Here is a 114,400-nt window from a genome sequence, read left to right as displayed (position 1 = left end):
CGGTCGTCGATCATGAGGCACGCCAGGCGCCGCTCCACCGTCTCGTCGGAGACGCCGTCGAGCGCGTCACGCCCACGGAAGCCGCCCTTCTGCAGTCGGACCGCGAACCCGAGACCGGCCTCGTAGGGATTGTGCTCGGTGGTCATGTCACTGCCCCACGAGCGGTAGCCCTTCTCCATCCGCAGGCTGTTGAACGCGGCGCGGCCGGCGGCGATCACATCGTACTTCTGCCCCTCCGCCCACAACAGATCCCACAGGCGCAGACCGTTGTCGGCGGACGTGTACAGCTCCCAGCCGAGTTCGCCGACGTACGACAGACGCATCGCCGTGACGGGAACACCGCCGATGCGGACCTGCTTCGCCCGGAAGTACTTGAAGTTCTCGTTCGTGAAGTCGTCGGAGCTCAACGCCTGCACCAGATCCCGGGCGCGCGGACCCCACAACCCGATTCCGCACGTGCCGCCGGTGACGTCCCGGATCTGCACACTGCCGTCGTCCGGGGACTGGCGGCGGAAGTAGTCGAGATCGAGGTTGCCGTTGGCGCCGACCTGGAAGACGGTGTCGGACAGTCGAGTGACGGTGAGGTCGCTGCGGACGCCACCGGCGTCGTCGAGCGCGAGCGTGTAGGTGACGGACCCGACGGACTTGTCCATCTTGCCGGTCGTCAGCCGGTCGAGCAGGGCCAGTGCGCCTGCGCCGCTGATCTCGAGGCGCTTCAGCGGTGTCATGTCGTACATCGCCACCGAGGTTCGGGTCTTCCAGGCCTCGGCCGCGGCGATGGGGGAGTGGAACATCGCCGCCCACGGTTCCCGGGCCGGCGGCTGCCATTCGGCCGGAAGGTCCTGCACCAGATGGGCGTTGGACTCGAACCAGTGCGGGCGCTCCCAGCCGGAGCTCTCCAGGAACACGGCACCGAGCTCCTTCTGGCGAGCATGGAAGGGGCTGACCCGCAGGTCGCGGGGAGACTCCTTGGGCTGCAGCGGGTGCAGCACATCGTAGATCTCGACGAAGTTCTGCTGCGAGGTCTCGCTGACATAGTCGGGCGCGAGCTGGATCTCCTCGAAGCGGTGCACGTCGCAGCCGTGCAGTTCGACCTCGGAGCGGCCGTCGACGAGCAGTTGCGCGACGGCCCGGCCGACACCGGCGGAGTGCGTCACCCACACCGCCTCGGCGATCCAGAACCCGGCGACGTCCGGGGACTCGCCGATGAGCGGTCCGCCGTCCGGGGTGAACGAGAAGACACCGTTGAAACCGGCGTCCAGTTTCGCGGATTCGAGGCACGGCAGCAGCAACTTGCTCTGCTCCCACGACGGCGCGAAGTCCTCTTCGGTGAACGGCAGCATCGACGGCATGGCGGACGCGGACACGTCGTCGCTCTCGTCGAGGTCGCGCAGGTTCACCGGCATCGGGCGGTGGGCGTAGGTGCCGATGCCGAGACGGTCGACGTGCTCACGGAAGTACAGATCCTGATCCTGGTGACGCAGGATCGGAAAGCCGGCCTCGGCGAGTTCGGTGTTGCGTCCGACGAGTTCGGGAATCTGCTCGGTCTTCGCGTACTGGTGCGCCAGCGGCAGCAGCGGGACGTCCATACCCACCATCGCGCCGATGTCGGGACCCCAGAAGCCCGCGCAGGACACCACGATGTCGGCGGGGATCACCCCGTCCGCGGTGGCGACGCCGGTCACTTTGCCGCCGCTCTGCTCGATGCCGATCACCTTCGTCGAACCCTGGAACACGGCACCGCGGGCCTCGGCGCGCCGGGCCAGCGCGACGACGACTCGGGACGCCTTCGCGAGGCCGTCCGTCTCCACGTACAGCCCACCGAGTACGCGCTTCTCGTCCAGCAGCGGGTGCAGCTTCGCACACTCGGCCGGGTCGAGGACGGCACCCTCGATGCCCCAGGACGTGGCCCAGCCCTGCTTGCGGTGCAGATCGGCGAGACGCTCGGGGGTGGTGGCCACCTCGAGCCCGCCGAGTTGGTTGAAGCACCATGCGCCGTCCACGTCGAGCCCGACGAACTTCTCGACCGTGTACCGGGCGAACTCGGTCATCGTCTTGGACGCGTTCGTCTGGAACACCAGGCCCGGTGCGTGTGACGTGGAGCCTCCGGTGAGCGGCAACGGTCCCTGATCGAGAACCGTGATCCGATCCCAACCGCGAGCGGTGAGCTCGTCGGCCAGATTCGCGCCGACGATGCCGGCTCCGATGATCACTACGCGCGGTGACCCCATGATGGTCCTCCTGTTGGGTGGGTGCCTGTGTGTGGCGAAGTAGCGGGAGATTCGGTGTTCGGTGTGGGCTCGAACGGCGCCGGAAAGAACTGTGAATTGCGAAACGGATCGGACTGATCCGAACCAATATCGACAACTGATATATCAACACATTAGGTCTGGGTGAGTAAGGGGGTCAACCCCGAATTGCGGGTAATTCCACGACGATTGGTCGAGGAAATGGCAGTAATTCCGCGATCCGTGGTGGAAATGCGCACCGACCCCGACTGTGATGACGCGGAACCGGGTGTGGATGGAGGTAACCGTCGCACGGTGATGTCGCCTATCCTGAAGTCGAGATGACTGAATTGGACGATAACTCGAATGGAGATCGGAGCCGGCCGTCCGGCGCTGTGCAGTCAGTGGACCGCGCTCTGGCGGTACTCGAAATCCTGGCGAGGCTCGGTACCGCCGGTGTCACCGAAATCGCCGATGAGTTGGGTGTCCACAAGTCGACCGCGTCGCGCCTCGTTGCCGTTCTGGATTCGCGAGGGTACGTCGCCCAATTGAAGAACCGGGGAAAATTCCAACTCGGCAATTCCATCGTCCGGCTGGCCCGCACCGCGTCGCCGGACGGCGATCTGGTGCGGCAGAGTCAGGAATTGTGCGCCGAACTGGCGGAAACTGTCGGTGAGAGCGTCAATGTGTCGATACTCGACGGCAATCGATCGGTCAGCATCGTCAAAGCGGACGGTCCGTCCGGCGTCGGTACCAATACCTGGGTGGGTCAAAGCAGCCCGGCGCATGCGACGGCGAGTGGAAAATTGTTGCTGACGGAATTGTCCGACAGTGAACTCGCGGAGCGCGTGGGAGAAACTCCGATTGCTCTCACGGCCAAAACTCTCACCGATGTGCCCGCGCTCGTGGAATCGCTGAAAGCCATTCGCGAGCGGGGATGGGCGGAGTCCGAGGAGGAACTCGAACTCGGGCTGAACGCGGTGTCCGTCCCGATCCGCGACTACACGTCGAAAATGATTGCTGCTCTGAGCGTGTCCGGCCCCGCCTACCGGCTGCTGCCGGAACGGTTCGAGGACGTCGCCCACGCCGCACTCGACACGTCCCAGCAGATCAGCAGCCGTTTGGGCTATGCCGTCACGTAGCGCCGGCATCAGGCCCGTGACCTGTCGAGTTGCTTCTTGTACCGGGTGAACAGCCGGGGACTGTTCATCGCGAACACGCCGACGGTGTCGCCGTCCCGGTCGTAGGTGGCCACGAACGTGCCGGTTCCGGGGTCGCCGTCGACGAACCGGACCTCGTCGGTGCTGTGTCTCGTGCCGGCGAACTGCAGCATCTTGCCGTACTGGTGGGACCAGAAGTACGGGATCGCGGCGGGCCCGGACGGCGTGGCCATGATCGTGTCGGCGACGGTGGCCGCCTGGGCGACGGCATTGCTCCAGTGCTCGCTTCGGTGGTGCACCTGGTGGGCGTCGTCGAAAGTCCGTGCGCAGTCACCGATCGCGTACACGCCGGGCACGTTCGTGCGGCACGACGAGTCGGTGAGGAAACCGTCGTCGATCATCAATTCCGAATCGCGTGCCCATTCGACGTTGGGGACGGCCCCGATTCCGACCACCACGGCGTCCGCGGGGAGGATCGTTCCGTCGCTCAGCTGGACGGCTTCGACCGCGTCGTCACCGAGCAGCGCGGCGACGACTGCCCCGGTGAGGAGACGGACGCCGTGTGCGGCATGCTGTCCAGCGCAGATCGCCCCGAGTTCGATGCCGAGCGGGCCCGCCAGCGGCGTCGGTGACGCCTCGACGACGGTGACGTTCAGGCTCATGCGGGCCGCGGTGGAGGCCACCTCGGCGCCGATGAACCCTGCTCCCACGATCACGAGGTTCTGCGCACGCGACAGCGAATCCCGCAGTGCGCGTGCGTCGTCGATCGACCTGAGTGTGTGCACGCCGGCGAGGCCGGAGTGTCCGGGCAGGGTTCGGGCCCGCGCGCCCGTCGCGACGACGACGGCATCGGCGTCGAAGTGGGACCCGTCGTCGAACGTGACGCGGTGGAGCCCGCCGGGGGAGTAGACCAGACCGGTGGCCGTTCTGTTCATGCGCCATTCGACGTCGAGGGTGTCGTCGTCGCTGTTCATCAACAGCAGATCCTCGTCGGTCAGGTCGCCGGTGAGGAATTCCTTGGACAGGGGCGGCCGGTCGTAGGGCAGGGACTGCTCGCTGCCGGCCACGATGAGGCGGCCGGTGTATCCCTTCTCGCGCAGTGCACGCACCGCCGACAGTCCGGCGAGGGAAGCGCCCAGTACCACAATAGAATTCGGGACAGTGTTCATCGGGCGTCGCCCTTCTGGTCGAGATGAAGCAGCACGGTGCCGTCGACGATCGACACGTCGTGTGTGCGAACCGCGATCTTGGCCGGCGGGCCCGAGGGCACTCCGGTGCGGAGGTCGAAGCACGCCTCGTGGAGCGGGCACTCGACGGTGCAGCCTTCCACCCAGCCGTCGGCGAGGGAGGCGTCCTGATGGGTGCAGGTGTCGTCGATGGCATACAGACCGTCGGAGGTGTGGAAGACGGAGATGGGAGCCAAGCCCGGCGGGGTCACCGTGACGACTTCGCCCACGGGCAGTGTCACGAGTTCGCAGACGGGGAACGCCGTGGCGCCGGGGTGGGTCACAACTGGGGAATCGTTATCGAGAATCACTCGATACCTCCGAAAGCGTCGGGGAGGAAGGACAAGTTGTGGAGCGGTTGTTGCGCTATGCGCGACGACTTGCAAGCTGTGCAACACAATGCTCTCCGGTGCTCCCCCGCGGTGTCAAGCATTCGCGTGTAAAAACTGCGTTCCGGAAGTCGGTGGGCATAACCTCGGGGCATGAGTGAATCCGAGGCGCCCGCGGCCCAGGGCGCAGAAGGAAAGGCGAAGACCGTGCACGCGGTGGAACGTGCCATCGACGTGCTCGAGATAGTCGCGGCCGAAGGCCGTGTCGGCGCCTCGGAGATCGCCGTGCGTCTCGGCGTGCACAAATCGACCGTGTCACGCCTGATCGCATCGCTGCAGCAACGCGGATTCGTGGAGGAGGCGGGCGTCCGCGGTAAGTATCAGCTCGGATTCGCGGTAGTGCGGTTGGCCGAGGCCACGGTCGCGCAGAGCGGGCTCGTCGAGGTTGCGCAGCCGGAGTGCGACCGCCTGGCCGACGCCTTCGGGGAGACGGTCAACCTCGCCGTGCTGGACGGTGCGGCGACCCTCAATGTGCTCGAGGCCCGCAGCGATCGCCACGTCGCGCTGCGCACGTGGGTGGGTCAGGTGACCCCGGCGCACGCGACCGCGACGGGCAAGGTGCTGGTCTCGGAAATGACGTCCGGCCAGCTCCGAAGCCGGTTGGGGCCGCACCTGAGCGCGCTCACTCCCAACACGATCACCGACTTCAAGGCTTTCGACGTCGAACTCGAGCACGTGCGGTCGCGAGGGTGGGCGTCCACGGCCGAGGAGCTCGAAGCGGGGCTCAATTCCATCGCCGTACCGGTGCGGAGCAAGGTCACCAACCGGATCGTCGCGTCGATCTGCGTGTCCGGGCCGGAGTACCGGCTGGCGCCCGAACGATTCGAGGCGGTGGCACTCGAGCTCGCCGACGCAGTCGTGCGGATCGAGGCGCAGCAATCCGTCGGCGCGGGTGACTGACCGCCCGGAAGTGCTTCTCCCTCAAGGCGGGACGAACGGATAGTCCTGTTTGCCCGGGTTTCGGCCGTCCGCGGTTAACGCGGTGTTTCGGTCGTGTCGCGTCCACGAAAGAAGTGTCGAATGTGATGTTTGACACGTCTGCTGGCGACGGTCTAAGTTGTGTGAATCGCATAGCGTTGCTGATGACGCAACAATGCTGACGCCGCGATGACTCGGCGGGAACAGCTGTCCGCTGTTCGGACGGTCGCCGCGGATCGGGCACGCATGTCGTCACACTCGGCAACGGCGCCCCTTGCGATCTGCGCCCCCAACGCACACAGACATCAGGTCACAGCTCGACCGACACGCATCTTTCCCGGCAACGAAAGAAACGGTGACATCTATGTCCGCTCCGGACGTTCAAGCCCCCGCCCCTGCCTCCGCGCCCGCACCGGCACTGATCCCCACCCTGGGTGGCCGGTACTACACCGACGCCGACATCTTCACGGACGAACAGGAGAATCTGTTCGAGGCAATGTGGTTCTGCGCCGTCCGCGCCGCCGATCTCGCCGACCCCGGAGCCTTCCGGAAGATCACGGTGGGCCGGGAGAGCGTGCTCCTCGTCCGCGGCCGCGACGGGGAACTGCGCGCCTTCCTCAACATCTGCCGGCACCGCGGCGCCATGCTGTGCACCGAAGACGAAGGGCAGATCCGCAGAAACCTGCAGTGCCCCTACCACGCGTGGACGTACGGACTCGACGGCAAACTGGTGGCCGCCCCCAACATGGCCACGCTGCGCGACGAGACCGGAGCCGACATCGACCGGGTGCGGTACGGGCTGGTGCCGGTCGCGCTTCGCGAATGGCTCGGCTACGCATGGGTGTGCCTGGCCGACGAACCTCCGTCGTTCGAGGACGAGGTCGTCGGCGCCGTCACCGAACGACTCGGTGATCCGGCCGCCATCGACCGGTACCAGATCGGAACCCTCGAACTCGGCCGCCGGATCGTCTACGACGTCGCGGCCAACTGGAAGCTGATCATCGAGAACTTCATGGAGTGCTACCACTGCGCGACCATCCACCCCGAGCTCACCGAGGTACTTCCCGAGTTCGCGGACGGCCTTGCCGCACAGTACTTCGTGGGGCACGGTGCCGCCTTCGGTGACGACGTCGAGGGATTCACCATCGACGGAAGCGGCGGATTCGAGTCGTTGTCCGGCATCAGCGAAGACCAGGACCGCAAGTACTACGCCATCACGATCCGGCCGCAGGTCTTCGTCAACCTCGTGCCCGACCACGTCATCTTCCACCGCATGTACCCCGTGTCCGCGGATCGCACCATCGTCGAATGCGACTGGCTGTACTCGCCGGAGGTCACCGCTTCGGGTCGCGACGTCTCCCGTTCGGTGGAGCTTTTCCACCGGGTCAACCAGCAGGACTTCGACGCCTGCGAGCGGACCCAGCCCACGATGGCGTCGAAGGCGTACCGGAACGGGGGTGTGCTGGTGCCCGCGGAACACCACATCGGCGAATTCCACGAATGGCTACTCGAAAGGCTGAGCGGGGATCCCCGATGACCTACGCCGGCGAACAACCGAGGGTGACCGACCCTCCCCGGGTGAACGGTGTCGATCCGCAACCCCGACACCAGGCGCAGGAGCAGCAGCCGTCCGACGGCGAGGGGCGGCGGAGCGTCGACAAGGTGGTGTTCGGCACGGCCGCGGCGCTCGGTGTCGGACTCATTCTGTGGGGACTGCTGGCACCGGAGAACCTCTCGATCGTGTCGACCGCGGCGCTGGACTGGCTGGTGGCCGACCTCGGTTGGCTGTTCATCGCCGCGTCGTCGGCGTTCGTCGTCTTCTCGCTCTACCTCGCGTTCTCCCGGTACGGCCGGATTCCGCTCGGCCGCGACGGCGAGAAACCGGAGTTCCGGACGGTGAGCTGGATCGCGATGATGTTCAGCGCCGGCATGGGCATCGGATTGATGTTCTACGGCGTCGCCGAACCGCTCGCCCATCTGGTGAGCCCGCCGCCGGGAACGGACGGCTCCGTCGGGTCGGCGATGGCCACGACGATGTTCCACTGGGGTCTGCATCCGTGGGCGATCTACGCGGTCGTCGGGTTGTCGATTGCGTACGGCTCCTACCGGCGCGGCCGCAAGCAGCTCATCAGCGCCGCATTCTTCCCCCTCCTCGGTCGCCGCTCGGAAGGCGCCGTGGGGAAGGTCATCGACATCCTCGCGATCATCGCGACGATGTTCGGCACCGCCGCGTCGCTCGGACTCGGCGCACTGCAGATCGGTTCCGGTCTCGAGATCATCGGCTGGATGGGCCATGTCGGCACGTTCGCGCTCGTCGCCCTCGTCGGGCTGCTAACGTTCGCGTTCGTCGGTTCGGCGGTGTCGGGAGTGGCGCGGGGCATCCACTGGCTGTCCAACATCAACATGGTGCTCGCGGTGATTCTCGCGCTGTTCGTGTTCGTGCTCGGTCCGACCGTCCTCATCCTCGATCTGCTCCCCACCGCGATCGCGGACTACGCGGCGCAACTCGCCACCATGTCGGGGCGGACGGCCGCGAGTTCCGGCGACGACACGGCGTCCTGGCTGTCGTCGTGGACGATCTTCTACTGGGCGTGGTGGGTGTCATGGACTCCGTTCGTCGGAATGTTCCTCGCCCGGATCAGCCGGGGCCGCACCATCCGGCAGTTCGTGATCGGCGTGATCGTCATTCCCACCTCGGTCAGCCTCGTGTGGTTCGCGGTGTTCGGCGGCGCCGGCATCGGACAGCAGCAGGACGGAGTCGACCTGGCGGCGCGTTCGTCGACCGAAGGCCAGTTGTTCGGGATGCTCGACCATCTGCCGTTGACGGGGTTCGCCACCGTGCTGGTCATGGTGCTGGTCGCGATCTTCTTCGTGTCCGGCGCGGACGCCGCCTCCCTGGTGATGGGCACCCTGTCGCAGCGGGGTGCACGCGAACCGAGCACGTGGGTCGTCATCTTCTGGGGAACCCTCACCGGGGGCACGGCGGCACTCATCCTCTGGACCGGCGGCTCGGACGCCCTGCAGGGTCTGCAGACGATGACGATCATTGCGGCCGCGCCGTTCCTCCTGGTGATGATCGGATTGTGCTTCTCGCTGTACCGGGACGTCTCCCGTGATCCGCTCATCGTCGGTTCATCGAAAAAGTATGCACACGAGAGGGTTTCGGACACAGTATGAAGATGACGGCACTATCCGCGGATCAGGGCGTCCAGAGGTTGTTCGGGAAGGTGAATTTCATCGCGGGGGAGTGGGTGGCGGCGACGTCGGGGCGCACCCGCGACTGCATCGACCCGGCAACCGGGAACGTGATCGCCACGGTCGACGAGGCGTCGCCCGAAGACGCGGCGCGAGCCGTGCAGGCGGCCCGGTCGGCCTTCGACGCCGGGGACTGGCCGGAGACGGCGGTCGCCGTGCGGTCGTCGCTCCTGTCGCGTGTCGCGGATCTGCTCGAGCGCGACAAGGAGGAATTGGCGCGTATCGAGACGCTGGACACCGGTAAGACGTTGGTGGAGAGCCGAATCGACATCGACGACGTCGTCTCGGTATTCCGGTACTACGCCCGGCTGGCCCTCGTCTCCAGCGACCGGGTGGTCGACGTGGGTGACCCCGCCGTCGTCTCCCGGGTCGTTCGCGAACCGATCGGGGTGTGCGTCCTCATCGCGCCATGGAACTACCCGTTGCTCCAGATTTCCTGGAAGGTGGCACCCGCACTGGCCGCCGGTTGCACGATGGTGCTCAAGCCCAGCGAAGTCACGCCGCTGAGCACGATCGCGTTCGCCCGGCTGATCGAGGAGGCGGGCGTGCCCGCCGGTGTCGTCAACCTGGTGCAGGGGAGCGGCGCCGACCTCGGACCCGCGCTGACCGACACCGGTGACGTCGACTTCATCTCGTTCACCGGTGGACTCGCGACCGGCACCACCATTCTGCAGACGGCCGCGAAGCACGTCACGAAGGTCGCCGTGGAACTCGGCGGGAAGAACCCGCACATCGTGTTCGCGGACGCCGAGTGGGAGTCGTCGGTCGACCAGGTGCTCACCGGCGTCTTCCTGCATTCGGGGCAGGTGTGCTCGGCCGGGACGCGGTTGATCGTCGAGGAGTCGATCGCCGACGACTTCGTCGCCGCCCTCGTCTCGCGCGCCGAGGCCATCCGCGTCGGCCCGGGGCTCGATCCCGGCAGCGAGACCGGACCTCTCGTGTCGACGGCGCAGCGCGACAAGATCGAAGCCTATGTGGCACTAGGCATCTCCGAGGGAGCGACACTCCGGACGGGTGGTTCCCGGCCCGCCGATCCCGCGCTCGACGGCGGCAGCTACTACCTGCCCACCATCTTCGACCACTGCGACCGGTCCATGCGCATCGTGCAGGAGGAAACGTTCGGGCCCATTCTCACGGTCGAGAGGTTCACCACCGAGGAGGACGCGGTCCGGCTCGGCAACGACACCGAGTACGGCCTCGCCGCCGGAGTCCGGACGTCGGACGCCGCCCGCGGCGAACGGGTGGTGCGCCGCCTGCGCCACGGGACGGTGTGGCTCAACGACTTCGGGTACTACACCGCGGCGGCGGAATGGGGCGGATTCAAGAAGTCCGGCAACGGGCGCGAACTCGGACCCGCCGGGCTCTCCGAATACCAGGAAGTCAAACACATCTGGAACAACACGACCTCGCCTCTCGCGGGTTGGTTCACCGCGACCTGACGTGCTCCCGGCAGGGGCGCGCGAGCAGGCCTACTCACCTTCTCAGGAAGTGATCGAATGACCAGTACCGACAATACGACCGGCGATCACGACAGTGGACTCGAGGAATTCGGCTACAGGGAGTCCCTCGATCGCAGTATCGGCAAGTTCGCGAGCTTCGCCGCGGGCGTCAGCTACATCTCCATCCTGACCGGCACTTTCCAGTTGTTCTACTTCGGATTCGGCACCGCAGGCCCCGCCTACCTGTGGTCGTGGCCGCTGGTGTTCGTCGGCCAGCTCGCCGTGGCGCTCTGCTTCATGGAGCTGGCCGCCAAATATCCGATCGCCGGCTCCGTGTACAACTGGGCGAAGACGCTCGGCAGCCGAATAGTGGGGTGGTCCGCGGGCTGGCTGATGCTCACCGCGTCGATCGTCACCCTGTCGGCCGTTGTGCTGGCGCTGCAGCTCAACCTGCCGCGGCTGTGGAGCGGCTTCCAGATCGTCGGTGACGGCACCGGAGAACACGACTTCGCCACCAACGCCGTCATTCTCGGGACGGTGATGATCGGCTTCACCACCGTCGTCAACGCGCTCGGCGTCCGTCTGATGGCGATGATCAACAGCGCCGGGGTGTTCATCGAGATCATCGCGGCGGTGCTGATCGCGATCATCCTCGCCGCCAACATGACCCGCGGCCCACAGGTGTTCTTCTCCACCCACGGGTACGGCGCAGGCGAAAGCGGCGGATACCTCGGTGCGTTCCTGGTGGCGACCCTCGCGTCGGGTTACGTGATGTACGGCTTCGACACTGCGAGTTCGCTGGGCGAGGAGACGGTGGAACCCCGACGGACGGCCCCCAAGGCGATCTTCCGCGCGATCCTCGCCTCGTTCGTGATCGGCGGCGCGATCCTCGTGTTCGCCGTGATGGCGGCACCCGACCTCGACGACCCGAAGATCGGCGCGTCGGACGGCAGCCTGCAGTACATCGTGGAACAGGTGATGTGGGGCCCGCTGGGCACGATCTTCCTGGTGTGCATCGTGATCGCGGTGACCGTCTGCTCGCTGGCCGTGCACACCGCCGCGATCCGGCTGACCTTCGCCATGGCCCGCGACAACGCCCTCCCGTTCGGTGAGCGTCTCGCCCGCGTCCACCCGCGCACGCGGACCCCCGTCGTGCCTGCGGTGACCATCGGGGTGGTGGCCGCGCTGATCCTGGTGGTCAACATCGGTCAGCCGCACATCTTCACCGTGCTGACGTCGATCGCGATCATCATGATCTACCTGGCCTACCTGATGGTCACCGGGCCGATGCTGAAGAAGCGGCTGCGGGGTGAGTGGCCGCCGCGGGACCTGAAGGAGGGCGGCTACTTCACGATGGGCAGATGGGGACTGCCCGTCAACATCGTCGCACTCGTCTGGGGAATCGGGATGGCCCTCAACCTCGCGTGGCCGCGCGAGGCCGTGTACGGCGAACCGTGGTACAACACCTGGGGCGCCTTCGTCTACATCGGCGTCATCCTCGGGTTGGGCCTGTTGTGGTACCTCACCACCGGCCGGCACCACATCGGAACGTTGACGTCACACTGCGCGGCGGTGGTAACGCCCGCGCCGGAATCCGAACCGAACGACAAGGAGCTCGCCCGATGACCGACGGCGAATCGAAGAGCACTGCAGGGGAATTCGACTACGTGATCGCGGGCGGTGGCAGCGCGGGCTGCGCTCTCGCGGCACGTCTCAGCGAAGACCCGTCGGTGACGGTGTGCCTGCTCGAGGCGGGCCCGTCCGACGTCGGGGACCGGGCGATCCTCGAGCTGTCGCAGTGGATGCATCTGCTCGACTCCGGGTACGACTGGGACTATCCCGTCGAGCCGCAGGAGAAGGGCAACAGCTTCATGCGGCACGCCCGGGCCAAGGTCCTCGGTGGCTGCTCGTCCCACAACTCGTGTATCGCATTCTGGCCGCCTGCCGAGGCACTCGACGACTGGGAGGCGATGGGGGCGTCGGGTTGGGGTGCGCGCGACATCCTCCCGTACGTCAGCCGGCTGGAGAGCAACGACGCCCCCGGCGACGGGCACGGCCGCAGCGGGCCCGTGCGGCTGCGGGACGTCCCGCCGAACGACCCGTGCGGCCGAGCGGTTCTCGACGCCGCCGCCGCGGTAGGGCTGCCGACGGTCGCCTTCAACCGCGGCGGAACGGTGCTCAACGGCGCCGGATGGTTCCAGATCAACGCGTCCGAGGACGGCACCCGGATGTCGTCGTCGCACGCCTACCTGCACCCGATCCTCGGGACCCGGCCCAACCTGGAGGTCCGGACCGGCTGCTGGGTGAGTGAGATCCTGTTCGACGAGCAGCAGACGGCGACGGGCGTCCGGTACCAGCGTCCCGATCTCACCGGCTACGACACGGTGTCGGCGCGACGGGAGGTGGTGGTGACGGCCGGGGCCATCGACACACCGAAGCTCCTGATGCTGTCGGGTATCGGTCCGGCGGAGCACCTCGCGGAGTTCGGGATCCCCGTGCGCGTCGACTCGCCCGGTGTCGGATCGAACCTCGACGATCACGTCGAGGGCCTCGTGTTCTGGGAGGCGTCCCAGCCGATGGTCGAGACGTCCACACAGTGGTGGGAGATCGGACTGTTCGCGACCACCCGGGAGGGGCTGAACCATCCGGACCTGATGATGCACTACGGCAGCGTCCCGTTCGACATGAACACCCTGCGGTGGGGTTACCCGACCACCGACAACGGATTCTGCCTGACACCCAACGTCACTCAGGGCCGCTCCCGCGGAACGGTCCGGCTGCGGTCGCGGGACTTCCGTGACCGCGCGAAGGTCGACCCCCGATACTTCACCGACAGTGAGGGCCACGACGACCGGGTGATGCTGTCCGGGGTGAAGCTGGCCCGCACGATCGCCGAGCAGAAGGCGCTACGCGGTTGGATTGCCCGCGAACTGGCGCCGGGACCCGACGCGGTGACGGACGCCGAGATCCTCGACTACATCCACAAGACCCACAACACGGTGTATCACCCCGCGGGCACGGCCCGCATGGGCGCCGTCGACGACCCGATGGCGGTGCTCGACCCGGAACTGCGGGTCAAGGGGGTTCGAGGACTGCGGGTGGTCGACGCGTCGGCGATGCCGAAACTGCCGCACGTCAACCCGAACATCACGGTGATGACGATGGCCGAGAGGTGCGCGGATCTGCTCCGCGGCCGGGCCGGGTCCGGGCTGCGGGCGGCGGAGTCGACGTTGTCCGAGGTCTGATCCGGGCGTCGATCGCCTCGGCGGTCCTTCGCCAGATCTCACTCTCCGGATCGATGACGGTGAAATGATCGCCGGGCCCCTCGATCCGGACGATGTCGTCGGGTGTCGCCGCGGCGGCGTCGTGGTACTCCCTGCTCATCTCCAGCATGTCCGGCTCGTCGTCGACGGCGCACACCACCAGCTGGGCGGTGCCCAGCGGCAGTCGCTCGATCGGTGACGACCGTTCGTACGTCGCCCGGTCGCCGGCCCGGTCGCCGCCGACCGCATCCGCCACCGCGCCCTCGCCGAGGTGGCGTTCGCCGGCGAGCCGCAGATTCAGCACCCCGGCGAGGCTGACGGCCAGCGCCGGACGAACCGCTGCGTCCTCGGCCGCGGCGTCGGCGGCGGCGCGGAGAGCGAGCTGAGCCCCGGCCGAATGGCCGAGGATCACGACCCGCTCCGGGTCCGCCTCCGGCACCGTCGCGACGGCCTGCACGGCATCGTCGACATCGGACGCCATTGCAGCCCAACGATTCTCCGCGCCGCGCCGGTACTCGACATTCCACGTGACGTACCCGCGGGCCGTCAGGTCGACTGCCAGCGCGTCCATCAGGTCGGACTCCCAACGCGGACGCCAGAATCCGCCGTGGATCAGCACGACGACGGGAAAGGGGCCGTCGCCGCCCGGAATCCGCAGTTCCACTCGCTGATCGGGGTGGTCGCCGTAGCGGACGATCCGTGCGGGGTGGAAGCGGTGGTGATACCAGCTGTCGACGGCGTAGCGGAGTCCGTCGAGTCCGCGCCCCCGAATGTGGACCCGGGTGCCCGGCGAGCGGTCGGCCTCGCACTCCCCGAGATCGACGCGGATCGCCCCGCCGGCCGGGGCGGTGAAGGAGGCCCCGGCACCGGGCACGGCGATGAACTCGCCTCGCCCCGCCGCCGACCGCACGGCCCGCTCCAGCCCGGCGGTGTCCGCGGCGAACGTCAACTCACCGGTCAGGCCGCGCGCATCCAATGCCAGGCCCACGAGTTCCTCCGCGGTTCCGCGGTGCGCCACCACGCCGGGGGCGAAGACGATGTCGACTCTGCGCGGTGGTTCGCTCACCCGGTCACCGTACGTACCCGTGACGACATCTGGCCAGGACACGCGAGATCCGTGCGCCAACCGCCGATTGGCGGCGGTGGTGCTGGTGCAATGTAATTCGGGTCTCGTTACGGTTGTGTGGCCCTCCCCCGGATGTGCTCGAAGGCGCCGTGAGATGCGCTGAGTGTCCCCGGGTGCGCCGAGGGTGTCTGGCTGTTCGTGTCGTGGGTGAGGTAGCTGTGTGCGTGGTCGCTCATCACATGCGCGCTGAGTCGGTGCGCACGGGTGGCGAAGCCGCATAATTGAGGGTGCGAGGTGAGACCGGTGCGGCAGACACCCTGGTTGGCGACGACGGTATTCGTCGGGTCGGTTGCTGTCCTGCTCACAGTCCACACCGGCGGCGGTGCGTCGAGCGAACCCGGCAGGGAAGCGACGCGCATGCTCGATCCCGCCGGGCCGATCCTCGTCCTCACTCCGCCGCGCGGGCAGCCGGGCGACCGCATCCAGTATCACGCGACGAGTCTTCCTACCTGTGGCGGGCCGTGGGCGGTGGAGTTCGGCGATCGTGTCCTGGGCGAGACCCGTCAGGTCGGCAGCGTCGCCGACTTCCGCGCGGCGGTGCCGAACCGCGGCAGTCGCGGTTTCCAGGTGGCCGGTCTGCGGTGCCTGCCGACCCCGTCCATGGTGGTGCAGACGACTTTCGAGGTGCTCCCGGTGACACGCTTGCCGGAGCCGACCACTACCTGGATGCTGCCCCCACCACCAGAGCTACCGACGCGGACGAAGAGACCCACACCGACGCCCACCACGACGATCACAGCTCCTGCTGACGCGGAGCGGTAGCGGCGGGATCGACTGCTGGGAAACCGTCGTCCGCCGAGGGCCCTGGGTGGTGTCCTCAGACGGTGTAGTGCAGCAGAGAGACGCCGTTCTGGAAGCCGCGGGCCTCCACCAGCTGCAGCCTCGGCATCTCGTACCCGTCGGGGAACAGCCTTCGTCCCCGACCTTGGACGACGGGGTACACGAACAGCCGGTACTCGTCGACCAGGCTGGACTCGATCAGGGCATGGGTCAGCTTGATGCTGCCCGTGACCACGATGTCGCGGCCCTCCTGCCCCTTCAAGGCCTGTACCCGGGCGATCCAGTCGCTCGTGAGCACGGTCGAGTTCCGCCACTGGGGGTCGACCATGGTCGAGGAGACGACGTACTTCTGAATCTGGTTCAGCTCGTCGGTAATCCCCGTCCGGTCGTCGGTCTGTCGGGGCCAATAGCCGCGGAAGTCCTCGAACGTCTGCCGACCCAGCAACATCGCATCCGCGCGCTCGGACTGACGGCGGGTCGCCTCCAGCAGCTGTGGATCCTGGTCCGCGGGGTCGAACCAGTCGCCGAGCATCTCGATGGAGCCGTCGAGGGTGATGTTCTGGGTGATCGCGAGTGTTCTCATACCAAATACTGACACCGTGACGGCCGAGAAATCATCGGCAGCACCTGCACACCTGACGACGGCGAACAGGGGGCACACGTCACGGTGAGCGAACGGAGCCTGCGAGTACGCTGGCGCGGTCGAGAAGGAGAGGTGTTGTGCCCATGAGTGAGCCGTACGCAGTCGTCGGAGCGACGGGTGGTCAAGGAGGCGCTGTCGTCGACGCGCTGCTCGAACGAGGGCGTGAGGTCCGCGCGCTTGTCCGTCGAAGCTCTTCTCGCTCAGATGCATTGCGCCTACGAGGCGTCGAGATTGCCGTGGCCGATATTACCGATCGGGCGGCGATCGCGTCTGCTGTCGATGGGTGTGCGGGCGTGTTCGCGATGACGACGCCGTTCGAGGACGGCCCGGAGGCGGAGATCGCTCAGGGTGCCGCGCTCGTCGGCGCGTTCAGTGATTCCGGTGTTCCACACGTGGTGTTTTCTTCGGTGGCCGACGCGGACAAGAGCACCGGGGTCCCACATTTCGACACGAAGGCTGCGACCGAGTCGTTGCTGCGAGAATCCTCGGTCTCGTACACGATCGTCGGGCCGACCTACTTCTATGACAACCTGCTCGGTGGACTCGACGGCATCCGCCATGGCCGACTCGATCTGCCTCTGCCAGTCGATACCCCGTTGCAGCAGTTGTCGCGGCGAGACCTCGGTCGGTTCGTCGCCCTCGTGTTCGACGATCCGGACCGATTTTCCCGGACACGAATCGACCTGGCGTCGGATGATCCGACGCCACGTCGAATGGCCGAGGTGCTCGGTGAGGTACTGGGCACGCCGGTACGTGCCCATTCGTCCGACGCGGACGCCATCGCGTCGCCGGACATGCGCGCTATGTTCCGCTTCCTCGCCGACACGGGGTACGACGCGAAGATCGGCGAACTGCGCCGGCTCTACCCCGAGGTGGGCTGGCAGAGCTTCGCCGACTGGGCAGCCGAGTTGGCGTGAGGTCTGCCGGGAGCGCCAGCGGTACCGATGGATCTACCGGTGTGGCACCCGGGGTGGCGCGTATTCGACAACTGTAGCGGTCGCCACGATTATGTAATATGGGGTTCGGGAGCCCGGTACTCGAACACCAGCAGTGAGGACGGTCATGGGCGTGCAGGCCAACACCAGAGCCATCGAGAAAGACATCGTCACCGACTTCAGCGAGCGGATGAGCTACGCCTCGTACCTCGACCTCGACACCCTGCTGAGCGCGCAGAAACCGGTGAGCCGCCCGGAGCATCACGACGAACTGCTGTTCATCATCCAGCACCAGACCACCGAACTCTGGCTGAAGCTCGTCCTGCACGAAACACTCGCGGCCCGAGCTGCTTTCGACGAGGACGACATCGGCAGGGCGCTCAAGTGCGTGGCGCGCGTCAAGCACATCCAGAAGACGCTGACCGAACAGTGGTCGGTCCTGGCCACGCTGACCCCCACCGAGTACTCGGAGTTCCGCCGGTTCCTCGGCAATTCGTCCGGGTTCCAGTCCTACCAGTACCGCGCCGTCGAGTTCGTGCTCGGCAACAAGAACGCCGGAATGCTTGCGGTGTTCGAGGCCGATCCCGCCGCCCACGACCTGCTCGGACGGCTCCTCGCCGAGCCGAGCCTGTACGACGCGTTCTGGCAGTGCCTGTCGCGGCTGGGGTACGACGTGCCGGCCTCCGCGCTGGACCGCGACGTGACCGCCGCCTACACGCTGAACGAGGACCTGCTGCCCCTGATCAAGTTCGTCTACGAGAACCACGACGAACACTGGGCCGTCTACGAGGCCTTCGAGGAGTTCGTCGACCTCGAGGAGAACTTTCAGCTGTGGCGCTTCCGCCACATGCGCACGGTGCTGCGGACCATCGGCATGAAATCCGGAACGGGAGGGTCCAGCGGAGTGGGATTCCTGCAAAAGGCGCTGGACCTGACGTTCTTCCCGGAACTGCTGGCCGTGCGCACCGAGATCGGACGATGATGACCACCTCGACCGATGTGCCGGCCGCCCGCGCCGCCGAACTCGACGCCGCGGACCCGCTGCGCCCGTACCGCGACCTGTTCATCGGCGCCGACGACCCCTCGGTGCCCGCCTACCTCGACGGCAACTCGCTCGGCCGGCCCACCAAGGCGAGTGCCGAGCGGATCAACGCCTTCGTCACCCAGTCGTGGGGCGGCCGGCTCATCCGCGGGTGGGACGAGGAGTGGTACGACCTGCCGATCACGATCGGCGACACCCTCGCGAGGGTGTCGCTCGGCGCGGCCGCCGGGCAGACCACCATCGGCGACTCGACGACGGTTCTGCTGTACAAACTCGCGCGAGGTGCGCTCGCGTTGCGGCCGGACCGCACCGAGATCGTCGTGGACCGCGACAACTTTCCGACGGACCGCTACGTGCTCGAGGCCGTGGCCGGAGAACTCGGGCTCACGCTCCGGTGGATCGAATCCGATACCCGGGGCGGCGTCACCGTCGACGACCTGACGTCCGTGGTCTCCGAACGCACCGCGCTCGTCGTGCTCAGTCACGTCGCCTACCGCTCGGGCTACCTGGTCGACGCCGCCGGCGCCGCGCGCGTGACACACGACGCCGGTGCGCTCCTGCTGCTCGACCTGTGTCACTCCGTCGGCTCGGTTCCCCTCGAACTCGACACGTGGGGTGTCGATCTGGCGGTCGGGTGCACGTACAAGTATCTGAACGGCGGTCCGGGCTCACCGGCGTTCGCCTACGTTCGCGCCGACCATCAGCAGGACTTCGTACAGCCGATCTGGGGCTGGATGGGCCGCGACAACCCGTTCGCGATGGAGCAGGGCTACCGACCGGCGCCCGGCATCCGGCGGGTGATCAGCGGAACGCCGTCGGTCCTCGGCATGATCGCGCTGCAGGACACCCTCGCACTCCTCGACGAGGTCGGCATGGACGCCGTGCGCGCCAAGTCGATCGCGCTCACCGAGTACGCACTCGACCTCGTGCGCGAGGTGCTGATTCCCTTAGGCGTGGAGATCGGGTCGCCGGAGGACTCCGCCGAACGGGGTGGTCACGTCATCATCGACCACCCGCGGTTCCAGACCGTCGTCGAGCGACTGTGGACGAAGGGCGTCATCCCCGACTTCCGGGCCCCGCAGGGGCTGCGGCTCGGCCTGAGCCCGCTGAGTACCAGCTTCGGTGAGGTGTTCGCCGGGATACTCGCGATCCGTGATGAACTCACCGACTGAACCGGCGAGCGCCGTCCTCGACGACTTCGATTCGCGGCCCGGCAGCGCGACGTCCCTGATCCGCACCGTCCTCGGCGCGTACGTGCGCGACCTCGGCGGGTGGGTGGCGATCGCCGACTTCGTGGAATTGATGCAGGCCGTCGGTATCCCCTCCGAATCGACGCGCATCGCAGTGGCCCGCCTGAAGAAGAAGGGGGTGCTGCGGCCGCTGACCCGCGACGGGCGGAGCGGGTACGAGGTGACCGAGCAGGCCGAGGCGATGTTCAGACGCGGCGATCCTCGGATCTTCGGCTTCCGTCAGATGTCGGAAACCGATCCCTGGCGGCTGATCTCGTTCACCATCCCCGAATCGCAACGGGCGGTGCGGCACCAGTTGCGCAGGCGACTCGGCTGGATCGGCTGCGGAACCGTGTCGCCCGGCCTGTGGATCGCCCCCGAGTACCTCGCCCGCGAGGTCCAGGACATCGTCGACGCGCTGGGCCTGTCAGAGTACGTGACCACCTTCGTGTCCACATCGGTGTTCGTCCCCGATTCGATGGGGGACGCGGCGACGCGGTGGTGGGATCTGGACGGCATCGCCGCGCGGCACCGCGACTTCCTGGACCGCCACCGGGTCGCTCTGTCTGCCGCAGAGGAGGTGTCGCCGCGCGAAGCGTTCGTCCGGTTCGTCCCGCTGCTCGACGAATGGCGCATCATCCCCTACATCGACCCGGGCCTGCCCGCCGGCATGCTGCCCGAGGACTGGCCCGGCGCCGACAGCGTCCGCCTGTTCGCGTCGGCACGGGACCGCTACCTCGACGGGAGCCGCGACTGGGTGCGGAGCGTGCAGTCGCGGCTCCCGGTGTGAGGTGCTATCCGAGGAATTCCTCGCCGATGTTCTTGGCCCACTCCTCGGCCTGATCCTTCGGGCGGATCGAGCTGGACCCGTCGTGCCTGCCGTGTTCGCCCACCTGGACCGCGCCGAGGGAGACGAGCTTCTCCGCGATGATCTCGCCGCCGCGGTTGTAGGTCTCCTCGTACACCTTGTCGCCGAGGCCGAACAGCGCGAACTGCAAACCGGTGAGATCGGGTTCGTCTTCCTCGAGACCCTCGAAGAAGGGTTCCGCGCCGGTGGGCAGCTCGCCCTCACCGTAGGTGGAGCACACGATGACGTGGAAATTCTCGGGGTCGAGATCGCCCGCGTCGAACTCCATCATGTCGTACAGGGACGTGTCGCCGTAGTCGCCGAGCACGTCGGCGATGTTGTCGGCCACCAGTTCGGAGGTCCCGCCCTCGCTGCCGTACAGAATCACCACTGCCATTGTTCTTGCTCCTCGTGAGTTGCTGCCGACGTGGTCAGTACACGTCGCGCAGGTAGCGCTTTTCCTTCTTGAGCTTGGTCACGTAGTCGGCGGCCTGCTCGGTGGAAAGGGTGCCATGGGTGGCGATGACCTCGTGCAGGGCCCGGTCGACGTCCTTCGCCATCCGGGTGGCGTCGCCACAGACGTAGAAGTGGCCGCCGTCCTCGAGCCAGGCGAACAACTCCGCGCCGTTCTCGACCATCCGGTTCTGCACGTAGATCTTCTCCGCCTGGTCGCGGGAGAAGGCGAGGTCGAGTCGGGTGAGGAGACCGCTGTCGCTCATCGCGCCGATCTCGTCCTCGTAGATGTAGTCCGACGCGCGGTGCTGGTCGCCGAAGAACAGCCAGTTGCGTCCCGACGCGCCCCGCGCCTGCCGTTCCTGCAGGAACGCGCGGAACGGCGCGATGCCGGTGCCGGGGCCGACCATGATCATCGGTGCGTCGTCGTTCGCGGGGACGCGGAACGACTTGTTCTTCGACACGAAGATTCCACCGCTGCCGCCCTCGGCGATCCGATCGGCGAGGAACGTGGAGCACACGCCGCCGCGGTCGCGTCCGGCCGAGCTGTGGCGGACGCTGGCGACGGTCAGGTGCACGCTGCCGGGGTTGGCGAGCGGGCTGGACGAGATGGAATACGCCCTGTGCTGCAACGGCTTCAGCAACCCGACGAACTCGTCCGCGGTCAGGGTCACCGACGGTTCGAGGAGCAGCAGGTCGAGCACGTCCTTGCCCCACAACCAGGCGTCGAGGGCTTCCTTGTCGCCGTGCCGCAGCACGTGGCTCAGTTCTTCGTCGCCCGCCCGCTTCTCGATCTCGTCGATGAATTCGTGGCTCGGCGTGGAGATCTCGTACCCGTGCAGCAGGAGGTCGCTGAACGGCCGCTCCTTCCCGGTGACGGCGGCGTCCGCCGGGATGCCCAGCCGGGACACCAGAGCGTCGACGAGCGCGGGATCGTTGATCGGCATCACACCGAGCGCGTCACCGGCCTCGTACTCGAGACCGCTGTCGGCGAGCGCGAACTCGTAGTGCCGGATCTCCTTCGCGGACGTCTCGCTCGACAGCCGCCGGTTCACGGAGAGCGTGGACGCGTAAGGGTTCTTGCGGTTCCACTGCGACCGCTTCCGGGCCGGCTTCGTCTCGGGCTCGGCGACATCGGCGACGGGGGACTCGCCGCGAATGCCCTCGACGGCCGCGAACAGGGGGAGGGTGTCGGCGACCCACGCGGCGGCAGTGTCCTCGTAGTCGACGTCGCAGTCGACGCGCGGAGTGACGCGGCGGGCACCGAGCTGCTCGAGCCTGGTGTCGATCATCTTGCCGGCCTGGCAGTACCCGTCGTAGCCGGTGTCGCCGAGCGCGAGGACGGCGAAGTCGGTGTTCTCCAGTCGCGGCGCGGTCTCCGCGGCCAGCGCCTGCCAGAACAGTTCGGCGTTGTCGGGCATCTCACCCTCACCGTAGGTGGAGGTGACGACCAGGACGCGTTGCATGGCGGCGAGGGCGTCCGTGTCGACGTCGTCGAGCGCGCTCACGACCGGCGCGAAGCCCTGCGAACGGGCCGCGGCCGCAGCGTCTTCCGCGACACCCTCCGCGTTCCCGGTCTGGCTGCCGTACAGCACGTGCATGGCGGGCAACTGCCCACCGGCCGCCGCGGCGGGCGCGTCGGAGCCGCCGACGACGAGGCGCGAGCTCATGCCGGCGAGGAAGCCGGTGAGCCACACGCGCTGGTCCTCGCTGAACGGGGCGTCCTGGGGGATGTAGGGCATCTTCATGAGGGGACCACGTCTCTCGTGGGGATGAGATCGGGGAGAGCGTGCTGCGCGAACAACTCCTCGAAACCGGGCAGCCGGCCGATCTTGTCGACGTTCTTGGCGTCCTGGTGCAGGATCCAGCCGTACGTGCCGGGGGCGTCGATGGACCGGACGTTGCGGCGGCGCAGCGCATCCTTGTAGTCGGCGAGACGCTTGGCCGCCACCATCACGGCCAGGTCCTCGTCGCTGTAGTCCTTCAACGCTTCCCGCGCGTACCGCTGCAACCGCTGCATGAGGAAGAAGTCCTCGGTGAGCAGCAGGTTGCGGACGGCCTTGTCGACCGCCGGATCGGACGGATCCGCGACACCCGGCAGCTTGGACAGCGCCATCTCCTGCGCCGCGTTCAGCACGGTGTAGTTGTTCAGCAGCGCGAACATGGCTTCGGTGTCGGCCTCGCCGTAGCCGGGCACGGCGCCGTCCAGCACCGCGTGACCGTCCCGGTAGTCCAGCTTGAACTTGCGCACCTGGTGCGCGACCAGTGCGGCGGCGAGTTCGTCGGCGAGCTCCTTGCGGGGCTTGGCCTTCAGGATCTCGTCGCTGTCCTGGTACTGCAGCAGTGCGCGCGGCATGCCGTACACGAAGTGGTGCTGTTCGGTCTCCCAGTTCTCGAGCAACCAGGCCGCCTTGGCGGAGCCGGTGGCCTCGAGGTGCCACCCGAGCAGCACGTGCACGGCCTGACGGTGCAGCGCCGCGTGCTCGTCGTCGCCGGTGATGGAGCCGAGCAGGATCGAGTCCGCGCTGGCCTTGCCGGGCAGCTTGCCCTCGGGGTCGTACTGGTAGACGAAGCCACCGCTCATCCCGTTGCCGACGCCCTTGCCGAAGCTGCCGAGGTTGAGGACGGCGCCGTTGGTCATGTACTCGCAGGCGAAGTCGCCGACACCCTCGACCACCGCGGTGGCACCCGAATTGCGTACGGCGAAGCGGTCGCCCGCCTGACCCTCCACGAACGTGCGTCCACCGGTGGCGCCGAACAGTGCGAAGTTGCCGATCAGCACATTGCCGCCGTGCCGGTCGGAGCCGCCACCGGGCGAGCGCACGACGATGCTGCCGCCGTTGGCGCCCTTGCCGACGCCGTCGTTGGCGGTGCCGGTGTGGACGAGGGTCATGCCGTCGTTGCAGAACGCACCGTACGACAGGCCCGCGGACCCGGACGTGGCGATCCGGACGCTGCCGTCGCGCAGGTAGCCGCGGCCGCGCTCGTCGCGGAGCACGGCGGGCAGTTCGACATCGGTGAGCTCGTGGTTCAGCATCCGCTCGATGTCGACCGCCAGCTGGGCGCCGACGCTCTTGTTGCGGTTGCTCAGGTGCACCCCGTCGCCGAGCTCGACCGTGGCCTCGCCCTGCTCGACCAGCGCGGCGCGCAGCTGCACGAGCCAGCCGTCGTCGAGCGTGTAGTCCTTCTCCAGGTACACCGGATCGCCGATGGTCACTTCCTCGACCACGGCGAGCATCGCACGCAGGTCGAGCTGGCCGACGCTCGACGGGTGGTCGAGGAGCTGCAACAGATCGGAGCGGCCCCGGGCCTCGCGCAGCGAGGACATCCCCAGCTCGGCCAGCACCTCGCGGGTCTCGTGCGCGATGTTCAGCAGGTACTGCGCCATCGCCCGCGGATCACCGTCGAACAGTTCGGGGTTGGTGGTCAGACCGGCGGGGCACTTGATGTTGCAGTTCTTGGCCATGACGCACTTGAGCATCATCAGCGCGGTGGTGCCGAACTCGAAGCTGTCGGCGCCGAGCAGCGCCGACTTCACGACGTCGCTCGCCGTCTGGTGCGCCCCGGAGCACCGGAGCAGCACCTTCTGCCGCAACCCGTTGGCGCACAACGCCTGATGGACCTCGGCGACACCGATCTCCGCCGAACGTCCGGCGTACTTGAGGCTGGTCACCGCGGCGGCACCGGTACCGCCGGTGTTGCCCGCGACGTTGATGACGTCGGCGCCGGCCTTCGCGACACCCACCGCGATGGTGCCGATGCCCTCCGAGGACACGAGCTTGACGATGACGCGGACCCGCGCCGCCTTGCAGTCGTGGATGAGCTGCGCGAGGTCCTCGATGGAGTACGTGTCGTGATGCGGTGGGGGAGAGACGAGTTCGACGCCGGGAGTGCCGCCACGCGCTGCCGCGATCTCGACGGTCACCTTGGGTGCGGGCAGCTGCCCGCCCTCGCCGGGCTTGGCGCCCTGCGCGATCTTGATCTCGAGTTCCTCGAGCATCGGGTCGGCCAGGTAGCCCGCCCACACACCGAAACGGCCGGACGCGAACTGCTTGATCCGGGAACCGCGGATGGTGCCGTAGCGCGAGATGTGCTCGCCGCCCTCACCGCTGTTCGACATACCGCCGACCATGTTGGTGCCGTGCGCGACGGCCTCGTGCGCGTTGGAGTTCAACGCACCGTGGCTCATGGCGCCGGACGTGAGGAACGGGGTGATCTCGCTGGCCTTCTGCACCTGACCGATCGGCACGCTCGCCGGAGCGGTGCGCAGCAGCGACAGACATCGCAGCGCCTCACCGGACGTGCTCACCACAAGGGCGTCGCCGTCCACGCTGTGGTCGAGGAGGTCGTCGCCGAACCGCATGACCAGCGATTCGCCGAGCGCCGCGAGCACACGGGACTCGCCCGCGTGGGGGCCGGTGAGCCGCAGCCGGAACCGGTCCTCGCCGATGGCCTCGGATTCGAGCCCGCGCACCGCGAAGCTGTTGTTGCCCTTGCGGGAGAAGCGGCCCATCTGCTTGCGGAACTCGGCTGCCGTGGTGAGGAACGTGACGTCGGCAGGCAGATCCAGCACGTCGCGCAGCGCTGCCGGACGACGGGTGCGCTCCTCGGCCATCGTCCGCGCGAAGGCGCGGTAGCCGGGGGTGATCTCGAAGCAGTCGATCGCCTCGGGTGTCAGCTTCTGGAAGCCGGCGTTGCGGTAGGCGTCGTCGTCGAGACCGAACGCGTCCTCGAGCCGGTTCAGCGGCAGCAGTCGCAGCGATTCCGTGTGGTCCTGCGTGCCCGCCGTGTCGAACGAAATGGGCTCCTCGGTGAGGTCGACGAAGCCGCGCACGGCCGCCGTGCCGTACGAGTGACCCGCGCCCTCCGCGCGCTCCTTGAACAGGCCGAGCAGCGGGACGTCCTTCTCCCCGGTGACCGTCAGGGCGCGCTGGTGCCAGTCGGCGACGGCCTGCGCGATGACGGCGAACCCGACACCACCCACCGGTGTCTTCACGTTCGCGAAGTAGCGGCGCAGCACCCGGTCGTCGGTGTCGAGGTAGTTGGGTTCGAAGAATTCGCCGCCGATGTAGCTTTCGGCGGTGCACAGGCCGACCCGGCCCATCGTCTTCATCAGCGACTTCTCCGCGGCCTTCGCGAACCGCTTGAACGCCACATCCGCCTCGTCGGCGAACTTCTCCTCGGCGCGCAGACGGACGGCGAGCGGGTAGATCGCGGCGGCGCCGAAACCGAGGGCCGCGGCCACGTGGTGCGACGACGAGATCTGACCGCTCTCGGCGACGACGGACACCCGCAGGCGCAGGCCCTCCTCGATCAGCCGCTGGTTGACAGCGGAGATCGCCACGATCATCGGCAGCGCGGCGCGGTCGGTGGCCACGTGACGGTCGGTGACGATCGCGATGCCGCCCTGCTCGCGGGCGAACGCCTCCACCTCGTCGCAGAGCCCGTCGACCGCGGCCTCCAGCGCAGCCGCGTTGGCGGCGGAGTCACCGTGGACGGGGGTGTACAGCATCGGGAAACGCTGCACCGGGGTCTCGGACTGCTTGCGGATCCGCAGCATGTCCATGTGGGTGAGGATCGGCGACGGCACCACGATCTGCGGCGCAGACTGCGCCCCGCTGTTCGGCTTGGCGCCCAGCGCGACACGCAGCGTCATGCCGTCGGCCTCACGGATGCTGTCGAGCGAAGGGTTCGTGACCTGGGCGAAACGCTGCGAGAAGTACTTGGCCACCCCGCCTTCCTGATCGGAGAGCGCGTTGATGGCGTTGCCGTAGCCCATCGCGGAGATCTTCTCCTGACCCGACGCGAGCATCGGGTCCATCATGAACTTGAAGCTTTCCTGGTTGTGCGAGTACGCGACGTAGCGCTGGGTGCGCTCGAGGTCGCCGTTGTACCGCAGCGGTCCCGGCTCGGCCTCGACCTCGGGCAGCGCCTCGATGGTCCGGCGGGCCTCCGCGACGAGCGTCGGGTAGTCGTTCCGGGAGGCGAGCAGCTCGAGTGCCTCGTCGGTGGAGTACGAGCGGCCCTCGCGGTGGTCGAAGTACAGCATGCCGCCGGCCTCGATGCGTCCGCGGTGCAGGACGGTCTCGGGGTCGAAGTCGATCTGCCCGGCCTCGGACGTGACGCACAGGTACTCGTCCGTCTCCACCGAGCGCAGCGGACGCAGTCCGAGCCGGTCGAGCCGCGCGCCGACGACGGTGCCGTCGCCGAAGATCAGCGCGGCCGGGCCGTCGTTCTTCTCCTCGTACAGCGAGAAGTACTCGAGCATCGCCCGGACCTCGGGCGACAGGGTGGAGTCGTTCTCCCACGCCGGCGGCATCATCGACACCACCGCGGTCACCAGGTCGAGACCGTCCTCCACCACCCGGCTCTGCAGCGTCTGGTCGAGGCGGCAACTGTCCGACTGGCCGTGCGGGCGGACGATCTCCCGGTTCCGGGCACGAGCGAGCGCCGTCTCGGACAGGCGATTCTTCTTGTCCGTGTTGAGCTCGCCGTTGTGCGCCATCAGACGGAACGGCTGCGCCATCGTCGGATGCGGGTCGGTGTTCGTCGAGAACCGGGTGTGGAAGTACAGGGTGTGGATGGCGTGCGCCGGGTCGACGAGGTCCTGGAAGTAGGGCATCACCTCGTTCGAATTGAGGCGGCCCTTGAGCACCTGGGTGCGGGCGCTCAGCGACAGCGGGTAGAGCCCGGCCAGATCGGGCTGGGTGTACGCGACGGCCTCGATCGCGAGCAGGGCGTCGTGGATGCGACGGTCGAACTCGGTCTCGTCGGCGCACGCGTCGGGCGCGGTGAACACCCACTGCCGGATCGGCAGCTGGTGCCGGATCGCGGCGGGCCGGAGCACGGTCGCGTCGACGGGCACGTCACGCTCGAGCAGCACGTGGAAACCCTGGTCGGCGAGAGCCCGCTCGATGACGGCCTCCGCGTCGCCGTGGAATGCCACGTCGGTGGGGAGGAAGAAGTTGCCGACACCGAACCGGCCGGCCTCGAGATCGTCCTGACCGGTCAGGGTGCGGAAGAACGGCACCGACAGGTCGACGCAGACACCGGCGCCGTCGCCGACACCCTCCGCCGACATGCCACCACGGTGAGGAACAGCACACAGGGCCTCATGGCCCCTGATGAGGACGTCATGGGTCTGAATGCCGTCCTTGCGGGTGATGAAGCCCACGCCGCAGCTGCTCTTGTCGAGCGTCCTGTCGTACAGGCCGGACTCGGTGGCACTCGTGTTCAACCGACTGTCTCCTCGCGATACTCGCCGAATATGGGGCCGTGCTGGGCGCACGGGTGGCGTCGGCGAGAGGAACACGGCAGAGAACCGGCCCCGAACCGATACGCCGGTGAGGCAGACGTCGTTGTCTGAGGTGCGGACCTTTTCCAGGTCCGCGCGAAATCGCAGATTAGCCGAGGCTAAGTCCCTACTGCAAGCTGCTCGATCCGCAGCCGCCGAGCGGTACCAAATCCGCGACGAGCGTGCAGCCGAACGCCGAGTTGCGAACATCACACCTGGCCAGGACGCTGGGCCGCGCTCGTAGACGCACGGGCATTGGTCAGATGCCGACGCTATTGCGGGTGCGGGTGACCATTCGGTGGGCGTTTGTCCCGCTGACCTCAGTCGGCGAGGTCGATGCGGACGGTCAGCAGGTCGGTGCCGACGGCCCGGACGGCGACGCTGTTCATCCGGGGAAGCTGCGCCAGCCGGGCGCGGGCGTCGTCGTCGGGGAGCAGCGTCGCGGTGCCGGCGTGCCACCTGCCGTGGATCCGCAGCCGAACGGCATTGTTCGCGCGGATGTTGCGGATGTAGTTCGACCGCTCACCGAACTCGGACACCAGCCAGAACTCGGTGCCCGTGCGCCGGCCGCCGATGGGCGTGACGCGGGGCTGCCCGCTGACGCGGCCGGTGGTCTCGAGGAGCGTCTGGCTCGACAGTCGCGTGGAGAGCGGGTTGGCGACGTGCCGCTGGAATTGCATGACGATCCGTCGTTTGATCGCGTCGAGGTCGGCCATGACGAGAGCCTTCCACGTGGGGAAGGCTCTCGTCGACCGTTTCGCTACTTCGCGGCGACCGCGTCGTCGTCCTCGAACGGGTCGCCGGTCCGTTCGGCGTTGTAGCGGGCTTCGTCGAGGATGCCTTCGCGCTTCGCGACGATCGTCGGGACGAGAGCCTGCCCGGTGACGTTGACCGCGGTGCGGCCCATGTCGACGATCGGTTCGACCGCGAGCAGCAGGCCCACACCGGCGAGGGGCAGTCCCAGCGTCGACAAGGTGAGCGTCAGCATGACGGTGGCGCCGGTGGTGCCCGCGGTGGCAGCGGATCCGATCACGGAGACGACGATGATCAGCAGGTAGTCGGTGAACGACAAAGGCACACCGTAGAACTCGGCGACGAAGATCGCGGCGATCGCGGGATAGATGGCAGCGCAGCCGTCCATCTTGGTGGTCGACCCGAGCGGCACGGCGAACGACGCGTACTCGCGGGGGACACCGAGATTGCGTTCTGTGACCCGCTCGGTGAGGGGCAGGGTACCGATCGACGAACGGGACACGAAGCCGAGCTGCGTGGCAGGCCACACACCGGAGTAGAAGGCACGCACCGACAGTCCGTGCGCGCGGATCAGGACGGGGTAGACGACGAGGAACACGATGGCCAGGCCGATGTAGACGGCGGCGGTGAACCAGCCGAGCGAGCCGATGGCGTCCCAGCCGTAGGTGGCGACGGCGTTCGCGATCAGCGCGGCGGTCCCGATCGGTGCGAGGCGGATGATCCACCACAGCACCTTCTGCACGATCGCGAGGAGTGACGCGTTGAACTGCAGGAACGGTTCGGCCTTGGCGCCGACCTTCAGTGCGGCGATGCCGATCGCGGCCGCGACGACGAGCAACTGCAGCACGTTGAAACTCAGCGACGTGCTGGCTGCGCCCTCGGTGAGGGTGGTCTTCGCGTTCAGGCCGAGGAAGTTGCTGGGCACGAGGCCGGTGACGAATGCCCACCACGAGCCGGTGGTGGCCGGTTCCTTGCCGGCGCCGGTGACGGTCGTGTGGGATCCCGGCTGGATGACGAGTCCGATGACGATCCCGATGACGACGGCGATGAACGCGGTGATCGCGAACCACAGCAGTGTCTGGACGGCGAGGCGCGCGGCGTTGGCCACCTCGCGCAGGTTGGCGATCGAACTGACGATGGCCGTGAACACCAGCGGGATCACCGCGACGGTAAGGAGTTTCACGTAACTGGAGCCGATGGTGTGGACGGTTCCGACGAGCCAGTTCTCGTTGCCGTCGGCGGCGACGGGCATGGCGCGGGCGACGAGTCCGAGGATGACGCCGACGACGAGACCGGTGACGATCTGGGGGGCGAATGATGTGGCCCACTGGGGTAGACGGCGTCGAGAGGTGGTCTCGGCGCGCGTGGACAGCGCGGGACTGGGCATGGGTGTGCCTTTCGCGTGGGGCCGTGGAACGTCGCCCGGTGGGGCGGATACGGCGAGAGAGAGTCCTGAGTGGAGAGGTGCGTCAGCGCGAGCGCGGACAGATTGCGCTCGCCTGCAGGCGGAGGTCGACGTAGCGCCGAGAGGTCAGGAACAACACTGCGGGAACAATACTCCCGGTGGCGGCGCGCGTTTACTCCGGTTCGGCCTCGTCCGGATACCAGCGGGCGTAGACGTCGGGGTGCGCGCGGGTGCGGCTCTTCCACGCGTTCTCGCCGTACGTGCGATAGAGCGGATTCGCCGGATCGAGTTCGATGCCGCGGGCGCGTTCGGCCAGGTGAGGCGGCAGCTCGATGGTCGGGACCGTGGCGTCGAGGGCGGGATTGAGGAAGTACGGCACGGACAGTCGTTCGGGCGCACCGGCGGGGGTGAGCACCCGGTGCCGGGTGGCCCTCAGGTACCCGCCGGTCGCGACCTCGAGCAGTTCGCCGATGTTCACCACGAACGAGCCGGCGCGGGCGGGTGCGTCGATCCAGTCGCCGGTCTCGGTTTCCACCTGGAGTCCCGACGACCCGGGTTCGAGGAGCAGCATCGTCAGCACGCCGGAATCCTTGTGGGCGCCGACGCCCTGCTCGCCGGTGTGGTCGGCGCTCGGCCGTTCCGGGTAGCGGACGACCTTGATCAGCGTGGCGGGGGCGTGCGCGAAGGCGTCGTCGAAGATCGCCGGATCGGCGTCGAGTGACGCGGCCCAGTGCCGCAGGAGCCGCATCCCGACGTCGGCGAGCGCGGCGTCCAGGGCCTCGATCGTCTTCTCGAGGTCGGGGAGATCCGCGGGCCATTGATTGGGACCCTGCAGTCTCAGGTAGCCGTCGGCGCCGGGGATCGGTTGCCGTTCGGGGCCGATGTCGATCTGTTCCCGCCAGTCGGTCTCGCCGTTGGTCAGTTCGTCGCCCACCCGGTTGTAGCCACGGAAATGGGGGCTGTTCAGCATCGCGATCGACTGCTTGGAGTCGTCGGGCAGGGCGAAGAATTCCCGCGCGACGGTGAACACCCGATCGAGCAGTTCCCGGTCCACGCCGTGCCCGTCGAGGTAGAAGAACCCCACGTGGTGGGTGATCTCCCGCAGCCGTTCCCGCCCGGCCGGAGTGTCCAGTTCGGCGAAATCGATGACGGGGAGCATCCCTCCACGGTAGCTCCGGTTGGTCGCGGTGTCAGGTCTCCCGGCGGCGCTCGAGCAGCATGCTGTCGTGCCAGACGCCGTCGATCTGTGCGAGTCGTTGCCGCACCCCGACCGTCCGGTAGCCGACCGCGTGGTGCAGTGCGATGGACCCGGTGTTCACCGCCAGCACCGAGGCCTGGAGCGTCCAGATGCCCGAGAAGTCCGCTTCGTCGATGAGCCGCCGCATCAGCGCGGTCCCGACGCCCGCGCCGCGGAACGCCCGGGCCGTGTACACGGAGTTCTCGGCCACCCCGCGGAAGCAGCGCCGCGAGGACACGGGGGACGTGGGGTGTCACGTTTCGGGGCGAATGTACCCGCGGGCGCTTCGGGAGCGCCGACGGGTACATTCGCCCGCCGAGGTCGGGGATCGGCACGGTGTCGTGACGCTCACTGCCGCAGCCGGATCCACGTCGTCTTCAGCCCGGTGTACTTGTCCGTCGCGTGCAGGGAGAGGTCGCGGCCGAACCCGGACTGTTTGAACCCGCCGAACGGGGTCTGCGCGCTGATGGCGTCGACGGTGTTGACGGAGACGGTCCCCGCCCGCAGCGCCGCGGAGACGCGGTGCGCCCGGTTCAGGTTCTCGGTCCACACCGAGGCGGCCAGGCCGTAGATGCTGTCGTTACCCATCCGGACGGCGTCGGCCTCGTCGGTGAACGTCTGGACGGTGAGGACGGGTCCGAACACCTCCCGGGTCACCACCTCGGCGGTGGGTGCGACGTCCGCGAAGATCGTCGGTTCGACGAAGGATCCCCGGCCGTCCACGGTGGTCTTGTTGCCGCCCAGCAACACCCGGCCCTCGGACCGGGCGCGGTCGATGAACCCCGTAACGGTGCGAGCGTGGTTCTCGTCGACGATCGCGCCCAGTGTGGAGGCGGGATCGAGCGGATTGCCGGGGCGGATCGACGACGCCCGGCGGACGAGGGCCTCGGTCACCTGTTCGGCCACCGACTCCTCGACCAGCAACCGGGAGTTCGCCGAGCACACCGCGCCCTGGTTGTAGAACGCGCCGAAGACCGCCTTCTCCACCGCCTCGTCGAGATCGGCGTCCGCAAACACCAGGTTGGGGCTCTTGCCTCCGCATTCGAGCCAGACCTGCTTCAGATTCGAGTCCGCCGCATACCGGAGGAACCGCTTCCCGGTCGCGGTCGAGCCGGTGAAGGCGAGAACGTCGACGTCGGGATGCAGGCCCAGCGCCGCTCCGGCGGTGGCGCCGAACCCCGGGACGACGCCCAGGACGCCGTCGGGCAGGCCTGCCTCGGCGGCGAGCTCGGCCAGCCGCAGCACCGACAGGGGAGCCTGCTCGGCGGGTTTGAGGACGACGCTGTTGCCCGCGGCGAGGGCCGGCGCCAGCTTCCACACCGCGAGGTCGAGTGGGAAGTTCCACGGGACCACCGCCCCGACGACCCCGAGGGGTTCGCGGGAGACGAGCGCGAGACTCCCGGGATCGGTGGGCGCGATCTCCCCGCCGATCTTGTCGAGGGCTTCGGCGTAGAACCTGAAAAGCTCGGCCGCCGAGGGGACGTCGACGGTCAGTGCCTCCACCACGAGCTTGCCCATGTCGAGGGAGTCGAGCAGGGCGAGCTCGTGCCGGTGTTCGAGGATCAGCTCGGCGAGCCGGAGCAGGACCCGCTTGCGGTGCGACGCCGGGCTCCGCGACCAGACGCCCGAGTCGAACGCCTCGCGCGCAGACCGCACCGCGGCGTCGACGTCCGGGGCGTCCGCGGCCGCCACCCGTGCCAGCAGCTCACCGGTGGCCGGGTTGATCGAGTCGAACGTCTCATCGGACTTGGCGGGACGGAACGCGCCGTCGATGAAGAGCTCCCGGCGCGGCGTGATCGTCGCGGCGAGCCGGGTCCAGTCGTCGAGTGTGGTCGGGTCAGGCATCGTCATCCCTCGTGCTCGAAAGTGGTGGTGTGGGATCAGGGAACATAGATGGCGAACTGTTTGAGCAGGGGCTCGTCGACGCGGTACTCGCCGCGCCACCCCTTGGTCAGGGTGAATGCGTCGCCGGGTCCGAAGGTGTGCGAGACGCCGTCGTCCGCTGTCAGCGTCACCGAACCCTCCAGCACCCGGGTGTATTCGTCGCCCGGGTAGGACTCGATGTACTCGCGATACGGCTCGGCGCGCCAGGAGCCGACGGTGAACTTCTCGTCGCCGCTGCTCAGGTGGATCATTTCGTGTTCCTTCGGATCGCCCGCCCGGAGCGTGTCCGCGGTGACGTACGCGCTGGGTGTCATCGCCGCGATGTTCCGGGCGTCGGTCGGGATCGGGTGCACTGCGGTCATGGTGGTGTTCCTCAGTTCTGTGCGTTGGCGAGCGGGGGGACGGAGAATCTCTCGACGGGTTCGATGGACAGTCCGGTGACTTCGCGTAGGAAGGCGACCGGGCCCGCGGCGGGTGGTTCGTCCAGTTCCTCGGCGTACCGGTGCCCGGACCAGACCGCCGCCGCGATCGTGGACGGGGCCCAGGCGTCGCCGATGCCGCGAACACTGCGCAGGTCGGCGCCGGCCCATTCGGATTCGCGCGACTGCAGTTCGTGGAACAACCCGTCCTTCGGGAGCCGCGCGGTGACGAGGACGACGCTGTCCGCGTCGACGAACTGCTCGTCGCCGGTGAACGCGCACACGGTGCGGACGCCCTGCGCGGTGACCGCGGTGACGGCGCGATTCACCTGAACGTGCACACCGGCCTTGATGATTCGCTTGCGGATGCGGACCACCTCCATGGTGTTCGTCGTCCACTGCGACACATGCGCGGCCGGCGTGATCAGGGTGACGTCGAATCCCTCCTTGGCGAGGAGTTCGGCGACGACGGCACCGAGGTAGTAGTGGTCGTCGTCGAAGAGCACGACCTTGTTGCCCCGGGGCCGGAGCCCCGCCATCACGTCGTCGGGGGTCAGGACGTCGGCGTGCTCGTCGACGGGAACGGCGTGGGTGTGCCACCGGCCGACGCCGTCGCGGCGCCAGTGCGAGCCCGTGGCGACGACCACGTGCTGGAAGTCGTTCTCGATGACGTCGTCGGCGGTCATCTCGCTCTCCATGAACACGTCCACTTCGGGGAGCCTGCGGAGTTGCTGTTCGCGGTAGTCGACCACGCGGATCCACGCGGACAGGCCGGGCAACTTGGACTCGCGGGTCACGCGGCCGCCGAGTTGCCTGCTCGCCTCGGCGAGGCTGACGTGGTAGCCGCGTTGCCCGAGTGCGCGGGCCGCCTCGAGTCCGGCGGGGCCGGCGCCGACGACGAGGACGTTCGAATCGGTCGAGCGCACCTTGATTCGCTCCGGGTGCCAGCCGCGCCGGAACTCCTCGCCCATCGTCGGGTTCTGGGTGCAGCGGATCGGCGACATGGTGAAGTCGCCGGACACGCAGATATTGCAGCCGATGCACTCCCGGATGTCCTCGAGGTTCCCCTCCTCGATCTTGCGCGGAAGGTACGGGTCGGCGATCGAGGGTCGGGCCGCCCCGATGAAGTCGAGGATGCCGCTCTTGACCTGATGCAGCATCGTGTCGGGCGAGGTGAAGCGGCCGACGCCGACGACGGGTTTCGTGGTGAGCTGCTTCAGCCCGCGGACGTACGGCTCCTGCTCCGCCTCGGGACCGAACCGCGACGTGACGGAGTCGTCCTCCCAACTGCCCAGCACGAAGTCCCACAGATCGGGGGTCTCGCCGAGCAGGCCGATCACGTCCTCGATCTCGCTGCGGGTGATCCCCTCGTCGCCGAGGAGTTCGTCCACCGAGATGCGGCACGCCACAGCGGCCTTCCCGTCGGCGACCTCGCGTGAATCCTCGAGGATCTCGCGGAGCAGGCGAACCCGGTTGGTCAGGCTGCCGCCGTACTCGTCCGTCCGGTTGTTGTACCGGCGGGACAGGAAGTGGTGCAGGCCGCCGATCGCGTGCCCGGCGTACACGTAGACGATGTCGTATTCGGCCTTCAGCGACCGGCGCACCGCCTCCTTGTGCCAGTGTCGGAGGTCGGCGATGTCCGACTTGGTCATCGCCCTGGCCTGGACGGGGTCGTAGTTCCAGGAGACGACGGGCAGATTCTGCGGGCCCAGCGGGGTCTCGCGGCTGATCAGGTTGGGACTGTTCAGGCCGTTGTGGGCGAGCTCGATGCCGGCGAGCGAGTCGCCCTCGTGAATCTTCTCGGAGATCCGGGTCAGGGCAGGCAGGTCCTGGTCGTCCCACAGGCGCAGCTCGATGAACGGGCCGATGTCCGAGGTGGGGTGGATCTCGACCTGCTCGGTGCAGACGACGGCCCAGCCGCCCTCGGCCTTGACGCGCCGCATGTAGGCCTCCCCGGAGGGGTCCCGGTAGCCCATGCCGTTGCAGTGGGGGACTTGGAAGAATCTGTTGCGGGCGGTGACCGGTCCGATCTTGACCGGTTCGAAAAGGATGTCGTATCGCGGATCACGCACGGTGGGTTCCTCACGCTGTTCGGTTCGTGCAGTGCCAGAATCGTCGGTCCGCGCGACCACAACAGTCAACAGGATCTTTCCGTGCCACTGCATCAGTTATTCAGATGCCAAGTCGGCGGCATCAGCATCTGGATAACTGATGCAATACCCCGGATCTTTGTGCTGTACAGATTTGCCGGGTGCGGACGAGAGTAGTGACCGGCATCACTGCAACGTGAGAGGCACGATCGATGAGCGACAACACCCCCACCGCCCTGGCGGACGAACAGATGCAACATCTCGAGAAGTCACTCGGCCGTTTCGACATCGTCTTCCTCATCGTCGCGGCGGTGGTGTCGGTCGAGGTTCTCGGTCAGGTCTCCACCTTCGGCGCTGAGACCTTCACCTGGGCACTGGTTCTCGCGGTGTTCTTCCTGCTGCCCTACGGCCTCATCTTCGCCGAGATCGGCAGCACGTTCACCGGCGAGGGCGGGGTGTACGTGTGGGTCCGGAGAGCGTTCGGCCGGCCGCTGGCCGCCCTCGCATCGCTGCTGACGTGGGTGACCCAGCCCGTGTGGGTCGGCGGGTCGATGGCGTTCATCGCCGCGGAGACCTGGAACCACTACGTCACCGCGTTCGAGGAAGGATCGGTGACGGACTACCTGTTCAAACTGGTCTTCATCTGGCTGACTGTGCTCGCGGCCGTCGTGAGTCTGGCTCGCGGCAAATGGATTCCGACGGTCGGCGCGTTCCTCAAGATCGTCTTCCTGCTGTTCTTCCTCGTCACCACCGGCATCTACGCCGCGAAGAACGGATTCGCCGGCATCTCGGCCGGCGACTTCAGCCCCACCCTGACCGGGCTCCTCGGTGTGACGCCGCTGCTGCTGTTCTCCTACCTCGGGTTCGAATCCGGGAACAGCGCCGCCGGGGAGATGAAGAACCCCGCCCGCGACGTCCCGATCTCGATCGCCCGCGCCTGCGCCATCGCCGCCGCGTCCTACCTGCTGCCGATCTTCGCCATCCTGCTCGTCGTCCCCGCGGACGACATCACCGGTGTCGGCGGACTCCTCGAGGCGGTCGCGACCGTGTACAGCGTGTACGGTCCCGCCGCACCCGCCATGCAGACCGTGACCGGGGTGATCTTCGCGGTGATCCTGATGACCCAGGGCGCGGCGTGGATGATCATCAGCGACCGCATGCAGGCGATGGCCGCGGCCGACGGTGCGTTCTTCGGCGGATTCTTCGGCCGCTTCCATCCGCGTCTCGGAACGCCGGTGCGCGTCAACTTCCTGTCCGGACTCGTCGCCACCGTCTTCATGATCGCGGCCATGCAGATCACCGGCTCCGGCGGCTCCATCTTCGCGGTCGTGCTCACCATCTCGATCTCGACGTTCCTGCTCAGCTACCTGATCGTCATCCCGTCGGCGGTCCGCCTGCGCACGCGTTTCCCGAACGTCGTGCGGCCCTTCCGGGTTCCCACCGGAAACGCGGGCTTCCGCGTCCTCGGCATCCTGTGCTTCGCGTGGGTGCTGCTCGGTTCCTGGGTGGCGGTCTTCCCGGGCACCCTGGAATCGGTGTTCGGCCTGGACTACGACTTCGAGGAGATCTGGGGAGTGAGCCAGGGGACGTTCGAACTGTTCACCCTCGGGACGCTGGCCGTGCTCGCACTACTCGGCGCCGTCGGATACATGCGCGGCAATTCCGTGCGGTCGGCGAGTGGCCCGCGCCCCACCCGGGAAGACGGTCCCGGAGCGGAGCCGGATCCCGACCTCGTGAACGCCGACATCCGTTGACGGTGTCGCGTCCGCCGCGTGTGTCGTGGGTGGCTCCCCGGTCGGAGACCTGCAATCCTGGTGGCCTCAGATCTCGAGGAGAGCGCATGCAACGACGACCCGACGTGACGTTCACCCAACTGAGGTATTTCGTCGAGGCCGCCAACTTCTCCAGCATGACGAAGGCCGCCGACGAACTGATGGTCGCGCAGTCGGCGGTGTCCTCGGCGATCTCCCAACTCGAGCACCAGATCGGCACCCAGCTCTTCATCCGGCAACGGTCCCGCGGACTTGTCCTCACCGCTGCGGGGGAGGAGATGCTCCGCGACACCCGCAGCGTCCTCGCCCACCTCGGTGAGGTTCTCGACGCGGCGCGCGGCCACGAGGACAACGTGCGGGGAACGGTGCGCCTGGCCTGCTTCGTCACCCTCACTCCGTTCATCCTCCCGACACTGATCTCGGACCTGCGCGATCAGCACCCCGACCTGGAGGTCGAGGTCGTCGAGACGCAGGCGGAGGCGGTGCGGGCGGCGCTGCGCAACGGCACCGCGGAACTGGCCCTGACCTACGACCTCGCGCTGGGCGACGACATGGAGACGGAGACGCTCGGCGTTGCCAGGCCGCACGTCATCCTTCCGCCGGACCACCGGCTGGCCGGCCACGACGCGATCACCCTCGCCGACCTCGAGGGCGAACCCATGGTGTTGCTGGACCTGCCGAGCAGCCGCGACTACTTCCTGGCGATGCTGTCGGCGGCGGGGGTCACGCCGGTGGTCCGGTACCGGTCGGCGAGCTACGAAACGGTGCGCGGACTCGTCGCCCGCGGCCACGGCTTCTCGATCCTCAACCAGCGGCCCGCCGAGGGCCGGACCTACGACGGCGGACGCGTCGCGTCGCTGCCCATCGCCGACGACGTTCCCGGCCTCCCGGTGGTGCTTGCCCGGCTGAAGGGTGTGCGGAGCACGGCGCGGGCCCGGGCCGTCGCCGAACGGGCGCGGGCCGTGTTCGCGAAACAGGCGGGTTCGGCCCGCTAGAACGGCCACCCCATCTGGGCGTCGCGGTCGGCGCCGAAGGCGTGATCGAAGCGGTCGAGGACGTCGGGGTCCGCGGCCTGCAGCCGGTTCGCGGCGGCGAAGGTGCGTGCCCGGTGGGCGCCGAGATACAGGCTGCCCAGCACGTCCAGGTCGAGCACCACCTGCGGGGTGGAGTCGGTCGGGGTGCACAACGCGGTGCCGTCCCGCACGGTCAGCGCGAACCGCCCGCCGGCGTCCAAAAATCCGTCGTCGACCTGGATCACGACGTCGAAGTCTGTTCGGTACCTGCGGGCCTCGAGTGCGGCGGGCACGTCCATGATCCGGACCCACAGCTCGTCGTGGCGCGAGGTGGTGCGTACCAGCCGGCCGTCGGTCAGCAGATACGGCAGTGGGTCCTCGGGGGTGAGGTGCGCTTCGATGCGCCGCACGAGGTCCAGGCCGAGCAGTGCTCGCCACAGCGCGGCGTGCGCGTCTCGCGTGACGGTGCGGATCTCCTCCACCCGGGCGACGGTTCCGTTGTCGCCGGACACGCGACGGTAGAGCACGTAACCGTCGTCGTGCACGAGCCCGAACAGGCTTGTGCCGCCGCCGCGCTCGCTCTCACGGTCGGCGAAGATCCGATTCCACACGATCTCGGGCCGCACCTGCGCCCCCGGGGTCACCCGTTGCCAGCGGTCGTAGACGTCGGTGAACGCGGCCCGGGCCTCCGCCGGATGGACCATCCGCACACCACCCGGGTCCGGTGCCTTCGGGTGCGGCACCGCGAATCGGCGGTCGATGCTCGACGTGGTCTCGATGGTCGCGGGTCCGTACCCGAAGCGTCCGTAGATCCCGCCCTCACTGGCCGTGAGGAGCGACAGCGGGACCCCCGACGTCCGGATGCGGTCGTGATGTTCGGTGTAGAGCGCGCGAAGGAGGCCGCGGCGTCGATGGGTGGGCGCGACCGTCACCGCGGTGACGCCCGCCGCGGGAACGCCCTCGCCACCGGGAACGGTGACGGTCATCGGGATGTCCATGGTGGCGCCGACCACCGCGTCCTCGTCGACCGCGATGATCGGCGGCGCGCCGCTGACGAGTTGCCTCCAGTGGGCGGTGAACTCCTCGGTCTGCGGTGTCACGAAGCAGATCTCGTTGAGCAGGGTGATCTTCGGCCAGTCCTGTTCGGTGGCCGTTCTGATCGTGATGCCGGCGGTGGTCGTCGTCATTCCCCGACACTGGCACACCCCACGTGGACTCGCAGCCGAATTTCGGCGTCCGACCTTGACCCGGTGCGCGCTTTCGGAGAGTCTGAAACCTTGCCGACCGGTGAGGGGGTGACGTCACGGTGTCGAATGACCACCCCTCGTCCGCGCCTCGCCGCACGCTCCGGCTGCGCCGCGAATCCTGGGGATTCGTGATCGGCTCCTTCCTGTTCGGGCTGGCGGCCACCCGGGTGTACGGGCACGCGGTCGGCGCCGAGATCGACAACATCACCTACTTCGTCGGGTCGCTGTTCTTCACCACCGCCGGGTTCATCCAGTTGCGGCTCAGCGGCAGGCCGGTGCCCGGGGAGGACTCCGCGACGGTCGAACGCTACGACTGGTGGGCGGCGCTGATCCAGTTCGTCGGCACCCTGCTGTTCAACGTGAGCACCGGCGTCGCGCTGATCCAGGGCCTCACCGTCGAACAGGACCGGGTGTGGGGGTGGCGTCCCGACATCTTCGGGTCGACGGCATTCCTCGTCGCCAGCGGTCTGGCTGTGGTGGCCACCACCGAAACCGACAAGCTGTGGGATCCGCATGCTCGCAACTGGCGCAGCACCTGGTTGAACATGATCGGGTCGGTGGCGTTCGGAGTGTCCGCTGTCGGCGCGTTCATCGTGCCCGGCACGGACTCGCTGAAGAACCCGACGATCGCCGATCTGGGCACGTTCGTGGGCGCGGTCTGTTTCCTCGTGGCCGCACTGCTGATGCGCCCGCCTCACCCCAGGTATTCGCCGAACCAGGCGAGGACACGTTCGTAGGCCTCGGCTGCCGCGGTCGCGTTGTAGCGGGGCCCGGTGTCGTTGAAGAACGCGTGATCGGCGCCCGGAACTGTGACGATCTCATGCGGTAGTCCCGCCTTCGCGAGTGCGGCGGCAGCGGCGTCCCGGGACGCGTTCACCCGGGCGTCCAGTTCCGCGTAGATGGCGAGGACCGCGGCCTTCGACCCGGAGAAATCGGCGCCCTCGGGCAGGGGCCCGTAGAAGGGGACCGCCGCAGCCAGCCTCGGCTCACCGGACGCGAGGAGTTGCCACACCATCCCGCCGCCGAAACAGAACCCGACCGCCGCGATCTTCTCGTCCGGCACCCGACGCCCGAGTTCGTCCACCCCGGCCTTCATGTCGGCGACGAAGCGCGCCGGCGGCACGGTGGCCAGCGCGGCGGTCGCCTGCGCCTGATCGGTGAACGTTGCGGTCCCGCCCTCCTCCGAGAGCAGGTCGAGGGCGAGCGCGGAGTAGCCGGCACCCGCGAATCGTCCCGCCACCGAACGGATGTGGTCGGTCAGGCCCTTGTTCTCGTGTATGACGAGGACCGCTCCGCGAGGTGTGGCGGCGTCGGCCCACGCACCCTGCAGGACGCGGCCGTCCGGCCCGGGGAACGTCACCGCTTCGGTCTCGACGGCCTCGGCCGCTCCCGGCGGTGGGGGCGTCGCTCCGCCGGGCGTCACCGGCGCCGACGTCGGCGACTCGTCGCTGTCGGTGGAACAGGCGGCGAGCAACGAGGACGCCGCCGCCACGCCGAGGCCGATGAGTCCGAGTCTTCGCAACGCCTCGCGGCGGGACAGCAGCCCGTCGGCATGGTCGATCGCGATCTCCTCGGCGATATAGCGTTGCAGTGGCGTCATGATCGTCCCCGTCCGCATCGGCTGATGTAGGGAATTATCCCTGGTCGAACCCGTGATCGGCATCGGTTCCCAGTTCATCACTTTTCCTTATGCAGTGCGCCACTTATCTGTGTTGTACAGATTTCACCGGGGACCTCAAGATTGGTGCAACGGCACGAACTCCTCGCTCACCGCACACAGAAAGGAGCCCGTCATGCCGATCGCTGACCGTCACCCAGCCGTCGAAACGACGGCCCGAACATCGGTGGCCCCACCGATGCCGGACAACTCGACCGCGAACTTCGTCATGGCCATGAGCGCCGTCGCGACCGGAGTCACCGTCGTCGCGACCGACGGTCCAGGCGGGCGCGCCGCCCAGACCGTGAGTGCGATGTGCTCCGTCTCGGCCGACCCGGCACTGGTGCTGGTCTGCCTGCACGGACGAAGCCCGGTCAACGACGCGATCTCCGAGAACGGCGTCTTCTGCGTCAATGTGCTTGCCACCCAGCACGATCACGTCGCCGACACCTTCGCCGGCCGCCCCTGGCCGGGCAAGCGGCGGTGGGACTTCACCTGCGGGCACTGGACCGTGGCCGAATCCGGCTCACCCCGCGTCCACGACGCGATCGCGTCGTTCGACTGCACCGTCCACGACGTCATCGAGGCCGGTACCCACCGTGTCTACATCGGACGCGTCGCCGCCGTGGAGGCACACCCCGGCGAACCCCTCGTGTACGCCTCCCACACCTACAGCAAGCCTGCAGCGTTCGAACCTTCCACCTTTCCCGACTACCCGGACGCACACCCCGCGCCGAGGACGAGGAGCACGAAATGATCCGCACCGGAGACGAATACAGGGAGTCCATCAGGGACGGCCGTGAGGTGTGGGTCGACGGGGAGCGCGTCAAGGACGTGGCCGGCCACCCCATGTTCAAGCCGATCGTCGACGTGCGGGCACGCATCTACGACCTCGCGCACGAGGAGGCCACGAAGGACGCGATGACCTATGTCGATCCCGAATCCGGCGAACGCAACGCCATCGCCAACAAGCTTCCCCGCACGCAGCAGGACTGGCTCGACAAGCGCGCCGCCGTCGACCTGGTCCTCGGGGACACCCGGGGCGTGGTCACCCGAGTCGGTGACGAGACCATCGGCGAGATGTGGTCGCTGTTCGACGGCCAGGACGTCCTCAACGAGGTGGACCCGCGCTTCTCGGAGAACATCCGCCGCCACCTGGACCGGTCGGTCCGGGAGGACCCGTTCCACGTGTCGGCGAACACCGACCCCAAGGGCGACCGGTCCAAGGCGCCGCAGGATCAGGACCCCGACATGCTCCTGCACGTCGTGAAGGAGACCGACAACGGCATCGTCGTGCGCGGCGCGAAGTACGAGACCGCCGCCGCCTACTCCAACCAGGCGTTCACCAAACCCACCATCGCCAACTGGGGCAACAGCGAACTGTCCGACTACGCCGTCGGATTCGTGCTCGACATGGGCGCGCCGGGGCTGAAGTACATCTCCCGCAACGGGTTCGCCGGCCGCGCGCCGTCCGCCGACTACCCGCTCGCCAACCGCGTCGACGAGGTCGAGTCCCTCGTCGTCTTCGACAACGTCGAGATCCCGTGGGAAGACGTCCTGTTCTACCGGCACACCCGGGCAGCCACGTTCATCCGCTCCACCCTGCACCGCTACAGCGCGTTCCCGTTCGTGCAACGCACGCTGCACCTCGCCGATCTGATGATCGGATCCGCACTGTGGAACGTCAAGCAGAGCGGCCTCGAGAAGCAGCAGGCGGTGCAGGAGAAGCTTGCCCAGCTCGCCTGCTACCGGGAGACGATCAACGCCCACCTCACCGCGGCTATCTCGCTCGCCGAGCCCAGCCCCGGCGGCCTGCTCATGCCCAACCAGTCCCTCCTCTACACCGGCCGGGTGATGGCGCTCAGCCAGCTGCCCGCGATGATGCACATCGCCCGCGAACTGTGCGGCGGCCAGATCTGCATCACCCCGGACGCCGCCACGTTCGCCGACCCCGACGTCGCGCCGTGGCTGGAGAAGTTCTACTCCATCAACGACAACTGGGTGGCCGACGACCGTCGCAAGCTCCTCGCGTTCGCCCGCGACCTGCTCAACAGCGACTACGCGGGACATCGCCTGACGTTCCAGCTCTTCGCCCAGTCACCGCCGTTCGCGCAACTCGCCGCCGTCTACCGCAACTTCGACTTCGACGGTCCGCTCGGACTGGTCAAGGCCGCAGCGGGACTGTCGAACAACGTCGACGGAGGTGCGGCATGACCACCCACACCCGCATCCGCCCGTTCAACACCCGCGACACGTACCCGGAACAGAACCTCGACAACGACCTCGCGCAAGCCGTCGTCGCCGGCGGAGTCGTGTATCTCCGCGGGCAGATCGGACAGGACCTCGACACCCGGGAGTCGGTGGGAATCGGCGACGTCGAGGCCCAGGCCGAGAAGGCGATGGCGAACATCGCGATGCTGCTGAAGGAATCGGGCAGCCGGCTCGAGGACGTCGTCAAGGTCACCATCTACCTGGTGGACATCCGGTACCGGGAGACCGTCTACCGGGTGGTCGGACGCTGGCTGAAAGGTGTGCATCCGGTGTCCACCGGCATCGTCGTCGACGCCCTCGCCCGGCCTGAATGGCTCGTCGAGATCGATGCGACGGCAGTGATCAGCTCATGACGTTCTCACTCGTCGCCCGCGATTCCGGGGGCGCGTTCGGGATGGTCGTCTGCTCCTCCAGCCCCGCCGTGGCCGCACGCTGCCTGCACGTGCGGTCCGGGGTCGGTGTCGTCGCCTCCCAGAACGTGACCAATCCGCAGCTGGGGCCGATCGGCCTCGACGCGCTCGCCTCGGGTGCGAATGCGGAAACCGCACTGAAAACCGCACTCGCGCAAGAGAAGTTCCCGGAGTACCGCCAGGTCGTCGTCGTCGATGCGGACGGCGGCACCGCGGTGCACTCGGGCGCGCAGACGTTGGGCATCCACAGCAGTGCGCAGGGCGGCGGCGCCGCCGTCGCCGGCAACATGCTCCGCGACGAAGGCGTCATCCGGTCGCTGCTGTTCGGCTACGTGTCGAGCACGGCCCCGACGTTCGAGGGCAGACTGTTCGACGGACTCACCGCGGCCGTCATCGCCGGCGGGGAGGCGGGGCCTGTGCACTCGGCGGGAATCCAGGTGGTCGAGGACGTGCCCTGGCCCGTCACCGATCTGCGCGTCGACTGGCACGACGACGCGGTCGGCGAACTGCACCGGCTGTGGACGGTGTGGGAACCGCAGAAGCGGGACTGCCGGGCGCGGGGTGTCGACCCGACGGCCGCCCCGTCCTACGGCGTGCCGGGGGACCTGTGAGCGCCGACGCCGCGGTACGTGACGGAGCCAGGAGGGCGGAAGACCGGATCCTGGCTCTGTCGCACGACCTTCACGCCCACCCGGAGGTCGCGTGGGAGGAGGAACGTTCCTGCGTCCGGGTGGCCGGGGTGCTGTCGGACGCCGGTTTCACGGTGGAGCAGCAGTACGTCGGACTGCCCACCGCGTTCCGCGCGCACGTCGGTTCCGGACCGCTGCACCTCGCGGTCTGCGCGGAATACGACGCGCTCCCCGGGCTCGGGCACGCGTGCGGGCACAACGTCATCTCCGCCATCTCGGTGGGGACGGCGCTGGCCCTCGCCCCGCTGGTCGACGACCTCGGGATCACCCTGTCGGTACTCGGCACCCCCGCCGAGGAAGGCGGGGGCGGCAAGATCGACATGTTGAAACGCGGAGCGTTCGAGGGCGTCCACGCCGCCGTCATGGCCCACCCCGGCCCGGTCGACGTCGCCCGGGCCGAACCGTACGCGGTGTCCCACAGTCACATCCGGTACGACGGCAAGGCAGCACACGCCGCCGCGTACCCGGAACGGGGCGTCAACGCGGCCGACGCGTTCACGGTGGCGCAGGTCGCCATCGGGCTTCTCCGGCAACAGCTTCCGTCGAGCACGCGAGTGCACGGAATGATGACCCGCGGGGGAGAGGCGCCCAACGCCATCCCCCAGCGCACCGAAGGTCGCTGGTACGTGCGCGCGGAGACGCTGGAGGAACTGGCCCGCATCGAACCCCGGGTGGCTCGCTGCTTCGAGGCCGGCGCCATCGCGACCGGCTGTGAACTCACCATCGCCCCTGAAAGCGAACCGTACTCGGAGTTCCGCACCGACGAGGCGCTGCTCGCGTCGTACGTCCGGCACGCGGAGGGACTGGGCCGTGTATTCCGCACCGGTGCGGACTCGCTGATGAACCGGGCCTCCACCGACATGGGCAACGTCTCGCAGGTGATTTCCGCGATCCACCCCTACATCGGAATCGACTGCGCGCCTGCCGTCAACCATCAGGCCGAGTTCGCCGCGGCCAGCGCCGCGCCCGCCGCAGACCGGGCGGCCGTCGACGGCGCGCTGGCCCTCGCCCTGACCCTGCTCGACGCCTGCGGCTCCGCCGCCCGTGAGTACTTGTTAACCGCCCGACGTTAAGAAGTACTCACGGGTGCCGGAGGCACAAAGAACTCGAGCGCGATGTTGTCCGGGTCGCGGAACGAGATGCCGGACCCGTAGTGCGCCGTCTTGATGCCCCCGTGCTCGATGCCGAGGGCGTCGAGCCGCTCCACCCACCGGGGCAGCGCGTCGGGGGAACACTGGAACGCGATGTGGTCGAGTCCGACCTGCCGTTCGTCGAACCGTGCGGGAGCGCCGCTGTCGGGGTGCGTGTGGAGGCCGAAGAGCATGCCGCCGTCGAGCGCGAACACCGTGTGGTGGAAGGTTCCCGATTCCTCGTCCTCGTCGAGCACGGGGGCCGATCCGAACAGTGCGGTGTACCAGGCGGTGCTGGCCGGTAGGTCGGACACGGTGATCGCGACGTGGGTGAGGCCCGGGAAACTGGACATCTGCGACAACTTCCTTCTCCGGTGAATCGGTCTCTTCTTTCGACCCTAGCGAGCCGGCGCTGCCGGGTGGTGGACAAACGCGAAACCCTGCCCGAGCGGACAGGGGCGGGCACCACGCACACCGCCCGAGCCTGTAACGGGCTCGGGCGGTGCGGTGTTCGAGGACTACAGGCGCAGGCTCACGCGCGGCGGCGGGCGTGCTCTTCGCTCCGGTCGTGCCGCGCCGCGCGAGGAGCAGGTAGATGGGTCCGGTCACCACGAGTCCGGCCACCCAGGACAGGTCGGCGCCGCCGAGGAATGCGGACACCGGGCCCGTGTAGAGGGACGTGGCCATGAACGGAATCTGGACGATGATGCCGAACAGACTGGGTCCGAGGGCGCCGGTCACGATCGGGAGCGGGGCGAGGTTGCCGCCGAACCACAGCGTGAACAGATCACGAACCTTGCCGTGGCGATCGGATTCCGGGACGAACCCGATGGTGTGCTTCTCCGGCATCGGGGCGACGTGGGTGTCGGGCATCAATCCTCCGAACGGCGCAGGTGCGCCACTTCTAGGTCGAGTAGTGCAGACCACAATGGCCGGAGGCCGTGTATCTGTACAGAACAACTAACTGATGCGTTGCATCACTTCTTCTGATTCAGCAGGTCGGGGCTAGCCTGGGCCGATGCGCACCGTGGGAGTCGACCTGGCTGCCGAGCCGAAGAAGACGGCCCTGGCGATCATCGACTGGTCCGACGGTGTCGCCCGCGTCGAGTCCGTCCGGCTGGGAGCCGGGAACGACGCCGTCACCGAGGCCGTGCTGGCCTGCGACAGGACCGGTATCGATGCACCGTTCGGCTGGCCCGACGCATTCGTCCGCATGGTGTCCGAGCATCAAGCCGGCCGGCTGTCCGCAACCAACGGCCTCGCCAACCGCGAGGGGCGTCGACCGTTGACGAAGCGGCGCACCGACCTCGTGGTGCAGTCCGCGACGGGGATATCCCCGCTCAGTGTGTCGGCGGATCTCATTGCGCACGTCGCGTTGCGCTGCGCCGGAATTCTCGCGGAACTCGGCGACCTCGGCGTCGACGTCGGACGCGTCGACGGCCGCGTGGTCGAGGTGTATCCGGCGGCCGCGCTGCGCACCTGGGGGCTGGTGTCGCGGGGATACAAGAGCGCGCAGAACCGGGTGACGCTGGGGGAGTTGGTCGACGCGCTCCTGGCGGCCGCGGACTGGTTGGAACTCGGTGCATTCCAGTCGATCTGCCGCGAATCGGACGACGCCCTCGACGCGGTGCTGGCCGCCGTCATCGCGCGGGCCGCGGCCGTCGGCCGCACAGCACTACCCGGGGGCGACGACCGCGCCATCGCCGAGCGGGAGGGGTGGATCCACGTGCCGACGGGAGACCTGCAGGCGCTGCAGCCCTAGCGGCGGATTCCTGTGACTGCGCTGGTAGACCGACCGCGGCGACGCCCCCGGGCGAAACCTGGCAAATTGGACACCACACGCACCGTGCGTGGGCACATGAAGAAGGAGTCCAATGGCTTTCTGGGATCAGCTGAAGGCAAAGGCGTTCGAGATGAACGGCCAGCTCAAGACCAAGACGGCACAGTTCCAGAACAAGGAGTTCGCCAACGCCAGCATGGCCATGTGCGCCCTCATCGCCGCGGCGGACGGGACCATCGACCCGTCCGAGCGTCAGAAGACGGCGGCACTGATCACCAGCAACGAGGCGCTGAGTGTGTTCCCGTCGGACGAGTTGAGTCAGAAGTTCGACTGGTACTGCAGCAAACTGCAGTCCGATTTCGAGTTCGGCAAGATCGAGGCCACCGCGACCATCGCGAAACTGAAGTCCAAGCAGGATCAGGCACGTGCCGTCATCCAGATCGGCATCGTCATCGGTGGCGCCGACGGCAACTTCGACCAGCACGAGCGAAACGTGGTGCGCGACGCCTGTTTCGCCGTCGGCATCGCCCCGGCGGAATTCGAACTCTGAGGTGATCGGTGACGCGCCCGGGGCGGGCGCGTCACCCGACGCTCAGTAGGCCGTGATGATCGGCGCCGGGTTCCACATGCCCGAACGCTGAATCCGGGTGGTGTCGATCTCCGCCGTCTTCGCGCCGGGGTCGAGCGGGGAGTACTGCTCCACTCCGCCCCAGTCACGGTCCCAGTCGTCGCGCAGATACGACGGTATGGTTCGGCTCGCCCGGGTCATCTCGATCCAGCCCAGGGGGCCTCCGCCGTACCGGTCCTGCCACAGGCTCGTCATGATCGCGCCGGGACGGTCGGGAAGGATCCGGTACTCGGGCGCCTCCGCGACCCCGGTGCGGTGGTCGAACGGTCGCTGGCACGGAAAGGCAAGTCCCACAGCCCAGTCGATCATCACGGGTGCGTCGGATCCGATCACGTCGTTCAGTGTCTGCGTCCGCGGAACACGCGGCGGTGTCACCGCCAGCCACTGCTGCGGATCACTGTCCGAGTCCGACGCCACGAGTCGGATGACATTCGTATCGCCTGGCAGGGAATCGAGCGGGACGCGCAGATTCCGCCAGGACGGTGCCGGGCCGATGTCGATCGGGTTCACGCGTCCCGACACCGCGACCGCGCCGTCCGGCCCCGTCGTGCCGTATTCCACCTCGAGGTTCTGGCCGTAGGTGACGACGCCGTCCGCGTCGACGGAGTGGATGCGGCCCGCCGCGGCGATGGAGATGATGTCGCCCGCCCCGGCGTCCGAGTCGGGATTCGGCAACCGGAACCAGCCGGTGGTCAGTGACGCGTCGCCGTCGCTGCCGTCGCTGCCGAGGACCGGCGTGCGGTCGGGATCGAGGCCGAAGGGCAGGGCCACCGCGCTGCCGTTGACACCCACCACGCCGGCGCCGCCTCCGGTGCCCGCAGCGTTGCTCGACGCCGTCTGCTCGGTGTTGTCGGTCTTGACGGAGTTGGCGACCCCCGCATCCGACGATTCCTCGTCGGCACTGAGGTCGCCGGCGACGCCGTTCGGTGTGAAGCCGACAGTGCCGGTACCCGCCAGAGCGGTGGCGGCGTCGCCGGACAGCGGTTGCAGCAGCGACGCGTTCGGATCGGTTTCGAGCAGGACGTCGTTGGCGAGACCACACGGTGCGCCGGTGACGGCGTCGACGTTGGAACGGGCGAGGGAGAACGCGGGATACTGCGCGACCGCGCCCTTCGCCATCGACAGCACCTCGAACAGCACCATCGCGGCGGCCGCCACCGTCAACGGCGGGATCGCCCACAACCGGCGTCGCCGCACGGAGTCGGTCCGGGTGTAGGGCTCGCGGAAGTAGCACCACGCCGCGACCAGCAGCATCACCAGCGTGGCGCCGAGCAGGATCGTGCCGGCACCCAGGCCGGCGATCGACACCGGCTTGTCCCACCACGGGACGCTGTAACTGGACACGTACCACCACCCATTGGTGCTGGTGAAACACATCGCCAGCAGGAACAGCAGGGCGGCCGCGAACAGGGCGCGGTTGCGTGGCGAGCGCACCACGGCGGTGCTCACCGCCACAGAGGCCAGGACGGCGAGCGACCCCGCGAGGCCCGCGTAGATGCCGAAGTGGTGCGTCCACTTGGTGGGCGTGAACATCATCAGCCCCATCGCGGCGAGCGTGATGCCGATGAGCCGCCGCGACGGTCCGGCCGCGGTCCCGGGAATCCGGCCACCCTTGCGGAGCATCACGAGAACCGTCACGGCCAGGCTCAGCACCATCACGAACACGCCGAACCGGCGCGACAGGGAACCGTCGACGGAGATGTTCAGCAGGTACTGGTAGCGGAGGTACTCGTCGAACCAGGGAACGTTGGGACCGATCGCATGAACGTGCTGCATCTCCATGACGGCGGCGAGGGTCTGGTCGGCGAACACCGCCACGAGGATCACGGTCCCCGACGCGACGAGCGGCGCCAGCAAGGCGACGTATCCCACCGTCTTGGCCCGCGCGATCACGATCTGCAGGATCGGCCGGGCGCCCGCGACGAGGGCGCCGAAACAGATCAACCCGGACGGACCCGCGGTCAGCGTGGCCGCACCGACCAGGATCGCCACCGCGGCGGGCAGCAGTCGCCGGGTCGCGACGGCGCGTTCCACCGAGCACCAGGTGAGCAGCACGCCCACCGCGACGATCGGTTCGGGCCGCAGACCGTTGTTGTACGGGAGCCAGAACGCGAGGAACACCAATCCGCCGGTCCACAGCGCGAGTCGGTTGCCGCGGACCGCGGCGCCGAGTCGCGGCGCGACTTCACGGCTGATCACCAGCCACGCGACGATGCCGGCGAGCAGCGCGGGCAGACGCACGAACGGGCTCGCCGGGGTGATGTTCGTCAGCACCGCGAGGACGTCGTAGTACGGAGACCCGAACGGCGCCTCCGGGACGCCGTACCAGCGGAAGTAGTTGGCCATGTAGCCCGCGGCCGCGGACGTGCGGGCCATGTTGAACTGATAGCCGTCGTCGGAGGTGGAGGCGCCGATGAAATGCCACAGCACCAGCGTGCCGATGACGACGGCGTCGACGGCCCCGAACGACCACCAGCGGGTGGGCAGGAATCGTCGTGCCCGGCGTCCGTCCACGTTGTCGAGACGGTGCAGAGCCACCAGCGCCAGAATCGTCGCGAGCGCGCCCACCACCATGGCGGCGAACTTGAGGGTCGACGGCGTCGACGAGAAGCGGCTGTCGATCTCTGCCGTCACCTGCAGCCCGTCGGGCGCCGCACCGTCGAGGTCGCTGAAGATGCCCACCATCTGCGGGCGGAGGTCGCCGTCGACGACGGTCGGTGCGTCCTGGCCCGCCGCGACGACACCGGCGGTGGTCCGCGTGGAATCCGACGACACCAGGAGCGTGCAGTCTGCGGGTAGCTGGTCCAGCGGCGACGACAGCAGCACCTTGTTCCGCAACAGCACCTCGACGCCGGCGGGACCGTCCGGGGTCGAGGGATTCACCCTGGCGACCAGTCCGTACTTCCCGGCGTCGGCGGCGCCTGCGGGGGCGGTGGAGGTCAGGATCCCGCCGCCGTCGGCGAGTTCGCCGACCGCCGAACAGGGGATCCGCACGTCGAGGCTCAGCGGCGCGTAGGTGACGAGCGGTGCCTCGACGCTTCCGGTGCTGCCGTTCTGCGGCCAGCTGAGGGTCGCGCTGTCCTGCTCGACCGGAAGGAACGGGAGCGACAACGTGAGCAGCACTCCGAAGACGGAGGCGATGATCGCGAGAAGACGGGTCGATCGGACCGGCTGACCGAGGGGCGACGACTGGGGCGGGGTCCCGATCGGCGACTCGTCCGAGCCGTCTCTGGACACATTCGCCGATTCCAGCCTGCTCTCAGTCACGACGTCGGATAGTACCCATCCGCGACAATTGTTAGCGAAGGCAAGGAACAGGCCCGGTCGGAGGGCCGGCCGCCCCGGCGGATCACATGTGGAAGCGCTTCAGGATCCGCGACCGGCGCTCCGCTCGGGTGAGGAGATGGTGGTGGTGCCGCGGACCGCGGCGGTGCCGAACTTCGGAATGCACTTCGCGAATGATCTCGAACATGCCTCCGCCCTCCTTCTGCGCGAGCCGGTAGTACGACGGTAGGTCGGCGACAGGGTGAGCCGATTCACCCTGGGCGGGTGAACCAGGTCACCCGGTCACGGGCTGCACCGACAGCTGCTTCACGCCGTTCTGCGAACAGCCGGTGGTGGCGTAGGGGACGAACACCGAACCGGTGTCGTCGGGTGGGTACACCCGGAATCCCGCGACCGGAGTGGGCTCACACGTCTCGGCCGGATAGTTCTGCACCACCGTGGCGCGCACCGCTGCGGTGGCCCGCGAGCCCGGAGCGACCGTCACCGGAGTGTCGGTTCCGCCGTCCCGCTCGGCCGCGGCACCCACCTGCGGACCGTCCGGGGACGCGACGTACGAGACCCCGGGGTAGCCGTGGAGGACACAGCTGCGGGCGCCGGTGTTGGTGAAGACGAGCGGGATCTCCTGAGATCCCGCGGCCCCGCTCGCCCGTCCGAGCGTCACCTGCAATTCGCCGATCAGGCAGCGGTCGGGATGCAGTGCGGTCGTCACGGTCGGTGCGGACCTCGTGACGGTGATGTCACGCGAGGGTTCGGCGGTCCCCGTCTCGTCCGTCGAGCCACACGCCGAGGCGGTGAGCACGGCGGTGATTCCGAGTACGCCGAGAAGGGCGCGTGCCGGTGACTGCGTGCGCATCCGATCGCTCCTCCTATTGGTGTGCTGCCGTAGTCGATGGTCCGCGATCGGTGGCATCCCGGTATGTGATTCGGGGAGATCGCATTCGCCCCTCGCCGGAGGATTCCGGTCGTAGGCTGCGGGGCGCAGGGGATCCGCGACACATTCACTGGAGGCTGACCGATGAGCGAAGTTCTGGACCGGACCAAGATCTACATCGACGGATCCTGGATCGATTCGCAGGGAACGGGCCGGATCGACGTGGTGAATCCGGCCACCGAAGATGTCATCGCGGTGGTCGCCGAGGGCACCGCCGACGACGTCGATCGCGCCGCGAAGGCCGCGCGAGCAGCCTTCCCCGCATGGTCCGCGCTCAGCGGCAAGGAACGTGGCGAGTACCTCCAGAAGGCGGCTGCCCTGATCCAGGAGCGCCTCGACGACTTCACCGCCCTGGTGTCCCGCGACATGGGCATGCCGCTCGGATTCGCGAAGCCCATCCAGATCGGCATGCCGCTCGCGAACCTCGCCGCCTTCGCGGAACTGGCCGCCACCTACGACTTCGACGCCCACGAGGTGGGCAACTCCCTGATCGTGCGCGAGCCGATCGGTGTCGTCGGTGCGATCACCCCGTGGAACTTCCCGCTCCACCAGGTGGTGCTCAAGGTCGGCGGTGCTCTGGCCGCGGGATGCACCGTGGTGCTCAAGCCGACCGAGGTGGCGCCGCTCGCCACCTACGCACTCGCCGACATCTTCGACGAAATCGGTTTGCCGGCAGGCGTGTTCAACCTCGTCAGCGGATTCGGGCCCGTCGTGGGCGAGGCGATCGCCGGCCATCCCGAGGTGGACATGGTCTCGTTCACCGGTTCCACCCGCGCGGGTAAGAGGGTCGCGGTGGTCGCGGCCGAGACGGTGAAGAAGGTGGCACTCGAACTCGGCGGCAAGTCGGCCAACGTCATCCTCGACGACGCCGACCTGACGAAGGCTGTCACCGACGGAGTGGCCAAGTGTTTCCTCAACTCCGGTCAGACCTGCTCGGCGCTGACCCGGATGCTGGTCCCCGCGGGCAAGGTGGACGAGGCTGCCGCCATCGCGGCGAAGGTCGCGCAGAACTACTCCGTCGGCGATCCGACGGCCGCCACCTCGGTGCTGGGGCCGCTGGTGAACTCGAACCAGCTGAAGCGAGTGCGCGGCTACATCGAACAGGGCATCTCGGAAGGCGCGCACGCCGTTCTCGACGGCCGGGAGACCGGCCAGGAATCCGGCTACTTCGTCGGCCCCACCGTATTCTCCGGTGTCACCGAGGACATGACCATCGCCAAGGAGGAGATCTTCGGTCCCGTCCTGTCGATCATCGGGTACCAGGACGAGGACGACGCCGTGCGGATCGCCAACGCAACCGAATACGGGCTCGCCGCCGGCGTCTGGTCCGGTGACCAGGACCGCGCCGACCGCGTGGCGCGGCAGCTGCGCGCAGGCCAGGTCGAGGTGAACGGCGGCGCGTTCAACACCAACGCCCCGTTCGGCGGGTACAAGCAGTCGGGCATCGGCCGCGAGGCCGGCGTCCTCGGCTTCGAGGAGTTCCTCGAGATCAAGTCGATCCAGCGGTAGGCGGCTTCGCCGCCCGTGCGTGGTTGACGAGTCTCTGGACTCTTTAACCACGCACGGGTGCGGAGCGCAATTGGCCTCACGCTGAACCGAATCCGTGACTCCCCACCGTCGCGGTCCTACCCTCGAACCGAGGGGTGGACAGCGGAGATGAGGAGAACAACATGGATCTCGGTCTGGGCGGCAAGCGGGCCGTCGTCACCGGCGGCAGCCGCGGAATCGGTTTCGCGATCGCGCGCAGCCTCGCGTCGGAGGGCGTCGACGTAGTGCTCGCGGCCAGGGGCGTCGAGGCGCTGAAATTGGCGGCGAAGACGCTGTCGCAGGAGACCGGGCGGCGTGTGATCGGGGTGCCCACCGACACCGGCGACGACGATTCGGTGCGCGCCCTCGTGCAGCGGACGGTGGACGAACTCGGTGGCGTCGACATTCTCGTGAACGCCGCGGCCACACCGTGGAGTGTGGGCAAGCCGAGCGACTTCGCGTCCACCACCGACGACGTGGTGCGCGCCGAACTCGAGATCAAGGTGCTCGGCTATCTGCGGACCGCCCGCGCGGTGGCACCGCACCTCGTGGAACAGGGGTGGGGGCGGATCATCAATATCAGCGGGCTCGGTGCACGCCAGGCCAATTCCATCGCGCAGACCGTGCGGAACGTCGGGGTGTCGGCGCTGACGAAGAACCTCGCCGACGAACTCGGACCGCACGGAATCAACGTGACGGTGGTGCATCCGGGCCTGACCCGGACGGAACGACTCGTCGACCGGTTGGCCAAGCAGTCCGAGGACGAAGGTGTACCGGTCGCCGAGTTGGAGTCGCGGCTGGCCACCAACTCGATCCACCGGCTGATCGACGCGAGCGAGGTCGCGGACGTCGTCACGTTCTTGGCGTCACCGCGCAGTGTCGGGATCACCGGCGACGCGGTGGCCGTCGGCGGTGGTGCTCCGGGCGCCGTCTACTACTGAGACCGGGCGGGTGACAGCACGCCGTCGTGTTCGGTGACTTCGCGGGCGGCGCGCTCCCCGGACCTGATGGCCCCGTCGACCCAGCCGCACATCACGGACGAACTCTCCGTGCCGGCCCAGTGAATGCGACCGCAGGGCTTGCGGAGGGCGTGCCCGAATTGGGTGAGCACTCCCGTCGGCGCATGACTGAGCATGCCGCCGCCGGAGTACCGCTCGACGCTCCAGTTCTGCTCGATGTAGTCGACGGGGGAGGCTGCCTTATTTCCGAACCTCGCGGTCAACTCCGCGAGCACGGCCTTCCTCCGTTCCGCTTCCGGCAGCGTCCCCAGCTTGCGGGCGATCGGTCCCTCGACGATGACGCACAGAACGCCGGGACGTCCCGTGTCGGTACTGGCGTCGATGGTGATCGTCGCGGGGGAGTCGGGTGCCGCCGACTGCCCCGACAGTCCGGCGGCGCGCCAGAAGGGTTCGTCGTAGAGGACGGCGATTTTCATGACCGCACCGCTCGGCATTCGCTGGTGCAGGAAGGACCGATCCATCGGCAGCAGCGGTTCGTAGACGATCTGGCTCGCGATCGCGAGGGGTACCGCGACGATCGCCCTCCGGGCGCGCACGGCCAGATCCGCGGAGCGGACGGTCACGCCGTCGCCGTCCTGTGCGATGTCCCGGACGGGTTGTGACAGATGGAGCGCGTCGCCGCCGATCTCGACTGCCATCGGACGATAGACGGCGCCCATTCCGCCGACCGGCCGCGCGTCCTCGGCGGCGTCCTTCACACCGAGGACGAAACTCGGACCGCCGCCGGATGCCATCTGGTACAGGACGAACAGCATCGACACTTCGGACGCCGCGGAGGTGTAGCAGCCGGCGATGGCGGTCTCGAGAAGGTCGTGGGCGGGTGTGGACAGCGTGTTGTCGCCGAGCCATTTGGCGAGGCTGATCGAGTCCCACTTCGCTGCCTTCTTCGCCTCCCACGGCGCCTCGAGCGGGATCGTCTTACACATCTCGCCGAGTTCGACGAACACGGCCCCGAGATTCGCGGCCGCCCAGGGACTCATCGTCAGGGGAATCGTGCCCTTGTACCGGTACTGCTTGCCGTCGACGACCATCATCGCCTCGCCGTCGGTGTACTGCTTGTAACTCTTGACGCCGAATTCGTCCATCATGGCGTAGATCCGGTCCTGTCCCGGCCCGATCCACGCACCGCCCCGATCTATCCACGAACCATCTTCGCGGACCTCGGTGAACGTTCGCCCGCCGATCCGGTCACGCGCCTCCACGAGCGCGACCGATTGTCCGGCCTGTTTCAGACGCAGTGCCGCCGTCAGTCCGGCGAATCCGGCGCCTACGACGCAATAGTCGACCTCGATGTCTGCCATGACAAATCCCCTCGCGCTGCGCGCCCGGCCCTCGTGCGGCCGTATGTAACGGGTGCGCCGCCATTGGTCCTGGGGGTGTGAATTCCTCTCTCCGGGAATGAAATCGCCGCGCACAGAACATATTCATCCTTACTCGCGGCGAGTGGTCCGGTCAAGGGCGTCCCGCCCGTGAGTACTTGTTAACCGCCCGTGGTTAACAAGTACTCACGGGTGGGGACGAGCGGGAAGACTTGCTCGGCGATGCGCTCGAGTTCCTCGTGCGCGGGGGAGCACTGGATGAGCAGCAGGGTGAGACCGGCGTCCTGGTAGGCGCGGATCTTGTCGGCGACCTGTTCGGGTGTGCCGACGAGGTCGGGGCGCAGTCCGCGGGTGCCGACGGAGTACTCGCGCTTGGACAGCTCGACGTCGAGTTCGGAGTTCTTCACGAACTCCTCGAACGACGCGTACCCGGGCGAGTGCGGATCGACGGTGGTGATGCGTTCGAGTTCGGCGCGGGCCTCGGCTTCGGTGTCGCGCACGATGATGTACGTGGACATGCCGAATTCGGCCATGTCCCGCTGGTGGATTCGCTGGGACCGTGCGTTCATGTCCGCGATCTTCGTGCGCACCTCCTCGACGGTGCCGCCGTGCAGCACGTACGAGTCGGCGAAGGTCGCGATCGATTCGCGGCCGCTCTCGCTCTCCCCGCCCGCGAAGACCGGGGGATGGACGCCGGGCTTCGGCGACAGGATCGAGTCGCGCACGCTGAAGTGCTCGCCCTCGTAGGTGAACGGGGTGTGTTCCCAGAGCCCACGGAGAACGTCGACGAATTCGGTGGCCTGCCGGTACCGGTCGTCGTGCCGGGTGAAGGCGCCGCCGTACTGCCGGGCTTCCTCCTCCCACCACGCGGCGACGACGTTGAGCGCGAACCGTGCCGCACCGGCCTCGGTTGTTCCGGCGATGTCGGTGATCGTCGCCGATTCCTTCGCGGTGACCGCCGGCAGGTGGAATCCGGGTCGCACCGCCGTCATCACCCGGAGTTGTTCGGTGACTGCGAGGATCGCCGACGACAGCGACCACGCCTCGAGGCTGGGCGCGTCGACGCCCTTGCGGTCGTTGAGATAGAGCTCCGGCACGAGGGTGGTGTGGTACCCGAGACGATCGGCGAGCTGTGAGAGCTTCTTGACGTAGTCCCAGGTGGCGGGCATCCCTTCGTCGCCGAGGTTGCGCAGGAAGCCACCGTAGATGGGCGTCCAGTAGCCGAAGTGCATGTCATTCCTCCGTGATGGCGTCGAGCGAAGCACGCAGATCGTCGACGAGGTCTTCCAGGTTTTCCAGTCCGATCGACAATCGGACGGTGCGGTAGCCGAATCCGGCGTCACGGAGTTGCGTGTCGCCGAGATGGCTGTGCGTGGTGGTGGCGGGGTGTACTACCAGCGAACGGGCGTCGCCGATGTTGGCGACGATGGCGAACAGTTGCAGCGAGTCGATGAACTTCGCCACCTTCGAGTCGTCGACGGCGAGATCGAACGAGAAGACCGAGCCGGCGCCGCGCGGTAGGTACCGCTGGGCTGCAGCGTGCCACCGGTTGTCCGGCAGTCCGGGGTAGTTGACCTTCGCGACCGCGGGATGACCGTCGAGGAATCGTGCGATCGCCAGCGCCGAACCGACCTGCCGTTCCAGCCGCAGGTCCAGCGTCTCCAGCCCCTGAAGCAGCTGGAACGAATTGAACGGGGACAGTGCGGGACCGAGATCGTGGACGATCTTCGTCTTCGCGTAGACCAGGTAGGCGCTCCGTTCGCGGCCGAACTCCTCCCACAGCACGAGGTCACCGATGCGCGGGTAGGGCTCGGTGAACTGGGTCCACCGCCGCGGTTCCGCACCGAAGTCGAACGTCCCGAGGTCCACGATCACACCACCCAGCGAACTGCCGTGCCCACCGATGAACTTGGTGGCCGAGTACACGGTGATGTCGGCTCCGAAGTCCTTCGGGCGGAGCAGATACGGGGTGGCGATCGTGTTGTCGACGATCAGCGGGACCCCCGCCTGGTGCGCGATGTCGGCCACGGCCCGGACGTCGAGCACGGAGGCGACGGGGTTGCCGATCGTCTCGGCGAAGAAGGCCCGGGTCTCGGGACGCGCGGCCGCACGCCAGGCGTCGAGGTCGTCCTGATCGACGAGCGTGACCTCGATCCCGAAGTCCGCGAAGGTGTCGCTGAGGAGATCGACGGTTCCCCCGTACAGCTGCCGCGCCGCGACGATGTGCTGTCCGGACTTGGCGAGCGTGAGGAGGGCGACCGCGACAGCGGACTGCCCGGATCCCGTGGCCAGGGCGGCGACTCCGTCGTCGAGATCGGCGAGGCGCTGCTCGAACACGGCCTGGGTGGGATTGCCGGTGCGGCTGTACAGGTTTCCCTTCCGGCGGAGGGAGAAGATGTCCCGTGCCTGTTCGAAGCTGCCGAAATCGTAGGCAACCGATTGGTAGATCGGGGGGATCGCGGTGTTCTGCGGCGTTCCGGGTTGATAGCCGGTGCGGACCTGCCGGGTCGCGAACCCTGTGGTCTCGGGCATCGGTGTGCCTGTCCCTTCGTCGATACTTCTGGATGAATGGCAGAGCGGGTGAATGGCAGAGCAAAACGAATATGTTCGGAACAAAACACGAAGCGCGGCGAGAAGGCACGCGTTTTGTTCTGCTCGAGCATTAGTCTTGTTCGACCTCGCGCGTGTGGGTCAGGGTGACGCAGTCAATCCTGCGAACAACCCCCCGAATGAGGTAATCAGTGGACATCGACTGGCTGGAACCCGAAGCGACTGCGCGTGGCTCGGTGATCGTCGTCGCCGGCCGCGGTGAGCATGCTCACGTGTACCGCCGGTTCGCCCGCCGGATCGCCTTCGATGGTTACCGTGTCGCGGTGGTGGAGAACGATCCCGCGGCGACTGCTCGGGTGATCGCCGATGCCGAGACCGGTCTTCCTGTCACCGTCGTCGGGTCGGACAGTGGCGCCCTGACCGCCCTCGACCTGGCCGCGACGCATCCGGCCGTGTCCGGTGTGGTGGCCGCCGGTCTTCTCGTGGCGGGCGCCGACGCCTTCACCGGGGAGTGGGACGGCGAACTCGAGATCCGTTCCGCGTGTCCCGTGCATCGAGGGGTCCTGTCGTCGGCCGACGCTCTCGAGCGGGGAACGCTCGGTGCGGAAACGCCGGTTGCCACGGCCGATTCGCTGACCCACGTGCAGGTTCCCGTCCTCGTCGTGCACGGAGGCGCCGACGTACTGAGCCCGGCAGCGTACGTCCTGGCCGTCACGTCCGCGTTGCCCGACGCCCGGGTCGTCGTCGTTCACGGGGGGCTGCACGACATCCTCAACGACGTGTCCCACCGGTCGGTCGCCGCCGAGATCGTGCAGTTCCTCGAGCGTCTCCGCCTGCCGGGGACGCCCGACATCATCCTCCGCGAACCGGCCGGCGCTCTCGCGCAGTGACCCGGACTCGCGGGGCGCGGGGGCGGTAGTGGTTGTAAATCGAAGGGGTGTGGATGTCAGCGGTGCTGGAGTCGGAGACGATTGCTCCGGAGTGGTTGCTCGAACGGATCGACGGCCGCACCGCGGAACTGGCCGATGCCGTCGCCGACCTCATCAGGTCGGGTGAGCTCAGCCCCGGCGATCGACTGCCGACCGTCCGCGCACTCGCGAAATCGACCGATCTCAGTGTCGGTGCGATCGTCAACGCGTGGGGCCGGCTGCAGGAACAGGGTTTCGTGCAGACCCGCCGCCGCGGCGGCACCGTCGTTCTTCCGCCGCTCGACAGCGTGCCCGAGCGGGGCATCCCCGACTGGCGTGGCGTCGACCTGGCGCAGAATGCACCGGACCTGGCGCTGCAGCCGTCCCTGTCCGACGCTTTGTTGTCCAGTCTGGATGCCGAGACGCTGAATGTGTTCGGCCGGGAACTGATGACCGAGCGGTTGAGGAATGCAGTGGCTCCGGCTTGGCCGTTCGAACCGGAGGCCTGGGCCACGGCGGGCGGTGGTACCGAGGCGCTGTTGCTGGCCGTGGAGGCGGCGGCACCGCCCGGTTCGATGGTGGCCGTCGACGAGCCGCTGGGGCCGGGCGTTCTCGACACGCTCCGCGACCTGGGGCTGGATGCGGTCGGGGTCGGCGCCGACCGCGACGGCCCCCGGCCGGACGCTCTCGACGCGGCCCTCACCGCCGGTGCGGTGGCCTTCGTGTTCCAGCCCGGTGCGCCGTTCGCCGTCGACCATGCGGTCAGCGCGCGGCGCACGAGTGAACTCGCCGATGTGTTGCGGCGGCATCCGGCGGTGTGGGTCGTCGAGGACGACTCGATCGGACCGCTCGAACCACAGCAGCCTCCCTCTCTGGGATCGGTACTGCCGCAGCGTGTCGTCCGGATCCGCAGCTACTGCAAGGCATATGGGATCGATGTGCGGACCTCCGTTCTCGGCGGGTCCCGCGAACTGATCGAGAAGGCCATGAAGGTGCGCAGCCACGGAGTCGGCTCGAACAGCCGGATCCTGCAGAACACCCTCGCCCATCTGATCGGCAGCGCCGACGCCGAGCAGGCGGTCACGACGGCGCACGAGCGCTACGCCGCCAGACGCACGTCGCTGCTGGGGGCGCTGACCGACCGTGGCATCGAGGCTTACGCGGGCCCGCACAGTCTGGTCGTGTGGGTCGCAGTGTCGGACGAGACCGCGGCCCTCGTCGCGTTGGCGCGGCAGGGCATCTCGGTGGGGGCCGGATCCCGCTCGTTCGTGCAGGCGCCCGCACGTCAACTCCTACGCCTGTCGGCCACCCAGTTGCCGGACGACCCGGACCTGATCGGGCAACTCGCCGACGTCGTCGCGGTGGCCGTCGCGGAGTCGTCGCGCGAGTTCTTCGACTGATCGGACTTTGTTCGACAGCCCTGCGGCACATACGAAATATGTTTTGAAACATCGAGAATTTAATACTCTGCACGCGTCTGTTTGCTCCATACACTTCAACGCGGCGTGCCGAGGCAGGTGCCTGACGGCGAACGACGAAGGAGCGAGAACATGACGAGACGGCAACTGAAATTGGGAGCTGTCCTCACCCCCACGGGTGGGCCAGGGCACCCGTACACCTGGCTGGACCCGGAGATTCCCGCCGACGCGAGCGTCGACATCGACTGGTACATCCGGTACGCGAGGCTGGCCGAGCAGGCGCGGTTCGATCTCGTGTTCATCGTCGACAGCCAGTTCATCACCCCCGACTCGCCCCCGCACTACCTGAACCGGCTCGAGCCGCTGACGCTGCTGTCGGCGCTCGCGGTGGCCACCGAACACATCGGGCTCGTCGGCACACTGACCACGTCGTTCAACCAGCCGTTCAACCTCGCGCGACGGTTCGCGTCCCTCGATCTGATCAGCCGCGGCCGTGCCGGCTGGAACGTGGTCACCAGTGGCGACTCGGGTACCGCCGGAAACTACGGCCTCGAGGAGCATTACGACTACGCCACCCGCTACGGCCGGGCCCTCGAACACGTCGAGGTCGTCAAGGCTCTGTGGGACTCCTACGAGGACGACGCGTTCCCGCGCGACCGGGAGGCCCGCCGCTTCCTCGACGCGGACAAACTGCACACCCTCGACCACCGGGGTGAGCACTTCTCGGTGGTGGGCCCGCTCAACATCGAACGCTCCCGGCAGGGGCAGCCGGTGATCTTCCAGGCCGGTGACTCCGATCAGGGCCGCGACCTCGGGGCGCGGATCGCCGACGGGATCTTCACGCACGCGCCGAGTTTCGAGGCGGGAGCGGCGTTCTACGCCGACATCAAGACCCGCGCCGCGGCCTACGGGCGCGCTCCCGAGGACATCGTGATCCTGCCGGGAGTCACCGTCACCGTGGGCGACACCGACGCCGATGCCCGCGAGATCGAACGCGCAACCCAGCTGGCGGACAACGACTTCGAAAAGTCGCTCCGGGAACTGGGCCGACCCTTCGGCTGGCACGACTTCCGGCAGTACGACCTCGACGCGCCGTTCCCCGCCGAGGCACTGCAGCACGCCGAGCGCAGCTTCTACACGCAGGCGAAGAAGATCGCCGACCTCGCCGCCGACCGCGGGCTGACACTGCGGCAGACGGTCGAGGCGCTCAGCGCACCGAAGACGTCGCCGTTCACGGGCAGCGCCGAGACCGTCGCGAACGAACTGCAACGCTGGCTGGACGGCCATGCCCTCGACGGCATCAACATCCACATCGGCCACCCGGCACAGTTCCAGCGCTTCGTCGACGAGGTGCTGCCGATCCTGCGCGAGCGTGGCGTCGTCCGGGAGGACTACGAGCAGAACACGTTGCGCGGCAACCTCGGTCTGCCCTTCGCGGAGAACCGCTACACCCGCGCGCGGCGTGAGGGAATCGACCCCGCCCCGCTGCCCGGCACCACCGCATCGCTGTCCGCGAGCGTCTGAATCACCACCCCCTTTGCATGGTCAGGAGCACCCAGTGAGCAAGAAGAGCCGGCGGATCGTCGGCGCCGTAGTACTCGGAGTGATCGTCGGGCTCGTCGCCACCGCGTGCGGCGGCGGCAGCAGCTCGGACGGCGCCGAGGTCAAGTGGGCGTTCAGCCTCCCCACCTCCTGGGATCCGGTGACGAGCCGGACAGGAAACGACATCAACACGATCAGCCTCGCGTACGCGTCGCTGACCCGGCTCGACGCCGAGGGCAACGTGGAGCCGTCGCTCGCCGAGAGCTGGAAGTACAACGCCGACGGCACCGCCGTGACCTTCACCCTGCGTGACGGTCTGACGTTCTCCGACGGGACCACCCTCGACGCCCAGGCGGTGAAGGCGTTCTTCGACCGCGGCAAGATCCAGGACGACTCGTTCCTCCGCGATCAGCTCGCCGGCGTCACCGAGGTCACGGCCGACAGCGCCACCGACGTCACACTGCACCTGGCCGACGCCGACTACCAGATCCCCTACCTGGTCGCCGGGCGTACCGGGGCCATCGCCAGCCCGACCGCGGCCGCCGACCCGCAGAAGCTCAGTGTGTGGCCCGTCGGTGCCGGTCCCTTCACGATCACCGACTTCGTCGCCGAGGACCACGCGTACTTCGAGAAGAACCCGAACTACTGGGACGCCGACAACATCCACATCGACCACTTCGAACTCAGCGTCGCCCCGGACCCGGCCACACTCGTCGCCGGTGTCCAGTCCGGCTCCATCGACTTCGCGACGCTACCGGCCCTGCAGTCCAAGGAAGCCGAGGCCGCCGGTCTCGATGTCACCGTGAAGCCGTCGCTGGCCGCGAACGACGTCTCCATCAACCTCAACAAGGCCCCGTTCGACAATCCGAAGGTCGTCGAGGCGTTCCGTTACGCATTCGACCGCCAGGCCTTCGTCGACGTCATCACGAACGGGTTGGGCAGCACGACGAGCCAGCCGTTCCCCGACGGGTACCTCGCGTTCAATCCCGAGATCGAAAAGCTCTGGAACTACGACCCCGACAAGGCATCTCGTCTCCTCACCGAGGCGGGATACGGACCCGGACAGTTGTCGATCGAGATCACCGCGCAGTCGGCGGCCACCAACCGGGCAGAGCTGGTGCAGTCGCAGCTGAAGAAGATCGGCGTCGAGTCCACCATCAAGGTGGTGCCGCCGGGATCGTCGACGTGGCAGAGCGAGGTCTACATCGCGAAGAACCCGCAGCTGGCGACGGACGGCACCATCGGGCGTGAATCCCCGGTGCAGAACCTGCTCGCCGTCTACGGTCCGGAAGGCATCATGAACCTCAGCGGCCCGCACGCGTCGCCGGAGTTCACCGCCGCGCTCGACGCCGTCCGTCGCACGCCCCTCGAGGACCCGGAGTACAAGCCGCGGCTGTGGCAGGCCGTCAAGGTCGGTGTCGAGCAGTCGCCGACGAACTACATCTTCAGCAATCCGTGGATCATCGTGTCCAACCCGGACCTGAAGAACCTGAACATCCTGCCGTCCCAGGTGCGGTGGGAAGGCGTCACGGTCTCGTGACCACCGCAGACGTCCAGGCCGCCGGCACCGGGAGAACATTCGCTCTCCCGGTGCCGGCGGGTGCGCTCGGCACGGCGCTGCGGGTCGTGCTGAGCACCGTGCTGATCGTGGTCCCGGTCTTCCTGTTCTCCACCCTGATCACCTTCCTGCTCGGGGCGGCCAGCGGGCTGAATCCGGCCGCCGGGATCGCCGGCGACGCCGCGACCCCGGAGACGATCGCCCGCATCAACGCCGAGTTCGGGCTGGACAAGCCGGTTTGGCAGCAGTACGTCGACTGGATGTCGAGCATGCTGAGCGGAGACCTCGGGGTCTCGTGGTTCAGCAAGATCCCGGTCAGCGAGTTGATCGGTGAGCGGCTGGCCGTCAGCGCGTCGATCGCCGGTGTCGCTCTGGTCATCGGACTCGTCCTCGGCGTCGGACTCGGGGTGCTCGCCGCCGTCTACAAGGGCAGCCTGCTCGACCGGCTGGTCACCGCCTACACGTCGGTGGCCTCGACGCTGCCGCCGTTCGTCATCTCGATCGGACTGATCCTCGTCCTCAGCGTCGGGTTGCGCTGGCTGCCGTCGGCCGGGTACGTCCCGCCGGACGAGGACTTCGGCCGCTGGCTGTCGCTGATCATCATGCCCGCGATCGCGTTGAGTATGGACGTCGTCGCCGACATCGCGCGACAACTCCGCACCGGATTGGTCGCGGAGCTGGACCAGAACTACGTCACCGGCGCGGTGGTCCGGGGCATCGGTCCGGCCCGGATCCTGTTCGTGCACACACTGCGCAACGGCAGCGGTCCCGCGCTGTCCATCCTGGGTATGAAGATCCCCACGCTCATCGGCGGCGCCGTCGTGATGGAGACCATGTTCTCCATGCCCGGCTTCGGTCGCCTCGCCGCCGACTCCGCGCTGCGCGGAGACGTTCCCATCGTCCAGGGAACGCTCGTCGTGGCGATCGTGTTCGTGCTGTTCTGCAACATCGTCGTCAACATCGCGCAGAGCGCGCTGCAGCCGGCAACCAAGCGGAGAGACTGAAATCCCATGCTCACAGCAATCCTGCGCTATCACTCCGCTCGCGCCGCGGTGGTCGTTCTCGGGCTGATCGTGGTGCTCGCGGTCTTCGGGCCCGCCCTCGCGCCGTTCGACCCGCTCGAGCAGGACACGTCGGCAATCCTGCAGGGCCCGAGCGGAACTCACTGGCTCGGGACGGACAACGTCGGACGGGACGTGTTCAGCCGGCTGCTGGCGGGTTCGACCGTGTCGGTGCTGTCCGCAGTGCAGTGCGTCGTGGTCGGATTCCTGCTCGGCGTCATCCCGGGCTTCCTGTCGGTGTACCTCGGGCGCGGCGTGGAATGGTTCACCCTCCGCTTGATGGATGCGCTCATCACGCTGCCGTTCCTCGTGTTCGCCGTCGCGATGACCGCGCTGCTCGGAAACGGGCTCGCGCAGGCGATGTTCGCGGTCGGCATCCTCATCGCCCCCGCGTTCTACCGGGTCACCCGTGCCGCGGCGCTGACGGTGGCGAACTCCCAGTACGTCGAGGCCGCCGAACTGATGGGGGCCGACACGTCCTGGATCATCCGTCGCCACGCCGTGCGTAAGGTGCTGCCGGCGGTGGGGGTGACGTTCGCGGCGATGACCGGAGCCAGCCTCGTCATCGTGTCTTCGCTGACGTTCCTCGGGATCGGCGTCGTTCCGCCGGACCCGACCTGGGGCGGACTCCTCGCCAGCGGATTGCAGTACCTCTACCAGGTTCCGGTCGGCCCGGTCGTGCCCGCCCTGTTGATCGTGGCCACCGTATGGGCACTCAACGCCATCGCCGACGCGGTGCGGGATGCGACCGGCCGACCCCAACGACGCGCCCGCAGGAAACAGGAGGTCACCTCGGATGTCCACTGACACACTGGATGCCACGTCGGCACCCGCAACCACCCGTCCCGGCACGCCGGTGCTCACCGTGAGCGATCTGCGCATCGCACTCGACGACGGAACCGAACTGGTCCACGGCGTCGACTTCTCCCTCGCGCGCGGCGAAGCCCTCGGGATCGTCGGCGAATCGGGCAGCGGTAAGTCGCTGACCTGCCGGGCCATCCTCGGAATCCTGCCCGGCGGAATCGGCGTCACCGCAGGCTCGATCGATTTCGACGGCATCGAACTCACCGACCTCGGTCGCAAACACTGGCGGCCGCTGCGGGGTACCCGCATCTCGGCGGTGTTCCAAGACCCGGCGTCCTATCTGAACCCGTCCATCCGGGTCGGTGAACAACTGGCCGAGGCACTCCGGTCGACCCTCGGGCTGTCGCGCGCGGACGCCCGGCGGCGCGGCGTCGAACTGTTACGGAAGATGGGGCTGAACGACGCCGACACCGTGTACCGCCAATACCCGCACGAACTGTCCGGGGGAATGCTCCAGCGGGTGCTCATCGCGATCGCGGTGTCCGCGGAACCGGAACTCCTGATAGCGGACGAGGCGACCACTGCCCTGGACGTCACCGTTCAGGCCGAGGTGCTCGACCTCCTCGAGGACCTGCGTGACGAACTGGGCCTCGCCCTCGTCCTCGTCTCCCACGACCTCGCCGTGGTGGCTCAGGTCTGCGACAGCGTGATCGTGATGCGGGACGGCGCCGTCGTCGAGTCCGGGCGTGCGGAGGACCTGCTCACGGCGCCGCGGCACGAGTACACCCGCCAACTCGTCGAGAACCATCGGGAGTACGGGCTCGAGTCGATCACCGGAAAGGAGGCGGCTCGTGTCTGAGTCGTTGCTGCGCATGACCGCCGTCCGGGTGGAGCGCGGGGCCCGCGGGGCCCGCAAGCAGATCCTGCACGGCGTCGACCTGACCATCGATGCCGGTGAGAAGGTGGGACTCATCGGTGAAAGCGGCTCCGGGAAAACGACACTGGCCCGCACGATTCTCGGTCTGATCACTCCCACGTCCGGAACGATCGAGATCCGCGGGCAGCGCGTCGACGACCTGTCCACGGCGCACCGCAGGGCGCACCGCCGCACGGGGACCGTGCAATACGTGTTCCAGGATCCGCTGCTGAGCCTCGATCCGGACGTTCCGGTGGGCGAGTCGATCGCCGAGGGACTGCTCGTGCGGGGCGGACTCGACCGCGGCGTCGTGCAATCGCGGGTGGCAGCGGTACTGAGCAGTGTCGGACTCGCCGCCGACATCGCGGCGCGGATTCCCGCCGACCTGTCGGGTGGGCAGCGCCAGCGGATCGCGATCGCAAGGGCCCTCGTCCTCGATCCGGCGCTGTTGCTGCTCGACGAACCGGTCAGCGCCCTCGACTCGGTCAACCGCATCCAGATCCTGAAGCTGCTCACCGAACTCGGGCACTCGCGGCAACTCGCTCAGCTGTTCATCTCGCACGACCTCGCGGCGGTCGCGGCGCTGGTCGACCGGATCGTCGTGCTGTACCGCGGCAACATCGTCGAGGACGGCCCCACGCACCAGGTGATCTCCGATCCCCAGCACCCCTACACCGCGCTCCTCGTCGGATCTGCTCCCACGTTGAGCGGTGGCGCGGTGACGCGGGAACGTCGCCGCGAACTGAGGCTCCGCCTCCCGTGAGTACTTGTTAACCGCCCGCGGTTGACAAGTACTCACGGGTCAGCGGCGCAGCGCCTTTCGCGCCAGCCAGTTGCCGAAGAACTGGGAGGCCTGGACGAGCAGGATGATGACGAGGGTGGCGACGAGGGTCACCTGCCAGTTGAATCGCTGATAACCGTAGACGATGGCGAAGTCGCCGAGCCCGCCGCCGCCGATCGTCCCCGCCATCGCGGACATGTCGACGATGCCGATGAGAACGAACGTATAGCCGAGGATCAACGGGCCCAGGGCTTCCGGGATCAGCAGGGTGACGATGATCCGCAGGGGTCCCGCGCCCATCGCGCGGGCAGCCTCGATCACGCCGGGGTCGACGGTCACCAGATTCTGTTCCACGATGCGTGCGATGGCGAACGACGACGCGATGATCATCACGAAGATCGCGGCCTCGGTTCCGATGGTCCGGCCCACCACGGCGAGGGTCACGGGCCCCAGTGCGGCGAGCAGGATGATGAACGGAATCGGCCGGACGATGTTCACCAGGATGTTCAGCACCGTGTAGGCGGCCGTGTTCTGGAGAATCCCGCCCTTCCGCGTGGCGTACAGCAGCGTGCCCACCACGAGCCCGATCAGCCCGCCGACCACCAGAGTGATCACCACCATGTAGATGGTGGTGCCGATGGATTCGAACAGTACGGGGCGCAGCTTGTCCCAGTTCGTGGTCATGCCTGTACTTCCTCGACGTCGGTGACGGTCCGCAACCGGCGGATCACGTCGTCGACGCCGTCGTCCGGACCGACGAGTTCGAGTGTGAGACTGCCGAACGAGCGGTCCTGCAGGGTGGTGATGCCGCCGTAGACGATCTCGAACCGGACGCCGTGCCCGCCCGCGTCGGAGAGGACGTCGCCGATCCGGCTGCCGTCCCGCACGTCGGCGGTGACGATCCGGCCACCGAAACGCGACCGCAGCCGTTCCAGGTCGGCGGGCTCCGGGCGGTTGCGCAGGATCGTGCTCACGAAGCTCTTCGACGCCGGCGCCTGGGGTTCGGAGAAGACGTCGAACACCGTGCCCAGTTCCGCGACGCGACCCTCCGCAAGCACGGCGACACGATCCGCGACGGCCCGGACGACGTCCATCTCGTGCGTGATCACCACGATGGTGACCCCGAGTTCCCGGTTCACCTTGCGGAGCAGGCGGAGTACGTCCTGTGTGGTCTCCGGGTCCAGGGCGCTGGTGGACTCGTCGGCGAGCAGCAGGTCCGGCGACGTCGCGAGCGCGCGGGCGATCCCGACACGCTGCTTCTGTCCGCCGGACAGCTGGTCGGGGTAGGCCCGCGCCTTGTCGGAGAGGCCCACGAACTCGAGGAGTTCGGCGACGCGCTCGCGGCGCTTCTGTCGTGGCCAGCCGGCCACGACGAGGGGGTAGGCGACGTTCCCGGCGACGGTCCGCGAGCGGAACAGGTTGAACTGCTGGAAGATCATTCCGATCTTCGCGCGCACGTGCCGGAGTTTCGATTCCGACAGCGCGGTGATGTCGACGTCGTCGACGACGACGCGCCCACTCGTCGGGCGTTCCAGGCCGTTGATCAGCCGAACCAGCGTGCTCTTCCCGGCCCCCGAGTAGCCGATGACCCCGAAGATCTCACCCCTCTCGATGGTGAGATCCACGGCGTCGACAGCGGTGAGCGTCTTCTTTCCCGAAGAGAAGGTTTTCGTGACGGATTCGAATCGGACGATCGGTGTCATCTACTTGGCCGAACGGATTCCCTCTTCGACCCGCGACAGGATCTGCTGCAGTTGGGCGCCGTCGCGTTCCACCTCGACGGACGTTCCCTTCGACTCCTCGCGCACGGCGGCCTGGATCTCGGGGTCGTGCCAGATCTTCACGAGTTCGAGGTACGTCGCGTTGTCCTTGTCCTCGGCGCGCGTGACGAACGTGTTGATGTACGGCTCGGCGGCCGGGCTGGACGGGTCGTCCTTGTAGAGAGCCGATTGGGGGTCGATGCCCGAACGCTCGAGAAACGTGTTGTTGACGATCGCGCCGTCGACGGATGCGAGCGACAGCGCCGTCTGGGCGGCGTCGACCGGGGTCACCTTCACCTTGGACGCAGCCGTGTCGATGTCGGCGGGAGTGGGGGACGGGTTGTCGCCGGTCAGCGTGAGCAGGCCGGCGCCCTTCAGCACGAACAGGGCACGAGCCTGGTTGCTGGGGTCGTTGGGGATCGCGATCTCGCCGCCCTGCGGAATGTCGGTGAGGCTCTGGTGCTTCTGCGAGTACAGGCCGAGCGGCACGATCTGGGTGGCGCCGATCGGGGTGAGGTCGTCGTCCGCGCCGGTGTTGTACTCGCCGAGGAACTGCAGGTGCTGGAAGAGATTGGCGTCGATCTGCCCCTGCGACAGGGCGATGTTCGGCTGCGAGTAGTCGGAGAAGTTCACGACGTCGAGCGTGATACCCGCATCCTTCGCCTTGTCCTCGAAGATCTCCCACGAGCGGTCACTGGCCTCGGTGGTTCCGATCCGGACCGTGTCGCCGTCGGCGCTGCCGGATCCACCGGAGCACGCAGTCAGTGCCGCCAGGAGTGGAACGGCGGCAAGGGCGAGAGAACGGCTGAACTTCACGGAAAATCCCCACGATCGATCGGATGACCACGGAGTGTGGCCACTGGCAAGGTAGCGCCTCCGGGCGCCGCGCGGAATGGTTTGGATCGCCGTGATTCGAAGGTTCGTGTCGCGACTTCCGTTCCTGCCCTACAGTATTCGACCGGAACCACCAAGTGCTCTAGGGTGGCGGGGTAGACACGCGAGAGGTGATGAAGCAATGAAGGTAACGGTAGTGGCGGGCAATCCCAAGCCCGGTTCACGGACGCTGGACGCAGCCGGTCTGGTCGCGACCGCGGTCACGGGTGCCGCCGCGGATTCCACGGTCGACGTGATCGAACTCGGTGCGGGTCTGCTCGGATGGGGTGACGACAAGGTCGCGGCGGCCGTGGAGACGGTGGCGTCGTCGGACCTCGTCGTGTTCGCCAGCCCGACGTTCAAGGCGTCGTACACCGGCGTGCTGAAGCTGTTCCTCGACCAGTTCGCGACCGGAGACGGCCTGAAGGACGTCGTGGTGGTGCCGCTGATGCTCGGGGCCGGGCCTGCGCACGCCATGGCGCCGGACCTGCTGCTCAAGCCGGTGCTCGTCGAACTCGGCGCAACGGCCCCCGCTCCCGGTTTGTACCTCATCGACACCACCTACACGACCGACACGCGCATCGCCGACTACGCCGAGCGGTGGGGTTCGATCCTCACCGCGGCGGCCCGGACCCGGACGGAACTCTCATGACGCAGGCAGACGGCACACTGGACAAGACTTCGCTCCGGGAGGCGTTCGGACATTTCCCGAGCGGCGTCGTCGCCGTCTGCGCCGAAGTCGACGGTGAGCGCGTCGGGATGGCGGCGAGCACGTTCGTGCCCGTGTCGCTGGAGCCGCCGCTGGTCGCGTTCTGCGTGCAGAACACGTCCACCACGTGGCCGAAACTCGAGCGCCTCGCCCACGTCGGGATCAGCGTGCTCGGTGAGGCGCACGACGCCGCCGCCCGTGTGCTGGCCGCGAAGACCGGCGACCGGTTCGCGGGCCTCGACACCGAAACCACCGACGGCGGAGCGCTGTTCATCGACGGAGCGTCGGTGTGGTTGGACACCACCGTCACCCAGCAGGTGCCCGCGGGAGATCACGCGATCGTGGTCCTGCGGATCAACGAACTGAGGGTGCAGTCGGAGATCGAGCCGATCGTGTTCCACCGCAGCCGGTTCCGCTGGTTGCGCACCGTCGCGTCCTGACACGGGGTGAGATGACCACTGAACTGACGGCGCCGGCCGATACGGACGTTCATCCCCTGGACGACGCCATCCGTGAATCCCTGCGCGGTAAGCACGCGCATTTCGCCAAATGGTCCGGCAGGGTGGCGCGGTACCACCCGGACGTCGCGCCGCACATCGGTCATCCGGCGACATTGGTGGACGAGGACTGGGCGGATCTCGCGGCACTGCTCGGGCCGTCGGCGACGGCCGCGCTACGCGGATTCGGGCACACCCCGCCTCAGGGCTGGGAGGTCGTGGACTCGTTCGGCCTGGTGCAGATGGACGGCACCGCACTGGACGTCGCACCGGACCCGGATGCCGACGTTCTCGGCGCGTCGGATGTCCCCGAGATCCTGGACCTGATCGGCCGCACCCGGCCCGGACCGTATCTTCCGCGGACCATCGAGATGGGGACGTATCTCGGTTTTCGTGTCGACGGCCAACTGGTGGCCATGGCGGGCGAGCGGTTGCATCCACCCGGGTGGACGGAGATCAGCGCGGTCTGCACCGACGAGCGTTTCCGGGGACGCGGATTCGGTGCCCGGCTGGTGCGCGCCGTCGGAGCAGGGATCCGCGCCCGCGGGGAAAGACCGTTCCTGCACGCCGCGCAGGTGAACACGACGGCGATCCGCCTGTACGAAAGCCTCGGCTTCACCCTGCGCCGGCAGTCCGCGCTCACCGTCGTCCGGACGCCGGCGTAGGCCGATCCGGCGCCCGCCGTGACACCGGTCGGGCAAAATCGCAGGTATGAAGTACGTGCTACTGATCTGCCACCCCAGACCTCGGCGATGGCTCGGCTTTCCGCAGCGGATCGACAACTCGCACACCTCACCGCCACCGACACGGTCCCCGCCGCGGATATGAGATCGGGAACGACGGCGGTGGGCGTGGACTGGTCCCCGTCCACACTCGGTGCCGCTGCCATCGTGGCAGAGGACCCGGCCGGGTTGTCGTCGAATTACCGGGGCTGGACCTACGACGACCGAGGCCTCGGGATCAAGCTGGCCCGCCTACAGACCGAAGGTCAACTGCTGCACCGCAAAGCTGCTCGCTTGACCCAGCTGGCCGCGACCGCACCCCCCGAGGTCCGAGCACAACTCGACGCGAAGATCGCCGTCCTCGACGGGCACCGAACCGCTGTCGGCGTCAAACGGGGAAAGGTCAACCGGGAAATGGCGTTTCACTTCGGCCGCCAGGTCACCGACTACGCCGCCGCGGCGGGGGCGACGGTGATCGCGGTGGAAGACCTCACCACCCTCGAAACCCGCGGGCACGGGCGCGTGAACAACAATCGGGCAGCGCAATCAGCCCGCCGCAAAGCCGTCGACGCTCTCACCCACACCGTCGCCGGTGTCGGTGTGACGGTGGTGTCCGTGCCCGCGCGCGGATCCTCGGCGTTGTGTCCGGGCTGCGACGAACCGCTCACGCGGCCGGGTGGTTACCGCCGGGCCTGGTGTGTGCGGTGCACAGTCGGCGGAAATCGTGACCATGTGGCGGCCGTGAACCTGGCCAAACGGGCATTGCTGGGGCGCGGACAAGTCATTCGGAAGCGCGGGGCGAATCCGCAGATCCGGGTGATCGAGCATGCGCCGGTGCGCCGATGCCGCGACAAGAAGAGTCCCACTCCGAGCCGGCCGCGGCATCGCCGTGTCCGTCGTAGTGCTCCCGCCGCGACACCGCCGGTGGGGGTGAACCAGATAAAGATTGTTCCTGCGCCACAAGCGTCGGTGTGGGACACGGTAGAACCCGCAACACCGCAGCGAGTTACGGGTAGCCGTGAAGTACATACATCTCCCACGCCAGCCACGTCAGTGGTAGGAAGTATGAGATCTATGTAGACGCTTGGTGGGAGGATCTGCCGGTCGCCGACCTCCGGGAATTACCCGGCGATCAGCTCCCGCCAGAGCGCCTCGTCGAACTTGCCGCCCTTGCCGGCGTCAGTCCGGCCGCCAACGCGGGTGCCAGGTATTCCGGATGGTCTTGCGGTCGATTCCCAGGGCCGTCGAGATCTGCAGCTAGGACCGGCCGGCATGCCAGTGCCGGAACAACTCCATCAGATCGGTCATCGTCCACGTTCTCCTTGCAGAACGTCTCGAACACCCTGTTGTCCTGTCGCAGATATCCCCAGGTTCAGGGGTTCCGTTGAAGAATGTGCAGCCCTCACATTGTTCGGCCGCGTGGTGGCCGGCGTGCCACATGTGGAAGTACGCGATCAACTGGCTGCGGCCCTCGAACACGTCCAGCAGCGGGACCGGCCCGTGCGGGCCGACCAGACCGGTGGCGGGGTCCAGGATCGCGATCTGCGGCCAGTCCGTGCTCGCCGCGTCGGTCTGGAACCGATGGCTCCGACGTACGGGTTGCTCGACATGACCGCGTACGGCCGTCAGGAAAAGTGGGAGGACTCGCCGAGCGGTTGGCCCCAGCATTGGGAGCCCGGCACGAGGGAAATCATGCGCACCGACGGACGGCCCACAGCGCAATGGTCCCGCTGGAATCCGGACGCTCCGACGACCTCGGCGCCACCGGGCGCTGACGCCACTGATCACAGTGCAGATGCCGCGACGTGTTCGCGGCGCGTCAGCACGAGCGCCGGGCCGTCGGTGATCGCGATGGTGTGTTCGCTGTGCGAGGTGCGCGATCCATCCGCCGAGCGGATGGTCCACCCGTCGGGGTCGTAGACGATCTTGTCCGTGCCGGCGGCGAACCACGGTTCGAGGGCGAGCGTCAGCCCCGGGCGCAGTGTGAGTCCCCGGCCCGCCCGTCCGGTGTTCGACACGTGCGGATCCTCGTGCATGGTTCGCCCGAGCCCGTGACCACCGAACTCGGTGTTGACCGGGTACCCGTACTCGGCGGCGACCGCGCCGATCGCGGCAGAGATATCGCCCAGCCGGTTGCCGGGTACCGCGGCGGCGATGCCGGCTGTCAGGGCCTTCTCGGTGGCTGCGATGAGGCGTTCGTCCTCGGGTCGTGGATCACCGACGATGATGCTGCGGGCACAATCGGCGACCCACCCGTCGATGGACACGGCGATATCCATGCTCAGCAGGTCCCCGTTCTGCAGCACGTAATCGTGCGGCAGGCCGTGGAGTACAGCGTCGTTGACCGACAGGCAGATGACGTTGCGGAACGGTCCGCGCCCGAACGACGGCGCGTAGTCCCAGTAGCACGACGTCGCGCCGCGCTGGGCGATCAACTGGCGGGCGCGTTCTTCGAGCTCGAGCAGATTCACTCCCGGGACCGCGCGGTGTTCGAGATCGTCGAGCAACTCGGCGATGAACGTGCCGGTGACGTCCATCGCAGCGATCTCCCGTGGTGTTTTCAGTTCCAGCACCAACTACTCCTCCTGATAGGCCAAAATCGGTATTAAAATACCACTCTAGACGGTGTGTAGGTATTTTCATACCGCTGCGGAGTTAGACTGCTCGCATGGTGCGTCTTCCTCTGACTCCGGAACAGCTGGCCGCAGGTAAGCGCCTCGGTCACCAGCTACGGCAGGCGCGCGGTGATCGCACCCTCGCCGAGGTTGCGCAGGAGGCGGGGATCTCCCCGGAGACTCTGCGCAAGATCGAGACCGGGCGGATGGCGACACCCGCATTCACGACCGTCGCGGCCCTCGCCCGGGTGCTTCCCCTGTCGCTCGACGAGCTTGCCGACATCTGCCTTGCCCGTACCGGCCTCCGGCAAACCGGGTAGCAATTCTCCAGTCCGAGAAGGGGTCTCACAGGGTGTGCTGCCGGAGTGCGGTGATTGCGCCGTGCGGCCTGTGGCCGCTCCCCGTTCGTGTATGGGTCTCGATCACCTCGAAGCCGGCCGTGACCAACTCCTGGCCGAGTTCCGCCACCGGCCACCGATAGGCAGTGGTCACGGCGTGGTCGAAAGCCTCTACGGTTGCTCCGTCGAAGAAGCCCACCAACAGCCCGCCGCCCGGCCGAATCACGCGCGCGAACTCGGCGAGCGGAGTCCGGATGTCCTGCGGACTGTGGTGAATGAGCGAGTACCACGACAGCACACCACCGAGTGATTCGTCCGCGGCGTCCACTGTCTCGAAGCCGCCGATGTCGAAGGAGAGGTCGGGATACTGCAGGCGAGCTCGTTCGACGAACTCGGGAACCAGATCGATCCCGCTCGCCGCCAGTCCGCACTCGGCCAAGAAGTCCGTCCACTGCCCCGGACCACACCCGGCGTCGAGGACGGGACCTGTCAGGGTGGCGGCCCAGCTGCTCGCCAGGGCCCGATCGGAGGGGTGTGTCGAAGTCATGGAGCCGAAGAGGTCCGTGTACTCCTGGGCTCTGGCCGAGTAGGACTCGCGGACGGTGCCGCATGGTGCGGCGCTCGTGTTCTCCATGCCGTCAATCATTGCGGAAAGTCGAGCGCCATCCCTGGAACGTTGCGGCCGGGATGGCGAAGATCAGGGCTGAAGGACGTACTTCCCGCGTACGCCGCCCCGCGCGACCGCGCGGTGGGCGTCGGCCACCCGATCGAGCGGTACGACGGCGTGCACCCGCGCCGGCAGGTGGCCGCTCGCGGTGGAGTCGAGGAGCTGGGCGAGCCGGGCACCGTCGGGCTGCGCCACCAGCACCCGGACGGTGACGCCGCGTTCCTCGGCCGGCGCCGCGCCCGGCTGCACGCCGACGAAGAGGCCGCCGTCGCGAACCAGTGTGAGGCCCTGTTCCTGGAGTGCGGCGCAGTCGGCTACCGCGTCCCAGGCGCGCGCTGTCTGCGTGGTGAAGTCGGCACCGAGGCCGCGCACGAATTTCTCGTCTTCGGCGCGGGCGAGTCCGGTGACCCGCCAGTCGCGGTCCTGGGCGAGCGTCACGACGTACGCCCCGACCGCTCCCGCGGCCCCGGTCACCAGCAGGCTCCGGCCGCCACCGTCACCGAGCAGATCGACCAGCTGGTCTGCAGCGAGGCCGTTGAGCGGAACCGTTGCGGCGGTGGCCAGGTCGAGGCCGTCCGGCACGCGAGCGGTGTCGCTCGCCGCGACGATCAGCTGCTCGGCGTACGTGCCGAAGTCGCGGTCGAACCCGGCGACCAGCCCCGCGACGCGGCCGCCGACCGGGATGTCCACGTCCGGACCAGCCGCGGTGACGGTTCCGGCGAAGTCCCAGCCCAGGCCGGTGTGGTCGGGTTGGTCGATCAGCCCGAGCCGGTGGAACACCCCGGCGGTCAGCGCCAGGTCGACGGGGTTGACCGCGGCCCCCGCGATCTCGACCCGGACCTGGCCCGGCCCGGGCTCGACGACGGGTACGTCGATGATCTCGATGGAGTCGGGACCGCCGGGGGTGCGGACGATGGCGGTGCGGAAGGTGGTGGACATGTTGCCTCCTGTGGACCCGGATTGGTGCTGCATCTCCACGATGGAGAGGTTACTCTCCAATGGGAAGTACGCACTTCAGAGTGCGTATGTCACCGCACGGGAAGGAGCGGTCGATGCCGACAACGACGGCGGCCCAGGAGCGGGCGCACGCGAAGGTGGAGTACGAGGCGTTCCTGGCGACCTGTCCCAGCCGCCAGCTCCTCGACCGGATTTCCGACAAGTGGGTGACGCTGGTCCTGGCCGCGCTGGGCAGCGACGGCCCACACCCGGGCGAAGACTGCGCCGGCGAGCCGCGGCGGATGCGTTACTCGGAGCTGTCCCGCCGGCTGGCCGGAGTCAGCCAGAAGATGCTCACCCAGACGCTGCGCTCCCTCGAACGCGACGGCCTGCTCACCCGCACGGTGACGCCGACCGTGCCTGTCACGGTCACCTACGAGCTGACCGACCTCGGGCTCTCGCTCCACTCCGTCATCCGCGGGATCAAGGCGTGGGCGGAGGCGCATATGGACGAGGTGCTCGCCAACAGAAACACGTACGACACCCGCGTCGGCTAGCGCGCTGAACCTAACCGCTCACGGGGAGCGGAGCACCCTCGAAGCGTTCGCGGAGGGTGGATTCGGCGTACTCGTACCGGAAGATCCCCTTCGCGCGGAGGATCGGCACGACGTGATCGACGAAATCGGTGAGCCCGGAGGGAAATCCGTCCGGCATCAGGTTGAATCCGTCCGCCGCGCGCGCCAGGAACCATTCCTCGATGGTGTCGGCGATCTGTTCGGGTGAGCCGACGACCAGCCGGTGGCCGAAGCCGCCCGCCTTGCGAAGCAGTTCGGTCACCGAGTACCGGCTCTCGAGTGCCAGCCGCACGACGGCCTCCCGGAACCCGAGCGAGCCGGAGAACGACGGATCGACCGGGGCGAGGAGCAACTCCTCCGGGATCGGCCGGTCCGGGTCGAGCGAGCTCAGGTCGACGCCGAGCATGCCGCCGAGCCGTTCGGCGGAGAAACCGTCGGCGGCCTTGGATTCCCAGTCCTCGTACCGGGCGATCGCCTCGGTCTCGGTGCTACCCACCACCGTGACGAGCCCGGGAAGGATCTTCACCGCCTGGGGATCCCGACCGGCTGCGCGGGCGACATCCTTCACGTCCCGGTAGTGCTGACGCCCGGCGTCGAGCGTGAGCTCCGCCGAGAACACCGCGTCGGCGCTGCGTCCTGCCAGCGCGCGGCCCTGCGGGGAGCCGCCGGCCTGCACGAGCAGGGGGTGGCCCTGCGGCGACGGCGGCACGGGCAGTGCGCCGTGAACGTGGAAGTACTCCCCGTCGTGGTGCACCGGGACCCGGGTCGTCGCCGATTCCCACAGCGCGGTGACGACGTCCACGAACTCCGTGGCCCGGCGATACCGCGACTCGCGGTCGGGAATCCGGGAGAGACCGAAGTTGTGGGCGGTCGCGGCGTGGAACGTGGTCACCACATTCCACGCCACCCGTCCGCCGGACACGACGTCGAGGGAGAGGAATCGGTCCGCCAGATCGAACGGATCGTTGAACGTCGTCGACGCCGTGCCGATCAGCCCGAGGTGCTCCGTCGCGCTCGCCACCACCCCGAGCACGATGGTGGGTTCGAGGGCCCGCGTCGGCTTGACGGCGGGATCCTCGCGGAGCGCAGGACCGTCCGCGAGGAACAGCGCGTCGAGGGTGCCGCGCTCGGCGATTTTCGCGACCTCGGTGTAGTAGTTCGGGTCGATGAACGACGTCGGGTGCAGGTCCGGAGCCCGCCACGCGGACGGGTGGAAACCCACGTCCAGCACGTTGACGTTGAGGATGACCTCTCGTTGCGCGGGCATCAGCCGGCCGGCTTCGCGGCCGCGCCGTCGACGTTGGTCTGGCTGCGGTCGGTGGCTCGCGCCGACTCGATGCTCTGCGCCACCCGGGAGAAGAACGGGTCGCTGTCGATGAGCTGGCCGATCCGCGGGTCGTGGTAGGTGTCGAGCAGCGGCGCGAAGTCGGGGTTGTCCTTGTTCTTCTCGTTGATGACGACCTCGATCCAGTACAACTCGTACGCGGGGGCGTTGAAGACGATCTTGTCGTCGGGGACGTCGGCGAGGTCGAAGTTGGACCGCCAGCCCAGTGCCAGGTCGACGTCGGGCAGCGTGCGCGGCAACTGCGCAAGCGCGGCCTCGGTGAACTCGAACGACTTCGGGTTGTCCTTCACGTCGCGGATGGTCACGCGCGACGGGTCGACACCGTCCTTCAGGGTCAGCTGGCCGAGGTCCTGCAGGGTCTGCAGTGCCTGCACCTGATTCGACGGGTCGTCGGGGATGGCGACCTTCGCGCCCTTCGGGAGATCCTCGAGCTTGCCGTACTTCTCGGAATATCCCGAGAACTTGAGGACGTACCAGTCTCCGGCCGCATACAGTCCGAGGTTGCCGTCCTCGTTCTGCACGCGCATCCACTCCTGATGCTGGCTGTGGTTGGCGTCGATGTCGCCCTGGGAGACCGCGAGATTCTTGAGCTTCGAATCCTCGATCTGCACGGGTTCGACGGTGATGCCGTGGTCGGGGGCGAGTTTCGCGACTTCCTTGGCGAGCTTCTCGTCCAGGATCGATCCGGCGGTGTATCCGATCTTGAACGTGGTCTGCGGGCCGTCACCCTCGGTTCGGTCGTTGCCCCCGGCCGCGCCGCACGCGGTGAGGAGGAGAAGCAGGGTGGCCGTCAGTCCGCCTGCCGCCACAGCACGGGCGCGCGTCACCGAGCGGGGTCGAGTCGTCATGAGTGTTGTCCTCTGATCTGGGTGAATGTGAAGGAAGGCTCAGCGCCGGTTGGTGAGGCGGGCGGCCAGATCGCCGACGAGCTGGATGACCTGGACCAGTACCACGAGAGCGATGACCGTCGTGATCATCACGGTGTTGTCGAATCGGTTGTAGCCGTAGGCAATGGCGAGGTTGCCGATGCCACCTGCGCCCACCGCTCCCGCGATCGCCGACATGTCGAGGATGCCGATCAGCGCGATGGTCAGAGCGCCGACGATGGTCGGAACCGCCTCGTGGAGTTGCACTTTGCGGATGATCTGAAAATTCGACCCGGCCGAGGCCCGGCCCACTTCCACCACTTCGGGGGGAACGTCCCGCAGCGAATTCTCGATCAACCGCGCGACGTACGGTGTCGCGGCCAGCGTCATCGGAACCGCCGCCGCCTGCACCCCGAGCGAGGTGCCGACGACGAACCGGGTGAACGGAATGATGGCGGCCATCAGCACCAGGAAGGGTAATGATCGACCGAGGTTGACCACCCAGCCCGCCACCGCGTTGACCGCCGGGTTGGGGAACAGCCCGCGGGGAGCGGTGTTGTGCAGGATGACCGCCAGCGGAGTGCCCAGCAGGATCGCCAGGATCACCGTGATCCCGACCATCTGCACGGTCTGCTGCAGGGCGGGGAGGAACAGCTCGGGAAGTTCCTCGACCGGAGTCGAGATGGCGAGAACGACACTGCCCGGGGCGCTCATGCCGCGGCCTCCTCGGTGGTGCGCGCGGATGCGTCGTCGTCGACCCGGGTTCCGTGCAGGCCCCACGACGACAGCAGGTCGCCGACGGACGGATGCTCACCGGCCACCGAGATGGTGACCCGCCCCGCCGGTCGCCCGCCGACCGATTCCACGGTCCCGGACAGCACGCCGATCGACCGGCCTGTGGCCTTGCCGAGAAGCTCGATCCAGTTGGTGGGGACGGTGTCGGAGCCGTAGGTGACGTGCCAGAGCACGTCCCGGTCCTCCGCGGTGATGTGGGAACGATCGGGGAGGAGCCCGACGCCGAGTTCGGAGTGCGGATTGCGGAGGAGCTCGATCACCGGGCCCGATTCCACCACCCGCCCCGCCTCGAGGACGGTGACGACGTCCGCGACCTGCCGGACGACATCCATCTCGTGGGTGATCAGCACGATCGTCAGCCCGAGGTCGTCGCGCAGTTCGCGCAGCAACGCGAGGATCGATCGCGTGGTACTGGGATCGAGCCCCGACGTCGCCTCGTCCGACACCAGGACCTTCGGAGCGAGTGCCAGCGAGCGGGCAATCCCCACCCGTTGCCGCTGCCCGCCGGACAGCTGCCGGGGGTAGAGGTCGGCCTTGTCGGACAATCCCACCCGCTCGAGCAGTTCCGCCACCCGTGCCCGCCGCTCGGAGCGGCCCACACCGGCGAATTCGAGAGGCAGGGCCACATTCTCGGCAGCCGTGCGACGGGCGAGGAGGCTCGACGCCTGGAAGATCGTGCCGATCGCGCGACGCTGATCCCGGAGCCGGCGTTCGGACAGTCCCGAGACGTCGGTGCCGTCGAGCAGAATGCGACCCTCGGACGGGCGCTCCAGCAGGCTGATGATGCGCGACAGCGTGGTCTTGCCCGCACCGCTCTGGCCGATCACCGCCGCGATCTGGCCGGTGCCGACGGAGAAGTCGATGTCGTGGAGCACTTCGACGGAACGGGATCCCTTCCCAAATCGTTTCGTGACGGAACGGACTTCGATCATGCTGAACCACCTGTGTCGGATGACGGCACCTCGGGTCGGCCGTCGGGACGGAAAATCCCGGCCCGCGGACGGGCCGGTGGATTTCCGAAACGATAGGCGTGAGTAAACGGAAAGTCATGCCTAAGAATCGACTTGATCGGAAGGGCGGCTAGTTCTGCGCGCCCGGATAGACGGGACGGCGGTGCGCCGGCGCCGGCGCCGGATCGGGCAGCCGCAGCGTCGCCCGGAGCGACCGCTGCCGGTACCCGCGGGGCCGCGCCGGCCTCGGCCACGCGGCGAACCCGGCGTCGAGGTCGGTGACGGTCGCGATGTGACCGTCCACCTCGGTGGCGTCGGGATCGTCGACGACGAACAGCAAGGCGCGTTCGCGCACAGCCTGCCCGTGACGGTCGACCTGGCTGCCGTCCAGCACGACGATGTCGGAAACCTCGGCGGCGGAGACGATGTCGTCGCCGTCCTGCGCCCACCACGCGACGGGAATCTTCTGCTGCGGCGGGGTGGGGACGTTGAGGGGGCCGGCGATGTCGAAGACCCCGCGGTGGTCGGCGTAGACGATCCGGTCGGAATCCGCGAAACGCACGTCGTGCGGGCGTCCACGGATCGTGTCGGCCGGCCAGCTCTCCCACAGCGTGCGGGAGGCGTGGATCGCATCGGTCGTGGCTGCGGGACTCGGTCCGGCATCGATCCACACCCCCGCCGAAGCCAGGTTTCCCGGCGCCGATCGGTCCTCCACACCGGTGAGCCAGCCGACCCGGCCGCGGCTGGTGTGATCGAGCGATGCGAGCCGGCGAGCCAGGTTGTACGGGTGGTCGAGGTGGGGAACCGCGGTGACGAACACACCGACGTCGTCGGTGGCGGCGATCAGTGCTGCGGCGGACACGCTGGGCGACAGGGCGGCGGTGGGCCGGGGAGCGGTCCGCGACACCCGCTCGACGCCGAGCAGGACGAAGTCCGCGCCCGTGCGGGTGATGAATGCGCCGAGTTCGTCGATCCGGCCGCGGCGAATGGCGTCGACGAGCAGACGCTCACCGAGTGCGAGCCCATGGAAGGTCCTACTGCGCTGGATCACACTCATCGGAGGTCTCCCGTTGTCGATTCGTGGGTCTGCTGTCGTGATGTCAAGGGGTATCTCCTGAGAAGAGGGTAGATGCCGCGAGGGTCAGGGACGTCAGTCCCAGGATCACCAGCAACATCGATACGGACGCACTGCGCCGGAGAACGCTGGACCACGGATTCCGCGGGTCATACCACAGCCAGAGAGACTGTCCGACAACGAATTCGCCCCTACCCCCATCGGACAGCGAGGCGCCGAGCGTCGATCCGGGATCGAATGTCCGCCGCTGACCGACGAACTCGTCGCTTCCGACCCGATACGAGTAGGTGATCGACGGCCGAACGTCGACGACCGAGCACTCGGACCCGGTCCACGACCGGGATCTCCACAGCGCGAGGACGCCCGGAACCCCACGGAACAGGAGGAACGCGCCCGCGATGATCCAGACGGTGATCACACGGGTGACGTTACGGCCCGCGTCGGTGTGTCGTACAGCCTTCTCCGCAGCGTGAGCGGAACACGAAACCTGCGCGTCTCGTTCGATTCCCGGTAGGTGAACATGGCTCGAATAGCTCTGTCCGCCAGACATTTAGAAATGTCGTTGAAATCAAGACGAGCGGAAGACTCGGAAAACGGGCGGTCGACGGCCTACGGTTGCCGGGCAGGAAAACTTCGCAGCCAGAACTACGACAGCGACCAGGGGGATCTGTTCCAGCTCGAAAGCACCGACCCGTATCTCGACGGCCTGCTCCGTTCGCAGGTCACCGAGACGGACCGGGCCGAGCGGATCGCGTTGATCGAACAGATCCAGGATCACGTGATCGACAGCGCCTACACGATCCCCCTGCTGCTGGATACCCAGATCTTCGCCGTCGCTCCGCACATCCACGACTTCGGCAACGCGGCCAACTCCGTGCCCTGGTTCTACGACACGTGACGGAACGCAAGTGACTGATGATGGGGGACAGAAAGTTTCATGTCGACACAGTCCAGAATCAGGCTGAGCGCAACGCTCGTCCCGTGAGCGATGCTCTGGGAAGGTAACGACTATCGCGGAAAGGGGAACCGTCATGAGCCGACATTCCGTCGTCGGACTGCACGTCGATGCCGCAGTCGTCACCGAACTGCTCGACCCGAGGCAGCCGGCGCGGCGAGAAGAGTTCGGGCGCGGCATCGACGAGTCGGGAATCGACTTCGTCGTTCTCGGCGGTGACCGCCTGGACGCTGGGCAGTCGAGTCACGCGACGATCGATGCGACCGTGGCCGCCACCGTCCTGGCTCGCCACACGACGTCGGTCGGACTGGTGGTGGCCGGTGCTCCCGTCCGCGATCACCCGTTCAATCTCGCGCGCCGCCTCGGCTCGCTCGATCACGGATCCCACGGCAGGGCCGGATGGCTGATCGGTTCGGGCCCGGTGGACGCCGCGGTCGATGCCGTGTCGGTCGTCCGGAAGTTGTGGGAGAGCTGGCCGGCCGACAGCATCGTCGACGACGCCGAGCGTGGCATCTTCGCGGAATCCGAGCGGATCGTCTACATCGATCATGCGGGTACGTTCTCCGTGTCGGGCCCGCTCAACGTCCCCGAGCCACCGCAACGCAAGCCGCCCGTGTTCTGGCGCCCCGCGAACGAGGCCGAACTGGTGGCGGCGCGGCGCACGGCCGACGCCGTGATCCTCGCGGACGAGGATGCGGTGCGCCGCTATCGAGCGCACTTCGACCCCGATGCCGCCCGTGACCAGGTGGTACTGACCGACCGGCACTGGGCGCCCGGCGGCGGTTCCACGCTGGCGACGGAGGCCGACGGTGTGGTCTTCCGAGGGGCCACCACGGCAACCCTGCCCGCCCTGCTCGACGCGGTGCGGCGGGAGCCGATCCTCCAGGACCCGCGGCGCACCCTGCGTGACCGCCTGGGCTTGCAGACGGCGGAGACCGTACTGTCCGGCGGCCGCAGCGCCTTCCCGGTCAGCTGAGCATTCCACCGAAGACAGGAGATTCACCATGACAGCGGTATCCGAGGCCCCCGCGCCGGAGGCGGTGCGTCCACCTGCCCGCGGCTCCGCCGAGCTGGCGGCCGTGATCGCCGAGATCGCCGAGGACGCCGCGCGGCGGCGCACCCGTGGCGGGACCGAGGGCCCGCGACGGGCCGTCGAGTTGATCCGCGAACACCGGCTCGGGGCCGTGCGGGTGCCGCGGGAACACGGCGGCGGTGGTTACACCTTGCAGGATCTCTTCGATCTGGTGATCGACCTCGCCGAGGCCGATCCCGATGTGCCACACATCGTCCGGGTCCACTACGCGTTCGTCGAGGAAGTGCTGCGGGCCCCACGCACGGAGCGCAAGGACGCATGGTTGCCGGAGATCCTCTCGGGCACACTGTTCGGTGGCGCGTCGTCGGAACTGAGCACCCGCGCCGTCGGCTCCTACAGCTTCGAATCCACTCTGACACCGGATCCCGGCGGATACCGCCTGAACGGGGTCAAGTTCTACAGCACCGGTTCGCTGTACTCCGATTTCATCCGGGTCTCCGCCAACCTCCCGGACGGCAAGGTGCTCAGCGCCATCGTTCCCGCCGACCGGGCCGGGATCGTCCACAAGGACGACTGGGACGGAATCGGCCAGCGCCACACCGGCAGCGGGACGACGGTGTTCGAGAACGTCGCCGTCGAGGAGTCCGAGACGCTGCCGTTCCGCGGTGGCGACGAGGAGACCCGGCCGCGGCAGGCGCTTCCCCAGTTGTATCTGCACGCGATCGCGGCGGGCATCCTCCGCACCGTCACGACCGAGTCCGCCGAGCTGATCCGCGGCCGCAAGCGCAACTTCGTGTTTGCAGTCGCCGAAGAACCACGGCACGACCCGCAGTTGCTCGAGATCGTCGGAACCCTCTCGGCGGCTGCCTTCGCGGCGGAGTCCGTGGTCCGGGCGGCCGCCGCAGCACAGGATGTGGCCGCGGACGTCGCGCGCACCTCCGGCGTCGACACGAGGCTCGAGCAGGAGGCCGCGGTACTGGCCGCCAAGGTGAAGGTGGCCATCGAGGACATCGCGCTCCGGGCGGCCACCCGGCTGTTCGAGGTCGGCGGCGCCTCGGCCACCCGGGAGTCGGCGCACCTGGACAGGCACTGGCGCAACCTGCGAACCCTGTTCTCCCACAACCCGACGGTGTACAAGGCGCGGGTGATCGGCGACCTCGTGGTCAACGAGACCCCGCTTCCCGACACCGGATTCTTCTGATTCGGAAGGCACTGCCGTGAGTAGATCCCGACGCCAACTGGTGCTCAACGTGAACGTCCTCGACGTGGGAATCGCCCCCGGAGCGTGGACGCTCGACGACGTGCACGCGCACTCGTTCGTCGACCTCGATCACTTCACCAGGATCGCGCAGATCGCCGAGCGTGGCACCCTCGACGCGTTCTTCCTCGCCGACGGTCCCGGCTTCTGGGAGAACCCCCGGGTGAAGCCGACCCGGGCGCTGGAACCGTCGGTGATCCTGGCGGCCGTGGCGACGGCCACCGAGAACCTGGGCCTGATCGGGACCGCCTCCACCACGTTCAACGACCCGCGCGATCTCGCCGAACGCTTCCTGTCCCTCGACTACCTGAGCGGCGGCCGGGTGGCGTGGAACGTGGTCACCACGTATTCGCCGACGGTCGCAGCCAATTTCGGATTCGACCAGATTCCGGACCGCGACTACCGCTATCGCCGTGCCGAGGCGTTCGTCGGTGTGGTGACCGCGCTGTGGGAGAGCGCCCGGAGCGGTGTCCCGGTGTCTCATCACAGCGAATTCTTCGACGTCGACGGCGTGCTGCAGGTGCCGCCGTCGGAGCAGGGGCAGCCGCCGCTCATCCAGGCGGGCGGGTCACCCGCCGGGCGTGACCTCGCCGGCCGCACCGCACACGGCGTCTTCTCCGCGGAGCTGACGCTCGACGCCGGGCGCAGACACTACAAGCACGTCAAGGACGTGGCGCGGGCGGCCGGCCGCAACCCCGACGACGTGAAGATCCTGCCCGGGCTGATCACGGTCATCGGCTCGACCGAAGCGGAGGCCGTCGCGCGACACGAACAGCTCCGCGCCCACGTCCCGGCGAAGTTCGGCTGGGACCGGCTGAGTCTGACCCTCGGAGTCCCGCTCGCGGAACTCGACCTAGACCAGCCGATCCCGGCGTCGCTGCTGGACGGGCCGCCCGACCCGTCGACGTTCGCGGGTTCCCTCGGGTTCCGCGAATCAGTGGTCGGGCTGGCGCGCGAGCGGAATCTGACCGTGGCCCAGCTTCTTCGCGAGTTGGACGGCGGTGGCGGGCACCGCGCCGTGATCGGCACACCGGATCAGGTGGCCGACACCATCGAGGCGTGGTTCCGTGCCGAGGCGGCCGACGGATTCAACCTGATGCCCGACGCGTTGCCGTCCGGACTCGACACCTTCGTCGACGAAGTGGTGCCCCTGCTCCGCAAGCGGGGGCTCTTCCGTCACGAATACGCGGAGAAGACCCTGCGTGAGCGCTTCGCGGTGCCGCTTCCCGAGTACGGCGCCGCACGCTCGGCCTGAGTTCGTTCAGACGGTAAGGAGGGGCTCGTGACGTCACCGCGGTCGGGCTCGCAGGCGGTGGAACGGGCGATCGCGGTACTCGCCTGCTTCGAGGGGGCGACCGACCTGACCGTCAGCGCGCTCGCCGCCCGCACCGGGTTGGCCGTCAGCACCGCGTATCGCATCGTGCAGGCCCTCGTCCGCGGCGGATTACTCGAGCGTGACGAGCGGACCGACTGCTATCGGGTGGGGCCGAGCCTGATCTCCCTCGCCCTGCCGTCGCTGGGGCGGCTCGACGCCGAATCGTTCGCCCCTCACCTGTATTCGCTCGCCGCGCGTGTGAAGCTGACGACCAGTCTCGGGGTCGCGAAGGACGACGTCGCGGTCACCGTCTTCTCGGCGCGCCCACCCGAACGGTTCTGCACGCATCAGCTGCCCGGGGCACGTCAACCGCTGCAGAGCAGCGCGATGGGGATGGCGATCCTGGCGTTCGGGACGGCGTCCGCACGTCGAAGCAGTTCGGTGACGGCGTCCTCCGACCTCGAACGGGTCCGGCGGCTGGGGTACGCCGCGGCCTTCTCCTCGGAGAACCGGGACATCCTCGCCGTCGCGGTTCCCGTTCTCGACCCCGAGGGACGGCCCCGCGGCGCATTGGGGGTCCAGGCGCTGCGCCGGCGACTCACCGACGAACTGGTGCGGGAGATCGTGCCGCCGATGCGCGGCGTCGCGGCGCGGATCGGTGCGGGGGCCGGAACCGCATTTCCCGCGTTCCGGTAGGGAAAAACTCAGGGTGAACCTTTTTCGCATTGTGAAAATACCGTTGTAGCAACGTGGTTCGGAATTCGATGATGATCGCGACGTATCGATTCAGCCCGAAACCAGGAGTACTCATGACACTCACCACCGCCGCGCCCGCCGACTCGGATCAGACCGCCGACACCGCGCTCGAGGTCCGTCCCGTCGCCGGGCACATCGGCGCCGAGATCTCCGGAATCGACCTCCGGAAAGAGCTGGCCGACAACGAGGTAGCGCAGGTACGCGACGCCCTGCACCGCTACAAGGTCCTCTTCTTCCGCGACCAGGAGATCGGGCACGCCGAACAGATCGCGTTCTCGCGGAAGTTCGGTGACGTGACACCGTCGCACCCGTACGACGACGAAGCCCCCGAAGGTTTCCCGCAGATCCTCGCCGTCGACAGCCGCAAGTACGAGAAGCGCTTCGGGCGCAAGAAGTACAGCTACGACAACAAGTGGCACACCGATGTCACCGCGCTGATCAATCCGCCTGCCGGCACGATCCTGCGCGCCCACATCGTCCCGGAGCAGGGCGGCGACACCCAGTGGACGAACCTCGTCGCCGCGTACGAGGGTCTGCCGGACTCGTTGAAGAACCTCGTCGACGGTCTCCGCGCCGAGCACCGGTTCGGCGGACGGCACCCGCAGTGGGCCGAGGACAGCAGCTACGCCCAGAAGACGCGGGAGAACCCGCTCGTCACCGAACACCCGGTGGTCCGTGTGCACCCGGTGACGGGGGAGCGGGCACTGTTCGTCACGCCCGGTTTCACCAGCCGGATCGTCGGCGTCTCGCCGTCGCAGAGCGACCGCCTGCTGGACCTGCTGTTCGCCGAGGTGACGAATCCCGCCTACACGGTGCGGTTCCGCTGGGCGCCGGGCAGCCTCGCGTTCTGGGACAACCGTGCCACCGCCCACCTCGCGCCCACCGACCTCGACCACCTCGACGTCACCCGCGTCCTGTACCGCACCACCCTCGAGGGCGACGTTCCCGTCGGCCCCGACGGCAAGGAGTCCACGTCCATCGCCGGTGCGGCGTTCCGCGGCGAGAAGTAGGCGGCTTCGCCGCCCGTGCGCGGTTAGCGAGTCTCTGGACTCGTCAGCCACTCACAGAACCAAGGAGACAACAGAAATGACAGTTATCGACGACCGTCCCGGTGTCGTCACCGAGCTCCGGATCGCTCCCGTCGCCGGCTATATCGGCGCGGAGGTCAGCGGTGTGGATCTTGCGGGTGACCTGGACGAGGCCGCCGCCGCACGACTGCGGCAGGCATTGCTCGACCACAAGGTGCTGTTCTTCCGCGACCAGCCTCTCGACCACGCGGCGCAGATCCGGTTCTCCCGACACTTCGGCAAGGTGACACCCGCCCACCCGTACGACTACAACGCCCCCGAGGGCTACCCGGAAATCCTGGAGGTGGACAGCCGCAAGTACGCGGCCCGCGGCGGTGCCCGCAAATACAGCTATGCGAACTTCTGGCACACCGACGTCTCGGCGCTGGTGAACCCGCCGGCGATCACCTTCCTCCGATCGGAGCTGGTGCCGGACGTCGGGGGCGACACCGCCTGGACCAATCTCGCTGCGGCGTATGCCAACCTGCCGGAATCGTTGAAGACGTTCGTGGACGGCCTGCGCGCCGAGCACCGCTTCGGGGGACGGCAGAAGCGATGGGAGGCGGGCAGTGATGCCGAGCAGAACGTCACCACCAAGCCGATCGTGACGGAGCATCCGGTGGTCCGGGTGCATCCCGAAACCGGTGAGCGCGGGCTCTTCGTCACCCCCGGTTTCACGAGCCGGATCCTCGGTGTCTCCCCGGCGCAGAGCGACCGGATTCTCGACCTGCTGTTCGAGGAGGTCACGAACCCGGCCTACACCGTCCGGGTTCGCTGGCAGAACAACAGCATCGGGGTGTGGGACAACCGCATCACCGCGCACCTCGCGCCGGCGGATCTCGACCACCTCGACGTCGTTCGGGTTCTCTACCGCACCACCGTCGAAGGTGATGTTCCGGTCGGCGTCGACGGTCAGCCGTCGCGGTCGGTGGTCGGCAGCGCGTTCCACGGCGCCGACTGAGCCACGGGAGACGACATGAGGGCTGAGTTGCCGATCGGGTTGCGCGGCAACAGATCGATCGTTGCGGCGGTGTTGGGCACCGCCGTGGCGCTGGTGGTGGCCGCATGTGGTGGGTCGGCGTTCGGCGGGGGCACCACGGCGGACGGCAAGACGGTGCTGCGGTACGAGGGCAGCCCGGCCAGTGTCACCTTCCCGGAACTCGCGGAGGACCTCGGCTACTTCGAGAAGGTGCAGCTGGAGTGGCAGGGCGACACGACGAGTGGACCGCAGAGCATTCAGTCGGCGGCCACCGGAGACACCGATTTCGGGTCCGCGTTCAACGGCGCCATCGCGAAACTCGTCGACGCCGGGGCGCCGCTGACCGGGGTCGTGTCGGTGTACGGTTCGGACGGCGACACCGAGGCCGACAGCTTCAACGGCTACTACGTCCTCGAGGGCAGCCCCATCCGGACGGCCCGTGATCTGATCGGCAAGAAGGTGGGTATCAACACCCTCGGCGCCTACCACGAGTACGTCATCAAGGAATGGCTGTTTCGTGCCGGACTGACCGACGACGAGATCAACCAGGTCGAGCTGACCGTCGTGCCCCCGAACAACACGGAACAGGCACTGCGGTCGGGACAGATCGACGTGGGGAATCTCGGCGGGATCGTGAAGGATGCCGCGCTCGGCCGGGGCGGGTTGACGCCGCTGTTCACGGATGTCGATCTCACCGGACCGTTGGGGATCGGGTCGGTGGTGTTCCGGAACGACTTCATCGCGAAGAACGAGGAGGCGACCCGCGACTTCGTGCAGGGTGTCGCGCGTGCCGTGCGATGGACGCAGACGGTCCCGAAGGAGGAGGTGGTCGACCGGTTCGTGAAGATCGTTGAGGGGCGTGGGCGGAACGAGTCCACGGAGTTCGTCCGGCAGTGGAAGAGTGCCGGCGTGCCCGCGCCCGGGGGAGTGATCGCCCCTGGGGAGTTCCAGATCTGGATCGACCAGGGCGTGCGGTTGGGGGTGCTGAAACCCGGGGGCGCGGCGGCGGAGGACCTCTTCACGAACGAGTACAACCCGTACGCGTAGGCGGCTTCGCCGCCCGTGCGCGGTTAGCGAGTCTCTGGACTCGTCAACCGCTCACGGGCCGCGGAGTGCCCGGCGGAGGGTATCGGCGAACGTGGTGGGGTCGTGAATCAGCCAGCCGTGGCCGCCCGTCACGGTGAGGACGGGCGGATTGCGGAGTGCCTTCCGCATCGACTCGAAGCTGGCGAGCGGAATCGTCCGGTCCCCGCGACCCCAGACGAGGGACACCGGTAGTCCCCGGTCGGCGAGGACGCCGAGTTCGTGGCGCAGGTCCGCCCGCCTGGCCAGGTGTGCGGTGCGCCAGACCGCACCCGGATCCCGCAGCGTATTGGGCAGGAAGCCGTTGACGAGCGACGCCGCCGTGTGGGCGATGGTCCGGATCGACAGTGCCTCACCCAGGGCCGACGCGCCCCAATCCCACAGCGGCCTCTCGCCGATGGGCCGTATTCCCCAGCCGTCGGACGACCAGGCGCCACCGCCCACGGAGTTGACGAGCACCAGGCGCGCGACCCGCTCCGGAAGGTCATGGGCAGCCTGAATGGCGACGCCCCCGCCGAAGGAGTGGCCGATCAGTGTGATCGGTTCGCTGATTCCCGCCTCGTCCAGGAACCGTCCCAGCCAGGCCGCGTAACCGGCGAAGGTCCGCGCCTCGGGCGGATGGTCGGGAGTTCCGCCGAAGCCGGGGAGTGTCGGAGTGAGGACGCGATGCCCGTGCTGGGCGAGCATCGACAGGCTGCGGCCGTACACCCGCGGGGTGAGCCCCCATCCGTGCAGGAAGACGACCGGTGAGCCGCGCCCCACGACGGTGAGGGTCGCGGCGTCCGCACCTGCGGGTACCCCGGAGATCTCGGGTTCTGAGTTCTGGATCAGTGACACGCCCAACAGCGTGGACGACGCGCATGCCTTCGGTAACGGGCCGAATTGCCTGAAGGCATACCTGTTTCTGGGGTTTCATGACGGACCGGTCGGTTCGAGATCTGATCGTTATATACCTGGATTGCGAAAACAGGTATGTGTATGGGCCATTCGGCCGTTGTCTGCCGAGTCCGTGACCGGGATGTTATCTAACGTCTCGTCCGAGCGGCACTGATGTCGCCGGAACCTCATGAATTGAAGGACTCAGCTCAATGGCCAAGCATAGATTGCGTCGGGGCAATCGTCTGCAGTTTTCGACCGGCGGTCTTCTGATCGCCGCCGGTGTGGGAGTGGGAGCGTTTCTGCTTCCCGTTGCTCCCGCTGCAGCGGAGCCGATCACGATCCCAGGGATTGGGACGTTCGAGGTACCAGGCGTGCCGCCAGTGCCTCCGGCTCCGGCTCCGGCTCCGAACCCAGCGCCCCTGCCGGGACCCCTGCCTGCCCCGCCGGCGTCGCCGTCCACCCACGGTGCGCAGGCTCTCGCGGCCGCCGAATCGAAGATCGGATCGCCCTACGTCTGGGGCGCCACCGGGCCGAATGCCTTCGATTGCTCGGGTCTGGTGCAGTGGGCGTACAAGCAGGCGGGCATCTCGGTACCCCGCACCACCTACGACCAGCTGAACGGTGGCGCGCCCGTCGACAAGGGGAGCCTGCAGCCGGGTGATCTCGTCCTGTTCAACGGGGCTAACCACGTCGGGCTCTACGCCGGGAACGGCACGGTCGTCCACGCGCCCACCGCCGGGCAGCCCGTGAAGCAGGCGCCCCTCGATTCGATGCCGTTCTACGCGGCGCGCCGGTACTGAGGCGGCTCCGCCGCCCGTGCGTGGTTAACGAGTCTCTGCACTCGCAAACCACGCACGGGGCGCGAAGCGCCCTACGAGTTGCGGATCAGATCCGACGCCCGCTCACCGATGAGGACGGAGGGTGCGTGGGTGTGCCCGCGGATGATGGCGGGCATGATCGACGCGTCGGCGACGCGCAGTTTGTCGACCCCGCGGACCCGCAGGTCGGGTGTGACGACGCTGGCGTCGTCGCTGCCCATGCGACATGTCCCGACCGGGTGGTACAGGGTGTGGGCATTCTCCTGCAGTGCCCGGGCGAGGATCTCGTCGAGTGGCGTGCTCGGCGTGACCGCCGGGCGAATCATGTTGCCGAGCCGCGACTTCAGTGCCGGGGCCGATGCGAGGGCATCGCATAGGCGCAGTCCTTCGAGCATCGCCTGCCGGTCGACTCCGCCGCTGTCGCTGAGGTAGCGGGGATCGATGATCGGCTTGGCGAGGGGATCCGCCGACCGCAGCGAGATCTCGCCTCGGCTCTCGGGTTTCACGAGGATGGTGCCGATCACCGCGGCGTGACCTGTTGCCGGGATGAGGCCCTCGTCGAAGAACGGCGCGGGCCCGAAGATCATCTCGAGGTCGGGCAGTGCCAGATCGTCCCGACTGCGCGTGAAGCCGTACGCCTCGGCCACATTCGACGTGAGCATGCCGCGGCGACGAGTCAGGTAGTTGAGCAGCTCGGGGATCTTCTCGGCGGCGAACAGCGAGTCCGAGTCGACGCTGTAGCCGAGGAACGACACCAGGTGATCGAGCAGATTCTTCCCGACCTCCGGTAGGTGCTGCTGCACCGCGATTCCGTGCTCACGCAACTGCGCCTCGTCGCCGATGCCCGACAGCATGAGGAGTTGCGGGGAGTTGATCGCCCCGCCGGCGAGGATCACTTCCTTCGCGGCGCGGACGGTGCGTCGCACCCCGTCCTTCTCGTACTCGACGCCGACGGCCGCGGTGCCCTCGAACAGCACCCGGGTGGCCTGGGCGCCGGTGAGGACGGTCAGATTCTTCCGTTTCAGCGCCGGCCGGAGGTAGGCGTCGGCGGTACTCCACCGGGCGCCCCGCTTCTGCGTGACCATGGTCTGTGAGAAGCCCTCGGGCCGAGTGGTGTTCGCCCGTTCGACGGGGTAGCCGGTCTCCTCGGCCGCCGCGAGGAACGACCCGGTGAGAGCGCGGGGGCTCCGCTGGTGCGAGACGACGATCGGTCCGCCGGTTCCGCTGTCGGCGTCCGACGCGTCCTGCACGTTCTCGATGCGGCGGAAGTACTTGACCACTTCCTTGAACGACCAGGAGTCGTCGCTGAGTTCGGCCCACTCGTCGTAGTCGGCGGCGAACCCGCGCACCCACATCATCGCGTTCATCGACGACGAGCCGCCGAGCATCTTGCCGCGCGGCCAGTAGATCGTCCGCCCGCCGAGCCCGGGTTGCAGCTCGGTCAGGTAGTCCCAATCCAACTCACTGCGAAACAGTTTCGAGAATGCGGCGGGGATGTGCGCGAACTTGTCCTTGTCCTCACCGCCGGCCTCGAGGACCACGACCTCGCTGCCGGAGTCGGCGCTGAGCCGGTCGGCCAGCACGGCACCTGCCGAACCCGACCCCACGATCACGTAGTCGGCCACAGACAGTTCCTGATTCATCGTTCATCTCCACTTCGACGAGGGTGAGGGATCGAGGACATGCAGCCTCATCCACGCAGCGCGGACGCGAAGATCGCCGGCAGCCGGGTCCATGAGGGTGCACCGGCAAATCCTGTCAGCAATCGGCCGGTCGTGGCGGCGGTTCGGTTGGTGACGAACCACGGGGGCTTGGGCGAGATGGACATCTCACGGTTCAGGATCGACCGCGGCGACGGGCGGAACGGGCCCCGGACGACGGTGCGCTCCGGCCGGTCGATGAGGAGGGCGTTGTGCACCACGCCGATGCCGCTCTGGACGTCGTCGAGGGTGTGGCCGGGGAAGGCTCCCCAGGTCGCGGTGGCGGTGAGGTACCCGACGCCGGTCCACGCGTTGACGGCGATGGTCCCGTAGCGGAGGCTCTCGAGCAGTGAGTCGAACTCCGCGCCCAGCTCGCGGATGGTCTGCGGTGCGGCGACGATGTTGACTCCGAGGGTGCCGATGAAGTCCTCGTTCACGAGGTCGGCGGCGTGTGCCGCGAACTCGGCGCCTCCGTGGGGTAGGTCGATCACGCCGAGCACCGGAGCGAAGTACTCGGTCTGCAGGAGCGGGGCGTAGGCGCCGGGCTCGAGATCGGTGACGAGGACGCGTCCACCGTTCTCGCCCAGGCGTGCGGCGGTGGGGAACGACGCGGTGGCGCCGGCGACCCGGGAGTCGCTGCCGGGGTAGTACGCGGCGCGGTCCGGTGCCGTGTCGAGGGCCTCTTTCAGGGCGGCCACGAACTCGTCGCGCTGCTTCCACTCGGACGACACGACCACGGCCTGCGCCGCGACGCAGTTGTAGCCGCCATTATGGAGTCGTTGCGTCGCAATGTGTTCGGCCTGAAATTTGATGTCGGCGCGGCTCCACTCACCGGGCAACACGATGGTGGGGGACACACCGCCGAGTTCGCTGGAGATGGCCTTGCCGAGGATGGGCTCGTTCGCCGCCTTGCGCCGTGCACCCTCCTCGCCGGTGCCGAACACGATCGCGTCGTGGGTGAGCGCGCTGCCCGTCATGTGCACGTGGTCGACGAGGTCGTGGTGCACCAGATACGTCCCGACCTCCGCACCGCCGGTCAGCAACCGGACCGCGCCGATGGAGATGAGCGGTTCGAGGACACGCGTCAGCACGGGCAGCAGGCGGTCGGTGATGGGGTTGAGCTTGAGTGCGACGACGCGATTGTGCGCGATCAGTTCGTACAGGGTGTCGAGCGGGGCGATCGAGGTGATGTTGCCGGCGCCCAGAACCACGCCGATGCCCTGAGTCCGCGACGGGTCGCGCTGGGCGAGGCCGGCGTCGCGCTGTGCCGTCGCACGATCGATTCCCGGCTGCAGCCACACGTCCGCGCTGAATCCGCTGAGCAGCAGCTTGTCGAAGATGTTCAGGGGCAGCGCTTTGACGGTGGTGCGGCCGCCGGGGGCGGTGCCGAACGTGGCGCCGTCCAGCGGACTGGTCCCGGATTCGAGTTTCGCCAGGCTCGCCGACAGCGCCGCGGTGCCTGTGGCCAGCGGGTACGGTCCGGACATCCATTCCTCGCCGACCAGCGGCGACTTGGGGTCCAGTCCTTTGATCGCGACCGCGGCGTCCACCCAGTCGGCGGCGTGCTGCACGGTGAGGTCGTGCACCTTGTCGAGGAGTTTCCTGCGATCGGCGAGGGAGAGGTCGGCCCAGGTCTTCTCGCCCTCGGCGAGGTCGGCGAGGGCGGCGTCGACCTCCGGATGTGGGGAGGCCGCGCCGGGGGTGGGGGAGGTGGCCTCGGGTTCTGAAGTGCTCACTGTGGACAGCTCCGCTCGAGTCGAGTACATGAAGGACCGCGCCGCAGAAACGAAAAACTACTGTGGCGTAGAACACTGATTCTCGTCCCAGTTCCGGGCGTCGCGCCATAGGCAGCGGCTGTCAATGTGAACATGCGGGCTATGCCGTCGCACAAAAAGGGTATGGCGCGGACCACGCCCGGTGGATAGTCTTGCCGGATGACTGTCAGCTCGGATGTCGCGCCGTCGCCCACCGATCTTCTCGGATCGATGCTGGAGTCCGTGGACCAGCTGTCCGAGCGACTCGTCTCGCGCATCCTGTCGGCCGAGCACGGCTATGTGGAGGCGACCCTCCTCACTCCAGAGCAGTTGTACGCGGCGTGCGTCGACAATCTGACGGCGATGCTGGGCAACCTCGCGGGCAGTGCGCCGATCCGGCTCGAGGCGGCGCGCGCGGCCGGACAGTTGAAGGCCGAACAGGGTGTGCCGCTCGCGGCGCTACTCCACGCGTTCCGGCTCGGCGGCCGCCTGATCTGGGACGAACTGATGGATCGCTCGGAGGGCCGCGCCACCAACGCGCTGCTCGACATGGCCGCCCAGGTGTGGGCGCTCGTCGACGACTATTCGGACAGCGCAGCGGAGGCATACCGGGAGACCGCCGACCTGCGCGCCCGCGAGGACGCCGAGTCGCGGGGCCGGCTGATCAGAACCCTGTTCGGTGACCACGCGGCCAACCCGGCCGGTGCCGCCGACGCGCTCCGCACGTTCCGGATTCCGGAGAACAGCACGTTTCTCGTCGTGTCCGTCGAAGCGGCGGCCTCTCCGTCCGCCGCGGACGTCGTGCAGTCGGACCTCCGCGGTGTGGGTGTCGACTCGGTGTGGGACACGGAGGTCGACGGCCGGATCGGACTGCTGTGGGCCGCCACCGCCGACGTACTCGATTCCGCGTTGGACCTCCTCGGCCGCACCGGGCACGGACGGATCGGGGTCAGCTCGGTGTTCGGACGTCCCGGCGGGACGAGCCGGGCCGTCGAGCAGGCACGGATCGCGCGTCGCTGCGCCGGACACGGCGGATGCACCCCCACCCGTTACGAGTCGGTGCCGGTGTCGCTGCTGCTGGTCAGCGTTCCCGACGCCGGCAAGCTGGCGTCGAACCAGATCCTCGGACCGGTGCTGGCGCTGCCCGCCGAGGAACAGGAGAGCCTGCTCGCCACTCTCGACGCGTGGTTCTCCTGTCGCGGATCCACCACCGCGGCGGCCACCCGACTGCACTACCACCGCAACACCGTCCTGTACCGGCTGCGCAGAATCCACACCCTCACGGGACGCGACTTCTCCGACCCCATCGACGCCGCCGAACTGTACGTCGGTCTGCGGGCGCACCAGCTGCTCGGTGCGTGACCTGAGCGGCACCCGCTCGGCTCGGTGAATCCGGCCCCCGCGCCCGCCCGAGGGCCGACAATATGTGTGGGTCGGCCGTCGTCCGCTCGGGTGTGCCGAGCAGTGGGGCAGTGCAATGGGATTCATCATCGGATTCGCACCGTGGATCGTCTACTGGATCCTGGTGGGCAACACGGGATTCGTCGCTGCCGTCGCGATCGCGTTCGGTATCGCGGCGATTGGCCAGGTGCTGCAACGGTTACGGGGCCAGCGGTGGCGGACCCTCGAGGTCGGCACCGTCGCCGTTTTCGCGCTGCTGCTGATCGCGGCACTCACCCTGGACGACGCCGTCCTCGAACGCTGGCTTCAGCCGCTCAGCAACTTCGGGTTGTTCGCGATCGCGGCGGTGGGCGTCGTGATCGGGCGGCCCTTCGTGCGCGAGTACGCGACGGCATCCGTGGACGCCCGGACGGCGGCGAGCGGCGGCTTCCGGTACATCACCACGGCCATGACGTGGATGTGGGTGGCCGCGTTCGGACTGATGACAGTGTTCTCGCTGATCCCGCCGATCGTCGACGGCGACGCCACCATGCGCGACGCAGGTGACACCCTGTCCGTCGTCTGCTACTGGGTGCTGCCGTTCACCCTCATGGGCATCGCGGGGCTGGTGTCCGCGGTATTTCCCGGATGGTTCGAGAAGCGGTCGCAGCTGCTGGAGACGCAATCTTCGGCGGAGCCGGCGGTCGCCGAGCAGCCCGCGCCGGCCGCGGACGTGTCGGCGGGGTCCCTTGAACTCGACGTTCCGGCGTCGTCGCGTCACGACGAGGCGTTCTCGCTGATCGTCCGCGGCGCCCGGCCCGGATCGTCGGTGACCGTCCGCACCACCGGGACCGACCTGTTCGGTGGGCAGTGGCGGTCCGAGGCCACGTTCACCGTCCCGGCCGATGGAATCGTCGACGTCGCCGGACAGGTTCCGGACCACGGTGATTGGGACGTGGCGGACGCCGACGCCCCGCTGTGGGCCATGCGTTTCGTGTCCGAAGACCGGGTACCCGACCTCTTCGTACCGCCGCCCGCCGCCTGGCTGGTCACCGTCGAGGCGATTACTCCGGACGGAACGTCGCGGCGGACGGTGACGCGTCACGTGAGCGCCCCCGGAGTGTCCGTCCGCTCCCTCGAAGTCGGCGGCCGGCCCGCCCTGCTCGCACTGCCCGCCGGCGACGCGCCGAGCGGCGGGTGGCCGGGCGTCGCCTGCTTCGGCGGCTCGGAGGGCGGCGTCGACTCCCAACGTTCCACCATCGGGATGCTCGCCGCCAACGGGTACGCCGCACTGGCCTATTCGTGGGTGGACGAATCGACCACCGACGCGACGCTGGTGAACATTCCGCTCGAGCGGTTCGCGTCTGCGGTCGAGGCGCTGGGAGCGCAGCCGTCGGTGGACGCGAACCGGCTGACCGCGATGGCCATTTCGCGCGGCGCGGAGGGACTGTTGGCCTCCGCCTGCGTCGGCGACCTCCCCGTCGCCGGGCTGATCCTGGTCAGTCCGAGTTCGGTGTCGTGGCAGGCGATCGGCCCCGACGGCGAGATCGCCGCCACCCCGTCGTGGACGTGGAACGGCGGGCCCGTGCCGTGGGCGCCGTTGCCGGGTGGGGCGCTGATGCCGCAGCTGATCCGCAACGCGTGGCGGGCGCACCACGATGTCACCGCGCACCGGCCGAGCCTGCTGCGCCTGGGTGCCGCCTACCGGGCCGGGCTCCCGGCCGCACCGGCCGAGGCGACGCTGCGGGCCGAACAGGCGACCGCGTCGGTGCTGTGTCTGACCGGCGCCGACGACCAGTTGTGGCCGTCGGACGAGATGGCCACGGCACTTCTCGGGCGTCGATCCGACACCCGCGACGAGCACCGGACGTTCGACGGCGCCGGCCACCTCCTCCGCCTCGGAATGTTCCCCGCCGACGCGCAGTGGACCGGCGGCATCGCGTTCGGTGGCGGGGGCGCAGGTCAGGGCCGGGCGCAGCGCGAAGCGGTGCACAGCGTGCTCGGCTTCCTCGCGCGGACCACCGCGGTGGCGAGGGCCTGATGCGCCGCGCAGAGGGCGGCTTCGGCCACACGGACCGCATCGTCGGCTCGATCGTCGACATGGCCGGGGTGTCCCGGGCGAAAGTATTTCCGATCTCGAGACTGGATTCCTTCGTCGACTCCGGTGCTGGAGCATCGCCGAGCTGGAATGTGTTCTGCGTCGACGACCATCTCGCGTTCACGCCGTCCTTCTCCGTCGTGGGCGACCTCCGTCTGCGTATCGACGGTGACGACGTGCGAGATCTGGGCAACGGCACGTATTGGGCGCCGGCGTGCCTGACCGAGCAGGACGGGACGCCGTCGCTCGCCTGCACCCGGGGTGCGCTGCGGCAGGTGTCGACGCGGTTGGCGGAATCCGGACTGACCGCGCGGATCGGTCACGAGATCGAGTTCACCCTCTTCGACGCGGCGACCGCCGAAGAATGGTCCGCCTACGGCCTCAATGCTGTTCTCGCGCAGGATGAATTCTTCGATCATCTGCTCGCTGCGGCGTCGACGGCCGCGCTACCGATCGAACAGGTCCACGCCGAGGCGGGGCTGAACCAGTTCGAGGTGTCGCTCGCCCCCGCGGATCCTGTCACGGCGGCCGACAACGCGGTGCTTGCCCGCGCCGTGATCGGCCGGGTCGCGCGTGCCCAGGGGCTGCGGGCGTCGTTCTCACCCATGCCCGTCGCGGGAGGGGCGGGAAACGGCGCCCACCAGCACGTGTCGATCGCCGAGGGTGACCTGCCGATCCTGTCGGGAGGCCCGGGCCAGTACGGGCTGACTCCCGCCGGTGGAGCGGCGATCGCCGGGATTCTGCGGGCGCTACCCGAGTTCACGGCCGTTCTCGCCGGGTCGGCGCTGTCGCACCTGCGGTTGCGCCCGGGCATGTGGTCGGGGGTGTTCCGCTGCTGGGGCCTGGAAAACCGGGAGGCCGCCGTCCGCCTCTGCGCGGACACCGCCGGGAACCCGCACGGCGCGAACGTCGAGATCAAACCCATCGACTCGTCCGCGAACCCATATCTGAGCAGCGCCGCCATTCTCGGCGCCGCCCACGACGGCATCGGCGCTGGGCTTCCCCTCCCGGACGAGGTGTCGGTCGACCCGGCGGAACTGACCGGCGCCCACGCCGTCGATCTCCTCCCGACCCAGCCGTCCGACGTGCTCGGAATGTTCGAGTCGTCGGCGCTCGCGGGGGATCTGTTCGGGCCGCTGATCATGGAGGCGCTCGCGGCGGTCACGGGGTACGAGCTCGCCGAATACCGGGACAAACCGGTCGACGAGGTCGCACAGCGCTTCCGGTACGCGTGGACGTCGTAGTCAGTTGCGGATCATCGCCAGCGCGGTGCGCAGTCCGCGCCGCTTCCCGGTCGCAGGATCGACCCCGAACACTTCCTTCATCCCACCCCGAATGCGGAATCGGAGTTCCGACGCCGTCTCCGGTGCGTCGTCCGCGGACGCCGACAGGAAGCGGTTGGGCAGGGCGAGCTTGAAGATGGTGCGGAGGGTGAGCCCGTACTGGTGCGGGAGCGAACCCGTCGTGTAGGGGAGGTCGTACTTGTCGCACAGTTCCCGCATCTTCACACCGATCTCGGCGTAGCGGTTGCTGGGCAGGTCGGGGAACGCGTGGTGCTCGATCTGGTAGCAGAGGTTGCCGCTCATGAACGCCAGCACCGGGCCGGCGTTGAAGTTGGCGGAGCCCAGCATCTGCCGCAGGTACCACTCGGCCTTGGTCTCCTTCTCGAACTCCTCCTTGGTGAACTTCTCGGCACCGTCCGGGAAGTGACCGCAGAAGATCACGCCGTAGGCCCACAGGTTGCGGATCACGTTGGCGGTGATGTTCGCCGTCAGCGTGCTCTTCCATGCCGGGCCGGTGAGCGCCGGGAACACCACATAGTCCTTGCCTACCTGCCGCGCGATCTTGCGTCCCACCTCCTTCGCGTTGCGGAGGGTTTCGGCGCGGTCGTAGTCGCCGCGCCGGATGCTCGCCACGTCCAGGTGGTGTAGCGCGACACCCCACTCGAACAGCAACGCCAGCAGGACGTTGTAGAACGGCTGCGCCAGGTACACCGGCGACCACTTCTGGTCCCGGGTCATACGCAGGATCCCGTAACCGACGTCGCTGTCGAGACCCACGATGTTGGTGAACTTGTGATGGACGTAGTTGTGAGAGTGCTTCCACCCAGACGACGGACACGTGTTGTCCCACTCCCAGTTCGACGAGTGGATCTCGGGATCGTTCATCCAATCCCATTGACCGTGAATGACATTGTGGCCGAGTTCCATGTTCTCGATGATCTTCGCCGCACCCATCAAGGCGGTACCCAGGATCCACGCAGGTCTCTTCCGGCTACCGAACAGGACGACCCTGCCCGCGATCGCCAGCGACCGCTGCAGTTTGATCGTCCGGTCGATGTACCGCGCGTCGCGGGCGCCGCGGGACTCTTCGATGTCTGCCCGGATCGCATCGAGTTCCGCGCCCAGCGCCTCCACATCCGCATCGGTGAGGTGGCTGTACTCCTTGATATCGGTGATGGCCATCTGGTCTCGATACCCGGTTCACCCGATTCTCAATCAGCGAATCCGCCGAACCGTTGCGCAACCGTGTTGTGGTCACACGTCCGTGTGACGGCGTCCGCTATTGTCTCCACGGTCGCCGAGCGTGTCGGTGACCCGGATCCGGGGGTGGATCTCGATGCGGCTATCAGGGGGAGATGTCGATGTCAGAGGGCGATATGACATGGCCGGAGAGTGTCATTGCGTCGCTGGACGGGACCGGTGCGACGCAGCCTCCCCTGGCCGCCGTCCCCGGGCTGCCGCCGGTGCTCGGTGGACCGGACGTCGCGGTCGTCAAGGTCGATCCCGACATGCTGCGGGCGATGGCCACCGCGCTCGGCGCCATTGCGCGTGAGGTCGAGGCGTTGGGCGGCCGGCGGAGCTTCGAGCACGCGGTCCGGGCCGTCGAGGGGTCCGACACCGCGGCGGCATGCAAGGACGCCGGCGACATCCTCGCGTCCGCGCTCGGAGTCGCGGCCAGTCGCATCGACGAGATGGCGTTCATCGCGGGTGACGGGGCCGAGAACTACGAGGTCACCGACACCTCATTCGCGTCGCAGCTGTCGGCGATGGGGGAGCTGTGATTCCGCGTAGGTCGCAACTGCATGTGTGGAACCCGCAGGACCTGACACTGGCGGGCGAGGAAATCGGACGGACCGCCGACGACACGCGGAGCCGGGCGGACGACGTCCAGCGTGCTGTCGCGGATCTGGGCCGACATGACGACTGGCGCGGTCCGGCGCAGGCGGCCGCCGAGCAGCGGGCGAACAGTGAGCGCACGGAAATCCGCAGGCTCGCAGATGATCTGGAGGATCTATCGAACGCGCTTGCGGGCGGGGCAGATCGCCTCGGGCATGCGCGGGACTACGTCGCCACCGTGATCGACAAGGCGGCAACCGACGGATTCACCGTCTCAGACGACTGGCAGATCGTCAGCCCGCCGAAGACGATGAGCGAGACCGAAGCTGCCGAGCGTGCCGAGCTGATGGAGTACTGGCGCAGCCAACTCGGTGGAGCGCTGACGGAACTCGACACTGCCGACCGGGACATGGCGACGGCGATCCGGGACGCGCTCGGGGCCGTGGCGGCGAGTGCCCCGGCGGCCGCAGGCCTGTCGGGGCACGAGGGCACCGCGCTGGGTGAGCAGGTCGCGCGGGGTGGTTCCGACATCGCACAGGACGTCCTTGACCGTGTTGCCCGGGAGATCGTGGCCGCAGGGCTCACTCCCGCACAAGTGCAGACGCTGGCCGACGGTGGCAAGGTCACCGATCTGCCACAGGGAACGATCGATTTCCTGCAACAGTTCTATACGGCGGCCGGCAAGGAAGGGTTCCTCGCACTGTCCGAGCAGTACAGCGCGAACGGCCGCACCGAGGCCGCGAGCGCGCTGTCCAACGGCCTCGTCGTGGTGTCGAACTACAACATCGGTAGTGCCAGCGGCGACGTCGGCGGCCAGAGCCACATTCCGGACAGCCTTCGAGGACTGTTCGAGGGCCCGGTGACGTCGGCCGGCAACCTGATGAAGGGCGCGCACGACGCCCCGCAACCGTCTGTGGTCGTCAACAACGGAGATGACCTGGCACGATTCACCAAGGCGTTCGGTCTCGCGAACCCGGGCGTTCAGCAGGGCAGTGAGCTGAGCGAGAGCCTCCTCTCCCGTGCCGGCGAGATCGCCTCGGCCACCAACGACAAGAGTCTCCTCATCGGGGACTCCTTCGACCACAACGCGCTGGGCCGCGACGGCGTCGACACCCTCCTGCAGGACATGGTCGGCGTCGGTGGCCGCGACCATGCCGCCGTCCACAACATCCTGTCCGGTGAAGGCATGCCGGCCGACTACAACCGCGACGACGTCATCATGCCCCTGCTCCAACGTGATTGGACCGACGGAGGCGAACAGAACGTCGCCGGGATGTTCGACTGGATCGCCGACGACGCCAGGCCCTCCGATCCATCCGATCCCGGCGAAATATTCCGGTCGACACAAGCCGGGGAATCGGCATTCGGCCTCGCACAAATCCTCGCCGCGAAAGACGCCGAGCTACTCGACATCCCCGGGATGAACGGGCAGGCAATCGGTGAGGTGAACCCCGAAATCACGCGGGCGTTGGGCACAACGCTCGCGCCGTACATCGGCAACATGGTGGGGGTGCCCGAGTCCTTCACGGGAACCAACTCTTTCACCGGCCTGACGGGCCATGAGTACCTCCGACTCGAGGATGCGCCGAGAATATTCTCGGTGATCGATTCCAACGCCGACGGTGCCTCGTATTTCAATGCGCACGCCTTGGGGCTGTCTGCTCAGTTGGAGCAGGCGTGGGCTGTCGACGGCCAGACACCGCAGAACCCCCACTACCAATACGGGACGTGGGCAGGCAATCTTCAGGGCGTTGTGGACAAGGGGCTCGACCTCGAGTTCGCCGACCGACTCGGCGACGAAACATCCCAGAACGCTGCTGGTTTCGAGAGCAAGGGAGTTGCATACGACACCATCAGGACAGTGATCAGCAAAGGCGTCGAATTCATTCCTGTAGCAGGCCCTCTGATTTCGAGTGGTATCGATCTGGCCGACCCGTCATTCAAGAGCGCGGTCATGGGTTCAATACCGGACAGCACACTTCAGGCGAATACAGACTTCGCCGACAACGCGTTGTTGGTGAATCAGTACTACCAGATTGCGCTTGGCCTTCAGGCCACAAATGGCGGAGCACTGGATCCATACTCAGGACTCGACCCATTCCGAGACGGCACCGACGGGCCACTCCTTCCATACGATGAAATTGCGGAGGATAACCCGTACCAGAGGCTCCCTCTCTTGCAGTCGGGCCTGGCCGGATACATGGCGGACTCGGGAATGACGGGGCTGGGCAACTTTATTGATGCGTTGAATGCCGGCCGTCACCAAGTGAAAGACATGAGGTACGCGCAGTGAGGCGTCTGGTCTTCCCGATGGTCGCGGCGATGTTGGTCGTGCCGGCCTGCGGATCCGATACTGCGAGCGAAGCACCGGCGTCGCCGGTGGTCGCCTCAGCGTTGTATTCCGTCCCCGACAACACCGCATATAACTATCGCTGGTCGGCAGATCCGGGTATCGATTTGTTGTCTCCCGAAGTGACGGTTGTCAGGGCGTATATGGAGTCCTACTACCTCACGGTCCGGGCGCTCACACCGGCCGCGGGATACCCGGGTTTTTCTGAAGCCGTGGACGAACGTCTCCTGACCGACTACGGCAACCCCGATCAGCTGAAGAAGAGCCACTTCGTGGGAACTCAGTTTCAGCATCTGCTGTGGATGACGCCGACCGAGCGTGGTTGGTTCGCGACAGTGTGCACAGGCGACTATTCGGTGATGCGCGAAGGCCCAGACGGGCAGTTCTTCAACGTCGGATCGACAAATATTACTGCCGAAACCGTGGAGATCACGGCGCCCGGCTCTAGCCCTTTCAGTCAGTCGTCGGAAGGCCCCGAACGCGCTCCGGTCGCCGATGTCTTCGGGGTCTGGAAGGTAGTCGACCACGTATACAGTGCACGAAACCAAGCAGCTTTCCTCGAATGTCGAAACCGGATGCCGGACGAGGCGTCGAATCGGCCGGCGAAGTGGAACCTCCCACACGACACCCCCTACCCGACGCTTGCTCCGTATCCGGGCTGGCCGCGCTACGACGAGAACTGACGGCCACCTCCACCGTCGGCGGTAGGGCACTGTCGCCGCCGCCGGCGTCCGGTCATATCCTCGACGTCAGCCTCCGTGTTCGGTGGAGGCGTGAGCGAATGATCGGACGGTTGGTAGTGGACAGCAAATGTGACGTCGTCTATGCGGACGACCTCCGGGTGGGCGAGAAGTTCGAGCTGGGCTCGTACACGGTGACGGAGGAGGAGCTGGTCGAGTTCGCAGGGCAGTGGGATCCGCAGTCGTTCCACATCGACCGTGAATCTGCAGATGGTGGCTATTTCGGGGGGCTCATCGCGAGTGGTGTGCACACGATCGCGGTGTGTCAGCGACTGTCCGCGACCACTCTTTATGCAGGCTGGAGCGTCATTGCGGGGGTGCGGATGCGCGACGTCAACTTCCTCCGGCCGGTGAAGCCGGGTGATGTGCTCACCGGAAAGCTGGTTGTGGAGGAGGTGACGCCTGACGATCGCGGTCGGGCCTTGGTGACGGTCGCGGCGGAGATTCTCAACGGGTCGGGCAAGCAGGTCCTGACCTCGGTCACCGAGATGTACATGCGATGCCGACCGGAAACCGACTGATCGTCGAAATTCTTGGACGAAACGCTCTCTTCGAGGATTGTTTTCCGGGTTTCTGGGTACCGCCCCGAGAGGCCATGGAACCAACGGAGGCAGTCATGAGAATGGGCAGGAGAGTGGCCGCGGTGGCGGTATTCGCGGCTTCGATCGGATTGGGGGCATCCGGTGTCGCCTGGGGCGGCAGTCTCGACTCGGTGGTGCCGGTGCGTCGGCCGGACGTCATTCAGCCGATGCCACCCGGATTCCCGCAGAACGGTCCGATCGGATGCGACGACTGGTCGGAACCGTACGAGAACAACGTCCCGGCGTGGGGCACCGATCCGTACAACCAATTCGACAACTGGTGCGACGGCCCCGAAGACGGCCTTTCCGCGCAGCAGCCGCCGGTCAATGACCAGCAGGGCCGGACGGTCAATCCCTGATTCGACGGTGAATGTTCGCACGAGGCATGTGCCGTCGTGTAGCTCGGTCGTGAACTGAAACCGACCGTCCGTCAAATTTCATTCACGAAATTCGCCCTCCGAGGATTGTTTACGTTGTCTTTGGGTACAGCCCTTAGGCAGCGTTATTCACCTATGGGAGGCAACGATGAAGGTCGGCTCGAGATTGGCTGCGGTCGCTGTGTTCGCGGCCTCGATCGGTTTGGGAACATCCGGTGTCGCCTGGGGTGACGCGCTCGACTCGGCGGTCGTACCGGTGCGCGCACCGGACACGGTTGCACCATTGCCTCCTGGTGTTCCGCCGACCGGCCCGGCCGGCTGCGACGACTGGGCGGAACCGTACGAGAACAACGTCCCGGCGTGGGGCGCAGAACCGTACAACCAGTACGATAATTGGTGCGACGGACCCGAGGACGGTCTGCCGCAACCGGCCACCTTCAGCGGTGACGAGGGCGGAGGCGACTCGCCGAACGAGCCGTAACCGACCGATCCGAATCAGCGCGCCCCGGGAGTCTCCGTTCCGGGGCGCGCTGATTCAGTTGCCGGACGGCGGTTCGTGCAGTCCGAACGCGGAGCCCTGGTCGTCGTGGCACAGCTTGAACCGCCCGAATTTCGCCACTGACTCGGTGTCTTCGCCCAGCTCGACGGCGTCGACGGTGCCGCCCAGCGCCAGTACCTGCTCGACCGCGGCGTCGAGGTCCGGCACCCGAAAGAAGACATACGGGCCGGCGCCCTCGTCGCCGCCGTGGATCCCGCCCGGGACGTTCGGTGTGTTGATGGAGTAACCCGACCCGCCGGGCCCGGATTCGAATTCCCAGCCGAACAACGCCGAGTAGAACTTTCGGCCCTGCTCCGCGTTGGCCACACCCAATTCGAAGAACGACAGTTCGCCCGACATGAGCACTCCTCCGTCGACAGTGTCCCCGTGACGCTACGCCGAGACGCCGTCACGCATAAGGCTCGCGCGTAGACCGACCGCGCCGCAGGGGTATTGATCGCCGCTGCTGCGGGTGGCGGCCTCGGGTTCGTCCACGGCGTCATTGCACCGCCGTCGGTACCGATCCGCTGCCTGCGGCCAAAGTTACGCATGGTGCGCCTGCTGTGATAGATACTGCACCGGTGATGCTGCCCAAACGAACCTGCTTTTCCGCCCTATCGATGGTGATGCTCGCTGTCGCAGGCTTGCTGGTCGCCGCCCCGGGGAGCAGCGGCGCCGCACCGCTCGCCTGGCGAACCACGATGGTGGCGTTCAGTAACGTCAGCGACCGCGACCTGGATGTATACGAGTCTGAGGACGGCACGGGGTTCCAGCCCCTCCGACTGTCTGCGTATCGGCCTCCGTCAGGGGTGGTGCGTGACCCGAGCATCTTCCGGCACACGGACGGGTTCTACTACCTCACCTACACGACGGTCGACGGGGCGAACATCGGCTTCGCACGCAGCAGTGACCGCATGGACTGGAAGTTCCTTGGGGCCTGGCCTGTCCCGTTCTGCTGCGCCTTCCTGCCGGGCACGGGAGACGGAACGGGCTCAGCGAGCCCGCCGGGTTCCTCGGGGTCGGCCGGGTTCAGCGACGGACCGTCGCTGTCGCCGTTCACCACCAAGGCCTGGGCACCTGAATGGTTCGTGGACGGCGACCGGGTCAACGTCATCCTGTCGCTGTCGACCGGGGGAGGATTCGTGCCGTATCTGATGACGGCGCTGGAACCATCGCTCAGGTTGTGGAGCCCGCCTGTTCCGCTCGCCGGGATCGGCGCGGACCATATCGACACCACCGTGGTCAAGGTGGGATCGACCTACCATGCGTTTACCAAGAACGAGACGAAGAAGGTCGTCGAGCATGCGGTCGCGTCGTCGGTGACGGGGCCCTATTCATTCGTCCCGCCTGGAAATTGGGGCTCGCTGGTGGAGGGCCCAGCCCTGGTTCAGTTGCCGAACGACACCTGGCGGATCTATCTCGACGCCTATACCGAAGGAAAGTATCTCTATTCCGACAGCACGGATGGGCTGCGCACCTGGTCGCCCGTGCAAGAGCTTCCAGGCGTTTCCGGGACGGTGCGCCACTTCGGCGTGATGCGGGAGCCGGCCTGACGGCGAACTCCCGTGAGGGCGGCAACCGGGAGGGTCAACGGCACCGGTAGCCTGCGAAGGGCTGAGCGTGAACGTCATTCGTAGGTGAGTGGTGAAGCGTGCCGGGGTGCACATCGCCACTCACGTGCGGGGACCGTGCGTCAGGCCGCCAGCTCGTCGGCGATTTCGATGTCGATTTCCTGTTCGGTCATTCCGCCGAAGAGATGGTTGGTGAACATGTCAGCTCAGTTCTCGTAACGTGTGGTGGATCCCGGCACGGTCGGAGCGTCCTGTCCGACCTACTGGTGTATCGCCCTCGGCGGCGCTTCCGTTTCAGGTCCCCGCAGGTGAGTGGCAAGGTGTGTCCGGGCGCGCATTCCCGCGCACGTAGCGCTTAGGCTCGACTCGACCGTTCGTGTCCCGGAAACAGGAGATGAGTCGAGATGCCCGCAACCTTCGTTCTGCTGCCCGGCGCCGGCTCGGACTCGTGGTACTGGCACCGCCTTGCACCGATCCTGGAGGGAAGCGGGCACTCGGTGATCGCCGTCGACCTTCCGTACGGCGACGACGACGCGGGCCAGTACGAGTTCGCGGACGTCGTCGTCGATGCGGTCGAGGACGTCGAGGGGTCGATCGTGCTGGTCGCGCAGTCCATGTCCGCGTTCACCGCGGCGATCGTCTGTCAGCGCGGCGAGGTCGACGTGGACCTGCTGGTTCTCCTGGCACCGATGCTGCCCGCGCCGGGGGAGGCACCCGGGCAGTGGTGGGAGACCACCGGTCAGCCGGAGGCGAAACGGGCGTTCGACGTGCTGGAGGGTCGCGACCCGGACGCGCCCGACGACCTGCGGGCACTGTTCTTCCACGACGTGCCCGACGACGTCACCGAGGAGGCGTTCAGCCAGGAGGAGCCCGTCGTCTCGAACACCCCGTTCGAGACGGTGTGGCAGGCGGACGCGTGGCCGCACGTGAAGACGCGTGTCGTCGCCGGGAGGCGCGATCGGCTGTTCCCACTCGACTTCATGCAGCGGATCGTCCGGGAGCGGCTGGGCATCGCACCGGAGGTCATCGACACCGGTCATCTGGCGGCACTCGCGCGCCCCGGCGAACTTGCTGCCATGCTGGAGCGCTACGCGTCCGAACTGTAGGGCATGTGGATCTGACGAGAAGGAGAGCAATCGATGGCGTTGTCGGTATCGGGCGAGTTCGAGATCGAGGCTCCCCAGGACCAGGTGATGGCGGCGCTGGCGGACGTCGAGCGCATCCCCGAGTGGTCGGCGGTGCACAAGAAGGTGGTCGTCGAGTCCCGATTCGACGACGGACGCCCCCGCACCGTGCGGATGACGCTCGCCGTCCTCGGTGTCGCGGACACGCAGCTGGCCGAGCACAAGTGGCTGGGGGACGAGCAGATGTCGTGGACGCTCCTCGAGAGCGAGAAGCAGAAGTGCCAGGAGGGGGAGTACCGGCTGACCCCCACCGCGCGCGGGACGTCGGTGCACCTCACGATGTCGGTCGAGCCCAAGGTGTGGGTGCCGAAGTCCGTGCTGCGTCAGGGCCAGAAGCAGGCCGTGCGATTGATCCGCAAGGGATTCACCAAGTTCGTTCTCGAGAACTACGTCTGACGAGGACCCGATGACGGTCGAGCAGAGCAGCCCCACCACACTTCGGCGACTGTCGGCGCGGTTGGCCCTGATCCGCGACGACACCGACGACGACAAGCTGTCGGCCGGATTTCTGCTCGTCGCCACGATCCTCGCGTTGGTGTGGGCCAACATCGGCGATTCGTACGAGTCGTTCTGGCACACCCCGGTGACCATCCAGATCAGCGACAACAGCATCAGCCTCGACCTGAAGCACTGGGTCAACGACGGGTTGATGACGCTGTTCTTCTTCGTCGTCGGGCTCGAGGTGAAACGTGAGCTGACGATCGGCGAACTCACCGACCGTGCCCGCGCCGCCGTCCCCCTCCTCGCCGCGATCGCGGGTCTGGCGTTGCCCGCCGTCCTGTTCCTGATCCTCAACCCCAGCGGGGACGAGGCCACTGCGTGGGGCGTCGTCGTCTCCACCGACACGGCGTTCGTGCTGGGCGCACTGGCACTCGTCGGACCCCGGTGCCCCGCCCGGTTGCGTGTCTTCATCCTGACCCTGGCCGTCGCCGACGACATCGGCGCCCTGGCCCTCATCGCCTTCTTCTACACCGACAACCTCCGGCTCGGACCGCTGCTACTCGGGTGCGTCGGGCTGCTGCTGATCATCCAGTTGCGCAAGCTCGAGGTGTGGCGTGGCGTCGCCTACTTCATCGTCGCGGCAGGCACGTGGGTCGCGTTCTACGAGTCCGGCGTCCACCCCACCCTCGTCGGCGTGCTGATCGCGCTGATCCTGCCCGTCTATCCGCCGCGGCGCAGCGAGGTGGAACGGGCTGGTGAACTCACGCGCGCGTTCCGGCAGTCACCCAACTCCGACTACGCCCGCGCCGCCCAGCTCGGCGTGCTGCGCGCGGTGTCCGTCAACGAGCGGTTGCTGCGCTTCTACCAGCCCTACACGGCGTTCCTCGTCGTCCCGATCTTCGCGCTCGCCAATGCCGGTGTGGTCATCACCGGGCAGACCCTCGCGGACGCGGCCAGGTCTCCGCTGGCGTGGGGCATCGTGCTCGGCCTGGTGGTCGGCAAGCTCGTCGGCATCACCGCGGCCACGGCCCTGTTCTCGAAGCTGCGTCCCGGCAGCCTGCCGCCCGGGCTGACGCTGTCACAGATCGCCGGTGGCAGTGCGCTGGCTGGCATCGGCTTCACGATCTCGCTGTTCATCGTCGACCTGGCCATCGACTCACCCGAGCTCGCCAACGAGGCTCGGGTGGGTGTCCTGACGGCGGCCGTCATCGCCACCGTCCTCGGCTGGGCGCTGTTCCGGCTGTCGGACACTGTGCACCCGCCGACGGAGGTCGTCGGACTCACCCTGCTCCGGCCCGTCGACCCCGGCCGCGATCACCTGCGCGGGCCGGCGGATGCGCCGCTCACCCTCGTCGAGTACGGCGACTTCGAGTGCCCGTTCTGCAGCAAGGCCACCGGCAGCATCCGGGACGTCCGGGCCCATTTCGGGGACGAGCTCCGCTACGTCTTCCGGCATCTCCCCCTCGACGACGTGCATCCGCACGCGCGTTTCGCCGCCCAGGCGAGCGAAGCGGCGGCCGCGCAGGGCCGGTTCTGGGAGATGCACGACCACCTGTTCGCCAACAGCGACGCCCTCGCCGAGGACGAGATCTTCGGTTACGCCGCCGAGTTGGGGCTCGACATGGACCGGTTCGAGGAAGACATCCGCAGGGGCACGTACGTTCACCGCATCGACGACGACGAACTCGACGCCGAGTCGAGCGATTTCCGGGGGACCCCCACGTTCTACCTCGGCGCGACGGGCACCGACCTCGCCCGGCACAGCGGCCCCTACGACGCCGCCACCCTCATCCGGAAGCTCGAAGCGGCGCGAGGCGCCGACGGCGCACCCTGATCAACCCTTCGAACGCTGCACCGCCTGGATCGCGGCGGGGGTTACCGGGTCGACGTCGTCGGCGAAGTCGTCGTGCTTCTTCAGGTAGCCGGCGACGAACGGGCAGATCGGCACGATCCGCTTGCCGTCCCGGACGGTCTCGGTGAGCGCGCTGCGGATCAGGGTGCTGGCGAGGCCACGCCCCCCGAACTGCTCCCCGATCTCGGTGTGGAAGAAGATCCGTTGATTCCCGTCGTCGAGGTACTCGGTGAACCCGGCCAGTTCACCCTCGACGCGGACCTCGAATCGGTGGTGTTCGGGGGCGTTCCGGACGTCGGGTGCGGGGCCGTCTTTCGTGTCGTCTGTCATGGACCCACTATGCCGCCCGGCGGGGTTCCGACTGCGCGGCGGGTGTTCCCGGACGTCGCGGAGGTGGATGATCGAAAGAGTCCAGGATCCGAGAGGAGACGCGACCACCATGACCGATTACGGCAGGGCCTTGCAGTTCGGGGCGTTCGTCACCCCGTCGGTGGAGTTGCTGGCCAACACGTTCGAACTCGCCGCCCTCGCCGACGAGACCGGCCTCGACCTGATCGGCGTGCAGGACCACCCGTACCAGGCGAAATTCCTCGACTGCTGGTCGCTGATGGGCGCGCTGCTGGCCCGAACCGAGCGGGTGCGTGTGTTTCCCGACGTCGCGTGCCTGCCGCTTCGCCCACCGGCGACGATGGCGAAGGCCGCGGCCAGCCTCGATGTGATGTCGGGAGGCCGGTTCGAACTGGCGTTGGGTGCCGGCGCGTTCTGGGAGGCGATCGGGGCGATGGGCGGTGACGTGCGCACGCCCGGGCAGGCCGCAAAGGCGTTGGAGGAAGCGGTCGAGGTGATCCGCCTGATGTGGTCCGGCGAGCGTGCCGTGTATTCCGAGGGTGAGCACTACCGCCTCGAGGGTGTGCATCCCGGACCGGTCCCGGCGCACAGGATCGGGATCTGGCTGGGCGTCGGCGGCCCCCGAATGCTGCGGGCGCTGGGACGCTCTGCGGACGGGTGGGTCCCGTCGAGCTCGTACTTTCCGCCCGACGTCCTGCCCGGCATGCACGCGCGGATCGACGCGGGCGCGGCGGATGCGGGCCGGGACCCGAGCTCGATCGTCCGCGCCTACAACGTGTTCGGTCAGGTGAGCGACACACCGTCGGACACGTTGTTCCGCGGAACCGCCGAGCAGTGGGTGAGCCAACTGACGGAACTCGCGGTGGAAACAGGCATGGACACGTTCGTCTTCGGCACCGACGGCGACAACCTCACCCAGGTCCGACGATTCGCGACCGATGTCGCGCCGGCCGTTCGGGCCGCCGTGGATGAGCGCCGTGGAGTGGGTGCCCACGCCTGACGCCACCGCGACTCGCTCAGTTGCCGTCCTTCTCCTTGTCCTTTTCCTTGGTCTTGTTGTTCCCGTTCCCGTTGCCGTTGTTGTTTCCCGGTCCGGGCTTCGGTACCGGTGCGACGGTTGGTGGGGGAGGCGAAACCGGGTTGACCTCGACGGCGCTGCTCGGGACGGAGACGGGTGCCGGGGCGGGGACGACGGCGGTGGTGCTCGGCCCGGGACCGACCGTGCCGTCCCGGTTCTGCGACGCGATGGCCAGCGCCGCCACGGCCACGG

At 67.8% G+C, this 114,400-nt stretch carries 104 protein-coding genes and 1 pseudogene (2 of these 105 cut by a window edge); 61 read left to right on the top strand and 44 right to left on the bottom strand.

Going from position 1 to position 114,400, the window contains the following annotated elements:
• A protein-coding gene (locus PSR88_RS09165; RefSeq protein ID WP_016882892.1) for an FAD-dependent oxidoreductase crosses the window boundary here: on the bottom strand, positions 1-2,231 show its 5' portion. The gene continues 232 nt to the left of window position 1, outside the view; 2,231 of the gene's 2,463 nt are visible here — the first part of the coding sequence; the start codon lies at positions 2,229-2,231; its stop codon lies off the left edge, out of view.
• Positions 2,232-2,569: 338 nt separating this feature from the next.
• Here PSR88_RS09165 and PSR88_RS09160 point away from each other — a divergent pair, with 338 nt between their 5' ends.
• Positions 2,570-3,370, top strand: coding sequence for an IclR family transcriptional regulator (locus PSR88_RS09160; protein WP_016882893.1), 801 nt, complete (start codon positions 2,570-2,572; stop codon positions 3,368-3,370).
• Positions 3,371-3,378: 8 nt separating this feature from the next.
• On the opposite strand, the gene PSR88_RS09155 is transcribed toward PSR88_RS09160, so the two are convergent.
• Complete coding sequence (locus PSR88_RS09155; RefSeq protein ID WP_016882894.1) at positions 3,379-4,557, bottom strand: NAD(P)/FAD-dependent oxidoreductase; 1,179 nt, start codon at positions 4,555-4,557, stop codon at positions 3,379-3,381.
• Complete coding sequence (locus tag PSR88_RS09150) at positions 4,554-4,898, bottom strand: bifunctional 3-phenylpropionate/cinnamic acid dioxygenase ferredoxin subunit (protein WP_009474505.1); 345 nt, start codon at positions 4,896-4,898, stop codon at positions 4,554-4,556. The genes PSR88_RS09155 and PSR88_RS09150 overlap by 4 nt, the downstream gene beginning before the upstream one ends.
• 198 nt (positions 4,899-5,096) lie before the next feature.
• On the opposite strand from PSR88_RS09150, the gene PSR88_RS09145 reads away from it, so the two are divergent.
• The 6 genes from PSR88_RS09145 (at position 5,097) to PSR88_RS09120 (ending at position 13,860) form a co-directional block, all read left to right on the top strand.
• Positions 5,097-5,903 carry an IclR family transcriptional regulator gene (locus PSR88_RS09145; RefSeq protein ID WP_011594733.1) on the top strand — a complete coding sequence of 269 codons (807 nt, stop codon included), beginning with the start codon at positions 5,097-5,099 and terminating at the stop codon, positions 5,901-5,903.
• Positions 5,904-6,285: 382 nt separating this feature from the next.
• Entirely contained in the window at positions 6,286-7,458 is a 1,173-nt protein-coding gene (locus PSR88_RS09140; RefSeq protein ID WP_016882895.1) for an aromatic ring-hydroxylating oxygenase subunit alpha, read from the top strand.
• Positions 7,455-9,098: a BCCT family transporter gene (locus PSR88_RS09135; protein ID WP_016882896.1), complete on the top strand. Its 1,644-nt coding sequence runs from the start codon at positions 7,455-7,457 to the stop codon at positions 9,096-9,098. Before PSR88_RS09140 ends, PSR88_RS09135 begins: the two co-directional genes overlap by 4 nt.
• Complete coding sequence (locus PSR88_RS09130; RefSeq protein WP_016882897.1) at positions 9,095-10,615, top strand: aldehyde dehydrogenase family protein; 1,521 nt, start codon at positions 9,095-9,097, stop codon at positions 10,613-10,615. The genes PSR88_RS09135 and PSR88_RS09130 overlap by 4 nt, the downstream gene beginning before the upstream one ends.
• Positions 10,616-10,672: 57 nt before the next feature.
• The gene (locus PSR88_RS09125) at positions 10,673-12,241 is read left to right on the top strand and encodes an APC family permease (RefSeq protein WP_016882898.1); all 1,569 of its coding nucleotides are present in this window, start codon (positions 10,673-10,675) and stop codon (positions 12,239-12,241) included.
• Positions 12,238-13,860, top strand: a complete 1,623-nt coding sequence (locus tag PSR88_RS09120; RefSeq protein WP_016882899.1) for a GMC family oxidoreductase — start codon at positions 12,238-12,240, stop codon at positions 13,858-13,860. Before PSR88_RS09125 ends, PSR88_RS09120 begins: the two co-directional genes overlap by 4 nt.
• On the opposite strand, the gene PSR88_RS09115 is transcribed toward PSR88_RS09120, so the two are convergent.
• Positions 13,763-14,944, bottom strand: a complete 1,182-nt coding sequence (locus PSR88_RS09115; protein ID WP_029539389.1) for an alpha/beta hydrolase family protein — start codon at positions 14,942-14,944, stop codon at positions 13,763-13,765. The genes PSR88_RS09120 and PSR88_RS09115 overlap by 98 nt on opposite strands.
• 303 nt (positions 14,945-15,247) lie before the next feature.
• On the opposite strand from PSR88_RS09115, the gene PSR88_RS09110 reads away from it, so the two are divergent.
• Positions 15,248-15,766, top strand: a complete 519-nt coding sequence (locus PSR88_RS09110; RefSeq protein WP_083853096.1) for a hypothetical protein — start codon at positions 15,248-15,250, stop codon at positions 15,764-15,766.
• Between the two features lie 55 nt (positions 15,767-15,821).
• Here PSR88_RS09110 and PSR88_RS09105 read toward each other — a convergent pair whose 3' ends face one another.
• A complete protein-coding gene (locus tag PSR88_RS09105; protein ID WP_016882902.1) occupies positions 15,822-16,367 on the bottom strand; it encodes a dihydrofolate reductase family protein in 546 nt (181 codons plus the stop codon).
• Between the two features lie 137 nt (positions 16,368-16,504).
• Here PSR88_RS09105 and PSR88_RS09100 point away from each other — a divergent pair, with 137 nt between their 5' ends.
• The 4 genes from PSR88_RS09100 to PSR88_RS09085 all read left to right on the top strand — a co-directional run bounded on the left by PSR88_RS09100 (position 16,505) and on the right by PSR88_RS09085 (position 20,423).
• Positions 16,505-17,344: an NmrA/HSCARG family protein gene (locus tag PSR88_RS09100; RefSeq protein ID WP_029539390.1), complete on the top strand. Its 840-nt coding sequence runs from the start codon at positions 16,505-16,507 to the stop codon at positions 17,342-17,344.
• A gap of 145 nt (positions 17,345-17,489) precedes the next feature.
• Positions 17,490-18,344 carry a tryptophan 2,3-dioxygenase gene (locus tag PSR88_RS09095; protein ID WP_011594726.1) on the top strand — a complete coding sequence of 285 codons (855 nt, stop codon included), beginning with the start codon at positions 17,490-17,492 and terminating at the stop codon, positions 18,342-18,344.
• A complete protein-coding gene (locus PSR88_RS09090; protein ID WP_011594725.1) occupies positions 18,341-19,576 on the top strand; it encodes a kynureninase in 1,236 nt (411 codons plus the stop codon). Before PSR88_RS09095 ends, PSR88_RS09090 begins: the two co-directional genes overlap by 4 nt.
• Complete coding sequence (locus tag PSR88_RS09085) at positions 19,560-20,423, top strand: PaaX family transcriptional regulator C-terminal domain-containing protein (protein WP_011594724.1); 864 nt, start codon at positions 19,560-19,562, stop codon at positions 20,421-20,423. Before PSR88_RS09090 ends, PSR88_RS09085 begins: the two co-directional genes overlap by 17 nt.
• A gap of 4 nt (positions 20,424-20,427) precedes the next feature.
• Here PSR88_RS09085 and PSR88_RS09080 read toward each other — a convergent pair whose 3' ends face one another.
• The 10 genes from PSR88_RS09080 to PSR88_RS09035 all read right to left on the bottom strand — a co-directional run bounded on the left by PSR88_RS09080 (position 20,428) and on the right by PSR88_RS09035 (position 35,997).
• A complete protein-coding gene (locus tag PSR88_RS09080; protein ID WP_011594723.1) occupies positions 20,428-20,877 on the bottom strand; it encodes a flavodoxin domain-containing protein in 450 nt (149 codons plus the stop codon).
• A 34-nt stretch (positions 20,878-20,911) separates the two neighbouring features.
• A complete protein-coding gene (locus PSR88_RS09075) occupies positions 20,912-22,681 on the bottom strand; it encodes a sulfite reductase subunit alpha (RefSeq protein ID WP_011594722.1) in 1,770 nt (589 codons plus the stop codon).
• A complete protein-coding gene (locus PSR88_RS09070) occupies positions 22,678-28,170 on the bottom strand; it encodes a glutamate synthase-related protein (RefSeq protein WP_016882904.1) in 5,493 nt (1,830 codons plus the stop codon). Before PSR88_RS09070 ends, PSR88_RS09075 begins: the two co-directional genes overlap by 4 nt.
• A 377-nt stretch (positions 28,171-28,547) precedes the next feature.
• Positions 28,548-28,943 (bottom strand): nitroreductase/quinone reductase family protein, encoded by a 396-nt coding sequence (locus tag PSR88_RS09065; RefSeq protein ID WP_009474488.1) that lies wholly within the window; start codon positions 28,941-28,943, stop codon positions 28,548-28,550.
• 44 nt (positions 28,944-28,987) lie between these two features.
• Positions 28,988-30,367 carry a dicarboxylate/amino acid:cation symporter gene (locus tag PSR88_RS09060; protein WP_016882905.1) on the bottom strand — a complete coding sequence of 460 codons (1,380 nt, stop codon included), beginning with the start codon at positions 30,365-30,367 and terminating at the stop codon, positions 28,988-28,990.
• Between the two features lie 190 nt (positions 30,368-30,557).
• Positions 30,558-31,544, bottom strand: a complete 987-nt coding sequence (locus tag PSR88_RS09055; RefSeq protein WP_011594719.1) for an isopenicillin N synthase family dioxygenase — start codon at positions 31,542-31,544, stop codon at positions 30,558-30,560.
• Positions 31,545-31,575: 31 nt separating this feature from the next.
• Positions 31,576-31,833, bottom strand: coding sequence for a GNAT family N-acetyltransferase (locus PSR88_RS09050; protein ID WP_020476808.1), 258 nt, complete (start codon positions 31,831-31,833; stop codon positions 31,576-31,578).
• A 137-nt stretch (positions 31,834-31,970) separates the two neighbouring features.
• The gene (locus PSR88_RS09045; protein ID WP_029539393.1) at positions 31,971-33,467 is read right to left on the bottom strand and encodes an aldehyde dehydrogenase; all 1,497 of its coding nucleotides are present in this window, start codon (positions 33,465-33,467) and stop codon (positions 31,971-31,973) included.
• Between the two features lie 35 nt (positions 33,468-33,502).
• Positions 33,503-33,868 carry a cupin domain-containing protein gene (locus tag PSR88_RS09040; RefSeq protein ID WP_011594716.1) on the bottom strand — a complete coding sequence of 122 codons (366 nt, stop codon included), beginning with the start codon at positions 33,866-33,868 and terminating at the stop codon, positions 33,503-33,505.
• 11 nt (positions 33,869-33,879) lie between these two features.
• The gene (locus tag PSR88_RS09035; RefSeq protein ID WP_029539395.1) at positions 33,880-35,997 is read right to left on the bottom strand and encodes an FAD-dependent oxidoreductase; all 2,118 of its coding nucleotides are present in this window, start codon (positions 35,995-35,997) and stop codon (positions 33,880-33,882) included.
• Between the two features lie 230 nt (positions 35,998-36,227).
• Here PSR88_RS09035 and PSR88_RS09030 point away from each other — a divergent pair, with 230 nt between their 5' ends.
• Positions 36,228-37,769, top strand: coding sequence for an APC family permease (locus PSR88_RS09030; RefSeq protein WP_016882909.1), 1,542 nt, complete (start codon positions 36,228-36,230; stop codon positions 37,767-37,769).
• 86 nt (positions 37,770-37,855) lie between these two features.
• Positions 37,856-38,782 (top strand): LysR family transcriptional regulator, encoded by a 927-nt coding sequence (locus PSR88_RS09025; RefSeq protein ID WP_011594713.1) that lies wholly within the window; start codon positions 37,856-37,858, stop codon positions 38,780-38,782.
• On the opposite strand, the gene PSR88_RS09020 is transcribed toward PSR88_RS09025, so the two are convergent.
• Positions 38,779-39,987, bottom strand: a complete 1,209-nt coding sequence (locus PSR88_RS09020) for an enhanced intracellular survival protein Eis (protein ID WP_011594712.1) — start codon at positions 39,985-39,987, stop codon at positions 38,779-38,781. The genes PSR88_RS09025 and PSR88_RS09020 overlap by 4 nt on opposite strands.
• A gap of 119 nt (positions 39,988-40,106) precedes the next feature.
• Between PSR88_RS09020 and PSR88_RS09015 the strand changes: the two genes are divergently transcribed.
• Complete coding sequence (locus PSR88_RS09015; protein ID WP_011594711.1) at positions 40,107-40,784, top strand: YrhK family protein; 678 nt, start codon at positions 40,107-40,109, stop codon at positions 40,782-40,784.
• Here the strand turns inward: PSR88_RS09015 and PSR88_RS09010 are convergent.
• Positions 40,742-41,647, bottom strand: a complete 906-nt coding sequence (locus tag PSR88_RS09010; RefSeq protein WP_029539397.1) for a dienelactone hydrolase family protein — start codon at positions 41,645-41,647, stop codon at positions 40,742-40,744. The two genes, PSR88_RS09015 and PSR88_RS09010, sit on opposite strands and share 43 nt — an antisense overlap.
• 193 nt (positions 41,648-41,840) lie before the next feature.
• Between PSR88_RS09010 and PSR88_RS09005 the strand changes: the two genes are divergently transcribed.
• From PSR88_RS09005 to PSR88_RS08985, 5 genes are read left to right on the top strand one after another with little or no spacing between them, the layout of a single operon-like run.
• On the top strand, positions 41,841-42,461 hold the full coding sequence (locus PSR88_RS09005; RefSeq protein WP_009474474.1) for a flavin reductase family protein: 621 nt from the start codon (positions 41,841-41,843) through the stop codon (positions 42,459-42,461).
• Positions 42,458-43,918, top strand: a complete 1,461-nt coding sequence (locus PSR88_RS09000; protein ID WP_016882910.1) for a 4-hydroxyphenylacetate 3-hydroxylase family protein — start codon at positions 42,458-42,460, stop codon at positions 43,916-43,918. The genes PSR88_RS09005 and PSR88_RS09000 overlap by 4 nt, the downstream gene beginning before the upstream one ends.
• Positions 43,915-44,328 carry a RidA family protein gene (locus tag PSR88_RS08995; RefSeq protein WP_009474472.1) on the top strand — a complete coding sequence of 138 codons (414 nt, stop codon included), beginning with the start codon at positions 43,915-43,917 and terminating at the stop codon, positions 44,326-44,328. Before PSR88_RS09000 ends, PSR88_RS08995 begins: the two co-directional genes overlap by 4 nt.
• Positions 44,325-44,996: a DUF1028 domain-containing protein gene (locus PSR88_RS08990; RefSeq protein ID WP_016882911.1), complete on the top strand. Its 672-nt coding sequence runs from the start codon at positions 44,325-44,327 to the stop codon at positions 44,994-44,996. Before PSR88_RS08995 ends, PSR88_RS08990 begins: the two co-directional genes overlap by 4 nt.
• Positions 44,993-46,147, top strand: a complete 1,155-nt coding sequence (locus PSR88_RS08985; RefSeq protein ID WP_016882912.1) for a M20 family metallopeptidase — start codon at positions 44,993-44,995, stop codon at positions 46,145-46,147. Before PSR88_RS08990 ends, PSR88_RS08985 begins: the two co-directional genes overlap by 4 nt.
• Here PSR88_RS08985 and PSR88_RS08980 read toward each other — a convergent pair.
• Positions 46,144-46,557, bottom strand: coding sequence for a VOC family protein (locus PSR88_RS08980; protein WP_016882913.1), 414 nt, complete (start codon positions 46,555-46,557; stop codon positions 46,144-46,146). The two genes, PSR88_RS08985 and PSR88_RS08980, sit on opposite strands and share 4 nt — an antisense overlap.
• A 665-nt stretch (positions 46,558-47,222) precedes the next feature.
• On the opposite strand from PSR88_RS08980, the gene PSR88_RS08975 reads away from it, so the two are divergent.
• Together PSR88_RS08975 and PSR88_RS08970 are read left to right on the top strand one after the other, a co-directional pair.
• Positions 47,223-47,966: a DUF429 domain-containing protein gene (locus tag PSR88_RS08975; RefSeq protein WP_016882914.1), complete on the top strand. Its 744-nt coding sequence runs from the start codon at positions 47,223-47,225 to the stop codon at positions 47,964-47,966.
• Positions 47,967-48,078: 112 nt separating this feature from the next.
• The gene (locus PSR88_RS08970) at positions 48,079-48,534 is read left to right on the top strand and encodes a tellurite resistance TerB family protein (RefSeq protein WP_005254018.1); all 456 of its coding nucleotides are present in this window, start codon (positions 48,079-48,081) and stop codon (positions 48,532-48,534) included.
• A gap of 42 nt (positions 48,535-48,576) precedes the next feature.
• Here PSR88_RS08970 and PSR88_RS08965 read toward each other — a convergent pair whose 3' ends face one another.
• The 3 genes from PSR88_RS08965 to PSR88_RS08955 form a co-directional block, all read right to left on the bottom strand.
• A complete protein-coding gene (locus PSR88_RS08965) occupies positions 48,577-51,849 on the bottom strand; it encodes an arabinosyltransferase domain-containing protein (RefSeq protein ID WP_016882915.1) in 3,273 nt (1,090 codons plus the stop codon).
• Positions 51,850-51,961: 112 nt separating this feature from the next.
• Complete coding sequence (locus PSR88_RS08960) at positions 51,962-52,084, bottom strand: hypothetical protein (RefSeq protein ID WP_016882916.1); 123 nt, start codon at positions 52,082-52,084, stop codon at positions 51,962-51,964.
• Positions 52,085-52,171: 87 nt separating this feature from the next.
• Positions 52,172-52,750: a DUF4232 domain-containing protein gene (locus PSR88_RS08955; protein WP_016882917.1), complete on the bottom strand. Its 579-nt coding sequence runs from the start codon at positions 52,748-52,750 to the stop codon at positions 52,172-52,174.
• 162 nt (positions 52,751-52,912) lie between these two features.
• Between PSR88_RS08955 and PSR88_RS08950 the strand changes: the two genes are divergently transcribed.
• Both PSR88_RS08950 and PSR88_RS08945 read left to right on the top strand, forming a co-directional pair.
• Positions 52,913-54,337 carry an aldehyde dehydrogenase family protein gene (locus PSR88_RS08950; RefSeq protein WP_016882918.1) on the top strand — a complete coding sequence of 475 codons (1,425 nt, stop codon included), beginning with the start codon at positions 52,913-52,915 and terminating at the stop codon, positions 54,335-54,337.
• A 161-nt stretch (positions 54,338-54,498) separates the two neighbouring features.
• Positions 54,499-55,296: an SDR family NAD(P)-dependent oxidoreductase gene (locus PSR88_RS08945; RefSeq protein ID WP_029539400.1), complete on the top strand. Its 798-nt coding sequence runs from the start codon at positions 54,499-54,501 to the stop codon at positions 55,294-55,296.
• Here the strand turns inward: PSR88_RS08945 and PSR88_RS08940 are convergent.
• The 3 genes from PSR88_RS08940 to PSR88_RS08930 all read right to left on the bottom strand — a co-directional run bounded on the left by PSR88_RS08940 (position 55,290) and on the right by PSR88_RS08930 (position 59,225).
• Positions 55,290-56,675 (bottom strand): flavin monoamine oxidase family protein, encoded by a 1,386-nt coding sequence (locus PSR88_RS08940; RefSeq protein WP_016882920.1) that lies wholly within the window; start codon positions 56,673-56,675, stop codon positions 55,290-55,292. The two genes, PSR88_RS08945 and PSR88_RS08940, sit on opposite strands and share 7 nt — an antisense overlap.
• 179 nt (positions 56,676-56,854) lie before the next feature.
• Positions 56,855-57,925, bottom strand: coding sequence for an LLM class flavin-dependent oxidoreductase (locus tag PSR88_RS08935; protein WP_016882922.1), 1,071 nt, complete (start codon positions 57,923-57,925; stop codon positions 56,855-56,857).
• Between the two features lies 1 nt (position 57,926).
• Complete coding sequence (locus tag PSR88_RS08930; RefSeq protein ID WP_016882923.1) at positions 57,927-59,225, bottom strand: O-acetylhomoserine aminocarboxypropyltransferase/cysteine synthase family protein; 1,299 nt, start codon at positions 59,223-59,225, stop codon at positions 57,927-57,929.
• A 209-nt stretch (positions 59,226-59,434) separates the two neighbouring features.
• On the opposite strand from PSR88_RS08930, the gene PSR88_RS08925 reads away from it, so the two are divergent.
• The 8 genes from PSR88_RS08925 (at position 59,435) to PSR88_RS08890 (ending at position 68,213) form a co-directional block, all read left to right on the top strand.
• Positions 59,435-60,133: an alpha/beta hydrolase gene (locus tag PSR88_RS08925; protein WP_016882924.1), complete on the top strand. Its 699-nt coding sequence runs from the start codon at positions 59,435-59,437 to the stop codon at positions 60,131-60,133.
• 53 nt (positions 60,134-60,186) lie between these two features.
• Complete coding sequence (locus PSR88_RS08920; protein WP_016882925.1) at positions 60,187-61,551, top strand: aminotransferase class I/II-fold pyridoxal phosphate-dependent enzyme; 1,365 nt, start codon at positions 60,187-60,189, stop codon at positions 61,549-61,551.
• A 150-nt stretch (positions 61,552-61,701) separates the two neighbouring features.
• Positions 61,702-63,093: an LLM class flavin-dependent oxidoreductase gene (locus PSR88_RS08915; RefSeq protein ID WP_016882926.1), complete on the top strand. Its 1,392-nt coding sequence runs from the start codon at positions 61,702-61,704 to the stop codon at positions 63,091-63,093.
• Between the two features lie 34 nt (positions 63,094-63,127).
• Complete coding sequence (locus tag PSR88_RS08910) at positions 63,128-64,651, top strand: ABC transporter substrate-binding protein (RefSeq protein ID WP_016882927.1); 1,524 nt, start codon at positions 63,128-63,130, stop codon at positions 64,649-64,651.
• Positions 64,648-65,673, top strand: a complete 1,026-nt coding sequence (locus tag PSR88_RS08905; RefSeq protein ID WP_009474454.1) for an ABC transporter permease — start codon at positions 64,648-64,650, stop codon at positions 65,671-65,673. The genes PSR88_RS08910 and PSR88_RS08905 overlap by 4 nt, the downstream gene beginning before the upstream one ends.
• A gap of 6 nt (positions 65,674-65,679) precedes the next feature.
• A complete protein-coding gene (locus PSR88_RS08900; protein WP_016882928.1) occupies positions 65,680-66,537 on the top strand; it encodes an ABC transporter permease in 858 nt (285 codons plus the stop codon).
• Positions 66,527-67,393 (top strand): ABC transporter ATP-binding protein, encoded by an 867-nt coding sequence (locus PSR88_RS08895; RefSeq protein WP_029539402.1) that lies wholly within the window; start codon positions 66,527-66,529, stop codon positions 67,391-67,393. Before PSR88_RS08900 ends, PSR88_RS08895 begins: the two co-directional genes overlap by 11 nt.
• On the top strand, positions 67,386-68,213 hold the full coding sequence (locus tag PSR88_RS08890) for an ABC transporter ATP-binding protein (RefSeq protein ID WP_029539404.1): 828 nt from the start codon (positions 67,386-67,388) through the stop codon (positions 68,211-68,213). The genes PSR88_RS08895 and PSR88_RS08890 overlap by 8 nt, the downstream gene beginning before the upstream one ends.
• A 39-nt stretch (positions 68,214-68,252) precedes the next feature.
• Here the strand turns inward: PSR88_RS08890 and PSR88_RS08885 are convergent, their stop codons facing one another.
• From PSR88_RS08885 to PSR88_RS08875, 3 genes are read right to left on the bottom strand one after another with little or no spacing between them, the layout of a single operon-like run.
• On the bottom strand, positions 68,253-68,915 hold the full coding sequence (locus PSR88_RS08885) for a methionine ABC transporter permease (RefSeq protein ID WP_005252476.1): 663 nt from the start codon (positions 68,913-68,915) through the stop codon (positions 68,253-68,255).
• Positions 68,912-69,934, bottom strand: a complete 1,023-nt coding sequence (locus PSR88_RS08880) for a methionine ABC transporter ATP-binding protein (RefSeq protein WP_016882929.1) — start codon at positions 69,932-69,934, stop codon at positions 68,912-68,914. The genes PSR88_RS08885 and PSR88_RS08880 overlap by 4 nt, the downstream gene beginning before the upstream one ends.
• Positions 69,935-70,807, bottom strand: a complete 873-nt coding sequence (locus PSR88_RS08875; RefSeq protein WP_016882930.1) for a MetQ/NlpA family ABC transporter substrate-binding protein — start codon at positions 70,805-70,807, stop codon at positions 69,935-69,937.
• A 199-nt stretch (positions 70,808-71,006) separates the two neighbouring features.
• On the opposite strand from PSR88_RS08875, the gene PSR88_RS08870 reads away from it, so the two are divergent.
• From PSR88_RS08870 to PSR88_RS08855, 4 genes and pseudogenes are all read left to right on the top strand, one after another.
• Positions 71,007-71,516, top strand: coding sequence for an NADPH-dependent FMN reductase (locus tag PSR88_RS08870; RefSeq protein ID WP_029539406.1), 510 nt, complete (start codon positions 71,007-71,009; stop codon positions 71,514-71,516).
• Positions 71,513-72,013 (top strand): flavin reductase family protein, encoded by a 501-nt coding sequence (locus PSR88_RS08865; RefSeq protein WP_016882932.1) that lies wholly within the window; start codon positions 71,513-71,515, stop codon positions 72,011-72,013. The genes PSR88_RS08870 and PSR88_RS08865 overlap by 4 nt, the downstream gene beginning before the upstream one ends.
• A gap of 11 nt (positions 72,014-72,024) precedes the next feature.
• On the top strand, positions 72,025-72,735 hold the full coding sequence (locus PSR88_RS08860) for a GNAT family N-acetyltransferase (protein ID WP_016882933.1): 711 nt from the start codon (positions 72,025-72,027) through the stop codon (positions 72,733-72,735).
• A gap of 51 nt (positions 72,736-72,786) precedes the next feature.
• A pseudogene (locus PSR88_RS08855) lies at positions 72,787-73,872 on the top strand (zinc ribbon domain-containing protein); the annotation flags it as partial.
• A gap of 177 nt (positions 73,873-74,049) precedes the next feature.
• Here PSR88_RS08855 and PSR88_RS08850 read toward each other — a convergent pair.
• Positions 74,050-74,460: a DUF899 family protein gene (locus tag PSR88_RS08850; RefSeq protein WP_029539411.1), complete on the bottom strand. Its 411-nt coding sequence runs from the start codon at positions 74,458-74,460 to the stop codon at positions 74,050-74,052.
• A gap of 116 nt (positions 74,461-74,576) precedes the next feature.
• Complete coding sequence (map, locus tag PSR88_RS08845; protein WP_011594678.1) at positions 74,577-75,365, bottom strand: type I methionyl aminopeptidase; 789 nt, start codon at positions 75,363-75,365, stop codon at positions 74,577-74,579.
• Between the two features lie 95 nt (positions 75,366-75,460).
• Here map and PSR88_RS08840 point away from each other — a divergent pair, with 95 nt between their 5' ends.
• Complete coding sequence (locus tag PSR88_RS08840; RefSeq protein ID WP_016882935.1) at positions 75,461-75,727, top strand: helix-turn-helix domain-containing protein; 267 nt, start codon at positions 75,461-75,463, stop codon at positions 75,725-75,727.
• A gap of 25 nt (positions 75,728-75,752) precedes the next feature.
• Here the strand turns inward: PSR88_RS08840 and PSR88_RS08835 are convergent, their stop codons facing one another.
• Entirely contained in the window at positions 75,753-76,379 is a 627-nt protein-coding gene (locus PSR88_RS08835; protein WP_016882936.1) for a class I SAM-dependent methyltransferase, read from the bottom strand.
• A gap of 63 nt (positions 76,380-76,442) precedes the next feature.
• Positions 76,443-77,351 (bottom strand): NADP-dependent oxidoreductase, encoded by a 909-nt coding sequence (locus PSR88_RS08830; protein ID WP_016882937.1) that lies wholly within the window; start codon positions 77,349-77,351, stop codon positions 76,443-76,445.
• Between the two features lie 113 nt (positions 77,352-77,464).
• Here PSR88_RS08830 and PSR88_RS08825 point away from each other — a divergent pair, with 113 nt between their 5' ends.
• Positions 77,465-77,905, top strand: a complete 441-nt coding sequence (locus PSR88_RS08825; RefSeq protein WP_009474439.1) for a winged helix-turn-helix transcriptional regulator — start codon at positions 77,465-77,467, stop codon at positions 77,903-77,905.
• Positions 77,906-77,915: 10 nt separating this feature from the next.
• Here PSR88_RS08825 and PSR88_RS08820 read toward each other — a convergent pair whose 3' ends face one another.
• The 6 genes from PSR88_RS08820 to PSR88_RS08795 form a co-directional block, all read right to left on the bottom strand.
• Positions 77,916-79,190, bottom strand: a complete 1,275-nt coding sequence (locus PSR88_RS08820) for an LLM class flavin-dependent oxidoreductase (RefSeq protein ID WP_016882938.1) — start codon at positions 79,188-79,190, stop codon at positions 77,916-77,918.
• The gene (locus PSR88_RS08815; RefSeq protein ID WP_029539413.1) at positions 79,190-80,116 is read right to left on the bottom strand and encodes a MetQ/NlpA family ABC transporter substrate-binding protein; all 927 of its coding nucleotides are present in this window, start codon (positions 80,114-80,116) and stop codon (positions 79,190-79,192) included. The genes PSR88_RS08820 and PSR88_RS08815 overlap by 1 nt, the downstream gene beginning before the upstream one ends.
• Before the next feature lie 39 nt (positions 80,117-80,155).
• The gene (locus PSR88_RS08810; protein ID WP_016882940.1) at positions 80,156-80,848 is read right to left on the bottom strand and encodes a methionine ABC transporter permease; all 693 of its coding nucleotides are present in this window, start codon (positions 80,846-80,848) and stop codon (positions 80,156-80,158) included.
• Entirely contained in the window at positions 80,845-81,861 is a 1,017-nt protein-coding gene (locus PSR88_RS08805) for a methionine ABC transporter ATP-binding protein (protein WP_016882941.1), read from the bottom strand. Before PSR88_RS08805 ends, PSR88_RS08810 begins: the two co-directional genes overlap by 4 nt.
• Before the next feature lie 148 nt (positions 81,862-82,009).
• The gene (locus PSR88_RS08800) at positions 82,010-82,936 is read right to left on the bottom strand and encodes an LLM class flavin-dependent oxidoreductase (RefSeq protein WP_016882942.1); all 927 of its coding nucleotides are present in this window, start codon (positions 82,934-82,936) and stop codon (positions 82,010-82,012) included.
• Between the two features lie 43 nt (positions 82,937-82,979).
• Complete coding sequence (locus tag PSR88_RS08795; protein WP_016882943.1) at positions 82,980-83,372, bottom strand: DUF3592 domain-containing protein; 393 nt, start codon at positions 83,370-83,372, stop codon at positions 82,980-82,982.
• Between the two features lie 138 nt (positions 83,373-83,510).
• Here PSR88_RS08795 and PSR88_RS08790 point away from each other — a divergent pair, with 138 nt between their 5' ends.
• The 8 genes from PSR88_RS08790 (at position 83,511) to PSR88_RS08755 (ending at position 91,364) form a co-directional block, all read left to right on the top strand.
• Positions 83,511-83,852, top strand: a complete 342-nt coding sequence (locus PSR88_RS08790) for a transporter (protein WP_016882944.1) — start codon at positions 83,511-83,513, stop codon at positions 83,850-83,852.
• A gap of 133 nt (positions 83,853-83,985) precedes the next feature.
• A complete protein-coding gene (locus PSR88_RS08785) occupies positions 83,986-84,885 on the top strand; it encodes an LLM class flavin-dependent oxidoreductase (protein WP_011594668.1) in 900 nt (299 codons plus the stop codon).
• A gap of 28 nt (positions 84,886-84,913) precedes the next feature.
• Positions 84,914-86,143 (top strand): acyl-CoA dehydrogenase family protein, encoded by a 1,230-nt coding sequence (locus tag PSR88_RS08780; protein WP_016882945.1) that lies wholly within the window; start codon positions 84,914-84,916, stop codon positions 86,141-86,143.
• Positions 86,144-86,159: 16 nt separating this feature from the next.
• Complete coding sequence (locus PSR88_RS08775) at positions 86,160-87,455, top strand: LLM class flavin-dependent oxidoreductase (protein ID WP_029539415.1); 1,296 nt, start codon at positions 86,160-86,162, stop codon at positions 87,453-87,455.
• Between the two features lie 27 nt (positions 87,456-87,482).
• Positions 87,483-88,211 (top strand): IclR family transcriptional regulator, encoded by a 729-nt coding sequence (locus PSR88_RS08770; RefSeq protein WP_011594665.1) that lies wholly within the window; start codon positions 87,483-87,485, stop codon positions 88,209-88,211.
• A gap of 113 nt (positions 88,212-88,324) precedes the next feature.
• Positions 88,325-89,281, top strand: a complete 957-nt coding sequence (locus PSR88_RS08765) for a TauD/TfdA dioxygenase family protein (protein ID WP_016882947.1) — start codon at positions 88,325-88,327, stop codon at positions 89,279-89,281.
• A gap of 76 nt (positions 89,282-89,357) precedes the next feature.
• Entirely contained in the window at positions 89,358-90,299 is a 942-nt protein-coding gene (locus tag PSR88_RS08760) for a TauD/TfdA dioxygenase family protein (protein WP_016882948.1), read from the top strand.
• Positions 90,300-90,314: 15 nt separating this feature from the next.
• Complete coding sequence (locus PSR88_RS08755) at positions 90,315-91,364, top strand: ABC transporter substrate-binding protein (protein ID WP_037197136.1); 1,050 nt, start codon at positions 90,315-90,317, stop codon at positions 91,362-91,364.
• Between the two features lie 51 nt (positions 91,365-91,415).
• On the opposite strand, the gene PSR88_RS08750 is transcribed toward PSR88_RS08755, so the two are convergent.
• Entirely contained in the window at positions 91,416-92,243 is an 828-nt protein-coding gene (locus tag PSR88_RS08750; protein ID WP_029539416.1) for an alpha/beta fold hydrolase, read from the bottom strand.
• Between the two features lie 245 nt (positions 92,244-92,488).
• Between PSR88_RS08750 and PSR88_RS08745 the strand changes: the two genes are divergently transcribed.
• The gene (locus PSR88_RS08745) at positions 92,489-93,079 is read left to right on the top strand and encodes a C40 family peptidase (RefSeq protein WP_016882951.1); all 591 of its coding nucleotides are present in this window, start codon (positions 92,489-92,491) and stop codon (positions 93,077-93,079) included.
• A 71-nt stretch (positions 93,080-93,150) separates the two neighbouring features.
• On the opposite strand, the gene PSR88_RS08740 is transcribed toward PSR88_RS08745, so the two are convergent.
• On the bottom strand, positions 93,151-94,740 hold the full coding sequence (locus PSR88_RS08740) for a GMC family oxidoreductase (protein ID WP_016882952.1): 1,590 nt from the start codon (positions 94,738-94,740) through the stop codon (positions 93,151-93,153).
• A 47-nt stretch (positions 94,741-94,787) separates the two neighbouring features.
• The gene (locus tag PSR88_RS08735; protein ID WP_011594659.1) at positions 94,788-96,533 is read right to left on the bottom strand and encodes an aldehyde dehydrogenase family protein; all 1,746 of its coding nucleotides are present in this window, start codon (positions 96,531-96,533) and stop codon (positions 94,788-94,790) included.
• A gap of 198 nt (positions 96,534-96,731) precedes the next feature.
• Here PSR88_RS08735 and PSR88_RS08730 point away from each other — a divergent pair, with 198 nt between their 5' ends.
• From PSR88_RS08730 to PSR88_RS08720, 3 genes are all read left to right on the top strand, one after another.
• Complete coding sequence (locus PSR88_RS08730; protein ID WP_016882953.1) at positions 96,732-97,913, top strand: PucR family transcriptional regulator; 1,182 nt, start codon at positions 96,732-96,734, stop codon at positions 97,911-97,913.
• 115 nt (positions 97,914-98,028) lie between these two features.
• Entirely contained in the window at positions 98,029-99,972 is a 1,944-nt protein-coding gene (locus tag PSR88_RS08725) for an acyl-CoA thioesterase/bile acid-CoA:amino acid N-acyltransferase family protein (protein ID WP_016882954.1), read from the top strand.
• Positions 99,972-101,273, top strand: a complete 1,302-nt coding sequence (locus PSR88_RS08720) for a glutamine synthetase family protein (RefSeq protein ID WP_016882955.1) — start codon at positions 99,972-99,974, stop codon at positions 101,271-101,273. Before PSR88_RS08725 ends, PSR88_RS08720 begins: the two co-directional genes overlap by 1 nt.
• Here PSR88_RS08720 and PSR88_RS08715 read toward each other — a convergent pair whose 3' ends face one another.
• Positions 101,274-102,494 (bottom strand): fatty acid desaturase family protein, encoded by a 1,221-nt coding sequence (locus PSR88_RS08715; protein WP_007300454.1) that lies wholly within the window; start codon positions 102,492-102,494, stop codon positions 101,274-101,276.
• Between the two features lie 173 nt (positions 102,495-102,667).
• On the opposite strand from PSR88_RS08715, the gene PSR88_RS08710 reads away from it, so the two are divergent.
• From PSR88_RS08710 to PSR88_RS08685, 6 genes are all read left to right on the top strand, one after another.
• Positions 102,668-103,093 carry a hypothetical protein gene (locus PSR88_RS08710; protein WP_016882956.1) on the top strand — a complete coding sequence of 142 codons (426 nt, stop codon included), beginning with the start codon at positions 102,668-102,670 and terminating at the stop codon, positions 103,091-103,093.
• The gene (locus PSR88_RS08705) at positions 103,090-105,441 is read left to right on the top strand and encodes a WXG100 family type VII secretion target (protein WP_016882957.1); all 2,352 of its coding nucleotides are present in this window, start codon (positions 103,090-103,092) and stop codon (positions 105,439-105,441) included. The genes PSR88_RS08710 and PSR88_RS08705 overlap by 4 nt, the downstream gene beginning before the upstream one ends.
• A 17-nt stretch (positions 105,442-105,458) precedes the next feature.
• Positions 105,459-106,181, top strand: coding sequence for a hypothetical protein (locus PSR88_RS08700; RefSeq protein ID WP_016882958.1), 723 nt, complete (start codon positions 105,459-105,461; stop codon positions 106,179-106,181).
• Positions 106,182-106,279: 98 nt separating this feature from the next.
• Positions 106,280-106,759 (top strand): MaoC/PaaZ C-terminal domain-containing protein, encoded by a 480-nt coding sequence (locus PSR88_RS08695; protein WP_009474412.1) that lies wholly within the window; start codon positions 106,280-106,282, stop codon positions 106,757-106,759.
• A gap of 95 nt (positions 106,760-106,854) precedes the next feature.
• Positions 106,855-107,178, top strand: coding sequence for a hypothetical protein (locus PSR88_RS08690; RefSeq protein WP_016882959.1), 324 nt, complete (start codon positions 106,855-106,857; stop codon positions 107,176-107,178).
• A 166-nt stretch (positions 107,179-107,344) separates the two neighbouring features.
• Positions 107,345-107,677: a hypothetical protein gene (locus PSR88_RS08685; RefSeq protein WP_009474410.1), complete on the top strand. Its 333-nt coding sequence runs from the start codon at positions 107,345-107,347 to the stop codon at positions 107,675-107,677.
• 54 nt (positions 107,678-107,731) lie between these two features.
• Here the strand turns inward: PSR88_RS08685 and PSR88_RS08680 are convergent, their stop codons facing one another.
• Positions 107,732-108,094 (bottom strand): VOC family protein, encoded by a 363-nt coding sequence (locus tag PSR88_RS08680; RefSeq protein ID WP_009474409.1) that lies wholly within the window; start codon positions 108,092-108,094, stop codon positions 107,732-107,734.
• A 224-nt stretch (positions 108,095-108,318) separates the two neighbouring features.
• Here PSR88_RS08680 and PSR88_RS08675 point away from each other — a divergent pair, with 224 nt between their 5' ends.
• From PSR88_RS08675 to nhaA, 4 genes are all read left to right on the top strand, one after another.
• The gene (locus PSR88_RS08675) at positions 108,319-109,287 is read left to right on the top strand and encodes an arabinofuranosidase (RefSeq protein WP_237724105.1); all 969 of its coding nucleotides are present in this window, start codon (positions 108,319-108,321) and stop codon (positions 109,285-109,287) included.
• Between the two features lie 422 nt (positions 109,288-109,709).
• The gene (locus tag PSR88_RS08670) at positions 109,710-110,411 is read left to right on the top strand and encodes an alpha/beta fold hydrolase (RefSeq protein ID WP_016882960.1); all 702 of its coding nucleotides are present in this window, start codon (positions 109,710-109,712) and stop codon (positions 110,409-110,411) included.
• Between the two features lie 33 nt (positions 110,412-110,444).
• Positions 110,445-110,885: an SRPBCC family protein gene (locus tag PSR88_RS08665; RefSeq protein ID WP_009474406.1), complete on the top strand. Its 441-nt coding sequence runs from the start codon at positions 110,445-110,447 to the stop codon at positions 110,883-110,885.
• Positions 110,886-110,895: 10 nt separating this feature from the next.
• A complete protein-coding gene (gene nhaA / locus PSR88_RS08660) occupies positions 110,896-112,764 on the top strand; it encodes a Na+/H+ antiporter NhaA (protein WP_016882961.1) in 1,869 nt (622 codons plus the stop codon).
• Here nhaA and PSR88_RS08655 read toward each other — a convergent pair whose 3' ends face one another.
• Entirely contained in the window at positions 112,765-113,112 is a 348-nt protein-coding gene (locus PSR88_RS08655) for a GNAT family N-acetyltransferase (RefSeq protein ID WP_009474404.1), read from the bottom strand.
• Between the two features lie 109 nt (positions 113,113-113,221).
• On the opposite strand from PSR88_RS08655, the gene PSR88_RS08650 reads away from it, so the two are divergent.
• Entirely contained in the window at positions 113,222-114,130 is a 909-nt protein-coding gene (locus PSR88_RS08650; RefSeq protein ID WP_016882962.1) for an LLM class flavin-dependent oxidoreductase, read from the top strand.
• Between the two features lie 16 nt (positions 114,131-114,146).
• On the opposite strand, the gene PSR88_RS08645 is transcribed toward PSR88_RS08650, so the two are convergent.
• Positions 114,147-114,400, bottom strand: the 3' end of a protein-coding gene (locus PSR88_RS08645; RefSeq protein WP_029539419.1) for a serine/threonine-protein kinase. It continues 928 nt past the right edge of the window; only the last 254 of its 1,182 coding nucleotides appear in the window; its start codon lies off the right edge, out of view — the gene reads right to left on this strand; the stop codon is at positions 114,147-114,149.

This window comes from Rhodococcus sp. DK176 (assembly GCF_038447315.2).
GTDB lineage: Bacteria > Actinomycetota > Actinomycetes > Mycobacteriales > Mycobacteriaceae > Rhodococcus_F > Rhodococcus_F jostii_A.
Note: the sequence above shows the minus strand (reverse complement) of the source record. Positions and strands in the feature narration are given on the sequence as shown.

Bases quoted from the DNA above. Each gene is read 5' to 3' on its own strand.
- PSR88_RS09160 (WP_016882893.1), top strand. From the start codon at position 2,570: ATGACTGAATTGGACGATAACTCGAATGGAGATCGGAGCCGGCCGTCC.
- PSR88_RS09155 (WP_016882894.1), bottom strand. From the start codon at position 4,557: ATGAACACTGTCCCGAATTCTATTGTGGTACTGGGCGCTTCCCTCGCC.
- PSR88_RS09145 (WP_011594733.1), top strand. From the start codon at position 5,097: ATGAGTGAATCCGAGGCGCCCGCGGCCCAGGGCGCAGAAGGAAAGGCG.
- PSR88_RS09140 (WP_016882895.1), top strand. From the start codon at position 6,286: ATGTCCGCTCCGGACGTTCAAGCCCCCGCCCCTGCCTCCGCGCCCGCA.
- PSR88_RS09135 (WP_016882896.1), top strand. From the start codon at position 7,455: ATGACCTACGCCGGCGAACAACCGAGGGTGACCGACCCTCCCCGGGTG.
- PSR88_RS09130 (WP_016882897.1), top strand. From the start codon at position 9,095: ATGAAGATGACGGCACTATCCGCGGATCAGGGCGTCCAGAGGTTGTTC.
- PSR88_RS09125 (WP_016882898.1), top strand. From the start codon at position 10,673: ATGACCAGTACCGACAATACGACCGGCGATCACGACAGTGGACTCGAG.
- PSR88_RS09120 (WP_016882899.1), top strand. From the start codon at position 12,238: ATGACCGACGGCGAATCGAAGAGCACTGCAGGGGAATTCGACTACGTG.
- PSR88_RS09105 (WP_016882902.1), bottom strand. From the start codon at position 16,367: ATGAGAACACTCGCGATCACCCAGAACATCACCCTCGACGGCTCCATC.
- PSR88_RS09095 (WP_011594726.1), top strand. From the start codon at position 17,490: ATGGGCGTGCAGGCCAACACCAGAGCCATCGAGAAAGACATCGTCACC.
- PSR88_RS09090 (WP_011594725.1), top strand. From the start codon at position 18,341: ATGATGACCACCTCGACCGATGTGCCGGCCGCCCGCGCCGCCGAACTC.
- PSR88_RS09085 (WP_011594724.1), top strand. From the start codon at position 19,560: ATGAACTCACCGACTGAACCGGCGAGCGCCGTCCTCGACGACTTCGAT.
- PSR88_RS09080 (WP_011594723.1), bottom strand. From the start codon at position 20,877: ATGGCAGTGGTGATTCTGTACGGCAGCGAGGGCGGGACCTCCGAACTG.
- PSR88_RS09075 (WP_011594722.1), bottom strand. From the start codon at position 22,681: ATGAAGATGCCCTACATCCCCCAGGACGCCCCGTTCAGCGAGGACCAG.
- PSR88_RS09065 (WP_009474488.1), bottom strand. From the start codon at position 28,943: ATGGCCGACCTCGACGCGATCAAACGACGGATCGTCATGCAATTCCAG.
- PSR88_RS09060 (WP_016882905.1), bottom strand. From the start codon at position 30,367: ATGCCCAGTCCCGCGCTGTCCACGCGCGCCGAGACCACCTCTCGACGC.
- PSR88_RS09055 (WP_011594719.1), bottom strand. From the start codon at position 31,544: ATGCTCCCCGTCATCGATTTCGCCGAACTGGACACTCCGGCCGGGCGG.
- PSR88_RS09045 (WP_029539393.1), bottom strand. From the start codon at position 33,467: ATGCCTGACCCGACCACACTCGACGACTGGACCCGGCTCGCCGCGACG.
- PSR88_RS09040 (WP_011594716.1), bottom strand. From the start codon at position 33,868: ATGACCGCAGTGCACCCGATCCCGACCGACGCCCGGAACATCGCGGCG.
- PSR88_RS09030 (WP_016882909.1), top strand. From the start codon at position 36,228: ATGAGCGACAACACCCCCACCGCCCTGGCGGACGAACAGATGCAACAT.
- PSR88_RS09025 (WP_011594713.1), top strand. From the start codon at position 37,856: ATGCAACGACGACCCGACGTGACGTTCACCCAACTGAGGTATTTCGTC.
- PSR88_RS09020 (WP_011594712.1), bottom strand. From the start codon at position 39,987: ATGACGACGACCACCGCCGGCATCACGATCAGAACGGCCACCGAACAG.
- PSR88_RS09010 (WP_029539397.1), bottom strand. From the start codon at position 41,647: ATGACGCCACTGCAACGCTATATCGCCGAGGAGATCGCGATCGACCAT.
- PSR88_RS09005 (WP_009474474.1), top strand. From the start codon at position 41,841: ATGCCGATCGCTGACCGTCACCCAGCCGTCGAAACGACGGCCCGAACA.
- PSR88_RS09000 (WP_016882910.1), top strand. From the start codon at position 42,458: ATGATCCGCACCGGAGACGAATACAGGGAGTCCATCAGGGACGGCCGT.
- PSR88_RS08995 (WP_009474472.1), top strand. From the start codon at position 43,915: ATGACCACCCACACCCGCATCCGCCCGTTCAACACCCGCGACACGTAC.
- PSR88_RS08990 (WP_016882911.1), top strand. From the start codon at position 44,325: ATGACGTTCTCACTCGTCGCCCGCGATTCCGGGGGCGCGTTCGGGATG.
- PSR88_RS08980 (WP_016882913.1), bottom strand. From the start codon at position 46,557: ATGTCCAGTTTCCCGGGCCTCACCCACGTCGCGATCACCGTGTCCGAC.
- PSR88_RS08975 (WP_016882914.1), top strand. From the start codon at position 47,223: ATGCGCACCGTGGGAGTCGACCTGGCTGCCGAGCCGAAGAAGACGGCC.
- PSR88_RS08970 (WP_005254018.1), top strand. From the start codon at position 48,079: ATGGCTTTCTGGGATCAGCTGAAGGCAAAGGCGTTCGAGATGAACGGC.
- PSR88_RS08960 (WP_016882916.1), bottom strand. From the start codon at position 52,084: ATGTTCGAGATCATTCGCGAAGTGCATTCCGAAGTTCGGCACCGCCGC.
- PSR88_RS08955 (WP_016882917.1), bottom strand. From the start codon at position 52,750: ATGCGCACGCAGTCACCGGCACGCGCCCTTCTCGGCGTACTCGGAATC.
- PSR88_RS08950 (WP_016882918.1), top strand. From the start codon at position 52,913: ATGAGCGAAGTTCTGGACCGGACCAAGATCTACATCGACGGATCCTGG.
- PSR88_RS08945 (WP_029539400.1), top strand. From the start codon at position 54,499: ATGGATCTCGGTCTGGGCGGCAAGCGGGCCGTCGTCACCGGCGGCAGC.
- PSR88_RS08940 (WP_016882920.1), bottom strand. From the start codon at position 56,675: ATGGCAGACATCGAGGTCGACTATTGCGTCGTAGGCGCCGGATTCGCC.
- PSR88_RS08935 (WP_016882922.1), bottom strand. From the start codon at position 57,925: ATGCACTTCGGCTACTGGACGCCCATCTACGGTGGCTTCCTGCGCAAC.
- PSR88_RS08930 (WP_016882923.1), bottom strand. From the start codon at position 59,225: ATGCCCGAGACCACAGGGTTCGCGACCCGGCAGGTCCGCACCGGCTAT.
- PSR88_RS08920 (WP_016882925.1), top strand. From the start codon at position 60,187: ATGTCAGCGGTGCTGGAGTCGGAGACGATTGCTCCGGAGTGGTTGCTC.
- PSR88_RS08915 (WP_016882926.1), top strand. From the start codon at position 61,702: ATGACGAGACGGCAACTGAAATTGGGAGCTGTCCTCACCCCCACGGGT.
- PSR88_RS08900 (WP_016882928.1), top strand. From the start codon at position 65,680: ATGCTCACAGCAATCCTGCGCTATCACTCCGCTCGCGCCGCGGTGGTC.
- PSR88_RS08895 (WP_029539402.1), top strand. From the start codon at position 66,527: ATGTCCACTGACACACTGGATGCCACGTCGGCACCCGCAACCACCCGT.
- PSR88_RS08885 (WP_005252476.1), bottom strand. From the start codon at position 68,915: ATGACCACGAACTGGGACAAGCTGCGCCCCGTACTGTTCGAATCCATC.
- PSR88_RS08880 (WP_016882929.1), bottom strand. From the start codon at position 69,934: ATGACACCGATCGTCCGATTCGAATCCGTCACGAAAACCTTCTCTTCG.
- PSR88_RS08870 (WP_029539406.1), top strand. From the start codon at position 71,007: ATGAAGGTAACGGTAGTGGCGGGCAATCCCAAGCCCGGTTCACGGACG.
- PSR88_RS08865 (WP_016882932.1), top strand. From the start codon at position 71,513: ATGACGCAGGCAGACGGCACACTGGACAAGACTTCGCTCCGGGAGGCG.
- PSR88_RS08860 (WP_016882933.1), top strand. From the start codon at position 72,025: ATGACCACTGAACTGACGGCGCCGGCCGATACGGACGTTCATCCCCTG.
- PSR88_RS08850 (WP_029539411.1), bottom strand. From the start codon at position 74,460: ATGCTGGGGCCAACCGCTCGGCGAGTCCTCCCACTTTTCCTGACGGCC.
- PSR88_RS08840 (WP_016882935.1), top strand. From the start codon at position 75,461: ATGGTGCGTCTTCCTCTGACTCCGGAACAGCTGGCCGCAGGTAAGCGC.
- PSR88_RS08835 (WP_016882936.1), bottom strand. From the start codon at position 76,379: ATGGAGAACACGAGCGCCGCACCATGCGGCACCGTCCGCGAGTCCTAC.
- PSR88_RS08830 (WP_016882937.1), bottom strand. From the start codon at position 77,351: ATGTCCACCACCTTCCGCACCGCCATCGTCCGCACCCCCGGCGGTCCC.
- PSR88_RS08825 (WP_009474439.1), top strand. From the start codon at position 77,465: ATGCCGACAACGACGGCGGCCCAGGAGCGGGCGCACGCGAAGGTGGAG.
- PSR88_RS08820 (WP_016882938.1), bottom strand. From the start codon at position 79,190: ATGCCCGCGCAACGAGAGGTCATCCTCAACGTCAACGTGCTGGACGTG.
- PSR88_RS08815 (WP_029539413.1), bottom strand. From the start codon at position 80,116: ATGACGACTCGACCCCGCTCGGTGACGCGCGCCCGTGCTGTGGCGGCA.
- PSR88_RS08810 (WP_016882940.1), bottom strand. From the start codon at position 80,848: ATGAGCGCCCCGGGCAGTGTCGTTCTCGCCATCTCGACTCCGGTCGAG.
- PSR88_RS08805 (WP_016882941.1), bottom strand. From the start codon at position 81,861: ATGATCGAAGTCCGTTCCGTCACGAAACGATTTGGGAAGGGATCCCGT.
- PSR88_RS08800 (WP_016882942.1), bottom strand. From the start codon at position 82,936: ATGAGTGTGATCCAGCGCAGTAGGACCTTCCATGGGCTCGCACTCGGT.
- PSR88_RS08790 (WP_016882944.1), top strand. From the start codon at position 83,511: ATGTCGTTGAAATCAAGACGAGCGGAAGACTCGGAAAACGGGCGGTCG.
- PSR88_RS08785 (WP_011594668.1), top strand. From the start codon at position 83,986: ATGAGCCGACATTCCGTCGTCGGACTGCACGTCGATGCCGCAGTCGTC.
- PSR88_RS08780 (WP_016882945.1), top strand. From the start codon at position 84,914: ATGACAGCGGTATCCGAGGCCCCCGCGCCGGAGGCGGTGCGTCCACCT.
- PSR88_RS08765 (WP_016882947.1), top strand. From the start codon at position 88,325: ATGACACTCACCACCGCCGCGCCCGCCGACTCGGATCAGACCGCCGAC.
- PSR88_RS08760 (WP_016882948.1), top strand. From the start codon at position 89,358: ATGACAGTTATCGACGACCGTCCCGGTGTCGTCACCGAGCTCCGGATC.
- PSR88_RS08755 (WP_037197136.1), top strand. From the start codon at position 90,315: ATGAGGGCTGAGTTGCCGATCGGGTTGCGCGGCAACAGATCGATCGTT.
- PSR88_RS08745 (WP_016882951.1), top strand. From the start codon at position 92,489: ATGGCCAAGCATAGATTGCGTCGGGGCAATCGTCTGCAGTTTTCGACC.
- PSR88_RS08740 (WP_016882952.1), bottom strand. From the start codon at position 94,740: ATGAATCAGGAACTGTCTGTGGCCGACTACGTGATCGTGGGGTCGGGT.
- PSR88_RS08730 (WP_016882953.1), top strand. From the start codon at position 96,732: ATGACTGTCAGCTCGGATGTCGCGCCGTCGCCCACCGATCTTCTCGGA.
- PSR88_RS08725 (WP_016882954.1), top strand. From the start codon at position 98,029: ATGGGATTCATCATCGGATTCGCACCGTGGATCGTCTACTGGATCCTG.
- PSR88_RS08720 (WP_016882955.1), top strand. From the start codon at position 99,972: ATGCGCCGCGCAGAGGGCGGCTTCGGCCACACGGACCGCATCGTCGGC.
- PSR88_RS08715 (WP_007300454.1), bottom strand. From the start codon at position 102,494: ATGGCCATCACCGATATCAAGGAGTACAGCCACCTCACCGATGCGGAT.
- PSR88_RS08710 (WP_016882956.1), top strand. From the start codon at position 102,668: ATGTCGATGTCAGAGGGCGATATGACATGGCCGGAGAGTGTCATTGCG.
- PSR88_RS08700 (WP_016882958.1), top strand. From the start codon at position 105,459: ATGGTCGCGGCGATGTTGGTCGTGCCGGCCTGCGGATCCGATACTGCG.
- PSR88_RS08695 (WP_009474412.1), top strand. From the start codon at position 106,280: ATGATCGGACGGTTGGTAGTGGACAGCAAATGTGACGTCGTCTATGCG.
- PSR88_RS08690 (WP_016882959.1), top strand. From the start codon at position 106,855: ATGAGAATGGGCAGGAGAGTGGCCGCGGTGGCGGTATTCGCGGCTTCG.
- PSR88_RS08685 (WP_009474410.1), top strand. From the start codon at position 107,345: ATGAAGGTCGGCTCGAGATTGGCTGCGGTCGCTGTGTTCGCGGCCTCG.
- PSR88_RS08680 (WP_009474409.1), bottom strand. From the start codon at position 108,094: ATGTCGGGCGAACTGTCGTTCTTCGAATTGGGTGTGGCCAACGCGGAG.
- PSR88_RS08675 (WP_237724105.1), top strand. From the start codon at position 108,319: ATGCTGCCCAAACGAACCTGCTTTTCCGCCCTATCGATGGTGATGCTC.
- PSR88_RS08670 (WP_016882960.1), top strand. From the start codon at position 109,710: ATGCCCGCAACCTTCGTTCTGCTGCCCGGCGCCGGCTCGGACTCGTGG.
- PSR88_RS08665 (WP_009474406.1), top strand. From the start codon at position 110,445: ATGGCGTTGTCGGTATCGGGCGAGTTCGAGATCGAGGCTCCCCAGGAC.
- nhaA (WP_016882961.1), top strand. From the start codon at position 110,896: ATGACGGTCGAGCAGAGCAGCCCCACCACACTTCGGCGACTGTCGGCG.
- PSR88_RS08655 (WP_009474404.1), bottom strand. From the start codon at position 113,112: ATGACAGACGACACGAAAGACGGCCCCGCACCCGACGTCCGGAACGCC.
- PSR88_RS08650 (WP_016882962.1), top strand. From the start codon at position 113,222: ATGACCGATTACGGCAGGGCCTTGCAGTTCGGGGCGTTCGTCACCCCG.